Genomic DNA, 115,343 nt, shown 5'->3' on the forward strand with positions numbered 1-115,343 from the left:
AGCGGCCATGTATATTCCCGTTGTCATTTTTAAAGATGCAGGTAGCGTGTACGGCGTGAACGTCCCCGATATCAAAGGCGTCCACTCGTGGGGCGATAGCGTGGAAGACGCGCTCAACAACGTCCGGACAGCCATCACCAGCCACATCGAGACACTGCTGGAGCTGGGCGAGCCAGTGGAAATAACGCAAAGCAAGATCGAAGCTCTACAGGCCAATCCTGAGCATGCGGGTGGCATCTGGGCACTGGTCCATCTCGACCTAGAAAAACTCGATAGCAAGCCCGAACGCATCAACATCAGCCTGCCGCGCTTTGTGCTGAGCAAGATCGACCGCTATGCGGCAGCGCGGCACGAGACGCGCAGCGGCCTGCTGTCGCGTGCCGCGCTCAGCTTGATCGAGGCCGAAGCCAAGGGCGGTGGTGCGCGGTGATGCCAAAATGACTTAATGGCAGTCGATATCGATCTCGTTCTGCCCGGCCTTGCTGCCTTTCCTGTAGGTAAATTCGCAAAGGCTGACACTGTCGTCCATTCGCCTCGACAGCGTTACTTCACCATGCACGCCGTAGCCGCATTGCAGCCACTTGCCGTCCGGATAGCGGCCTTCCAGACGGTAGCTGAGCGTCGTTTGCCCTTTCTTTTTGCGCTCCCCGCTGGGCACCAGCTGCCCCCTGCGCTCCGGCGCGCCATCGATCGGCGCTGCGGCGCTCAGGTAGAGCGGGCTGCCGATATACGGCGTCCAGCCGGCCGGTACGCCGGTCAGGCTGATCGATGCCGCAGGCACGCTCTCCGGGCAAGCATATGAGGCAGTCATGGCTGCCTGCGCGAGCGCCGGGAAAATGCAGCAGGCGGCGCCGGTCAACAAACGTTTAGGTTGCATGGATACTCCCCTATTCGATGACGAAAAAAGCATCGGCATTGTTGCTGGGGTCGATATGCAAGCCATTCTTGTACTGGCCTTTGGAACGCAAGGTGCGCGAAGTCACGATGCCCGGGCGCTTGCCCGTCCACTGCTCCATGACGAGGATACCGTCCAGCGCCTGCCCCATATACAGGGCCGCGTGATTGCCTTGTTGATGATTCGCATACTTACCGTTGATAAACGTGGCAATGGCTGTGCCTTTGCGCAGCAAACGATTTCCCAGCACTGCTTCCCCCCTGCTTCCAGGCTGATGTCGCAGGCGCACCCGCGTAGTGGCGAACCAGCGCAACGCATTGGTGGTTGCCGACCATGGTGGTTTTTTCCAGGTCGGTGAGTGGCTCTCCTGACTTTGTGGGAGAGCCTTACGATACATTGGAGAAACTACGAGGGAATTGCGAAGCGACAAGGATTGCGTAAAGAAAAATCGCAGACATAGTTTAGAAATTCTTCTTTGCAGAATCTGCCTCCAACTTTTCACGCAGCACTCATCGCAAAATATATAGAGAAATTTCCTACTATATGTCTTACGCCGCTGCCTCACTCAATACGATCGGAATTTCGACAACCGCCGGAATCGTCGATTTATTTTTTATCCCAAATGGGATATGAACGGATGGTACCACTGAGCTCGCTGAGTCCAAGTGACCGGACTGATCATCGAAAAATATATGCGGACGCAAAACACCTAATACCAGCCCCTTTTCAACCCCACCTAAAAAGAATGCATCATTAGCATTTACCCCCCAGCTCTTTAAGGTTTTTAATGCACGTTCGTGAGATGGAGCGTTTCTCGCTGTAACAATAGACACGCGCAAGCGATTTTTATAGTCCGGGTTCGATAATTTCTTCTCATCTTCCAATTTTTGAATTTTTGAAACCTTAACTAAAAAATCTTTTAGAGGGCCAGGGTTATGTGGCAGCATTACGTTCAACTTCTCATGAGAATGAAACTGCACCAAATCATTTGTCGTATGCATAATAGTTTCCGACTCGTCATCCGCCAATACACCATCGAAATCGAAAGCAATTCGCAAACTATCGTCTGCCGCGTCGTCTACAATCGTCGACGCCAAAACATGTCCAGCAGGAAATTTTAAAGCTATAGCTTCCGTAACATCTTTTTTATTTCCTGATAAAAATAAAGAAATATTTAACGCTGGAATGTACTCATAAGACGACTTCCCCTCCATAAAAATGGCACGGGTGATATCCAACCCATGATGGGAAATTGACTTCATCACACGCAAACCTGTGTCAGGAGAATTTCTAGAAAGTAAAACAACCTCTACAAGAGGATCTTTAACGGGATCAACACTTAAATCATTTAAAGATAAGAGTCTCTTAACGAATGAAAAAATCATTCCCTTATCCAAAGGAGTATCGACTTTATTTTCTTGATAAATTCTATATTCCGCTTCGCCCTTACTTCTAAACACCTCATCTGACTCTGTGAGATCAAATAGTGCACTAGATGCAACACCGATGACCAATCGATCTTCTAAATTATATGGCATAGAAATCTCCCATAAAAAAATATTAAAAATTAACATCTTCCAATAACGAAAATATCACTAAAAAGTGAAAATATATTAAAATTTTTCATTTTTCAAGAAAATCTTGCGGGTTTGTTATTTTTTCGCAACACATCTGCAACATGGCTAGTCAAGCCCACACGCCCCGTCAATAATAAGCCATCATGCTCACCTAATAATTCAAGCTCAGCACGCAAAGCGACAATTCCTTTGGAAACATCAAACTGACGCCATTCGAGCGCTTCCCCTGGAACTATAATTTTTGCGAGACTTGATGTCGCACCCTTGTGAAGTTGTACTATCCATGCACGTTCGCCATCATGAACCCACTCAAACCGTACTACCCCCATCTGGCCGAATGCCTTTCCGTACTCAAAAAGAACATCCTGAACAACGTTTATTGGTAACTCTTCTGGCTGAACCGATCCAAGCATCAATGCTTCCCCTTCGCCTCTAGTACCCTCAATCAGAGGATTTCCACCAGCATCAACGATCAAAGCGCCTGAAAATTCGGCCCGCACGGCATGCTGAGCAAGTACAGAGGAAATACTTGAGCCACTTGGATCCTCGTTCGCTAACAAGGTAAATGGATCGAGCCATCCGTGATGTGTAGTGTACAAACCAGGAACTTGTTCGCGCGGACAAGTTCGAATCCAACGTTCTGCACTAGAGGTGTCTGCTCCAAATGAAAATGGAGCGACTCGCCGGCTGATTACGGTCGTAAACGGAATAGATAGGCCCAACTCACCTGCAATTAGTAGTCCATACGCTTTGTCGCCAATTAAGCGGCTAAAATTATTTGGCCAAGATATTTGCGGAATGATCTCACTGCTGGCAGTTTTTTCAAGCTCCCATCCGATGACATGAGTATGTTTCCAGCCACATGGTCTTGGATGCACACTAAATTCAAGTCGATATGAATCATCGATATCTACATCTATGGAAAATCCGTAAACGGTCTGCAAAATATTAACCCCCCAAGCCCGTGGCAACGAAGCCAATCCCGGCTTTTCTACACAGCGCGGAGTATCGTCAGGTGAAAATTCTATGACCCCTCCCTCTATAACTCCAGACACACCGCCATCACTTACATTTATTGTCTCATTAGCAATAACATTAAAGCCATCATGAGCTATTCTTAATACGGCTGCCAACGCGTCATCAACGTTTTTTATGCCATAAATAAACTCGTGACTTCGCGGATCGTCTGGTCGAAAACTACGTATATTGATGGCACAATCAATACTTCGATCTAACAATGTAGTTAATGCACTCGCTATGCTCTCAAATTTATGATTTGCTTCAAAACCTAGAATTCGACAATATTCTTGCTTAATTTCCTCACCTGGCGAAAAGCTAACAAACTGAGCAACATTTAGTGTCTCAGCAAGCCGATCCAGCGTTTCATCTTTTCTAAAATTTATCGGTGCGTTAGCTCTTCTCATTGTTTTAATGTCTTCCCATTCTTAAGTTATTTGCAAGATCATTCAATAGCTCATCGCCAGCTGAAATTTTATCTATTTTATCAGCAGCTGCCAGAATCATCATTTCTCCAGCGGTAGGAGTAATGGGATTTCCTCGCTCAGAAAAAATAAGTAAACCCCTTGAAGTGGCATAGCGAAATTCTGTTGCACAGCCAACACTGAACTGCCACCCATCGACCATATACACACTCGTCGCAAACTCTTCAAGCACGCGAAGCCAAAAATGCAGGTAATCTTTTTGACTCCAAGATTCCATTAATAAACTGCCAGGCTCTATTACGCTGCATCTCTTATTTTTTCGAAGATTTTTAGCTATTGCAATAATTTTATTCTCGTTTTTCTTAATTACATCAGAACGTATTGCAACTTTATACTGCTCCGAAATATTTCTAATTTCTCGACCAATTTTTACATACCACTCTAAGAAGTTTTCCCCAGTAGTTATTGGCCCACTTAAGTACAAACAATTTTTACGTGCTACTCCACACGCCATAGCTTGCAGCATATTGGACTGCTCAATTAATACTTCATCACTAGGTTTTAATAAAAATAAATCTAACATAAAAATTCTTTAAATTATAATAAAAGCATTAAACCGACTTTAAATTTCAAATACCGTCAAGTACGAGCTTTCTTAATTTTGTTGAATAAATAGCAATTCTGTAATATCAAAGACGACCCGCTTATCGTCGCTTCCAAGCATAACTTTCTAGGTTAGCGAAGCTAACATCGATTGTATCGCGGCAGCAGCACAACTTGGCATTAAAAACCAACAGAAAGCGGGGCCGAGGTCAAGGGGGCCAGAGATGGCAACGGCAAGTCTGCCATTTGCACATTGACTGATGCTTTGGGCCCAGTAGAAGCCAGCTCAAGTCGAAACCTAATTAGAACCACGAACGCGCGCCGCAGGCGCGCGGGGCTGCCGCGCAGCGGCAGCAGTTGGTCGATTCGGAGAGGGCCGGGCCGGTAGGCCCGACCCTTCGAATCCCCCGCGCAGGGCGCGCAGGCGCCCTGCTTCTCTCCGCGTACAGACGAAAAAAAAGCTACCCGAGGGTAGCTTTTTCTTTTTCGTCTGTGGCGGAGAGAGGGGGATTCGAACCCCCGATAGAGTATTACCCTATACACGCTTTCCAGGCGTGCGCCTTCAGCCGCTCAGCCATCTCTCCTGAAGGCAATGCGCGCGTCTTGCTTGCTCACATTGTGTACTGCATATCGCTTGTCGCGAAGCCGCAGATTATAGCAAAGATTCTACGGACTGCCAAAGTTATTTACCCAGGGGTAAAAGTTTGGCCAGGCCCGCCGGAAGGATGTGCCCCGGTGATGCGCACAGCCATTCCCGAGGCACTGGCCTGTCTGTTAAGACGTTTCCTTCAGCTGCTCCAGGATGGCCGGGTTTTCCAGGGTCGACACGTCTTGCGTGATCGTCTCGCCCTTGGCCAGCACGCGCAGCAGGCGACGCATGATTTTGCCGGAGCGGGTTTTCGGCAGGTTGTCGCCGAAACGGATTTCCTTCGGTTTCGCGATCGGGCCGATTTCCTTGCCGACCCAGTTGCGCAGCTCCAAGGCCAGCTTCTTGGCTTCCTCGCCCGTCGGACGCGCTTGCTTGAGCACCACGAAGGCGCAGATCGATTCGCCTGTCGTGTCGTCCGGACGACCCACCACGGCTGCCTCGGCCACCAGCGGGTTGGCGACCAGGGCCGATTCGATTTCCATCGTGCCCATGCGGTGGCCCGACACGTTCAGCACGTCATCGATGCGGCCCGTGATGGTGAAGTAGCCCGTGTCCTTGTTGCGGATGGCGCCGTCGCCGGCCAGGTACATCTTGCCACCCAGTTCTTCCGGGAAGTAGCTGGACTTGAAACGCTCGGGGTTGTTCCAGATCGTGCGGATCATCGATGGCCATGGGCGTTTTACGACCAAAATACCGCCCTGGCCGTTCGGCACGTCCTGGCCCGCTTCGTCGACGATGGCGGCCATGATGCCCGGCAATGGCAGGGTGCAGGAGCCGGGCACCATCGGTGTCGCGCCAGGCAGCGGGGTGATCATGTGGCCACCCGTTTCCGTTTGCCAGAAGGTATCGACGATCGGGCATTTCTCACCGCCGATATGCTTGTAGTACCACATCCACGCTTCCGGATTGATCGGCTCGCCGACCGTGCCCAGCAGGCGCAGGCTGCTCAGGTCGTAGTTGCCTGGATGGACTTTCGGGTCCACGTCGGCTGCCTTGATCAGCGAACGGATGGCCGTTGGCGCCGTGTAGAAGATGCTAACGTTGTGCTTCTTGATGGTTTCCCAGAACCGGCCCGCGTTCGGGTAGGTCGGGATGCCTTCGAACACCACTTGCGTGGCGCCCACGGCCATCGGGCCATACGCGATGTAGCTGTGGCCCGTCACCCAGCCGATGTCGGCCGTGCACCAGAACACGTCGTCCGGCTTGATGTCGAAACTCCACTTCATCGTCAGCGCGGCCCACAGCAGGTAGCCACCACTCGAATGCTGCACGCCCTTCGGCGTGCCCGTCGAACCGGAGGTGTACAAGATAAACAGTGGATGCTCGGCATCGACCCATTCCGGCTCGCATTGCGCCGACTGGCCTGCGACCAGATCGTGCAGCCACGTGTCGCGGCCGGCCACCATCGGCAAGTCGCTGCCCGTACGTTTATACACGATGACGTTTTTCACGGAGTCGCAGCCGCCCAGCGCCAGCGCTTCGTCAACGATGGATTTCAATGGCAGTTTCTTGCCACCGCGCAATTGCTCGTCGCCCGTGATGACGGCCACGGCGCCCGCATCGATGATGCGCTCCTGCAGGGATTTTGCCGAGAAGCCGCCGAAGACCACCGAGTGGGTGGCGCCGATGCGCGCGCAGGCTTGCATTGTGGCAACGCCTTCGACGGACATCGACATATAGATGATCACGCGGTCGCCCTTGGCGATGCCCTTGGCTTTCAGGCCGTTGGCGAACTTGCAGACTTTTTCGTGCAGCTCTTTATATGTTGCCCTGGTGACGGTGCCGTCGTCCGCTTCGAAGATGATGGCCGTCTTGTCGCCCAGGCCGTTTTCAATGTTGCGGTCCAGGCAGTTGTACGATACGTTCAGCTGGCCGTCTTCGAACCATTTGTAGAAGGGGGCATTGTCTTCGTTCAGGGTGCGGGTGAACGGCTTTTTCCAGCTCAGGTTTTCGCGCGCCAGCCTGGCCCAGAAGCCTTCATAGTCGGTTTCCGCCTCTTTCACCATGGCGCGGTAGGCGTCCATGCCGGAAATGGTGGCCTGTGCGGCAAACGCCGCCGACGGGTCAAATACGCGCGACTCTTCCGGTCCCTGCTGTTCCGTGCCCTGCCCTTGGTTTTCTGTAGCGCTCATGCTTGTCTCCAGTGTAGTAATTGTTTGCTAACACGATAGACCCCGTGTCTTACGGACGCCTTACATGTCGCGTTTATGCAGCGTTTTACCCCTATCAATGCTAACCATAAGCGCCTTCGGCAATGGGAGTCAAGGGGACGCCGTACAGTATTTTCACTGGGAAAATGCATGCTGCGCCGAAGGTTCAATACCACTTCATGTTTCATCAAACCTAATAATCAGGAGCAAGGCCATGCGCAGTAATCAGCAGCAAGTGTAAAATGTCGGGCATACCAAAAATTGGTATTTACTCCCCCAGGAAACCCCACATGATCGACCACCTACCACCGTCATCCAAACATACCAAGCTGCACCCGCTGTCCTCCTTCATCTTCATGTCGCGCTGGCTGCAGTTGCCGCTGTACCTGGGCCTGATCCTCGCACAATGCGTGTATGTCTTCCATTTCTGGGTAGAATTGTCCGACCTGATCGGCGCCGTGTTCGGCAATGATGCAGCCCTGCAGCACGTGCTGACGGCCGTTGCCGTGCCGGGCAGCGCCCTGCCGACCAAGCTCAATGAAGCGACCATCATGCTGGTGGTATTAGGCCTGATCGACGTGGTCATGATTTCGAATCTGCTGATCATGGTCATTATTGGCGGCTACGAAACCTTCGTTTCGCGCATGCACCTCGATGACCACCCAGACCAGCCGGAATGGTTGTCGCACGTCAATGCTTCCGTGCTGAAGACGAAATTGGCGATGGCCATCATCGGCATCTCGTCCATCCACCTGCTGAAGACATTTATCAATGCCAATTCCTACAAGATGGAAGTGATCATTGCGCAAACGGTGATCCACATGGTCTTCATCATTTCGGCCATGGCCATTGCGTACACCGACCGCATCATGACGGTAACCCAGAACCAGGCACGACCGCATTAAACCCGAAGCCCATGGCTGCCAGTGGCGGCCATGGGCTTTGTCATTTCCGATGCCGCAACCAGTAACCATTAATTAGTAAAAGTCTTACCCTTCTTATCCACCGCGAGAACACCATGACTGTCATAAAGCAAGAAGACCTGATCGAATCCGTCGCCGCAGCGTTGCAGTACATTAGCTACTACCACCCTGCTGATTACATCGAGCACCTGGCGCGCGCCTACGCGGCCGAGCAAAGCCCGGCGGCAAAAGATGCGATCGCGCAAATCCTGACCAACTCGCGCATGTGCGCGGAAGGCAAGCGTCCTATCTGCCAGGACACGGGTATCGTCAACGTCTTCCTGAAAATCGGCATGGGCGTGCGCTTCGAAGGTTTCAGCGGCACCGTTACCGACGCCGTCAACGAAGGCGTGCGCCGCGCGTACAACTTCGACGACAACAAGCTGCGCGCCTCCATCGTGGCCGACCCGCACTTCGACCGCAAGAACACCAAGGACAACACGCCAGCCGTCGTGCACATGGAACTGGTCGAAGGCAATACCGTCGACGTGAAAGTGGCTGCCAAGGGCGGCGGTTCGGAAAACAAATCCAAGATGATCATGATGAACCCGTCCGATTCGCTGGTGGACTGGGTCATGAAGACCGTGCCGACCATGGGCGCCGGCTGGTGCCCGCCTGGCATGCTGGGCATCGGCATCGGCGGCACGGCCGAAAAAGCCATGCTGATGGCAAAAGAAGTGTTGATGGAAGACATCGACATGTTTGAGCTGAAACAACGCGGCCCGCAAAACAAGCTGGAAGAACTGCGTATCGAGCTGTGCGACAAGATCAACTCGCTGGGCATCGGCGCGCAAGGCCTGGGCGGCCTGACGACCGTGCTCGACGTGAAAATCATGATGCACCCGACGCACGCCGCGTCGAAGCCGGTCGCCATGATCCCGAACTGCGCCGCCACGCGCCACGGCCACTTCGTGCTGGACGGCTCGGGCCCGGCCTACATGGAGCCGCCATCGCTGTCGTCGTGGCCGGAAGTGCACTGGACGCCGGACACGGAAAAATCCAAGCGCGTCGACCTGAACACCCTGACGAAAGAAGAAGTCGCTTCGTGGACGCCTGGCCAGACCTTGCTGTTGAACGGCAAGATGCTGACGGGCCGCGACGCCGCGCACAAGCGCATCCAGGACATGCTGGCCAAGGGTGAAGAGTTGCCGGTCGATTTCAAGAACCGCGTGATCTACTACGTCGGCCCAGTCGACCCGGTGCGCGACGAAGCCGTCGGCCCGGCCGGTCCGACGACCGCCACGCGCATGGACAAGTTCACCGACATGATGCTGGAAAAGACGGGCTTGATCGCCATGATCGGCAAGGCCGAACGGGGACCAGTGGCCATCGAATCGATCCAGAAACACCAGTCGGCCTACCTGATGGCCGTGGGCGGCGCCGCCTATCTGGTGTCGAAAGCCATCAAGCACGCCAAGGTGCTGGGCTTTGCCGACATGGGCATGGAAGCGATCTACGAATTCGACGTGGTCGACATGCCAGTGACCGTGGCCGTGGATGCGAAAGGCACCTCGGTGCACAACACGGGCCCGAAAGAGTGGCAGGCAAAGATCGAGCAACTCAATAGCGTCAGCAAGATTCCCGTGACGGTTGCTTAAACAAGCACTACCATTAACGCCGCGCGGCAACACAGCGCGGCGTTTTTTTATCTTCTTCGGCTTTATATGACTTCTATTGCAAGCAATGCCCGCCCAGACGCGCCCATCGGCATTTTTGACTCCGGCGTGGGCGGCCTGTCGGTGCTGCGCCATATCCGCGCGCAGCTGCCGCAGGAAGATTTGATTTACTTTGCCGATTCCGGCTATGCGCCGTATGGCGACAAGACGGAACAGCAAGTGGTCGACCGTTCGCTGGCGATCACCGCCTTTTTATTGCAGCAAGGCGCGAAGGCGCTGGTGGTGGCGTGCAACACGGCCACCATCGCCGCCATCAAGGCGCTGCGCGCGCGCTATCCCGACCTGCCCATCGTCGGTGTCGAACCGGGATTGAAACCGGCGGCCGCCATCAGCCGCAATGGCAAGATCGCAGTGCTGGCCACGGAACGCGCCTTGCGCGGCGACAAGCTGCTGGCCCTGCGCGAACAGGTGAGCGCCACCACGGGCGCCACGTTCATCTTGCAGCCCTGCATCGGCTTGGCCGACCGCATCGAGCAATGCGAGCTGGGTACCGATCCGCAGGACGCCACCAGCGCCATGCTGGAACGCTACATCGCCCCCATGCTGGAACAAGGCGCCGACACGCTGGTGCTGGGCTGCACGCACTACCTGTTCGTGCAGGACGCCATCGAACGCACGGTGCGCGCCCACACGCAGGAACAGATCACCCTGGTGGACACGGGCGACGCCGTGGCGCGCCAGCTGGCCCGTCTGCTCGATGCGGCAAGCTTGCGCCGCATCAACAACGACGCACCACGACTGCAGGGCTACACGACGGCCAAGGTCGAATCCCTGGCGAAAGCCTTCGCCGGTTTGCTGGACTTGCAGCCGCCCGTCGCGCACCTGTCCGTGTGAGCGGCGGGAGCAAAAGCGACCGTTTTCATGCAATCTTTCGATTCTTTAAAAAAGACTGCATTTAGATTTGCCACTTTGCCGAGTTCTTTGTATAATTCGGCACCTGTTCAGCAAAACAGCTAAACAGGTAAGTAAGACAGTGGTGGCTGTAGCTCAGTTGGTAGAGTCCAGGATTGTGATTCCTGTTGTCGTGGGTTCGAGCCCCATCAGCCACCCCACAGAATTAGTGGTAAATAAAAAGGGTTACATGCTTCGGCTTGTAACCCTTTTTTGTTGTCAGGATGATTCTTTGCGAGCAAGCATCGCACATATTAATCACAGGCAGGACAGGCAGCCAACACTGCCCGCCAGTCCACACAGAGCCGCCTGATTTTACGATTTCGTCGTCAGCGCAGGGTGCTGCGCATCGACACAATAACCATTCCAGTACACTTCCTCGAACGAGGTCAAGGAAATCCCTTTTCTTGACGCCTCTTTGTCCTGCATGCTGGCTTCATCCATCTCGACAATATAAGTGTCAAAGGTGTTCAGCTTTTCATGATCGGCACTGACGGAAACAAAACGCGTGCCGCCGGTATATGCCCCAAAGCCATTCTTGCCGTCAACGATACCGCACACGACGATTTCCATCGTTTCGCTATCCTTGCGCTTGTGAACGAGATACGAGGAGCGGATCACCGTCGAATCGGGATCTTTCATTTTCGCCTTCAACGCCTTGAGGGCATCGTCCTTTGCCCAGCCATCGGGTCCGGCCATCTTGTTACGCACATAATAGCCTGCAGCCATTAACGATGGCACGCCAATAACGAGCACCACCACAGCAATCAGCAACCACTTCAGAAATTTCATACCCACCCTTCAAAAACCAATATCAGAGAATGCGCCGGCCGTGCAAATACACTGCCAGCGAGCAATAAAACTCTCGCATGATCATTTGAATATGCCTGAATGTCAACTTTCAAAATACCGGGCATTCGCACGCCAGGTTTGGCCAGTTTGCTCACGGCACCAGCATCACCTGGAGCCAATGGCAACACGTTCGGAACAGGAATTGTGCGAACGCAACGAGGGACACCCGATGCGGAAGCCGTTGCTTATGCTTGCGCACGGCATAGGGAGACAATCCCGGCACCTGCGGGACGAAGTTCTTTCGTGCAAGCGGGGCAGCTTAACCCCAGGCAGGCAAAGGCTCGCCAGGCAGTGCTTGATGACGCGAAAACCTAGCCCGCCAGCACCGACTGCACGGTCGTCGCCAGGTCGTCCAGGCGCACGGGTTTGACGAGGAAGTGGCGGAAGCCCACGGCCAGCGCATCGTCCATGTACATGGGCAGGCTGTGGCCCGTGACGGCGATCAGCACGGCGTTGGCCGTCTCGGGATTGTGGTGCAGGCGGCGGCCGATTTCGATGCCGCTGATGCCGGGCATTTCGATGTCGAGGTAGACGGCATCGGGCACGCACAGCTTGACTTGCTCGATGGCCATCTGCCAGTTGCGCACCACCACCGCGTGGTGGCCCAGCGCTTCGAGCAGCATGGCCAGCGATTCGCCCACTTCCTGGTTGTCATCGACCACCAGCAGATTCAATTTGCGCGCAGCACTTGCCGGCTGGTCGCCCTGACGGCGTTCCACGGGGGGATTGCCTGGTGTCGTTTCAGTTGTCTGGCTCATTGTACGTTTACGTCTGACGGCTGCAAAAGCGGGAGTATACAAGAAGCGCGCGCAATGCCGCCGCACTCGAGCAATGGTGCCAGGCGGCAATCCAAGCCGCCCGCTGTACCGGGCCAGCAACACTTCTCCGCCCGCAGGCAGCCATATGGCCGCTACGCAATATTCGCAATTGACGGATAAAATGAGAATCATTATCATTATCATCCCCTTGCGCCGGATATCCACGCCACGATGTTGTCGCGCCGCCCGATTGCCCGCGCAAACATTGTCATTACGGAGATCCATGCATGGCTGCCACACCTTTCACACTGCCCTTTTCGCTGCGCCCGTGCGCGCTGGCCATCGCCCTCGCCTGCCTGGGCGTTTCTTTTTCCGCGCAGGCACAGGAGGCCAATACCGCAGATGACGCCGGTCCCATCCTGGAATCCATCCAGGTCAGCAGCAATCTGCTGGGCACGAGCATGGCCGCCAGCACGAAGAATTTCGCGGGCGCCCGCACGGTGGTGCAAAAGGATGACATCGAGAACTCGGGCGCTACCAGCCTCAGCGATGTGATGCGCCGCATTCCCGGCGTGCAGATCAGCGACAACTCGGGCAGCGCCGGCAGCGCCATTTCACTGAACATCGGCGTGCGCGGCCTGGCCGGACGCTATTCGCCGCGCAGCACGGTCTTGTTGGACGGCATCCCGATGTCGGTGGCGCCGTATGGCCAGCCGCAACTGTCATTCGCGCCCGTCAGCCTGGCCAATGTCGAGACGGTCGACGTGGTGCGCGGCGGCGGCGCCGTGCGCTTCGGCCCGCAAAACGTGGGCGGCATCATCAACTTCAAGACACGCCGCGTGCCCACCACTCCAGGCATCACGGGCGACGCCACCGTACGCTACAACTCGTACAGCGAAGTGGGCCACAATACGCAGGCCAGCGTCTTTGCCGGCACCCAGCTCGACAGCGGCCTGGGCCTGGCCGTGCTGTATTCCGGCATCCGCGGCAGCGACTGGCGCGTGGGCAGCGATGAGAAGGTCAACGACTTCGCCCTCAAATTCCGCTACGACCTGAGCCCGACGGCCGAGGTGTATGCCAAGCTGTCCTACTACGACGTGACGTCGCGTACACCGGGCGGCCTGACCGCCGCCCAGTACAAGGCAGACCCGTTCCAGAACACGCGCCCGACCGATTACTGGAGCGGCGAGCGCAAGGCCTTCGACATCGGCTACCTGAACGCCATTTCCAGCACGCAGGAATTCGAAGTGCGCGCCTATTACAACAAGAGCTCGCGCGAAAGCACCCTGATCAACGCTGGCCGCACTGGCCTGGGCCGCCAGCCGCGCAACTATGAAACGACGGCCATCGAGCCGCGCTACACGCAGCGCTTCACGACCGGCAAGGTATCACAGGACATCACCGTCGGCTATCGCTACCTGGCCGAACGGGCCGACGAGACCATCTACAATATCGTCATCGCCAGCGGTGTAAGGCAAAAGCCGACGCGCTTCGCCGACAACGCCACCGATGCGCAAGCCGTGTATATCGACGACAAGATCGCCATCGATGCCTGGCGCATCACGCCCGGCGTGCGCTACGAACACATCAAGACGGAACGCTTCAACCACTTGCCGACCGACCAGAAGATCGAGTTGCTCAACAATAAGGCCCTGCCTTCGTTGAACGTGGCCTACTTGCTCAACAACAACGTGACCCTGTTCAGCAACTACAACAGCTCGTTTGGCGCCGTGCAAAACACGCAGCTGAACTCGCAATCGGACAAGAATCCACTGCAGCCGGAACTGGCCAAGACGGCCGAACTGGGCGCGCGCTGGAAGAGTAGCCAGCTGTCGGCCGAAGCGACCTTGTTCAACATCAAGTTCGACAACCAGATCCAGTCCGTCGGCAGCGGCGAAAGCGCCGTCTTCTACAACGTGGGCGCCACGCATCACCGGGGCCTGGAAACGGCCATCGACTACCATTTCGACAAGTCCGGCCCACTGGCCGGCTTGAATGCCTACGCCACCTACACCTACACGAAGGCGACCTTGCAGGATGGCGTAAACGCGGGCAATGACGTGCCCTTCTATTCACGCAACACGGATACCGTCGGCGCCCACTACCAGCTGGGCGCCTGGGGCTTCGACCTGTCGAGCAACCACCAGAGCCGCCAGTTCGCGGACGAAGCCAACACCGTGGCGGAAAACCCGGCCGGCAACCTGGGCGTCATTCCCGGCTTCCGCACCTGGAACACGCAAGTGAAATGGAAAGTGCCGGGCCAGGCGGGCCTGGAGCTGGTCGCCGGCGTCAACAACCTGAGCGACAAACGCTACTTTACGCGCACATCGGACGGCAACTTGGGCAAGATGGTGGGTGCGCCGCGCATGGTCTACCTGCAGGGCCGCCTGGCGTTCTGAGCTGATCCGCTGCCCCCGCCTATCGAGTCGATAGGCGGGGGCGCACGCTTGCGACACGCAAAAACCTGCACCATTGTTGGAATGGTGCAGGTTTTTTTACGCCCCCCGAAGTCACAAAAATTCTTTGCTGCAAGCACGCTGCAGGCCGCGTTCGCTGTGGGGAAAAATTGCAGCTGGGCCTGGGCTTGCTGGGTTTCATGGTGCGCCGCAAGGCAGCCGCCTGAATCTGAAAAGCCGTCGCGCAACAGCCGCTCCGCCGCCTGGCCGGGCGGCTTTTTTCATGGGAAAACGGGAGCATCACATCAGTAAATGTTGCCAAGAAGAATTAAATTGACGCTACAATAGCGGGGTATCAAGCAATGCCAAGCATCGCTCCGCCAGGGCCCCTACCCCGCCCTGATCATCAGCACGCATTTTTTGAACAGGATGACTGGCGCTGCCGGGCCCGATTGCGCTCCCGGCACGGCCACCACACACGCACCATGTCCGCAGAAAAAACCATTACCGAAACGAGTTCCTACGGCAAGGAAACGCCCGTAGGGCGTCCCGACATCGATGGCCGCGCCGGCATTTTCGTGCCCACGGCGGAATTTGACATCAACAACACCACCACCATCCGCAAGGGCGCGGGCATTGTCGGCTTCGGCAACCTCGATGGCACCCTGACCGTATATTTCGAAGCGAACCGCTTCGACGAAAGCAATCTGCACAAATGGGAACACAAGGCGCGCAAGGCGTATGACCGCATGGTCATGGGCGCGCCCACGGTGTCGAAGGCGAAAATCGATGCGCGCATGCTGGAACAGGTCGGCATCATCGATGGCATGGGCATCAATCTCAAGCACCCGGAACGCCTGACGCACTGGCTGGCGATCTCGAATGTGCCGGACACGGCGCCGGAAGAGCCTGTCGTGCGCTGGAAAAACCGCTGAGTAATCCTCAGGAAATTATTGTGAAGTTATGACGAACAGAACCGGATGCTATGCAAGGCGCCCGCTGCGACGCAGTGCGAGCACTGCTAGCAGTGGGCAACGCCGCAGAGCGCCGGTTATGGAAGTCAGAAATCGCAATAATTTATTGGGGGTTACTCTGGCAGCCGGAGAGCGAGGCGGGGCGCCAGGCACGAGGTGTTGTCCTACATGGCGGCGGACATTCATCCGATGCCCAAAGGCATCAACTCATCCTATGATGAAAGCCTGACCACACCTCACACCACTCAGGAGTACGACATGTCCCGCCTCATCCCGATCAGCTTTGGCGCCTTGCAAATAGGTCTGGCAGCGGCGGCGATGTACATCCTGTGTTCGGCGGACGTGCTGCACCAGGGTTCGGTTTATTTCCACTAATAAAATGACAAAGCCGGGCAAGCAACGCTTGTCCGGCTTTGTCCTGCATGCAAGTGCAATAGTCTAGCGGCGGCCGTGGTAGCGTCCATGCCCGCCCCAGCCGCCGCGGTGTCCACCGTAGCGCCCAAAGCCGAACATGAAGTCCAGCCCGATCGTCACGGGCGGATTGTAATAATACGGTTGCGGCGCGTACACGGGCGCCGGCACATATACGGGTTGCTGCACGTACACCGGCTGCTGCTGCACGTACACAGGCTCATTCGTGTATTCCACGCGCGGTGCGCTCATCACGCGGCCCGACTGCACCGGCTCGGACGAGACCGTATGCCATTCATAGGGATTGTAGGCCCCCTGCGGCGCGCGCGAACCGTAATATGCGGGACCGGGGGGTGCCACGGCGCAGCCACCCAAGGCGGCCAGCGAAATTACTGCCAACAGGGTTTTCATTGCAATTCTCCTCGAGTACCAATTCCATGTACTACCTTAATTAAGTACTATAAGAAATTACGTCGAGCTTTGCTGCGCTTTTACCGATTGTTACACGCCGACGCACGCCGCAACATGAAATGTGGCAAAGCCGCCACAAGCCACTCGTGCGGCATGTTTCCTCAAATAAACGGAATCGCGCACGTATCGATGGCCTTGCCGGCGGCATCGTAGCGCTGCACGCACACCTGGTAGCGCACGCCGTAATCGAGCTCGACCTGCTCGACCTTGCCATACTTCAATTTCCAGCTGGGCTGCACCTGTTGCCGGCCAGCCAGCGCGGCCACATCCTGCGGAATCGCCATCGCCGTTTGCGTCTCGCCCTGGCGCGCATCCTGGCGCCGCGCCACGTCGGTCGATACGCTCACGGCCAGGTCCACGCCGCCGTCCACATAGCTCAGCGTGGGCGCGCTGCGCTGCGCCCGCATCACGCCCCAGGCGCAAGGCTTGCCGCCGGCCTCGCATTGCTTCAATTGCGCCAGTGGGAAATATTCAGGGGCAATCTTGCCATCCTTGATGGGCCAGCTGGTGCGCACGCCGTCGCGCTTGCCCGTCAGGGGATTATCCCAGCTCAGGCTATTGACGACGGCCACGGTCTGCCCCGCCTGCAAGCCCACGGGCGTGCCCAGCGATGCGCAGGCGGAAAGCAGCAAGCCGCTGGCGGTCAGGGAAAAAAGTGTCAGGATGCGCTGCATGGTAGGCCTCTTGTAATGGGAGATCCCGAAGGTATGTTTCGAGGGTAACAGAATCGGCGGCGACAGTGCCGTTGGCTGGCGCACATAACAGTACGGGCGGCACCCTTGCAGGCGCCGCCCGTAGCGGATATGGCCATGCCGGGAGCCTCGCTCCCGGCAATACGTGGATCAGTCCAGCTTCCAGGCGTAGTCAACCTTGGTCCAGGTTTGCGCTGCGGCGCCATCCTTGGTGCCCGGCTTGAACTTGCACGCGGACAGGGCCTTGATGGCGGCCTTGTCCAGGTTCTTGAAGCCGCTGCTCTTGTCGACTTTCGAATCGGCAACAGTACCATCGGCATTGACCAGGAAAGACATCGACACGGTGCCCTGCTCTTCGTTCATCAGCGAGGCTTTCGGATAGTCGGCCTTGCAGTTCTTGGCATCGAACGACGCCGGCACCTCGGCAGCAAAGGCCGCGGAAGAAACGGACACCAGCAAGGCTGCTGCAACACTCATAAAACGCTTATTCTCAAACATGTGCTTCCCCATGATTATCAGATACGGTAATTACAATTTCCGGTGCGCTGTTGACCGCGCTTAAAACTCTTCCCACTCGTCATTGCTGCCGGCGCCTGCCGTCTTGCGTGGCGCCGCGGCGGCCACGGGAGCGGCCGCTTCCGCCTTGCGGGTCAGCGACTTCACCGGGCGCAATGCCGCTGCCGGCTTGCGCACGGCCACTGGTGCGGCGGCCACGGGAGCCGGCACATACGCTGCCGGCTTCTCTTCGCCTTCGACCAGTTTGAAGATGCTGACCACGTGGGCCAGTTCGGCCGCCTGGTCTTGCAAACTTTGCGCCGCGGCGGCTGCCTGCTCCACCAGGGCGGCATTTTGCTGCGTCATGCCATCCATCTCGATGATCGACAGGTTGACCTGTTCGATGCCGGCGCTTTGTTCCTGGCTGGCACTGGCGATCTCGCTCATGATGTCGGTCACGCGGCGCACGCTGTCGACCACTTCGCCCATCGTCACGCCAGCCTGGCCGACCAGGCGCGTGCCCCGTTCCGTTTTCTCGGCCGAATCGTCGATGAGGATCTTGATTTCTTTCGCCGCGCCAGCGGAGCGCTGGGCCAGGTTGCGCACTTCCGACGCCACCACGGCAAAGCCGCGGCCTTGCTCGCCGGCACGTGCCGCTTCCACGGCCGCGTTCAGCGCCAGGATGTTGGTCTGGAAGGCGATGCCATCGATCACGCCGATGATGTCGACAATCTTCTTCGCCGACTCATTGATCGAGCTCATGGTGTCAACCACTTGCGACACCACGGAGCCGCCCTTGATGGCGACATCCGAAGCGGTGGCGGCCAGCTTGTTGGCTTCCCGCGCATTGTCCGCATTCTGTTTCACGGTCGAGGTCAGCTCTTCCATCGCCGACGCGGTTTTTTCCAGCGCGCTGGCCTGCATTTCCGTACGCGACGACAGGTCGATATTGCCGTCGGCAATTTCACGCGAGGCCGTGCCGATGGTTTCCGTACCGACGCGCACCTGGCCGACGATGCCCACCAGGCTGTTGCGCATTTCCTTCATTTCCGCCAGCAGGCTGGAGGTATCGGAAGGCTGCGTGTGGATGCCGATCGACAGGTCGCCATTGGCGATGCTGCCGGCGATCGATGCCGTGTAGTCCGGTTCGCCGCCCAGCTGTTTCAGCAGGCCGCGGGTAATCACCAGTGCCGCTGCCACGCCCATCGCCACGGCCAGTACGCCGAGGATGATCATGAACAGGCGCGCGCTGTCGAAGGCCTTGCGGGCGTCCGATTGCATCTGCTCATTGAGCTTGTCTTCCAGCACGGCCAGCTGCTCCAGCGCTTCCATCCATTTTTTCTGTACCGGGCGGATTTCCTTGATCATCACGCGCGTGGCGCCTTCCGCATCGTTGGCCATCCACAGCGCGGATGCCTTGGCGATGGCCGGCATGGCGGCGGCTTCATATTCCTTGATCGAGGCCAACAGGGCTTTTTCTTCAGGAGTCGACTCGACGGCGAATTTCTCTTCGAGCTTCTTCTGCGTTTCCTGATAGGTGCTGGTCTGCGTCTTGATACGCGCCATTTCAGGTTCCATATCGCCCGCGTCGGTCATCAGGGTCAGGATGCGCAGCGAAGTGATGCGGTCGCTGACGTTGCCACGCATGTCGATCACGAGGCGGGTGACGACGTTGTTGACATTGATCACGTGATCGAGACGTTCCTGGATTTGCGCCATGCGCGCGATGCCGAGGACGGTCACGGCCACCAGCAGAACCAGTACCAGGGCGAAACCCAGGCCCAGGCGGGTACCAACCTTCATTTTTGCTAAATTCATTTCGGCTCTTCGTAAATGAAACTATTGATAAGAATTTTGCCCGGCACGACAAGACGAAGGCTGCGTAACACCGGTATCCGCCCTTACCCATTGGTATGCTGGCGGTCTCCGGCCGCACGCAGCCTGGGGTACTTCCTGGTCTACAACAGCCCTGAAAACGCCAGTGACTGCGAATGCAAATTTGTTCCACACACTGAATTTTTGACACCGTTGATGTGAGATCAACATCAAACATTCATATGAGAAATATTTGTCTATAATCAATTATAGGTGTAAATTTTGCCTCAAAGCAAGCAATAAGTACCTGAATAAATAGCTGATTAACTTTCTTCGGGGAAATGGCAACAATGCCGTTTCTTGCCCCTTAGAAATGCCCCACGACAGTGCGGGCGTGCGCCGAAACAGCGCATTTACAACACATGGCATAGCCATATGACATCGTTTTGGGAAAGGCACTCAGAGGAAGGGGTAGTGCGGACAATACCACTGCGCCGGGGCAGCGGTATAGACAACTTGGATCAGCGGTCCCAGCTGCAATACATCATATAGGCGTGGCCGTCCGTGCCGAAGACAAAGATGCTCCAGATGGCACCCAATCGACCAGCCACGATGCCCTGGCCCGATGATACCAATTGATACCAGTGCGGCTCGCTGCCCAGCAGCTCGGACAGTTCGCCCTCGAAACCGTCATATAAACGGGCGTCGAGCGGCTCGCGGTCGGCCTCGCTCATCGGGAGCAAGCGCTCGAGCAGCCACTGGCGCGGCGTGCACAAGGCACCGCTGCATACCATGCTTTCGATCGGCCGCAGGCGCATGCCGTCCGGCGGCAGCTTCAGCGTGCGGCACAGCGCGTCAAGCGACGCCTGCGGCGCGATGGGCCCCAGATACTCGCAAAGAAACAGACTGCCATCATCCTTCAGCGCGGTGACGGCTTGCAGGTAGCCATGCAACTGCTGTGCATGGGCGTGGCAGTCGCCGCGCATCAGGCAGGCAAGGACAAGCGCGCCGCCGCTTCCAGCAGCAAACGCGGGTCGCCCGAGGCCAGCTTCTTCGAATCCGACAAGGTCTGGCGGAAGCCGCGCGCGCCGGGCAGGTTCTGCATCAGGCCAAGCATGTGGCGCGTGACGCTGTTCAGTTTCAAGCGCCCCGCTTCTTTTTCCAGCTGCGCGCTGATGTAGGGAATCATCGCTTCGAGCACCTGCTCGCGCGTTTTGACGGGAGCGTCGTCGCCGTAGTAGCGCTGGTCGAACTGCGCCATCACATACGGGTTGTGGTACGCCTCGCGGCCCAGCATGACGCCGTCCAGGTGCTGCAGGTGCAGGTCGATCTCGTCGAGGGTCTTGATGCCGCCATTGATGATGAACTCGAACTGGGGAAAATCACGCTTCAAGCGGTAGGCATAGTCATATTTGAGTGGCGGCACTTCGCGGTTCTCCTTCGGGCTCAGGCCTTTCAGGATGGCGTTGCGCGCATGCACGATAAACGTCTTGCAGCCGGCGTCGGCCACGGTGCCGACGAAGTCGCGCACGAAGTCGTACGACTCGCTGTCATCGATGCCGATGCGGTGTTTCACCGTGACGTCGATATCGACCACATCGCGCATGGCTTTCACGCAGTCGGCAACCAGTTGCGGCTCGGCCATCAGGCAGGCGCCAAACGCGCCCTTTTGCACGCGCTCGGACGGGCAGCCGCAGTTCAGGTTGACCTCGTCGTAGCCCCACTGCTGGCCCAGCTTGGCGCTGGTGGCCAGGTCCTTCGGATCGCTGCCGCCCAGCTGCAGCGCCACCGGATGCTCTTCCTCGTTGAAGCGCAGATGGCGCTCCACGTCGCCGTATACCAGCGCGCCCGTCGTCACCATCTCGGTGTAGAGCCAGGTGTGGCGCGTGATTTCGCGGTGGAACTTGCGGCAATGGCGGTCGGTCCAGTCCATCATCGGGGCAACGGACAGGCGGCGGGAAGGCAAAGAAGAGGAAGTCATGGTGTCTACAAAAAAACAGGAGCTGCAAATGACAAACCCGCTGCGCGCCTCACCAGTGATGGTGACGCGGCGCAGCGGGCCGGGAGCGGCATGGCCCGCAGGCCATGCTCTACAACAGATTACGAATCACGCGACGCTTTTTTACGCTCGTGCTCTTTCAGGAAGCGCTTGCGCAGACGGATCGATTTAGGCGTGATTTCCACCAGTTCGTCGTCCTCGATGAATTCGACTGCGTATTCCAACGACATCTGAATTGGCGGTACCAGGCGCACCGCTTCGTCGGTACCCGACGAACGCACGTTGGTCAGCTGCTTGCCCTTGATCGGGTTGACGACCAGGTCGTTGTCGCGCGAGTGGATACCGATGACCATGCCTTCGTAGACTGGGTCATTGTGCGAAACGAACATGCGGCCGCGGTCTTGCAGTTTCCAGATAGCGTAGGCAACAGCAGCGCCGTCATCTTGCGAGATCAGCACGCCGTTACGACGGCCGGCCATTTCGCCACGGGTGTTGTCGACTGGCGCGTATTCATGGAATACGTGGCTCATCAGGCCGGTGCCGCGGGTCAGGGTCATGAATTCGCCCTGGAAGCCGATCAGGCCACGCGCCGGGATCAGGTACTCGAGACGCACGCGGCCCTTGCCATCCGATTCCATGTTTTGCAGGTCGCCACGACGACGGCCCAGTTCTTCCATGACGCCGCCCTGGTTGACTTCTTCCACGTCAACCGACAGGTTTTCAAACGGCTCGTGGCGCACGCCATCGACCATTTTGAAGACCACGCGTGGACGCGAAACGGCCAGCTCGAAGCCTTCGCGACGCATGTTTTCGATCAGAATCGTCAGGTGCAGCTCGCCGCGGCCCGATACTTCAAAGATCGTGTCGTCGTCGGTTGGTGCCACGCGCAGAGCAACGTTGGCTTTCAATTCTTTTTCCAGACGGTCACGCAGTTGACGCGAGGTAACAAACTTGCCTTCGCGGCCAGCCAGTGGCGAGTTGTTGACCATGAAGTTCATGGTCAGGGTCGGCTCGTCGACGGTCAGCATAGGCAGCGCTTCAGGAGTGTCCACTGCGCACAGGGTCGAACCGATGCCGATTTCGTCGATACCGTTGATCAGGCAGATGTCGCCGGCGACGGCTTCGTCCACCAGCACGCGCTCCAGGCCCTTGAAGTTCAGCACCTGGTTGATGCGGCCTTTGATTGGCGTGGCGCCTGGGCCATTGATGACCAGCACGTCCTGGCCGACCTTGACGGTACCGCGGTTGACGCGGCCAATGCCGATCTTGCCGACGTACGACGAGTAGTCCAGCGAGGTGATCTGCATTTGCAGCGGGCCTTCAGGATTGTCGTCGCGTACTGGAACGTGTTCCAGGATGGCGTCAAACATCGGCTTCATGTCGCCGCCGCGCACGTCTTCGGTCAGGCCGGCATAGCCGTTCAGGCCCGAAGCGTAAATGATAGGGAAGTCCAGTTGTTCGTCGGTAGCGCCCAGCTTGTCGAACAGTTCGAACGTCTGGTTGATGGCCCAGTCCGGACGTGCGCCTGGACGGTCGATCTTGTTGACGATAACGATAGGCTTCAGACCCAGTGCCAGCGCCTTGCGCGTGACGAAACGGGTTTGCGGCATCGGGCCTTCTTGTGCATCGATCAGCAGCAGAACCGAGTCCACCATCGACAGAACACGTTCCACTTCGCCGCCGAAGTCGGCGTGGCCTGGGGTGTCGACGATGTTGATGTGGGTGCCTTCGTACTCAACGGCGCAGTTCTTCGACAGAATCGTAATGCCGCGCTCCTTTTCCAGGTCGTTCGAGTCCATGACTCGGGTGTCGACCGCTTGGTTTTCACGGAAGGTGCCGGACTGGCGCAGCAGCTGATCCACCAGCGTGGTTTTGCCGTGGTCAACGTGGGCGATAATGGCGATATTACGAATTGCGCGTTTTGTATTTGACATGGTCGTAGTAGTTACTGAAAAACTGCGGAGTGCGTACAAGGTGTACGAGATACCCGAATGCTAATCTATTTCCGGAACCGCGTAGTATAGCATGTTGCGTTGCAACGCTATCTAAAAATGCTGGCGGCTCCCGCAGTCGGGGACGATTTGTTTAAAAATGCGACACCGGGTTAGCAGTGTCGCTGATCAATATGACTTGACCATGACTTACCTATGACTTAACGACACCTGACAAAACCGTAGCGAGCGGAAGTGAGTTGTGGCTAAGAAGCGCAGCTGTGCGCATGCACAGTGAGCATCGCAGGCCGCAAATCACGACGCGCAGTAGGTTTGGTCAGGTGTTCACTGATGCGCGGTGGCGATCAAACGCTCCGGGGCCAGGATGCTGTACTCCTGCAACTGGCCCGTGCCCAGCAACTTGCTGTCGTGATACACGCGCACACGGCCCGGTTCGGCCGGCACGGCGACGTCTTCCTTGCCCAGCGCGATGCGCTGGCCATGCAGGAAACGCTTGGCCAATTCTTCCGTCAGCTGGACGGCGGGGAAACTCGACAATAATGCATCGACGGGCGCCAGCAGGCTCAACGGTTCGGCATGCGCCGTCAACTCGTCGAGCGTGACGACGCCGTCCAGCGTCAGGCTGCCCACCTGCGTGCGGCGCAAGGCGTTCAAATGGCCGCCGCAACCGAGGGCATGGCCGATGTCTTCGCCCAGCACGCGGATATACGTGCCTTTGCTGCACATCACGGACAATTTCAGGAACGGGGCGTCATAGCCGAGGAACTCGAGCTTGTGGATGGTCACCGGGCGCGCTTCGCGCTCCAGGGTGATGCCTGCCCTTGCATACTCATATAGGGGCTTGCCGTCCCTTTTCAAGGCCGAGTACATGGGCGGCGTCTGCAGGATAGGCCCGCGGAACTGCGCCAGCACGGCTTCAATCTGCTCGTCGGTGACGTTGACGTCGCGCGTTTCCAGCACTTCGCCTTCCGTGTCGCCCGTATCCGTCGTCTGCCCCAGGTGCACCAGGGTTTCGTAGGTTTTATCAGCTTCCAGCAAGTCCTGCGAGAACTTGGTTGCTTCGCCAAAGCACAGCGGCAGCAAACCCGTGGCGAACGGATCCAGCGTGCCCGTATGGCCCGCTTTTTTCGCGTTCAAGACGCGCTTGGCCTTGATCAAGGCATCATTGCTGGACCAGCCGACAGGCTTATCCAACAGCAAGACACCATCGACCAGGTCGCGCACCCGCTTGATACCGGGCGGTTTCTTCGGACCCGCCACGCTTATTGCTCGTCCGCTTTGTCTGCAGGCTTTTCGTCCGGCTCGGCGTCGGCCGCGCGCGTGGCGTTGGCCTTGTCGATCAGCAAGGACATTTCCATGCCGCGCGAAGTCGAGCTGTCATGCACGAAATGCAGCATCGGCAGGGTGTGGATGTGCAGGCGCTTGCCCAGCAAGCCACGGATGAAGCCGGACGCGGCCATCAAGCCTTCGGTGGTGTTCTTGATGGCTTCCTTGCTGTCTTTCAACATCGTGAAAAACACCTTGGCGTGCGCGTAATCGGGGGTGATCTGCACTTCGGTAATGGTGATCATCGTGCCGACGCGTGGGTCCTTCAATTCGTAGGCGACGATTTCAGCCAGATCGCGCTGGATCTGGTCGGCCACGCGCAAGCCGCGCGCTGGCATGGTTTTGCTATGTTTAGCCATGATTATTATGCTGTCCTAAGTGCCGCAGGGCGCATGGGTCAAACGGTTGCCCGTTGACCAATGCGCCCCACGTGTTTGCGCGGACAACGATATGTCCGCGCCATTACTTCTGTGATTACAGGGTACGAGCGATTTCCTGGACTTCGAACACTTCCAGCGTGTCGCCAACCTGAATGTCGTTGTAGTTCTTCAGCGACAGGCCGCACTCCAGACCGGCGCGAACTTCTTTCGCATCGTCCTTGAAGCGTTTCAGGGAGTCGATCTCGCCGCTCCACACCACGATGTTGTTGCGCAACAGACGGACGGAAGAAGCACGCTTGACCACGCCATCGGTGACCAGGCAACCGGCAATCGCGCCCACTTTCGAGACCAGGATAACCTGGCGGATCTCGACCTGGCCGATGACGGTTTCGCGTTTCTCTGGTGCCAACATGCCCGACAACGCCGATTTGATCTCGTCGATCGCATCGTAAATGATGTTGTAGTAGCGAATGTCCACGCCATTCGACTCGGCCAGCTTGCGTGCCTGGGCATCAGCACGGGCGTTAAAGCCGATGATGACCGCTTTCGAGGCGACTGCCAGGTTGACGTCCGATTCCGTGATGCCGCCGACGGCTGCGTGAACGACTTGTACGCGCACTTCGGAGGTCGACAGTTTCTGCAGCGAACCAACCAGCGCTTCTTGCGAACCTTGTACGTCGGTTTTGATGATCAGCGGCAAGTTTTTCACTTCGCCTTCGGCCATCTGGTCGAACATGTTTTCCAGTTTCGCAGCTTGCTGCTTGGCCAGTTTCACGTCGCGGAACTTACCTTGACGGAACAGACCGATTTCACGCGCCTTGCGCTCGTCAGCCATGACGACGACTTCTTCACCGGCAACCGGCACTTCCGTCAACCCCTGGATTTCGACCGGAATCGAAGGACCCGCTTCAGCGATGGACTTGCCGTTCTCGTCCAGCATGGCGCGAACACGGCCATACGAAGAGCCCGCCAGAATCACGTCGCCGCGCTTCAGGGTACCGGACTGCACCAGGATCGTCGCGACAGGACCACGGCCCTTGTCCAGACGTGCCTCGACTACCAGGCCGCGTGCAGGCGCATCGACCGGTGCCGTCAGTTCCAGCACTTCGGCTTGCAACAGCACTTGTTCCAGCAGGTCGTCGATACCTTGACCCGTTTTGGCCGAGACCGGCACGAATGGCGACTCGCCACCGTATTCTTCCGGCACGACTTGTTCTGCGACCAGTTCCTGCGTCACGCGGTCCACGTTGCCACCTGGTTTGTCGACCTTGTTGATCGCCACGACCAGCGGTACGCCGGCTGCTTTCGCATGGGCAATCGCTTCTTTCGTTTGCGGCATCACGCCATCGTCGGCTGCGACTACCAGTATCACGATGTCGGTTGCCTTGGCGCCACGGGCACGCATGGCGGTAAACGCTTCGTGGCCCGGGGTGTCGAGGAAGGTGATCATGCCACGTGGCGTATCGACGTGGTAAGCGCCGATATGCTGCGTAATCCCGCCCGCTTCGCCGGAAGCAACCTTGGCGCGGCGAATATAGTCCAGCAGCGAGGTCTTGCCATGGTCGACGTGACCCATGACGGTGACCACCGGTGCGCGTGGCTTGGTTTCGAAGTGCGCGTGTTCGCCCACGTCGGCCAGCAGCGCTTCCGGATCGTCCAGTTCGGCGGCGAACGCCTTGTGGCCCATTTCTTCCACCAGAATCATGGCGGTTTCCTGGTCCAGCACCTGGTTGATCGTGCACATCTGGCCCAATTTCATCAAATGCTTGATGACTTCGGATGCCTTGACGGACATTTTGTGCGCCAATTCGGCCACGGTGATCGTTTCCGGTACGTGCACGTCTTTGACGACGGCTTCCGTAGGAGCCTGGAAGTTCGATTCACGGTCGTCATGGTGCGTCGGGCGACGGCCCTTCGCGCCACCGCGCCAGCTGTCACGGCCGCCTGGGCCGCTATTGCCGCGTGGCTTGGGACCACCGGTGGTGCCGCGTTTTTTCGCGTCATCGGACCAGGTGGACGACACATTGGCCGACTTGATGGATTTCTTGTCTGCAACAGCAGGCTTCTTGTCGCCCGGCTTGTCGCCCGGTTTCTTGTCAGCAGGCTTGTGCAGGGTGCCTTCCGGCGCCTTCGGCTTGACCGGAACCGGTACGGGTTCAGGTGCCTTGATGGCGCGGCGTGGCGCGTTCATCATGGCCTTGATCTGGGCAACTTCGTCGGCAACGGCCTTGCGTGCACGCTCGGTGGCTTCCGCTTTGTCAGCGGCTTCCTTGGCGGCAACAGCAGCGGCAGCCGCTTTCTTCTTCGCTTCTTCAGCGGCAGCAGCTTTTTTCGCTTCGGCGGCGGCGTCGTCAACGACAGGCGCAGCAGCGCTGGCGGCAGGCGCGGCGGCAGCCTTGGCAGCGGCTTTCTTCGCTTCCGCTTCCGCTTCTTTCTTCGCAGCCAGTTCAGCCTGTTGCGTGGCTTTCGCCTGGGCTTCTTTTTCCGCGTCGAGCTTGGCCAGACGTTCTTGCTTTTCGCGCAGATCGGCTTCCTGGCGGGCGATCAGTTCAGCCTGTTTACGGGCTTCTTCTTCACGGCGCGCCACGTCGGCTGGATCGATCACCGGTGCGGCAGGCGCGACCGGTTCTGCTGCGACCGGCGCAGCTTCGTCACGCTGGACGAAAGTACGTTTCTTGCGCACTTCCACCTGGATGGTGCGCGATTTGCCGGTTGCGTCAGCTTGTTTGATTTCAGTCGTTTCCTTGCGGGTCACGGTGATTTTTTTCTTTTCTGTGTCAGCCGCTGCGCCGTGTGTGCGGCGCAGATGATCCAAAAGCTTGTCCTTATCATCTTTCGACAATGGATCTGACGTCGAACTTTTCTCGACGCCGGCAGAACGCAGCTGCGTCAGCAGCAAATCTGCAGGCATCTTCAGTTCGGTGGCAAATTGGGCTACGTTGTTACTCGCCATTCAGTCCTCTTTTCTATGTGTCGCGGAGATGATAAAGATACTCAAATTAAGCCTTTGCGGATTCGGCCAGACTCCATGCCTTGGCTTGCAACGCCTTGGCACGATCGTCGTATTTCGAGTCAACCAACTTCATCTCATCGTCGGTCACATCTTTAAATTCACTTGTAATCAGTTCACGCGCACGGTCCGCAGACAAGGCCAGGATTGCGCCAAATTCGTCGTATGCCAGTGCTGCAAATGCTTCAACGGTCTTGATACCAGCCAGACCCAGCTTGCCGGCGGTAATGCGGTCCATGCCTTCCAGACCCACCAACGCCTCGTCCATGCCTTCCAGACCCTCTTCCGAAGCAATCGCTTCGGTCACGAGCGCATCACGCGCACGGGTACGGAGTTCATTGACGGTATCTTCGTCAAACGATTCGATTTCCAGCATTTCGGAAATTGGCACGTAAGCGATTTCTTCCAGACTGGCGAAACCTTCTTCCACCAGAATATCGGCCACTTCCTGGTCGACATCGAGCTTTTCCATGAACAGGATGCGCACGGCAGCCGTTTCCTGGGCAGCTTTGTCAGCCGATTCTTCGGCCGTCATGATGTTGATCTTCCAGCCGGTCAGGTCCGAGGCCAGGCGCACGTTCTGGCCGGAGCGGCCGATCGCGATTGCCAGGTTTTCTTCGTCCACGACGACATCCATCGCGTGTTTTTCTTCATCGACCATGATCGACGACACGTTCGCCGGTGCCAGGGCGCCGATGACGAACTGCGCCGGATCTTCCGACCACAGCACGATGTCGACGCGTTCGCCACCGAGTTCGCCAGTCACGGCCTGCACGCGCGAACCGCGCATGCCGACGCAAGTACCGATCGGATCGATGCGCTTGTCGGCCGTGTAGACGGCGATCTTGGCGCGCACGCCGGCATCGCGGGCTGCGGATTTAATTTCCAGCATGCCTTGCTCGATTTCCGGCACTTCCAGTTCGAACAGCTTCATGATGAATTCCGGCGCGGTGCGCGACAGAATCACTTGCGGGCCGCGCATGTTGCGGTCGATGCGCAAGATGAAAGCACGCACACGGTCGCCGATACGCAGATTCTCTTTCGGGATCATCTGGTCGCGTGGCAGACGCGCTTCGATCTTGCCCGATTCGACGATGGCGTCGCCGCGTTCCATGCGCTTGATGGTGCCGGTGACGAGCGAATCGCCGCGTTCCAGGAAGTCGACCAGGATCTGTTCGCGTTCGGCGTCACGTACGCGCTGCAGGACGACCTGTTTGGTATCCTGGGCGAAACGGCGGCCGAATTCAACGGATTCGATCGGTTCTTCGATATGGTCATCGACTTCGATATCGGAAATCTGTTCTTTTGCCTCGAAATGCAGGATCTCCTGATCCGGCAATTGCAGGCCCGCTTCATCGGGCACCACGTGCCAGCGGCGGAACGATTCGAATTCGCCCGTTTCGCGGTCGATCGAAACGCGGATGTCTACCTCACCCTCATACCGTTTCTTCGTGGCTTGCGCCAACGCGAATTCGAGGGCGCCGAAGACGACATCTTTATCGACGTTTTTTTCGCGCGCCAGCGCGTCAACCAATAATAAAACTTCGCGGCTCATGCTTTGCGTCCCTTAAAAACCACCTGCGGCACCAAGCGTGCCTTATCCACATCCGCGAGCGTAAACTCCAACATCGCCGGACCATCCTTACCTTCAAATTCCAACGACAATTTATCGCCCACGGGTTCTTGCAAGATCCCCTGGAACGATTTCCGGTTGTTCGTACCCGGCATCGCCACCATCAGCTTGACGATGATTTCCTGGCCTGCGAAACGGACAAAGTCTTCCAGCTTGCGCACCGGACGATCCAGACCCGGGGAAGAAATTTCGAGACGCTCGTAAGGAACGTTCTCTACCGTCAACACATGCGATAACTGGTGACTCACCGTGGCACAGTCTTCGACCGTGATCGGACCTTTTTCAGCGGCATCGGCGGCGCTGAAATCAATAAAGACGCGCAGCAGTCCGCGCTCGGCACGTTCGACATCAACGAGCTCATAGCCCAGACCAATCACTGTCTTTTCAATTAATCCCAACTGCTGCAAGAAATTCTCCAGAAATAAGGCCCGTTTTCAGCATGAGAGCGCCGCATTGAGCGCCGACAACATGCAAAAACACGCATTCAAGTCATATATGGCCCCTTGCGGAGCCATTACAAACGGTTCAACAAAAAAAAAATGGGCATCTGCCCATCTTCTTGTATTTTCCCAACCAGATGAAAGCACTCCCCACCAAACAACCCTGCGGAGAACTTTTATTAGGCTGCAGATTATAACCTCTTATTAACTTCGCCGCAATGCCGCACGCAAGGAGCGGCCCGGCTTACAACAGTTACAAGAGCGCGCACCCGCGGCAGATCAGCGGGCGCGCAAGAAGAAACTCTTCCCGATTAACCTTTGCTGCGGCGGCGCGGCATGCCATCCATGCCGCCACGCGGCTGGCCACCGGAACGCGCTTGCCCACCGGCACCACCGCCCGTATTGCGGCGCGGACCCGTGTTGGCGAAGCCGAATGCCGTCTGCAGCGGATCGGGCTGGCGCGGACCGCGCTGCGGCGCGCGGCCTTCGCCACCACCGGCCGGACGACCCTGGCCTGCCGCACGCGGCGGACGACCCTGGCCTTGCGGCGAACCTTCGAACGATGCCGACGAGCGGGGTTGGCCGCCCTGGAACGGACCTTGCGGCTGGCCGCGGCCAGGACCACGCGCTTCGCCTGGACGGCCTGCGCCGCCCGGACGACCCTGGCCTTGCGGACGGGCAAACTGGCCTTGCGGCTGGCCACGGCGCGGCGCGACCGGGAAAGGATCGGCGTTGCGGTTGCTCACATCGATGCGGTTGCCATTCGGCTCGTCATCACGGCTGGCCTTGCGCGCTTCGCGGCCCTTGGCGGCGCCAGCGGCACGAGGGTCGCCCGATGCCGGCATTTTCTTTTCGATGCCGTAGGCGGTCAGCAGGTCGCGCACGGTGTTTTCATCCATCTCTTCCCAACGGCCGCGTTTCAGGCCGCTCGGCAGGGTCATGGCGCCGTAGCGGGTACGGATCAGGCGCGAAACGGTCAGACCGATGGCTTCGAACATGCGGCGCACTTCGCGGTTACGGCCTTCGCCGATCACCACGCGGTACCACTTGTTGATGCCTTCGCCGCCGCCATCGGCGATCTTCGAGAACTGCGCCAGGCCGTCTTCCAGCTCGACGCCGGCCAGCAGTTTCTGGCGCATGCCCTCTTCCAGCTCACCCAGGGTACGCACGGCGTACTCGCGGTCGATGCCGTAGCGCGGGTGCATCAGGCGGTTGGCCAGATCACCGGAGGTGGTAAACAGCAGCAAGCCTTCCGTGTTGAAGTCGAGGCGGCCAACGGCCAGCCACTTGCCCGCTTTCATGGTCGGCAGGCGGTCGAACACGGATGGACGGCCGTCCGGGTCGTTGTGGCTGACGATTTCGCCGGCCGGCTTGTGGTAGACCAATACGCGTGGCGGCTTCTTGCTGACGCGGCGCTGGATCAACTTGCCGTTGATGCGCACGTGGTCGCTCGGCAGGATGCGCTGGCCGATGTGGGCCGGCTCGCCATTCACGGACACGCGGCCCGAAATGATCAGGTCTTCCATGTCGCGGCGCGAACCGAGACCGGCTTCGGCCAGCACCTTGTGCAGCTTCGGCGCGTCGTCGTCGGACGTCAGGTCGCGGCGCACGGCCGCTTTCTGCACGCGGCCCGTGCCGCCCTCTTCGCTGTCGAAAGCGTCGGAGGTGACAAACGAGAACACGGCGTCAGCGTCGCTGAGCTTGCCTGGCGCAGCCTGGCGGCCCTTGCCCTTCTTGCGGCTCTTGCCGGCATTCTTGCCAGCGCCCGGCACATCGTTGCGCGGACCGCGCGGCAGGCGCGGGCCGGACACGAGATTGCCTTCGGCATCGAACACGTCGGCGACAGGCGCGGCAGCTTGCTCCGCGGCAGGCGCTGCGGCAACGGCATCGGCTGCCTGCGGCGCTTCCGCGCGCGGCGGCTGGCGCAGCGCGCGTTCCGCCTGCACGCCACGCATCTGGCGCGGACCGCGGGTCGGGCGTGCTTCGGCCGGCTTGTCGGCGACGGCTTCCGGCGCCGTTTCAGCGACGGCGGCAGCAGCCTTGGCGGCGGCGCGGGCGCGCGGTGGACGCGGCGCAGGTGCGGCGACGGCTTCGGCAGCCGCTTCGGCGGCGTCGGCCACGGCCTTCAGGGCCGGCTTGGCGCGGGTTTTCTTGACGACAGGCGCAGCTTCTTCTACCGCAGCAGCGGCAACGGGCGCGTCGGCAGCCACGTCGGCTTTCGTGCGGCGCTTCGGCTTGGCAGCGGCGGTATCGCCGGCAACTGCGGCAGCAGCCGTATCGGCTTCGATCTGGGCCTTGGTGCGGCGCTTGGGCTTGGCAACGATGGCTTCGTCGCTGGCGGTTACTGTCTCGGGTGTGTTCGGATTATTCATTCTTCGTTTCTTGGCTGTGCTGACCTGGCGCAGCGTCAACCGTTAGTTCTGGCGCAGGGTCGTGAGTGTAGGCTTCGTCCGTGGGCGAAGCATCGGGGCCGGCATCAAGGCTTGCTGTCACATCTACATCTGTCACAGCCGTATTGCTACCTGCACCAAGCTGGGGGACAAGCTCATTGCTTGCCTTGTCAAAATTTTCTTGCAGGGCCGCTTCCAGGGCTTCGAGCCCATTGCCCTGCATTTCACTGATTTGCTGCAAAGGCGGCAGCTGGGACAGCGAATGCAAACCCAGGTCATCCAAAAACTGCTTGGTGGTGGCCAGCAAGGCCGGCCGTCCCACCACGTCGCGGTAGCCGATGGCATCGACCCAGCCACGGTCTTCCAGCATCTTGATCGTCTGCGAATTGACGGCAACGCCGCGAATCTCTTCGATATCGCCGCGCGTCACCGGCTGGCGGTAGGCGATGATGGCCAGGGTTTCCAGGGTCGCCCGCGAATACTTGGGCGGCCGCTCGGGCGTCATGCGATCGAGATACATCTTCATTTCCGGGCGACTTTGGAAGCGCCAGCCCGAAGCGAGACTGACGATCTCGATGCCGCGCCCTTCCCACTCCTGCCGCAACTCTTCCAGCAATTGCTTGATCGTGTCGGCGCCGACGCCGACACCACGCACGCGACCATTCTCGTCCGCATCGACGAACAGCTTCTTCAAGCTGTGGATCGTCAGCGATTCACGAGCGCACAGCAACGCGGTTTCGAGGACTTTTTTAGCCTCAATTGTATTCATAGCAATTCTGTGCGGATGTGTGTTGCAATTCGTATGCAGAGAAAGAAATCAAAAACGTTCATTTCAACGTAACAGATGGCAGACATCATGATGACGCCGTGCTGGGTTACTAGTTGAGGCTGTTTTTCCGACGCCTTGGCCGATGCGCGCAAAGCGGGACTAAAGCGGATGCAGTGAAAGTCCTGCCATCCATGGTGCTGGCCTTAAATAACCAGCAATGAAACGAACTCCGGAGCAGCTGCTTTTCCCGTGGCGGCGAACCAGCCAGACGGGAGAGGGACAGTCGTCGTTTCATCCAACGATGCCAATTGTACCTGATAAAAAGCGGAAAAGCGCAAAACCGGGTAAAACACGCGTTTTACCCGGCCCTGGCGCGACACATCGCCCGCACCCTGCATATCACAGGGAGGCGAGTTTCTCCGAGAGAATGGCCGATGCACCCAGGAAAGCTGGGTATTGCGCCGTGATGACGAAGGTCGGCACTTGCGACACATAATTGGCGAAACGGCCCTTGCGCTCGAAGCGGGCGCGGAAACCGGAGCGATCGAAACGCGCGCCCAGGCGTGGCACGATGCCGCCGCCGATATAGATGCCGCCCAGCGCGCCCAGGGTGACGGCGACGTTGCCCGCCACCGTGCCCAGCATGCAGCAGAATGCTTCGATGACGTCGTCGCACAGCTGGGACTCGCCAGCCAGCGCGCGGCGCGTGATTTCCGCCGCCGGCAAGTCTTCCGCCGGCACGCCGGCGCGGTCGGCCAGGGCGCGGTAGATCAGTTCCAGGCCATCGCCGGAAATCAGGCGCTCGGCCGAAACGTGCTCGTATTCGCGCCAGGCAAATTGCAGAATGCTCACTTCCACTTCATTGAACGGCGCGAAGCTGACGTGGCCGCCCTCGCTTTGCAGGGCGATCCAGCCGCCGTGCGACGGGATCAGGCCAGACACGCCCAGGCCCGTGCCGGCGCCGATCAGGCCGATGGCCGTGTTCGGACGGGCCGTGCCGGCGCCCACCTGGTGCTTTTGCTCGTTCGACAGCTGGGGCAAGGCGCGCGCCAGGGCCGTGAAATCGTTGACCACGTCCAGGGTCGTGAAACCGCACTCGTCGCGCATGGCGCGGATCGAGAACGACCAGTGATGGTTCGTCATGCTGAGGAAATCGCCGTCGACCGGATTGGCGATGGCAATCACGGCATGGCGCACGGCTTGCCCGCCGGCGGCGGCGATGTGCGGCAGGGCCAGGTAGGCTTGCAGGGCGGCGGACAGGCTCGGGTAATCGGCACAGGGCAACACTTCCACCAGGGTGATGTGGCCGGCGGCCACTTCCAGGGCGAAACGGGCATTGGTGCCGCCCACGTCGGCCAGCAGGCGCGGTCCATCGGCGAAGGCGGAAGTCGGCAGTACGGGAGAAGACGAAGCGCTCATGATTTTAAATGATGAAGTGGGACGCATGGGACGCCAAGCTTAAAGGATGAATGCGCCCGGAGGCAAGCAAAGTTTGTAGTTTAAGTACATCAAAACAAGCCTTTATTGGTAGTTCCACTCCAAATGCAACAGGCAGCACAAAAATTGCTTAGAAACAATGATTTATAGTAAGTGCTTGCACTCGCCAGGCACGCGAAAAGCATGCTGCACAGCAGCAGGAGTCGCCTTGAAAACAGAGTATGCCGGAGTTTGCGCAAAGGCGCTTTGTACGCGGCGGCGGCGGTGCGGCGCTCCCGTCCTGGCGGCGCCGCAAAGGTGTTTTCGTATTATTACTACCGGTTTTATTGCGGGTCTTACCGCCAGCCTGGCGTGCCGGCGGCAGCCCGGATCAGGACGGCAAGCCTTCGCCCAGCAGGCTGGCGGGCGCCGGCTGGTCCGAGCGGTAGGCGGCATTCCACGCATCGAGGCCGCCATGCAGGGGCTTGGCCCGGTGAAAGCCGTGCTGGTGCAGCAGCTTGGCCACCTGCGCGGCCGTCACGTCGTTGGGACAGCTGCAATACACGATGATGTGGCGGTCCTTGTCCATGGCGATCATGGCTGGCACGGGTTCCTTGCCATTGAAGAACAAGGCGCCCGGCACGGCCGGTTCCAGCGCCTGCGCCGTGGCGCTGCGCGCGTCGACCATCAGCGGCTCCGCGCCCTGCTCTATGAGTTCGAGCAATTCATCGATGCCGATGCGTTCGATCTGCAAGGCCTGGCGGAAACGCCGGCGTTCGAGGAATTTGTACAGCAGGAACAAGCCCAGCAAGGTGGCCAGCATCAGCAAGGCCGTGCTGCCCATGGTGCTGAGCAAGTCGAGCACCTGCTGCACGCTGGCATGGAAAATCACGCCGACGACGATGCCCGTGCCGGTCCACAGCAGGGCGCCCAGGCCCGCGTACAGGAAGAACAGGCCCGGCGGCGTGCCCAGCGCGCCCGACATGGGCGCGGCCACGGTATTGAAACCCGGCACGAATTTGGAGACGATCAGGGCTTTCGGGCCCCAGCGCTTGAATTTGTCTTCTGTCTGGCTGACGCAGTAATCGGGCGACAGCGAGATGCGGCACAGCAGCCGCAGGATGCGCTTGCCGAAATGGCGGCCCGCGCGGAACCACGTGAAGTCGCTGATCAGGCAGGCACCCAGCGCGGCGGCCAGCACCAGCCCCCCATTCATGTCGCCATCGACTGCCAGCGCGCCCGCCACCACGAGGATGGGAAAGGCGGGAATCGGCAGGCCGAGCTGCTCCACCAGCACGATGCCAAAGACAATCAGGACACCGTAATGTTCGAGCAGATAAATGAGGTTGGGCATGGCCGCTATCTTACCGTAAAAAGCCCCTTACAACTGCACGCCCTTCGGTATGGCGCTGAGCAAAGTGCGCGTGTACGGATGCACGGGATTGCGGTACAGCTCGTCCGAATCGGCCAGTTCCACCACTTGCCCCTTGTGCATCACCATCACCTGGTCGGCGATGTATTTGACCACCGACAAATCGTGCGAGATGAAGATGTACGACAGGCCGAATTCATCCTGCAAGTCCTGCAGCAGATTGAGCACCTGCGCCTGCACCGACACGTCCAGCGCCGACACGGATTCGTCGCAGACGAGGATTTCCGGCTGCATGGTCAGGCAGCGGGCGATGGCGATGCGCTGGCGTTGGCCGCCGGAAAACTCGTGCGGATAGCGGTGGAAGGCCTGCTCCGGCAAGCCGACCTTATCGAGCAGCCAGTAGGCCTTGGCGATGCGCTCCTGGTCGGTCGCGCCGATCTTGTGGATGCGCATCGGTTCCAGCAGGATCTGCCCCACCGTGAAGCGCGGGTTCAGCGACGCGTACGGATTCTGGAAGATGATCTGGATGCGGCGCTTGTACGGCAGGTATTCCCTGTTCGGCATGGCGATCAGGTCCTTGCCGTGGAACATGGCCGTGCCGCCCGTTGCCTGGTGCAGGCGAAGCAGGGTCAAGCCCACCGTCGTCTTGCCGGAGCCGGACTCGCCCACCACGCCCAGCGTCTTGCCGCGCGGCAAAGTGAACGACACATCCTTGACGGCCTGGAATTCGCGCTTGCCGAACAGTCCCTCGCGCGTGTAAAAACTTTTACTCAAGTTATTCACCACCAGCACGGGTTCGTCACCGGGCGTGTAGCCGCGCGTGCGCTGTTTCACCTCGATGCCGGGGCCCGCCTTGCCGTCCATATAGTCGGCGATGACGGGCAGGCGCCATGGGCGCTCGTCCAGCGATGGGCGGCAATGCAGCAGGGCCTTGGTATAACTGTCTTGCGGCGCTTCAAACACTTGCCGCACCTCCCCCGTCTCGCGCACTTCGCCGTGGCGCATGACGATCACCTGGTCGGCGATCTCGCCCACCAGGCCCAGGTCGTGGGTAATGAACAGCACGGACATCTGATGCTTCTTTTGCAGCGCCGCGATCAAGTCCATGATCTGCTTCTGGATCGTCACGTCGAGCGCCGTTGTTGGCTCGTCCGCGATCAAGAGCTTCGGTTCGCAGGCGATCGCCATGGCGATCATCACGCGCTGCTGCTGCCCGCCCGACATCTGGCTCGGGTAGGCGTCGATCTTGGTGGCCGGGTCGGGTATGCCCACTTCCTCGAGCAGCGCCAGCGTGCGCGCACGCGCCTGCTTGCGGTTCATGCCCATATGCTGGCGCAACACTTCGGCGATCTGGAACCCGACCGTAAACACGGGGTTCAGGGACGACATCGGCTCCTGAAAGATCATCGAGATATCCTTGCCGCACATGGTGCGCCGCTCGGCGATCGACAGTTTGAGCAGATCGCGCCCGCCAAAATGGATGCTCGAGGCGGGATCGATGATGGTGTTATCCGGCGGCAACAAGCCCATCACAGCCAGCGAACTGACGGACTTGCCGCTACCCGATTCTCCCACCAGCGCGACGGTGCTGTTGCGCGGCACGTTGAACGAGATGCCCTTGACGGCTTCGAACGTGGTCTTCTTGTCCAGGCGGAAGGTGACGCGCAGGTCGCGCACTTCCAACAGGTTATTCTGGTCCATGAGCAACTCCTATTTCACTTTGGGGTCGAGCGCATCGCGCAAGGCATCGGTAAACAGCGAGAACGCCGTCACCAGCACGGCCATCGCCGTGGCGGCGGCTGTCAGCTGCCACCATTTGCCCAGGATCAGTTCATTTTGTGCCTCGTTGAGCATGCTGCCCCACGAGACGGTACCCACCGGCACGCCAAAGCCGAGGAAGCTCAAGATCACTTCCGCCTTGATGAAGCCCACGACCAGAATCGACATTTGCACCAAGGCAACGTGACTGACGTTCGGGAAGATGTGGGAAAACATCTTGCGCCAGTGCGAAGCGCCAATCGCGTCGGCCGCCATCACGTATTCGCGCGCCTTGTGCTTGATGTATTCGGCGCGGATCAAGCGGTACGGCCCCGTCCAGCCCGTCAAGCCCAGGATCAGCACGATGGTCAGCACGCCCTTCTGCTGCAGCACGGCCGCCACCGTCAAGATCATCAGGATGGACGGGATCGACGTGAAGATGCTGTAGAACCAGTTGAAGAAGTCATCGACGACGCCGCCAAAGTAGCCGGACACGGCGCCAAAAATCGTGCCCAGCACGACGGCCAGCAAGGCCGCCACCAGGCCCACGACGATCGATGTCTCGCCGCCCTTGACGGTTTTCTGCAGGATGTCATGGCCCCACTTGTCGGCGCCGAACGGCAGTGTTGCCGCCTTGTGCGTGACGAGTTTCTTGGCCTTGCCCATGCCGGCGCGCAAGGCCGTCAAGTCGTCGGCCAGCGGGTCCGTGACGCCGTACATCTCGACGCCAGCCGATGGATTACTGCCCATCTGGGCGCGCAGTTCGGCGATATCGTCGGCCAGCGGGTCGAGCACGTTGACGGGGGTGGGTGCGCTGCGCTCGTCCGTCACGGGCATCGCGCCATCGGCGGCGACATCCCTGTCGGCACCCACAAACGTGGGCGGCGCATAGCTGACGGCCACTTCGTCTTCCCAGTTCGAGGCGACCAGGCCGCTGGCGGACGCCAGCACCAGCAGGAAAAAGGCGCCGACCACGGCCAGCGATACCATTGCAATCTTGTCGCCGCGCAAACGGCGCCACGCCAGGGCCCACAGGCCGGGCGATGTATGAGGTTTCGACATCGTCTCTTTCTACTTCAGTTGTACGCGAGGATCGACCGCCTGGTACAGCAGGTCGGTGAGCAGGTTGAAGAGCATGGTGGCGGCGGCAACGTACACGGTGATCGCCTTGATCACCGGAAAGTCGCTGCGCTCGACGGCCAGGATCACTTCACGCCCGATGCCGGGGATGCCGAAAAAGCGTTCCAACAGGAAAGCGCCGATCAGCAGGGCCGGCAAGTTCGACATCACATAGGTAATGATGGGGATGCCGGCGTTGCGCAGCACGTGCACCCACATGATGCGGCCTTCCTTGAGGCCCTTGGCCCGCGCCGTGCGCACGTAATCCTGGTTGGCCTCGTCCAGCACGAAGGTGCGGAACAGGCGCAGGGTCGGCGCAATCGACACGGCCAGGCCGATGAGGATAGGCAGGGTGGAATAGCGCAGCAGGTTTTCCCAGAAGCTGTCACCCCAGCCCTGCACGGGGAACAGGCCCAGTTTATAGGCGAAGCCGTACTGGAAGACGATGATGTAGACGAGGATGGAAATCGACATGCCCACCGTGCAGGCGATCATGACGGCGCGGTCCGTCAGCGAGCCGCGCACGAAAGCGATGGCCAGCGCCAGCGCCACGCCAAAAAACGTTTCCAGCACGGTCAGCGGGATTAAGACCATCATCGACGGCCCCAGGCGCGACGTGATGATGTGCGACACGGATTCCCCCGTGGCCCAGCTCTGGCCGAAGTCAAACGTGACGATCTGCTTGATGAAGATCCACAGCTGCACATAATAGGGCTGGTCGACACCGAGCTGGCGGCGGATGTTGGCGATGCTTTCCGCACTAGACATCTTGCCGGCCAGGATGTAGGCGGGATCGCCGCCCACCCAGTTGAACAGGATAAACACCAGCAGGACCACGCCCAGCATGGTGGGCAGCATCTGCCACAAGCGGCGCAGGATATAAGCAAACATAATGATTCCTTGTTGTTATAAGCCGCGCTTATTTGCTGGCGGGAGCTGGAGTAACAACCGGCGTACCCGTGCTGTCGATATCCATGTACGCCCATTCCTGGAACAGGATCGGGTGCTTCTTGTAGCCCTGCACCGACTTTTGCGCCAGCATGTTGCGGTAGCGCGCATAGCCGATCAGCGCGCCCGCATTGACTTCCAGGCGGCGCGCCATCTTGTGGAAAAGCTCGTCGCGCTCGGGGCTGGCAGGCATGGCCTGGCTGGCCGCGTACCACTTGTCGTATTCCGGATCCTGGTAGCAGCCATTGTTGTTCTGGTGCGTGTTCGGACCATAGAACAGCTGCATGAAGTTGTCGCCGTCCGGATAGTCGGCCAGCCATGGCGCCGTGCGCGTCTGCATCTTGCACTGCTTTTCCGTTTTTAAAATGTCGGAAAAGATCATGCGGTCGTTTTCCATGCGGATGCCCAGCGAGTTGTAGGTCTTGCGCCACATTTCCGCCTGCAGCACGCCATTGGCTTCGTTGCGCGAAGCGTAGCGGATCAGCAGCGGCTTGCCGTCCGGCAAAGTACGCCAGCCATCGGCGCCCTTCTTGTAGCCGAATTTATCCAGCAGTTTGTTCGCCAGCACGGGATCGTATTGCAGCAGGGATTTGTAGTGCGGATCGTAGCCGACGACGCCGGGCGGGATCGGATAGTCGAGGCGCTTGGCCTGGCCATTCCAGATGATGCGGATTTCTTCATCGATATTGTGCGCCATGGCAATGGCGCGGCGCAGGGCGATCTTTTCCTTGCTGAAGCCGCCGAGGGTCGGGTCTTCCATATTCCAGTAGTAATAGCTGATCTCGGGGTCGAGCAGGCGCGACAGTTGCACGCCCTTTTCCACCAGTTCGGGACGCAGCTTGCCGTTCAGCAATGCTTTCGGCGCCAGCGGGCCGTCGAGCCAGAACACGTCCGTGCCGCCGCTCTGGAAGGACAGCCAGCGCGACTGGTCTTCGATCATCACGGAAATTTCGATGCGGTCGATGGCTGGAATGCGCTTGCCCTGCATCTGGCGCACGATGCGCTGGTCGTCCGGGTCGTCGCCGGCCATGAAATTCCACGTTTCCGGCAAGTGTTGCGGATTGCGGCTCAGGACGATGCGGTTGCCGCGCGTCCATTCACCCAGGGTGTAGTAGCCGGTGCCGACGGGATTCGAGCCTACTTCGCCCTTCACGTCGCCGTATTTGTCCACCACTTCGCGCGCCACGGCGGCTGTCGGCACGTAGGCGAGGATCATGGGGAAATTGAAATCCGTCTTGGTCAGCGTGATGCGCAAGGTGTACGGGTCGAGGATTTCCAGGCCGGCCACCTTCTTGTTGAAGTCCAGCTTGTTCGCCTTGGCCGCTTCCTTGGCCAGGTCATCCAGCCCCACCACCTTGCCTTCAAACAGCCAGCTGTGCGGCGAAGCGAGGCGCGGATCGAACAGTCGCTTCCACGAATACACGTAATCGGCCATCGTCAGTTCGCGGCGCTTGCCGCCAAACGCGGCGTCGGGCGTGAACAGGATGCCTTTTTTCAGACGGATGGTGTAGGTCTTGCCGTCGGCCGACACTTCCGGCATGGCGGCGGCCGCGCCGGGCACCACCTTGACGGGGCGCGCCAGGTAATCGTAGGTGTACAGGGTGTCGAAGACGGCCTGCGTGATGTGGTTCGAATACAGGTCGCGCGCGGTGGCCGGATCGAAGCCCGTCTCGGCGGCCGGCAGGATATAGCGCAAGGTTTTGACCGGCGCGGCCGCGGCGCTTGGGGCATCGGCGGCAACGGCCGCCAGCGGCAGGGTGGCCAGGCAGGCGAGCAGCGCCACGCGCCGCATCCATGGTGACTTCATGTAATACCCTTCATCTCGATTATCTGTCGCACCGTATTGGTGCGCTTGTACTGGCTTCCCCCTGGGATACAGGATTCCACCACCAAAACCAGTCCATCCTCGCAAGATCTATGCCTTGTTCATCGTCCGTCCCGTCCGCATGCAGGCGAGCTGGAAAAAGGCGTAACGATAACGCATATTTTGTTCGCCGGGCGAAAAGCCGCAGCAAGGGCGTGGCACGCAGCCACGCCCGCCTGCCTCGTGGAGGAAATCTTCCGCAGTGCAACAAAGGCGGCTCACCACCATGAAAAACCGACTTGGTAGAAACCCTTACGGCCCAGAATGACAACGGTTTTTATGGCAGTACGGAAAATATGCGGCGCAGTGCAACATTAAAATAATTGCACATATTGAAACACATCAACATTATAAAAAACACTGTTGTTTCCATGCTGAAAGAGCATGTGTGCGCGTTGACAAGGTTTCTCGGCAAGTGGTCTTATCGATGACGGCACTTATAAAAATGCCGCCTTATCCACAGCGATTGCCGACGCAGCAATCTTTATCACCCTGGCAAAGCTGTGCCGCACGAAGGCCAGCCGAGCTTACTTTCGGAGTTCAGAGAATGATGATGGAAACAGTGATATCCCGCTCCGTACGCCTGATTTTTTCGGGTAGCGTAGCAGCGCTCGGCCTTGGCATGATGGCTGCGCCGGCAATGGCGCAAGACGCCAATGTGCAACGTGTGGAAATTACCGGCTCGAGCATCAAACGGGCCACGGCCGAGACCGCATCGCCGGTACAGCTGATCACCCGCGACGACTTGATGAAATCGGGCAAGGCCACCGTCGCCGAATACCTGCAAACCCTCACCGCCGATGGCGCCGGCTCCCTGCCGACGGGCTTCGGCAACGGTTTTGCCGCCGGTTCCACGGCCATCTCGCTGCGCGGCCTGGGTGCCACCTCGACCCTGGTCTTGCTCAATGGCCGCCGCATGGCCCCGTTCGCGCGCGCCGACGACGGCCAGAAGAGCTTTACCGACCTGTCCACCGTGCCGATGCAGATCGTCGAACGCATCGAAATCCTCAAGGATGGCGCTTCGTCCACCTACGGCGCGGACGCCATCGCCGGCGTCGTCAACATCATCCTGCGCAAGGACTTCGAAGGCCTGACCCTGAAGGGCGACACGGGCATCTCCGGCGACAGCGACGCCAAACAGCACCGCGCCTCGCTGACCTTCGGCAAAGGCAACCTGGATACGGATAAATTCAACTTCGTCGTCAATGCCGAATACAGCAAATCGGACATGCTGATGAACAGCGACCGCGCCGGTCGCAAATGGATAGGCAAGGGCGACCTGCGCCCGTATGGCTATGCGATCAACACCCAGTTCGCCGGCGGCTACATCAATAGCAACAACGATGCGAATGCCGCGCCGACTGGCTTGATCCGCGACCCCGTCACCAACAACTATGTCTCCCTGCCCGGTTGCTCCACCTTGTCCGTGTCTTCGCCGCAAGATCCGAAAGGCGGCTGCGTGTGGCACCACGACCAGTTCCGTTCGATGCAGCCTAAGATCGAATCGGTCAACCTGTACACGCGCGGTACCTGGCAAGTCAATGCCGACACCCAGGTATATGCGGAAGCGGGCTACTCGAAACGCGATACGGCGTTCACCATGATCCCGCCATCGGTCACGCCCACCGTCGCCTTCCCGCCGAATGCCGGCAACAAGGCGGGCGTCATCAACTACGCTAGCGGCAGCGGCACCAGCATCGTGCTGGCGGCCAACCACCCGCAAAATCCGTATGGTGTGCCGGTGCGCGTGCGCTACCAGGCTTTCGACGTCGGCCCCAGCACGCGCAAGGCCAACAACGAGTTCAACCGCATCGTGCTCGGCGTCAAGGGCAACGCCATGGGCTGGGACTACGATGCCGGCTATACGCATTCGGAATCGAAGCTGCACCTCGATTACAGCAACATGCTGAACATGGCCGTTGTCAGGGATGCCCTGGGCGATTCCAGTCCAAAAAACCCGTATTTCCCATACTACATCGGGGCGCAGGCAAACAAGAATCCCGCCTCGCTGTACGCGGCCATGGTAACGAACGCCACCTCCGATTCCACGACCAAGCTCGACATCATCGACGTCAAGGCCACGCGCGAACTGATGCAGTTGCCGGGCGGTGCCCTGGGCTTGGCCGTGGGCGCGGAACACCGTCGCGACAAGCTCGACAATCCCTCCCTGACGGGCACGGAAGACGGCTCCATCAACGCCAGTTACGTGGCGGCCAAGGGCGCCAGCAAGGTCTCGGCCGTGTTCCTCGAAGTGCTGGCACCCATGATCAAGACGGTGGAACTATCGGGGGCCTTGCGTTACGACAAATACGACCGTTTCTCGTCGACCACGCCGAAACTGGGCGCCAAGTGGACGCCGCTGAAAACCTTCGCCGTGCGCGGCACGTATTCGGAAGGCTTCCGCGCCCCAGGCCCCGCCGAAAGCAATGCCGATTCGCAATCCACGGGTACCTCGACCGTGACCGATCCCGTGCGCTGCCCTGGTGGCAACCGCCTGCCGGGTGCCAATGCCAGCGACTGCGAACTGCAAGTGGCGGCCGTCAAGGTCGGCGACCCCAGCCTCAAGCCGGAAAAATCCAAGGGCTACACCCTGGGCCTGGTGTGGGATCCGTTCAACGATACCAGCCTGTCGCTCGATGCCTGGAAAATCAAGCGTGAAAACGAGATCAATCCGCTGCCGTACAACGAAGCGGCCGCCCTGCCGACCGCCATCCGTTCCGACAACAACCTGACCATCAATGGCGTCGTCACGCCGAACACGGGTACTTTGCTGATCACCAAGGCACCGTACCGCAACTCCAGCTTTACGGAGATCAAGGGTATCGACCTGGACGTCAAGCAGCGCGTGCGCCTGGGCGACTACGGCCGCGCCACGTTCGGCCTGACCTGGACCCACATCGCCTCATGGGTGCGGGCCGAGTCGTCCACTGTGCGCTACCAGTTCGCCGGCACGCACGGCAATTGCGATACCTCCAACTGCGCCGGCACGCCGAAGGACAAGATCAATCTCACCGGCTCGTGGGACCTGGGCAACTGGAACGTCAGCGGCGTGCTGAACTACCGTTCGGACATGAAAAATATCAAGTTTGAAGGCGACCCTTGCGCTTCCAAACTGGCGAACGGCACACCGGCGCCAAACGGTTGCAAGCTCGCCTCGTTCACCACGCTCGACTTGTCCTCCCGTTGGAACGTCAACAAACAGTTGCAACTGTTTGCCTCGATCAACAACGTGACCGACAAGATCGCGCCGCTCGACCCGCTGACCTACGGCGGCATGAGCTACAACCCGATGGATGCCAGCGGCGCCATCGGCCGCTACTTCAAACTGGGCGCCAGCTACAAGTTCTTTTAAGCTGGCACAGGCATCCTGACGCGAGGCGGTGAGCAATCACCGCCTTTTTTTTCGTCGGCGACTGTGGCGCCAGTTCACTCATCCACACGCCTATTGCGCCAGCGCAAACCTTATCTCCTGCGCGCCTGTAAAACTCCCTTGCAAGCCACTTGGCCCATGACCATGCCACAGGAGTGTCAGATGACGCAAACCCGCAGTCCCTCCCCTACCTTGCGCCTGCTGTGCGCAGCCTTGCTCGGCGCGTTTGGCCATGCGGCCATGGCGCAGGAAACCGACGCAGCCGGCACGCCCACCATGCAAAGAGTCGAAGTCACCGGTTCCTCCATCAAGCGCCTCGTCTCGGAAACGGCGACGCCCCTGTCCATCTTCAAGGCCGAGGATTTCGCCAAGCAGGGCTTGACGACGGCCCAGGAAGTGCTGGGCAGAATCCCCTCGAATGCGTCGAGCATGGGCAGCGGCAATGCCGTCGGCGGCAATACCAGCGGCTTGCCCACGGGCGGCCAGGCCAGCGCCGACTTGCGCGGCCTGGGCGGCGACAAGACGCTGGTGCTGCTCAATGGCCGGCGCATCGCCAACCATCCGTATGACGGTGCCAGTGTCGACCTGAACATCATTCCCATCGCCGCCCTGGAACGGGTCGAAGTGCTGCGCGACGGCGCCTCGGCCATCTACGGCACGGACGCCATCGGCGGCGTCATCAATTTCATCACGAAGCGCTCCGTCAACGTCACGAATATCACCGCCGAGGTCGTTGCCCCACAGCACAAGGGCGGCGGCGAGCACCGCATCAACCTGTCGACGGGCTATGGCGAGCTCGACACCGATGGCTACAATATTTTTGGCGTGCTCGACTATCACAAGCAAAAAGTGCTGACGTCGCAAGACCGCGCCTTCTCGGCCACCGGCATCGTTCCCTCGCGCGGCCTGTCCATCACCAGCGGCACGACTTTCCCCGGCAATTACTTCGATGCGGCGGCCAACGGCGGCGACGGCCTGGCTGGCAACCCCTACGCGGCCAGCGGCTGTCTGCCGCCGCTGTCGGTGCCGGCCGTGCCGGCGAATGGCACTTGCCGCCAGGATTACACGCGCCAGATTGACGACTTGCCGGCCCAGCAACAACTGGCGTTCTTCGGCAAGGGCGCCTTCAAGCTCGGTGGCAACCACCTGGCCACGCTGGAATATCTGCATTCGGAAAACAAGGTCAAGGCGCGCACGGCGCCGCCGCCGCAAACGGGCTTGATCCTGCCCAGCACCAGCCCCTACTATCCGGGCAATGCGGGTGGCGTGCCAGCCCAGCCAGGCTTGTCGGGCCAGCCCCTGAGCGTCAACTGGCGGCCCGTCGAGGCAGGCCAGCGGCAAATCGATTCCACCGGCAAGGCCGACCGCCTGGTGCTGGCGCTGGAAGGCGAACTGGCGGGCTGGGATTACAAGACGGCGCTCAGCCATGCGATCAGCAAGTCGTCGGAAAAGTTTACGAACGGCTATGTGCAGGATGCGGGCTTTGCCGCTGGCGTGCTGAACGGCATCCTGAACCCGTTTGGCGTGCAGGATGCGGCCGGCAAGGCTTACCTGGCCAGCACGGCCCTGCGCGGCGAAGTGCAGAACGCCAAGGTCACCACCACGGGTGTCGACCTGAAGGGCAGCCGCGATCTGATGCAGCTGGCCGGCGGCCCGCTGGCCATCGCGCTCGGCGGCGAAGTGCGGCGCGAAAAGGCCGACTTCAACGTGAACCGCGATATCGCCGGCCAGGCCGCCAGTTCCGGCTTGTCCGGCTCGCTGTCGAAGAGCGGCGCGCGGACGATCCAGGCCGTCTTCGGCGAAATCAACTTGCCACTGATCAAGGACCTGGAAGTGCAGCTGGCCGCCCGTTTCGACCATTACAGCGACGTGGGCAGCACCACCAATCCCAAGCTGGCCCTGCGCTACCAGGCCAGCAGCGCGCTGGTGCTGCGCGGCTCGGCCAGCACGGGTTTCCGCGCCCCCACCCTGTTTGAAAAGAATGCGCCGCCGTCGAAGAACGATACCAACGATAGCTATGACGACCCGATCTTGTGCCCCGGTGGCGTGCCGCAGCCCGGTGCCAATCCCTTGCGCGATTGCGACTTGCAGCAGTTCAAGCTACAAGGCGGCAATGAAAACCTGAAACCGGAAAAATCCACCACCTTCGCCTTCGGCCTGGTGCTCGAACCGGTGAAGGAAGTGACGGTGGCCATCGATTACTGGAACATCCATCTGAAGGACAAGATTGCATCCTTGCCCGAGCAATCGATCTTCGGCAACTATGAGAAATACAAGGCCTTGTTCCTGCGCAATCCCGACGGTTCGCCCTACGCCATTCTCGACCTGAACGACAACCTCGGCGAAGTGAAAACGGACGGCATCGACGTCAGCCTGAATGCGCGGCTGGGACGCGGCGAGTATGGCGATGTCAGCGTATCGGTCGACGGCACGTGGACCCGCAAGTACGACTACCAGAACGAGCGCGGCGGCGCCTTCATCGCCAACGTGGGCCGCTATGCGGACAACAATCCCGTGTTTCGCTGGAAGCATACGGCGGCGCTGAACTGGCGCAAGGGTAACTGGGGCGCCACATTGTCGCAATCGTTCAAGTCCGGCTACACGGACCAGAATCTGGTCGCGCCGCCATACCGGCACGATGTGCCCTCGTACAGCCTGCTTGGGCTGTCGGGCAGCTATGCCTGGAAAGGCTTGCTGCTGACGGCCGGCGTGAAGAACCTGCTGGACAAGGAGCCGCCGTTTTCGAACCAGGGCACCTTGTTCCAGAAAGGCTATGACCCGCGCTATACGGACCCGATCGGGCGCGCCTGGTACCTGCGCGGCAGCTATACGTTTTAAGGGGAGAAATTCAGATCGGCAAATAAAACAGGCAGCGCTGGCAACAGCGTACCAGCAACAGAAAAGCGGCGCCATCAGCGATGATGTGCGCCGTTTTATTTTACGCATCTGAGCAAGTCTGACAAGGGTTCGCGATACTTTATTACTGAAGGATTATAAAAAAAACAGGGAAATGTTGCATTTCGTCCAAAAAGTCCGCGCGAAATTGACAATCTGAATCGTGAATGTTTTGATGAGGACCCTGAAAATTTACAGAATTTTCATTGGTGGATTTTCAAAAAGGCAAATAAATTGTTGGTTAGCAACAAGTTATTTCAAAATAATTGCCGCCTTTATCACAATAACAAGGAATTTCAGATGATGATAGAAAATGTAATATCGCGGTCGCTGCGCCTGATGTTTGCAGGCGGCATGGCCCTGAGCATGCACGCCGCGTATGCACAAGAAACAACAGATGGCACCATGCAGCGCGTGGAAGTCACCGGTTCGAGCATCAAGCGCATCGCTTCCGAAGCGTCGCTGCCGGTGCAATCGTTCAACCAGAAAGACATCAAGAAAACTGGCGTCAGCACGGTCACCGATTTCATCCAGCAAATCCCCGCGATGCAGGGCTTCTCCGTGGCCGCCGATTCGGTGGGCGGCGGCGGTGGCGGCGTCACCACGGCATCGATCCACGATATCGGTGCAGCCTACACGCTGGTGCTGCTGAACGGCCGCCGCATTGCGCCGTCCAATTCGGGCACCACCATCGACCTGAACTCGATTCCGCTGTCGGCCATCGAACGCGTGGAAGTGCTGACCGACGGCGCCTCGGCCCTGTATGGCGCCGACGCCATCGCCGGCGTGGTCAACTTCATCCTGAAAAAAGGCGCATCGCCGCTGGAAATCAACGCCAAGTACTCGCGTCCTGAAGAATCGGGCGGCGCCAGCAACTCGTTCTCGATCAGCAAGGGCTTCGGCGACATCGACGACGACGGTTACAGCATCTTCGTGTCGGCCAGCCATGACGAGCAAAAATCGCTGAAAGCATCGCAGCGCAGCTTCGCCAAGAGCGGCATCATCAATTTCACGGACCCGAAAAACGGCCAGAAATTGCAGTTCATCAATGGGTCCTCGCGCTCCGCGCCAGCCAACGCCACCGTCGATTACAACGCCATCGACCCTGCCACAGGCAAGACCGTCAGCAAGTCCGTCAACCTGAATCCCTATGCGCTGGCCAACGGCGGCAAATGCGCCGCCAGCAATATGGACTTCTATGGCGACGGTAACTGCTATTTCGATTCGCCATCGACCATCGAAATCAATCCGGAATCGAAGCGCGACTCGCTGTTCAGCTCCGGTAGCGTCAAGCTGGGCAATACAGGCTTCCAGGGCTTCTATGACCTGGCCTATACGGAAGCGCGCATCATCGCCAGCATCGCGCCGTATCCGGCCGACTTCTCGGTCCCCGTCGGCTCGCCGCTGTTCAATAAATACCTGGCACCGGGGCTGACGCCGGAACAACTGGCCAACGCCACGGGCGCCATCGCCAAATACCGCCTGTCGGAAATGGGCAACCGCGTATATGACTATGGCACCAAGGCCACCCACATCGTCGCCGGCATCGATGGCAACGCGTTCGGCTGGGATATCAACTCGGCGGTGACGTACTCGAAAAACAAGCAGACGCAAGACTACGTCAGCGGCTTCCCGCTGTCGGACAAGTTTGACGCGCAAGTGGCTGCCGGCAATATCGACCCATTCGCCTACCCCGTCGGCAGCATGCCCGATTCCATGCGCCAGGCCCTGCTGGGCACCGGCTTCAGCGGCACCTACAACACGCAGACCGTGGAAATGAAGGGCATCGACGGCCGCGCTTCGCGTCCTGTATTCTCGCTGCCAGGCGGCACCGCGATGCTGGGTATCGGCGCCGACTACCGCAACACCTCGTACAAGGTGCAACAGGCGGACGTCGCCAAGCAGGCGCAGATCCTGTTTGACAATCAGCAAGTCGACAGCGAATACGCACGCGACAACGCCGGCGCGTATGCCGAACTGATGCTGCCGATCTCGAAGAAACTGGAAATGACGGGCTCGCTGCGTTATGACCAGATCGGCGCCATCGATGACAAGCTGACGGGCAAGACGGTTGGCAAGAAAGAAAACGCCACCACCTGGAAAGTCAGCGGCAAATACTCGGCCGCCAAGAATCTGATGTTCCGCGCTGCTGCCGGCACCGGCTTCCGCGCTGCCAGCATGCAGGAAATCGCTGGTCCATTGGAAGACTGGGGTGTTACCGGTGGTAACTATCAATGCCCGCTGACTGCAGCCAACGGCATGGGCGGACATCCGCTGGCCAGCTACTGCAGTGGCGTGGGACGCCAGCAGTTTGAAGCCTTCCAGGGCGGCAATCCTGACCTGAAGCCGGAAACGTCGAAACAGTGGAGCATCGGCACCGTCTTCGAACCGATCGATAGCCTGTCGATGTCGTTCGACCTGTGGAACGTGGAAATCCGCGATCAGGTGACGGCCGTGTCGGAAGGCCTGATCTTCAACGATCCAGCCAAGTACGCCAACCTGTTCACCACCAAGCACATCAGCTCGACGGGCAAGGATGTGCTGGCCATCAAACTGCTGCCTATCAACATCGGCAAAGTAGAAAACCGCGGTATCGACTACGACTTCACCCACAAGATGAAGCTGCTGGACGGTCGCCTGACGAGCCGCCTGATGGGTACCTACCTGCTGCGTTCGCGCTACACGACGCCAGGCACCGATGATCAATGGGAAACCAGCCTGAACCGCTACGGTTCGAACGACAAGGTCAGCTTCCGCAACATCATCCGCGCCAGCACCACGTATGAGACGGCCAAGTTCACGCATACGCTGAGCGCCAGCTACCGCAACGGCTACACGGACAAGGAACAGACGGCGGATGACTGCGCCGTCATCGTGGCCGGCAGCCCTGGCGAATGCTATGGCATCCAGCTGGAAGTGCCAAGCTACACCACGTTCGACTTCCAGACGGCTTACCGTCCTTTGAAGAACGTGGAAATCACGGGCGGCATCCTGAACCTGTTCGACCGCAACCCGCCGTTCACACTGCGCAACACGGGTTCGCATCAAGTGGGCTACAACCCATCGTACTCGAGCGCCCTGGGCCGCCAGTTCTATCTGAGCGGTTCCTACAAGTTCTAAGCTGATTGCATCTGCTCTCGGCTGAAAACTGAAAAATCCCGGAAAGCTTAGCTTTCCGGGCTTTTTTTCATGCTGCGCGCCACGTTATTCCGCGTCGCCCTGCAAGCGGCGCTGCTTCACGGCCGCCGCCAGGTTTTCCAGCACGGCCACGCTGGCGCTCCAGTCGATGCAGCCATCCGTGACAGACTGGCCATAGATCAATTCCTTGCCCGGGATCAAATCCTGGCGTCCCGCCACCAGGTGCGATTCCACCATCACGCCAACGATGCGGCCATCGCCCGCCGCCACCTGGCTGGCGATGTCGGCGCACACGGGGATCTGGTTTTCCGGTTTTTTCGAGCTATTCGCATGCGAGGCGTCGATCATCAGGCGCGCCGCCAGGCCTTGTGCCGCGATGGCCTTGCACGCCTCGTCCACGCTGGCCGCGTCATAGTTCGGGGTTTTCCCGCCGCGCAAGATGATGTGGCAATCCTCGTTGCCGTTGGTCGAGACGATGGCCGAGTGGCCGCCCTTCGTGACGGAAAGAAAATGGTGCGGCTGCGAGGCGGCCTTGATGGCTTCCACGGCGATCTTCACATTGCCGTCCGTGCCATTCTTGAAGCCGACCGGACAGGACAGCCCCGACGCCAGCTCGCGGTGCACCTGCGATTCCGTCGTGCGCGCGCCGATGGCGCCCCAGCTGATCAGGTCGGCGATGTATTGCGGGCTGATCACGTCGAGGAACTCGGTGCCAGCCGGCAAACCCAGCTCATTGATATCGCGCAACAATTCGCGCGCCATGCGCAAGCCGTCGTTGATGCGGAAGCTGTTGTCCATGTACGGATCGTTGATCAGGCCCTTCCATCCCACCGTGGTGCGCGGCTTCTCGAAGTAGACGCGCATGACGATTTCCAGTTCGCCCGCGAAACGCGCGCGCTCCTTGACCAGCAGACGCGCATATTCCATCGCCGCCTTGGTATCGTGGATGGAGCAAGGCCCAATCACCACCATCAGGCGGTCGTCCTGGCCATGCAGGATACGGTGCAGGGCAATGCGGGCGCTGGCAGCGGTCTGTTCGGCTTGCTCCGAGCAGGCAAATTCGCGGATCAGGTGGGACGGCGGGGTCAATTCCTTCATTTCGCGAATACGCAAATCATCGGTGCGGGGCATCATTTTCTCCAAAATTTAAGGATGGGTAAAACATCTGGGTAAAAAAAAACCGCCATGAGTGGCGGTTTTTTAGAATTTGCTGGGATCTCGTTTTGCTGCTACGTGAACCGACCGCTACTCCACCGCCTTTGGGTTGGAATTGCTAAAGTAAAAATAAGCGGTAAAAAAGTGGCGAGCGAACATGCGAGTCATCCGTAAGTGATGAACGACTATAAACCTAAATTGCAAGGGTTGGCAAGCATATTTGTCGGCAAAGCCGCATGCCACCGCCGTTTTACACTGCACAACACGCAAAAAAGCATAAAAAGTTGCGCGCCATGACTCTCGCTGTGCATCTGCGCTGTGACTCTGCATACCGGACGCCACCGCTGTGTCCGTCGTGGCAACCACGCCACGCCAGCCATTCTATCGACGACAAGCGGGGCACTACTTGATCTAGATCAATTCCAGCGTCGCGGGACGGAGAAAACTCAAGGACGTATCGATGACCTTTGACTGCCTGACCTTTCCGGAGAACCGCATGATCCCGACACCATCCTTACAGTCCACCACCTTTTCACCACCCAGACTGGGCCTGGCACTGGCCAGTGCGCTGCTGAGTCTACCCGTCCTGGCGCAGGAGAATGCCGCACCCGCGCCCCTGCAGCGCGTGGAAATCACCGGCTCGAACATCCGCCGCGCGCAGGCTGAAACGGCTTCGGCCGTACAAACCCTGAACGCGGCCGACATTGAAAAGTCGGGCAAGTCCAGCGTGGCCGAACTGCTGCAGACCCTGGCCGTCGACAACCAGGGTTCCGTGCCCACGTCCTTCGGCAACGGCTTTGCCGCCGGCGCTTCCGGCGTGTCGCTGCGGGGCCTGGGCACGGCCTCGACCCTGGTCTTGCTGAATGGCCGCAGGGTGGCGCCGTATGGCCTGGCCGACGATGGCCAGAAAGTGTTTGCCGACCTGAACATCATTCCCCTGGAAGCGGTGGAACGGGTGGAAATCCTCAAGGATGGCGCCTCGGCCATCTACGGTTCGGACGCCATCGCCGGCGTGGTCAACGTGATCCTGCGGCGCGACTACCAGGGCACGGCCATCAAGGGCAATTACGGCAAGACCAAGGAATGGGACGGGCGCGACGCGCGCGCCGCCATCACGCACGGCTTCGGCGACATCGACAGCGACCGCTACAACGTGCTGCTGAATCTCGAATACAGCGAAAAGGCCGCCATCTGGAACCGCGACCGGGCCGGGCGGGGGGCCGTCGGCCGCAGCGACTTGCGCGACCTGGGCTTCAGCGCGCAGGAGTCGCTCAGCGGCGCGGGCGCCATCACCACCAACAATGCGGCCGGCAGCGCCGTCAACGGCAATGTGCGCAATCCCGACACGCTCGATTACTACAACCGCGGCAATCTCGCCGGCGCGGGTTTTACGCGCGCCTTCCCCGGCGCCGCCTGCGGCAACTTCACCACGCATCCACAAGGCGACCCGGGCGGCGGCTGCCTGACCGATGCTGCGCAACAATACGGCCAGATCCAGCCGAAACAGAAGAACATCAATTTCTTTGGCCGCGCCGCCTGGCAACTGACGCCAGCGTTGCAGACGTATGCCGAATTGAACGTATATCACAGCGAATCGCACTCGGCCACCACGCCGTCGACGGTCAGCGGCTCGGTCGGCTACCCGGGCGGCCCTGTCAGCAATGCGGGCGTGTCGCTCGGTGCCGCCCACCCGGACAATCCGTATTTCGGCACGGCGGCGCGGCTGCGCTACCTGGCCGCCGACGTGGGGCCGCGCCTGTCGGAAGTCAATTCCACCTTCACGCGCTTTATCGCCGGCATCAAGGGCGCGGTGGCGGGCTGGGATATCGACAGCGCCTTGCTGTACTCGCAGAACAAGGTGACGAACGACTTGAACGGCTACCTGCAGCGCGACGTCGCCTTCGCCCTGCTCAACCCGACTACCGCGAATGTGGCGGCGGCCAGCCTGAACCCCGCGTATGCGGCCCTGCCGGCCGGCAGCCTGTGGCGCATCGCGGAAAACGCGGGCCTCAACTCAGCCGAGCTGTACGCGGCCCTGTCGCCGCGCATTTCCAACGATGCCAAGACGCATATCGCGCAGATCGACTTCAAGGCCAGCCGCGAGGTGGCCAAGCTGGACGGCGGCGGCCTGGGCGTGGCCGTGGGTGCCGAATTCCGCCACGAATCGACGGAACTGAAGCCCACCACGGGCACGGAGCGGGGCAATATCATTGGCCTCGGCTATTCCGCCTACAAGGGCAGCCGCAATGCCTCGGCCATCTATGCCGAGGTGCTGGCGCCCGTGCTGAAAACCGTGGAACTGTCGGGCGCGCTGCGCGCCGACCATTTCACCGACGTGGGCAATTCCTATACCCCGAAAGCGGGCGTGAAATGGACGCCTGTGCGCGAACTGGCCCTGCGCGGCACCTTCGCCAAGGGCTTCCGCGCCCCCAGTGCGGCGGAAAACGGCGTCGGCGGCCTGGCCGCGTTTTCCACCGCCAGCGATCCGCTGCGCTGCGGGATCGGCGTGGAGGTGGCTTGCGATCCCGCCTCCATCGCCGTCATCACGTCGCCCAATCCCAAGTTGTCGCCCGAGCGTTCGCGCAGCTATTCCGTGGGCGCCGTGTGGGACCCGCTGCCGCGCACCAGTATTTCCGTGGATCTGTGGCAAATCCGCCGCAAGAATGAAATCAACCAGGAGCAAACGGACACCGCCATCGCCGAAGGCCATGTGGCACGCGACCCTTCGACGGCCACGGGCATCGCCGGCGATCCGGGTGCCATCACGGCCGTGCTGGCCAATTATGTGAATTCGGCGCAAACGACGGTGCGCGGCATCGATATCGACGCACGCCAGCGCTTCAGCCTGGGCAGCGACTATGGCAGCCTAGTGTTCGACCTGAAATGGACGCACTTGTACAAATGGCTGCGCACGGAGCAGGATGGCACGCAACGCGATTTTGCCGGCACGCATGGCAATTGCGATGTGTCCAACTGCATGGGCACGCCGGACGACCGCATCAACCTGGGTGCCACCTGGGAGCGCCAAGACTGGCGGGTCACGGCCAACGTCAACTACCGCGCGCCGCTCGACAACGTGCTGTTCAAGAATGATCCGGACGGCTGCGCCACGCATTTCGCCGACGGCACGGATGCCCCTCGCGGCTGCCGCATCGCCTCGTTCACCACGGTGGACCTGACGGCCCGCTGGCTGGCCACGCCCAAGCTGGAAGTGTTTGCAACGGTGCAAAACCTGTTCGACAAGATCGCCCCGCTCGATCCGCTCACGTATGGCGCCACGGGCTACAACCCGCTCGACTACGCGGGCGCGGCGGGACGCTTCATCAGCGCGGGGGTGAAGTACAAGTTCTGAATTTCGTCATATTTTCAACGTATCAGGCGTTTCAGGAACCGTAGCGAGCAAGCCCAATATTGGGTTGAGTAGCACAGCTGTACTTCAGGTACAGCGAGCAACGCAAACTCAAGAGTGGGCTGCGCAGTAGGTTCCTGAAATGGCGATCTAAGCCGTCCCGCCGACCGTGATGCCATCCAGGCGCAAGGTCGGCTGTCCCACGCCCACGGGCACGCTTTGCCCCTCCTTGCCGCACACGCCCACGCCCGAATCGAGGCGCATGTCGTTGCCGATCATGGAAACGCGGTTGAGCACGTCCGGGCCGTTGCCGATCAGGGTGGCGCCCTTCACCGGGTAGCTGAGCTTGCCGTTTTCAATCATGTACGCTTCGCTGGCCGAGAAGACGAACTTGCCGTTCGTGATGTCGACCTGGCCGCCGCCGAAGTTGACGGCGTACAAACCGTTCTTGACGGACGCGAGGATCTCGCCCGGGTCATTGTCGCCGCCCAGCATATATGTATTCGTCATGCGCGGCATGGGCAGGTGGGCGAACGATTCGCGGCGCGCATTGCCCGTCACGGGCATCTTCATCAGGCGCGCATTCATGGTGTCCTGGATGTAACCCTTCAGGATGCCGTCCTCGATCAGGGTCGTGCACTGCGTCGGATTGCCCTCGTCATCGATATTCAGCGAGCCGCGCCTGCCCGCCAGGGTGCCGTCATCGACCACGGTGACGCCCTTGGCGGCCACGCGTTCGCCGATGCGGCCCGAAAACGCGGACGAACCCTTGCGGTTGAAATCGCCTTCCAGGCCGTGGCCGATCGCTTCGTGCAGCAGGATGCCGGGCCAGCCCGGTCCCAGCACGATGGTCATGGGGCCGGCGGGCGCCGGGCGCGCTTCCAGGTTCACCAGGGCCGAATTGACGGCGTCCGTTGCGTATTGTTCCAGCACGGCATCGCTGAAATAGTCATAGCTGAAACGCCCGCCGCCGCCGGCCGAGCCCGTTTCGCGGCGGCCATTCTGCTCCGCGATCACCGTCAGCGAGACGCGCACCAGCGGGCGGATGTCGGCCGCCAGCACGCCATCGCTGCGCAGCACCAGCACCACGTCGTATTCGCCGGCCAGGCCCGCCATCACTTGCACCACTCTGGGATCTTTCGCCCGCGCCATCTTTTCCACGCGTTCCAGCAATTGCACCTTGGCCGTGGCATCCAGCGAGGCGAGCGGATCGTTGGGCAGGTACAAGGAACGGCCGCCCTGCGCAAGCATCTGGCCCGCGATCCTGATTTTGCCGGCGCCGGCACGCGCGATGGTACGCGTGGCCGCCGCAGCTTCCAGCAGGGCCCGCTCGGAAATATCGTCGGAGTACGCAAAGGCCGTCTTGTCGCCAGACACGGCACGCACGCCCACACCCTGGTCGATGGAAAAACTGCCCGTCTTGACGATGCCCTCTTCCAGGCTCCAGCCTTCGCTCTTGGTCGACTGGAAGTACAGGTCGGCATAGTCGACCTTGTGTGTAAACATCGTGCCCAGGGCTTTCAACAGCTTGTCTTCATCCAGGCCGAACGGCGTGAGCAGGATATCGCGCGCCACGGCCAGGCTGGACAGATTGGGTTCAAATGGGATCATGGTTCTTTCTCACAATTCAATTCACATGGTGCGGTGCGCCAGGGCGGGCAGCGACTCGCGCACGCCGGCCAGGAACACCAGGTCGATCTCGCCGCTCACCACACCCTCGCCTTCGGGCAGCACGGCTTTCACTTCGCCCCACGGGTCGATCAGCATGCTGTGGCCCCAGGTGCGGCGGCCGTTCGGATGCAAGCCGCCCTGCGCCGAGGCCAGCACATAGCACTGGTTTTCGATGGCGCGCGCGCGCAGCAGCACTTCCCAGTGGGCGCTGCCCGTCGTATGGGTAAACGCGGCCGGCACGACGATCAGCGCGCAATCGCCCATGGCACGGTACAGCTCGGGAAAGCGCAGGTCATAGCAGATGGATAGGCCGACCCGGCCGAACGGCGTCTCGATCGAGCGCACCTGCGCACCGGGCACGATGGTGCGCGATTCATTGTACGACTCGGTGCCGCGCGTAAAACCGAACAGGTGGATCTTGTCGTAGCGCCCGGCCGGCGCGCCTTGCGGGTCGTACACCAGCGTCGTATTGAGTACCTTGCCCTCCTCACCGGAAATCAGGGGCAAGGTGCCGCCGATCAGCCAGATGCCGTGCTGGCGCGCCATCTGCGCCATGCCATCCTGGATCGGCCCGCTGCCGGGCTGTTCCGCATGGGCCAGCTTGTCCGTTTCCTGCTTGCCCATGATGGCCCAGTATTCGGGCAGCACCACCAGCTGCGCGCCACCGGCGGCGGCCTGCGCCACCAGCCGGCGCGCCGTGGCCAGGTTGTCTTCCACGGAGGGCGAGGAAATCATTTGTACTGCTGCGACTGTATGCATCATTGCCACCTCTTATCCATTCGAACGCCTCGCCTATTTCGCCACGGCCTCCACGGCTGCAGCGGCAGGCACGGCGACAGGTTCCAATTTACCACCATCGAGCTTGGTCACGACGGGCGATTTCCACGGGCCGGCGATCTGCATGTGGTAAGTGAGCGCCTTCATCACGGGAGCGCGCAGGAACAATTGCGCCAGGAAACTGCCCAGGCCGATGACGGGATTGACGGCCAGCGCGTACACGAGCGGCCCCGTGCCCAGGTTAAATTCGGGGATCACCACCACATGCAAATTCGTCGTTTCATTGGCGATATCGGCCGTGCCATCCATCAGCACGGTGGCCGCCACGCCATGCATCTTGAGGTTGTCCGTGGTCACGACGCCGCGCTTGATGCTGGCGTTGGCCGTGATACCGTCGAAGGCCAGGCCTTCGGAAAACACATCGTGGAAATCGAGTTTCAGCAAGCGGGGCAAGGCTTGCAGGCTGAGCACGCCCAACAGCTTGGCCGCGCCCGGATCCTGCTTGAGGAACTGACCCGATTCCACGTTCATCTCGATCTGCCCCGACAAGGTGGGAATGTCGAGCGAATACGGCAAGCCATTCCAGGCGATGTCACCGCTCAGGCGGCCCTTGCCGCGACGCACCGTATCGGCAAAGCCGAAGCGGTCGAGCAACTTGCCTGCATCGACGATATCGAGGCCAAAACGCAGGCTGGTCGTGCTTTGCCCATCCTTGATGACCCATTTGCCATTGCCGCTCAGCGCGCCATCGGGGTTCGACAGCTGCAGCTTGCCCACGCGCCACTCCCTCCCGCCTGCCGCCATGGTGTTATAGGCCTGCAATTCCAGCCGGCCGATCTTCTTGTTGAACAGTTCAAATTGCTCGGCGACGATATCGAGCGAAGGGATCGACTGGGCGCCGCTTTTTCCTTCCAACAGATTCTTCACGTCGTTGGCGGCCGACTCGGGAATGATCAGCGACGACAGGCGCGCCGTCATCTTGCCCAGGCCGGACGGCGTTTCCAGCCACGTTACATAGCCGGACACCTGCTTCGCGTCAATATTGGCTTGCCACACATCCTTTTGATGTGTGGCGCCCACGACCACGTTTTCCAGCTTGCGCTCCCCCAGCATCAGTTCGCTGGCACGGGCCGCCATCATGTCCGGCACCACGTATTGCGCAATATCGGGCGCATCGTCGGCGGCACCGCTGTCGGCGGGGGCCGTGCCGCTGCCGGCGATTTCACTGCCGGCGGCAATCCAGCTGTCCACGTCCAGGGTTTTCATGTTGACGTTGAACATCATGCCGCTGTCCGGTTCCGGCGCCGGCACATTCACGCCGATGCCGCCGCGCACCAGGCGCCAGGCATCCTTGCCCTGCTTCTGGCGCTGGTAGCGGGCAGCGATGCCGGAACCCAGCGCGATGCGGATATCGTCCGTGCGCAAGCCCGCGCCGTTGGCCGCATTGCCCGTCAGGGTGAATTTCACGGGCAGGCTGTCGCCGGCCGGCTTTTTCAGGGGGGCGGGGAAATCCAGACCCAGGCCCGTCAGAGGCGACTCGACATTGACGACCACCTGGTGGTCGCGCGCCGTGATCAGGCCGCTGTAACGGGCGCCGCCATTCAAATGTTTCGCCAGGCGCTGCAGCACGGGCGCCGGATAGGTCTTGCGCAAGCCGTCGATCGTCATGTTGCCGGCCAGTTTCACCTGGATGGAACTGTCCGGCTGCGTACCGCCCGAAATGGCCAGCGGCCCGCCCAGCAGGCTGCCATTCAAGCCATTCAGGTTGACGCCTTTTTCGTTGAATTCGATCTTGCCCTGCGTGCCGAGCACGGGCGGCATGTCGTGGAACAGCACCACGTCGTTGCCCGCCAGCTGCAAGCTGCCCTGCACGGTCGACTCGAGCATGCGCTCTGTCGGCAAGTGCAATTTGAGGGCCAGCTTGGCGTTGCCCGTTGCCGTCGTTTCATCCGTGAAATGCTCGATCCAGCCGAGCACGGGGCTGGCCGTCACGTACTTGAGGAATTCCTGCATCGGGCCGGCCGCATTGCCCTCGATATCGAGCAAGGTGTCGAAGACAGTCAGGTCGGGGATCACGGCTTTGACATTCGTCAAGGCCACACCGCCCGTGGTGGCCGTGTCGCCGCGGATTTCCATGCGCGCCCGCTCGAACACGAAACTGCCCTTGATCTTTTCCGCCTGCGGCCACAGCGGTGCCTTGCCGGCCTGGGGGCCGCTTTCCGCAAATTCGCCGGGCGCGTAGTTCAGCGTGCCATTCTCGATCTTGCCGGCCACGCGGAAGTCACCGCGGTTGCGCTGGGCTGGGGTGTCGGCCTTGAAGGGGAAATGTTCGAGTTCGCCGCGCAGGCGCAGGCTGACATCGCGCGCCACGCCGCCCTCCAATGCGCCCGTCAGCCAGTGGCGCAGGTGCTCGGGCGTTTGCAGCGGCAGATAGCGGCCGATGGTGTTGATCTGGAAGTTGTCGATCGTGCCCGTCACATCCACCTGCCCCAATTTGCTGCCGTCGAGCGGCAAACGCTGCGAACCATGCAAGGCGACCCGCATGCCTTGTTGATTAAAATCAAGCCTGTCCAGGTCAACTTGCAGCATATTGTCTGCTTGGAAAGCCCAGCGCGCCTCCATTTCGAATTGTTCGAACGGCAAGGCCGGCTCACTCAAGTAGGAGGCCAGTTGCAATACCAATCCCTGTGCATCGATATCGATCTTGCCGCCCTTGTCACTGGCGTCGATACTGCCCGTCAAATGATCGAAACCGGGGATAGCCGGTGCGGCCGCCTGCGCAGGGCTGGTCGCCGTCTTCGCCACGGCCAGGCGCGCCGGCTGCGCATTCAGGCCCAGATCGATGAGCTTGCCGCGCAAACGGTAGCTGACCGGCGTCGCCATCTCGCCTTCCCATTGCGCAGAAAAGTCCTGCAAACGCCCGCGCGGCGCCAGGGCGTCGAGGCGCTGGCGCTGCTGTTCACCCAGCGGCAGCTTGTCGGCCAATGCGGCCAGGGTCTGCAAATCGAGCGACTTGGCCGTGATTTCCGTACGCGCCGGCTTGCGCTTCGTGGCGGCAACAAAGCGTTCGGACAGGGTCGTGGGCGGCAGGCTGAGGCCATCGCGGGTTTCCACCGCAAAATTCGTCAACTCGACCTGGTGCCCATTCGCGCCAAAGGTGGGCTTGCCGTCCGGCACCTGCGCCGACAGCTCTTCCTTTGCCGAAATGCGCCCGCTGACCGACAGCAAGTCGAGCGGCGCGATATGTTCGCCCAGCTGCGCCTGCACATCCGTCAAGCCCACGTCGGCCGTGAAGCCGGCCAGGCGCGCGTGATCCAGGCTCAACCAGGCGCGCAAGGCGCCCTTGCCCTGGCTCAGTTCAAACGGATAGTCGAGATAGCGGCGCCAGGCGGCCAGGTCGGCATTTTTCAGGTCGGCGTACAGTTCCCCCTTCCACATCGACACATCCGAGATGCGCGTGCTGAAAGGCGGATGCGTGAAGTGGGCGCGCACATCGATGGGCGCGGCCAGGCTAGGGGGCGGCGTGGCCTGCAAGCCCAGCCGGTGGCTGCGCCAGCGGTTGCGCAACAGCACATTGACCTGCGATAAAGCCAGCTCGGGTGTGCCGCGCGCTTCGTCCGTCCAGCGCACCTTGCCGTCGCGAATGATGATGTCATGCTGCGACAGCAGCCAGTCGGCGCCCTTGCCATCGCTGCCTTGCGTGCTGTCGATCAATACCCCGGCTACGTACAGCTTGCCATCCTTGCTGCGCCGCACGTCCAGGTCGGGCCGCGTGATTTCCAGGGTAGTAAAGCGCACGGAGCCAAGCACGCTCCACCACGACACGGTAGCCGATATGCTCGGCAGGCTCAACGCCTGGCGGCCCGCCTGGTCGCGCAGGGTCACGTCGCCAAGGAAGAGATTCGGGCGTACGCCATGCCAGGAGGCATAAATGCGCGCAATGCTGACAGGGTTGCCCAGCGCGCGGCTGGCCGCCCGCTCGATATCGCCTTTGTAGTAATCGATATTCGGCAAGATCGCGTAGCGCAGGAATAAAAACAGCACGGCGAAGGCGAAGTACGCCAGCAATACCAGTTTGATGGTAAAACCCAACACATGGTGGGTGGCCAGGTTGGCCATGCGATAGGCGGCACGCAGCCGCTGCCAGCGCAGGGCCAATGGCACATGTTCTGTCACGCTTGCTTCTGGCGGTTTTTGCATCAATAAGCTAATAAACTGGCCCGGCGTCAAATAATGGCAAAAATCGTCTGCATTCGTGGTGCGCGCCTGCATCCTTGCGCTTGCGTCTGAGCAAAGCCTCCCTTACCATCGTCCGGAAGAGCACGCACTGCCGGCGGTATTGGGCCGGCGGCACAATTTTACCGCATCCCCCGCCGTTCGCAGCCAAGTTAAGCAAGAACATGCACGCAGCATCCACGAGACACTTACCGATACCATGAGCACACAGCCTTTGATCTCCGCCTCCCGTTTCTACCAGCGCTGGCTGGACGCCGCCCCCGAGCGCGCCGCGCAGGTGGCGCAACTGGTGCGCGCGCCGCTGGACGGGCTCGACTTTGCCGCCGAGTTGGCCGCCCAGGCGAATGCCGCCACGCCGCCGCTGCCGCCCGAGCGGGCCATGCGCCGCCTGCGCAACCTGCTCGTCTGCGGCCTGATCGCGCGCGATCTTGGCGGCCAGGCCGACTTGAACGAAGTCGTCACGGCCATGACGGGCTTTGCCGATTTCGCCATCCGCACGCATGTGGACGCCATCATGGCCGAAATGGTGGCCCTGCACGGCATGCCTGTCGGCGAGGAGTCGGGCGAGGAACAGGCCTTGATGGTATTGGCGATGGGCAAGCAAGGCGGCGGCGAACTGAATGTTTCGTCGGATATCGACCTGATCTTTGTCTACCCGGAAGATGGCGACACGCAAGTCACCGTGGCGGGCCAGCGCAGCCTGTCCAACCACGAGTTTTTCATTCGCATGGGCAAGAAACTGATCGCCGCCCTGGCCGAGATCACGCAGGATGGTTTTACTTTCCGCGTGGACATGGCCTTGCGCCCGAACGGCAATTCGGGGCCGCTTGCCGCCAGCCTCAGCATGGTGGAACAGTACCTGATCGTGCAAGGGCGCGAATGGGAACGCTACGCCTGGGTCAAGGCGCGCGCCGTAACGGGCAAGGCCGAGGATATCGCCTCGCTCGACGCCATCGTGCGCCCGTTTGTCTTCCGCCGCTACCTCGATTTCGGCGTCATCGATGCCATCCGCACCATGCACGGCCAGATCCGCGCCGAGGTCAACCGCCAGGAACGTCTGCACCCGGACCGCAGCAACAACGTCAAGCTGGGCCGTGGCGGCATCCGCGAAATCGAATTCCTCGCGCAAGTGTTTCAATTGATACGGGGCGGGCGCGACGCCGAGCTGCGCGAACGTTCCACGCGCGCCACCCTGCGCACGGTGGCAGACAAGGGCTTGCTGGAGCCGGCCATCGTGGAACAGTTGCTGGGCTCCTACACCTTCCTGCGCAACCTCGAACACCGGCTGCAATACCTGGACGATGCGCAAACCCACACCCTGCCCGCGAATGACGCCGATCGCCTGACCGTGGCGCAGATGATGGGCTTGCCCGACACGCCCACCCTGCTGGCCCAGCTGGAAGCACACCGCGTATTTGTCGCCGGCCAGTTCGACGAGATGTTCAGCGACAAGAGCAGCGGCACGCCGCCGGCCGACACGGGCATCGACCCGCAAACGTCGAATGACTGCGCCGCATCCGACCAGCAGGAAGCCATCGAAGCGCGCTTTGCCGCCCTGGGTTTCCATGAGCCCGCCGCCTGCGCGCGCCGCCTGCTGGCCACGTGGCAGGCGCCCCGTTTACAGTCCTTGCCCGAGGCGAGCCGCACGCGCCTCGTCGCCCTCGTCAATTCCGCCCTGCCCCTGATCACGGATTGCTCCGTGTCCAACGGCAATGCCAGCCAGCTGGCCACCCTGGGCCGGCTGCTCGATTTCCTGGAAGCGATTGCGCGCCGCTCGGCCTATCTGTCGCTGCTGACGGAATACCCGCATACGCTCGAGCGCGTCGTGCGCATGGTGTGCGCCAGCGGCTGGGCCGCCACCTTCCTCACGCAGCACCCGATCCTGCTCGACGAACTGCTGGATGAGCGCATCCGCAACACGGTGCCGGACCCGGCCGCCCTGGCGCTCGACCTGCAGCGCCAGCTCGACGACGCGCCCGGCGACACGGAGCGGCAGATGGATATCCTGCGCGAAATGCACCACGCGCAGCTGTTCCAGTGCCTGGCGCAAGACCTGGCGGGCGACCTCAGCGTGGAAAAACTGGCCGACTACCTGTCGCAGCTGGCCGACATCATCGTCGCCGCCACCGTGCAAGCCGTCTGGCAAACCTTGCCGACGCGCCACCGCGACGTGCCGAAATTCGCCGTCATCGCGTACGGCAAGCTGGGCGGCAAGGAACTGGGCTATGTGTCCGACCTGGACGTCATTTTCCTCTTCGACGACGACGACCAGGAAGCGCCCGGCCTGTACGCCAAGCTGGCGCAACGTTTCATTACCTGGATGACCTCGCACACGTCGGCCGGCATCCTGTTCGATATCGACATCGCCCTGCGTCCCGACGGCGCCTCGGGCATGCTGGTTTCCAGCGTGCAGGCATTCGAGCGCTACCAGGGCAGCGCAGCCTGGGTGTGGGAACACCAGGCGCTCACGCGCGCGCGCTTTTGCGCCGGAGATACCACCATCGGCAAGCATTTTGAGCGCATCCGCGACACGATCTTGCGCAAGGAGCGCCCGGAAAACGGTCCGCTCAAGGGCGAAGTGGTGGCCATGCGCAAGAAGATGCTGGATGCGCATCCACCCCGCCCGGGCAGCTTTGACTTGAAGCAGGATCCGGGCGGCATGATCGATATCGAGTTCATGGTGCAATACCTGGTGCTCCAGCATGCGGCACAGTATCCGCAACTGACGGCCAACTCGGGCAATATCGCCCTGCTGCGCCTGTGCGGCGAACTGGGACTGATCGACGCCCAGCTGGCCGCCCTGGTCGCCGACGCCTACCGCACGCTGCGCAAGCTGCAGCACCAGTTGCGCCTGCAGGGGCAGGACCTGGCCCGCGTGGAACCGGAGCGCGTGCGCGTGCATGCGGATAACGTCGTGCGCCTGTGGCAAGCCATCTTCGGCGCCGCAGCCTGAGGCCGGCCCGGGCATGCCGCTCCATTACCTGTCGCGCCTGAGCGGATCGGCGCGCGATACGCAAGCCAACCTGCAGCTGGGCTGCGTGCTGGCGCTGGTGGCGGGCGCCGTGAATGCGGGCGGTTTTCTCGCCATCGGCGGCTATACCTCGCACATGACGGGCATCGTCTCGGGCATGGCGGACGACCTGGCGCTGGGCAATATCACCGTGGCCCTGGCAGCGCTGGGCGCATGGCTGGCCTTTGTCAGCGGTGCGGCCGTCACGGCCATCATGGTGAACTGGGGCAAGCGGCGCCGGCTGCACAGCCAGTTTGCCGCCAGCCTTCTGCTGGAAGCAGCCTTGCTATTGCTGTTCGGCTTGACGGGCAATTACCTGGCCGCCATGCCCGACGTGCTGGGCCCCGTCACCATCTTGCTGCTGTGCTTTGTGATGGGATTGCAAAACGCCATCATCACCAAGATTTCGGGCGCCGTCATCCGCACCACGCACGTGACGGGCCTGTCCACCGATATCGGCATCGAACTGGGCAAGATGGCGTATTACAACCGGCGCCACCTGCCGGACCGGATGGTGAAGGTCAACCGCGGCAAGCTGAGAACGCACAGCCTGCTGATCGCCTGCTTCTTCATCGGCGGCGTCAGCGGCGCCCTGGCCTTCAAGCACATCGGCTTTCCCGCCGCCACCATCCTGCTCGCCGGCGTGCTGACTCTGCTCTCCGGCGTGCCCGTGCTGCGCGACTTGCGCCTGCTGTGGCGCTTTTACCGGCGCCGCCTGCACGCCTGGCGTTAGCAGGAATATTTTTCTTTATAGCAATAAATTGCTAATTTTAATGCTAATATTTTTCTGCGTCTGGCCGGTTCACCATGCCTGCCGTGGCGGCCTTTTGATTTGACACCCTACCGTTGTCCAATTGTGAAAGCGAGAAAAATGATTTCCATTAAAAAAGCCCTGTTTATCTTTGCCATCGCCGTCGGCGCCGCAGCTTCGTTCTCCAGCACGGCCGCCGTGCGCGCGTGGATTCCGTCGGAAAACTGCGACTACATCCTCAACATGTGCTACCAGGGCGTCGAGGCGTCGTGCGAGCAGTGGCGCAACCAGTGCGAACCCAAGGAATAAGCTGGCAACAGACGAAAAAAACGCCCCGAAGGGCGTTTTTTGTATGCTAGCCAGGAATTACTTGGCCGACATCAGTGCGACAGTGGTGTCGAGCATGCGGTTCGAGAAACCCCACTCGTTGTCGTACCACGACGATACTTTCACCAGGCGGCCCGACACTTTGGTCAGGGTCGAATCGAAGTTCGACGAAGCCGGGTTGTGGTTGAAGTCGATCGAGACCAGCGGTTCGGTCTGGTACGTCAGGATGCCTTCCAGGGCGCCTTCCGAAGCGGCCTTCATCAGGGCGTTGACTTCTTCCACGGTGGTGTCGCGCTTGGCGATGAAGGACAGGTCGACCAGCGACACGTTGATGGTCGGCACGCGGATGGCGAAGCCGTCCAGCTTGCCATTCAGCTCAGGCAATACCAGGCCCACGGCGGCAGCGGCGCCCGTCTTGGTCGGGATCATGCTCATGGTGGCCGAACGGGCGCGGCGCAGGTCTTCATGCATCACGTCGGACAGCACCTGGTCGTTGGTGTAGGCGTGCACGGTGGTCATCAGGCCCGTTTCGATGCCGATGGCGTCGTTGAGCGGCTTGACCAGCGGTGCCAGGCAGTTGGTGGTGCACGAAGCGTTCGAGATGACGGTGTCGGTCGATTTCAGTACCGAGTGGTTGACGCCGAACACGACGGTTGCGTCGACATCCTTGCCGCCTGGTGCCGAAATGATGACTTTTTTCGCGCCGCCCTTCAAGTGAGCCGAAGCTTTCTCTTTGGTGGTGAAGAAGCCCGTGCATTCCAGCACGACGTCCACGCCCAGCTCGCCCCATGGGATTTCAGCCGGATTACGCTGTGCGAATACGCGGATCGGATCGCCATTGACGATCATGTTGTCGCCTTCGACGGTGACCGTGCCCGGGAACTTGCCGTGCGCGGTGTCATAGCGGGTCAGGTGGGCGTTCGATTTGGCATCGCCCAGGTCGTTGATGGCAACGATCTGGATATCCTGTTTCTTGCCGCCTTCGTAGAAAGCGCGCAACACATTACGGCCGATGCGGCCGTAGCCATTGATTGCAACTTTGATCGTCATACTCTGCTCCTGATTAAAAAAGAAGGTACATGCACGGCCCTGGCAAGTGCATCGCCAGGGCCGTTAGAAATCAATATTAGCCAGCGATAACGGCTTTGACCTTGGCCACGACGTTCTCGACCGTGAAGCCGAAGTGCTTGAACAGCACGCCAGCCGGAGCCGATTCGCCAAACGTGTCGATACCGACCACGGCGCCTTCCAGGCCCACGTATTTGTACCAGAAGCTGGTCACACCCGCTTCGATGGCCACGCGCGGCACGCCTTTCGTCAGCACGCTGGCCTTGTAGGCGGCGTCCTGGCGGTCATACACGTCGGTCGACGGCATCGACACCACGCGCACGTTGATGCCTTCGGCCGCCAGCGCGCTGGCGGCGGCGACAGCCAGTTCCACTTCGGAACCGGTGGCGATCAGGATCGCCTTGGCATCGGCCACGTCGTTCAGCACATAGCCGCCGCGGTAGATGTTGTCGATCTGTTCGGCGCTACGCTCCTGGTACGGCAGGTTCTGGCGCGAGAAGATCAGGGTCGACGGGCCATCCTTGCGGCGCACGGCGGCGCCCCAGGCAGCGGCCGACTCGACGGTGTCGCATGGACGCCAGTTGTCCAGGTTCGGGATCAGACGCATCGACGAGACGTGCTCGACCGATTGGTGCGTCGGGCCGTCTTCGCCCAGGCCGATCGAATCGTGGGTGAACACGAAGATCGAACGCAGCTTCATCAGGGCAGCCATGCGCAGGGCATTGCGGCTGTAGTCGGAGAACGTCAGGAACGTGGCGCCGAACGGGATGTAGCCGCCGTGCAAGGTGATGCCGTTCATGATGGCGCTCATGCCGAATTCGCGCACGCCGTAGTTGATATGGTTGCCCGGCTGGCCCGAACGCACGGCCACGCACTCTTTCCAGTTGGTCAGGTTCGAACCGGTCAGGTCGGCCGAACCGCCGAGGAATTCCGGCAGGGACGAAGCCAGGGCCTGGATGGCGTTCTGGCTGGCCTTGCGGGTGGCGATGTTTTCTTTTTTCTCGACGCAGGAAGCGATGGCGGCCGACAGCGCCGTTTCAAACGCGGCTGGCAACTCGCCCTGCATGCGACGCGACAATTCTGCGGCTTGCTGCGGGAATTCACGGCTGTAGGCGGCAAAGCGCTCGTTCCAGTCCGCTTCCAGCAAGGCACCTTGTTTCTTGGCATCCCAGGCCGCGTACACGTCGGCCGGCATCTCAAATGGCGCGGCATCCCAGCCGATGTATTCGCGCACGGCAGCGATTTCCTTGTCGCCCAGCGCGGCGCCGTGGACCTTGTCGCCGCCTTGCAGGTTCGGCGAACCCTTGCCGATGATGGTCTTGCAGCAGATCAGGGTTGGCTTCGATGCGGTCTTGGCGGCGGCGATGGCGGCAGCCACGGCGGCAACATCGTGGCCATCGACGGCGCGGATGACGTTCCAGCCGTACGCTTCGAAGCGGGCCGGGGTGTCGTCCGTGAACCAGCCTTCGACTTTGCCGTCGATGGAAATGCCGTTGTCATCGTACAGGGCGATCAGCTTGTTCAAGCCCAGGGTGCCGGCCAGCGCGCACACTTCGTGCGAAATACCTTCCATCAGGCAACCGTCGCCAACGAAAGCATAAGTGTAGTGGTTGACGATGTCGTAGCCAGGCTTGTTGAATTCAGCAGCCAGCAATTGCTCCGACAGGGCCATGCCGACGGCGTTGGCGATGCCCTGGCCCAGCGGGCCGGTAGTCGTCTCGATGCCTGGCGTGATATCGACTTCCGGGTGGCCCGGGGTTTTCGAATGCATCTGGCGGAAAGCCTTGATGTCATCCATCGACAGGTCGTAACCGGTCAGGTGCAGCAGCGCGTAATGCAGCATCGAGCCGTGGCCGTTCGACAACAGGAAACGGTCGCGGTTCTGCCATTTTGGATTCGCGGGATTGTGGCGATAGTGACCACTCCACAGAGCAACTGCGATCTCGGCCATGCCCATCGGCATGCCTGGATGGCCGGAGTTGGCCTTTTGTACAGCGTCCATTGCCAGTGCGCGGATCGCATTGGCCATTTTGGTAGTCGGGAGCGTAGTTGTCATGATGGTGTGGGTCAGTCGCGAGTTTGGGATTCGTTTGCAACAGCACGGACAGGGAAGCCGGCTGCTTTCTGTGGTCAAGTATTTTACCAGACTGGGGGGCCGCAAATTAGAATTGCGGCGTACTGGCCAGCCAAATGGCTATACTTTGACGTCTTTCCACCCCACATATACCCCCGTTGAGGATTTGCATGCCGCGTTTTTTCTGCCCCCAGCCGCTCGTTGCCGGCACCACCATCGCCCTGCCGGAGGCTGTCGCCCACCATATTCAGGTCGTGCGCCTGGCGCCGGGCGATGTCATCACCCTGTTCAATGGCGAAGGTGGCGAAGTGCAAGCGAGCCTGGTGACGGTTGCCAAGCGCAGCGTGACGGCTGAAATCCAGACGCACATAGCCCGCGAAGCGGAGCTGCCGTATGCCGTGACCCTGGCGCAGGCGCTGCCGGAAGCATCCAAAATGGACTGGATCATCGAAAAAGCCATCGAACTGGGCGCGGCGGGCATCGTGCCGCTGTCGGCCCAGCGCTGCGTCGTGCGCTTGTCAAGCGAACGGGCCGAAAAAAAACTCGCGCATTGGCAAGGCATTATCGTTTCCGCTTCGGAACAATGCGGGCGCAACCGCCTGGCGCAGCTGGCACCGCTGCAGGATTTCAATAGCTGGAGCAGCCAGCAAGATTTACATAAACGCATCATTTTGACGCCGCGCGCGGAGCAGTCCCTGGCCGACTGGGCCCGCCACCATCCGCCGCAAGCCATCACCGTGATGGTAGGACCGGAAGGCGGGTTTTCGGAGGCGGAAGAAAAGGCGGCCCTCGCCGCCGGCGCCATCGGCCTGGCCATGGGCCCGCGCATCCTGCGCACGGAAACGGCGGGCCTGACGGCGCTGGCCACGCTGAGTGCCTTGTGGGGCGGGATGTAAGCAGTCAAGACTGGACGAGCAGGCAAAAAAAACCCCGCTAGCTTGCGCTAGCGGGGTTTTTCTTTTCCCCTCTTGCCGTGAGACACGGCAAGGGGTGAAAAACAAGTCAATTAAAACTTGTAGTTGTACTCGGCGGTCAGACGCACGGAACGCGGTGCGGTGTAGCTGATAACGCGGCCGTAGGTTGGGCTGACGTTCAACGAGCTGTCCACGTTGTACGTTTCGTCCAGGGTCTGCACGGTTTGCTTGTTGAGTACGTTAAATACGTCAACTTTCAATGCCAGACCTTTCACCAGTTGCGGACGGTAGGACAGATTCATGTCCAGACGCGTATCCCAAGGCAGGGTGCCTTTCGAGCCGCGTGGCGAAGCAGCACCATCGCAGTAGAAGTAGACCGAACCATAGTCCACTTCGCCAGGAACGTTAGGGTTCCAGCCGAAGCAGTTCTTCGGACGCCCCGAAGCCAGCAAGGCGTTCGCGCCGACAGTCCACTCAGGGTTCAGTTCATAGAAACCGAAGGCCTTGATTTGGTGCTCGCGGTTGTTTGGCAGCAAGCCGTTGGCATTCACCATCAACTCCGGATTATCCCAGGTCGACGTTGCGGCAACGTCGGTTTGGGCATTGTCCGAACGGGTTTGACCTTCGGTATTACCTTTGCTACGCGACCACGTGTAGTTCACACGGCCATACCAGCCATCACGCATCGGATGCTCAGCAAACAGATCGATTGCCGTGTACGTACGTTTCGCTTCATCAAAGCCCAGCTGTGCTTTGGTCAGGTGAACTTTCGTGTAGTTGCTGCGGGTACCAGCATAGTCGACCAGGAAGGTGTTGTCTTTACCTGGGTTAAACGATGCACACGAAAAACCGGAGTAGTTCGACGTATCGATATTGTTATCAACAGCGTAAGCATCGATCAAACGGGTATCGCAGTAATCATCGATGGTGGCTTTCAATTGGCGATAAGTCACTTTCGCGCCAAAGTTCAGGCTAGGCGAAAACGCTTTTTCGAAACCGATGGTCAACTCATCCTGATACGTTGCCTTGATATCCTGGGCAACAACGGTTTTTGGATCCTTGTACTGACCCAGTTCGTTGTTGACCGAGTAAACCGGTGCCAGCGATTGCAGGCCCGTCGGCTGACCGTAAGCGTCGGTACCCGTGTAGGTGTAGCCTTCACGTGTCAGTGTCGAACGGCTGCCACCGCGAACGGCAAGGTGGGTCGGGATTTGCAGAGCATAACGACCAGCGCTACCGTACACTTTCAACGAGGCATCACCGTTGACGTCCCATGCCGCGGCAAAGCGTGGCGAGATCATGTTCTTCACTTCCAGGAAGGTATCACCGTCGCCGTTGACGTTTTTAAAGCCTTCGTTACGAATGCCCAAGGTCAGCAACAGGTCCTTCGTGGTTTGCCAGCGGTCTTCCAGGTATTGTGCGCTTTGCTCGGAACGAGCATCCGTCACGCTGGAGAACAGGCGCTTGCTGACCCAGTAACCCTGGGAAGCCAGCAGACCAGGATTGTTCGAGGTCTTCACGGTGCTACCACCCAACTGCAGCGGCACAGTACCGTCACCAACACCGTTTTTACGGGTTTGGCCATACACCCAGATACCGCCGCCGCCATAGATGTCACCGACGTTGGTCGAGGTCAGCTTGTTGTCATCCAAACCGCCACGGATGGTGTGGTTGCCAATCTTGTATTCCAGATCCAGACGGGTAGACTTGATTTTGCTGGCCGAGTCGTTAGCGGAAACAGCACCGTTCAAGGTTTGCGGGCTGCTGTAGTTCAAGCCAGGCGCGCGGACATTGCTGGCGGCGCTGATCTGGAACAGATCCGCAGGTGCGGTACCGATCGGATCATAAACAGCCGAGTTCGGCGTTTTGCTTTGACCGTACAGGGCATTGACCGTCAAGTTTTCAGTCAGGTTACCCGTGTAGCGAATAATTTGCGTTTCTGCACCAACCGATGGCGAGAAGTCTTCGCTGTTCTTGTAGTGCTGCGATGCGGTCTTGGCAAGACGACGGCTGTTCGTGTAGTCGTAGCCATACAATTGACGGTCGGTCTTGGCTTCGTCGCCCAGCAACGTCATTTCCAGACGGTGATCATCCGTGATATTCCAGTCAAACTTCGCCATGTAGCGGTCGATCTTGTGCTGGTTCGACTGCCAGCCAGTGGTGGCGTTCGATGCCGAGGTACGGGTACCCAGCGCGGCGTCGGTATCGAGACTGCGCGATTCAAACGCGGCAAACATGAACAGTTTGTCTTTGATGATCGGGCCACCCACATAGGCGCCATACGTCTTTTCCGAGCGCGAGCTGTCGTTGCGGCGCAGGTACAGCGTATTGTCGGTCGCGGCGTTCGACGTCGCGCCAGTATTCGGGTAGTAATAGTCTTTTGGCGTCGAGCGCAGACCATTAGGCTCGATGGCAACCTGGGCACCGAATTCCCAGTTGTTGGTACCGCTCTTCGTCGTGACGTTGACCACGCCGCCAACCGAACGGCCAAACTCGGCGCCGAAGCCGCCGGTCAGGATCTGTGCCTGGGCAATCGCGCCGAATGGCAGTTCCGATGCGCCCAATTGGGTCAGCGGATTGGTAACTGGGAAACCATTGATGTAATACGCATTTTCCGAAGCGCCGCCGCCGCCGAACGATGCGCCGGCAGAGTAACGGGAGTCAGCACGGGTCGTGTTAGGCGCCAGCTGAATGATCGCGGCAACGTTTTGCGCGATAGGCAATTTTGCCAGTTCTTTGGCGGTAAACGTCGCGCCATTGTTCGAGCTCGAAACGTCGATGCGACTACGACGACCGGTAACCTGCACTGCCTGTACCGCGCTGCTGGCGAACGATGCATCAACGCCTTGACCCACGATAACATCGGTTTCAACGGTGTTGACGGTCTTGCCGTCGCGCACCAAGTCAATCTTGTAATGGCCTGGAGCCATGCCCGACGCAAAATAGCGACCCTCGGCATCGACCGTCACGGTACGTTTGGTACCAGTACCGATATTTTGCAAGACAACGGAAGCGCCAGCGGCTGCGCCATCGACCGTACCGTAAATATTACCGGCAGCGTTAGATTGCGCCATTGCGACAGGAACGACAGCTGCAGTCACCGCAGTCGCACTAAATGCAATCGCCAATGCACGCACTAAGACAGTTTTTCTAAACATGTGATTTCCTAATTATAGTTAAGCTTTTCTCGTGGATCAGCTTGGATAGAATGCATACAACAAATCACGGTCAATATTATTTTAAGTCCCGATTTTCCCCACTCCGTCATTTTATGACAGGTCATATAGTCCTATAGCCGGTCCCCTAGCTAGCTGACTAGACAACATATGGAAACATATGCAAACCTTAACTGTCAACAAACAGAACAGAATGGTGCGCAGAAACAACACACCTGCACAAAAAAGGTCAGAAAAAATAAACACACCCAAAAATGGTGCGGCAATGCACAATTTTGATGCGTGGAAAAGGCATAAAAATGCATATGCAAATACGTTTTTAGCGCGTTGCCAGCTCTTGCATGTATGAAAAAAGGGAGGAGTGCGGCCGCAGGAAGCGGTTATGTGCGAGTGCGCAAATAGAGACCCGCTGCCCGCCACGCACCGCCCAAAACCTCACGAATAGGGGGTGCGCTGACGGGGATCGAACGAAATATGCAGCCGCTATCAGATGGCTAAACGTTTCTGCTCTGGAATAGGATTCAAAATAAATAAATTATCATTTAAATAATTATTTCTTTTTGTATGCAATACGCTTCATCTCTTGCAGGTTGCGCAAGTTTCTCTCTTCCTGATCATTATCATTTTCCAATTTCACCAACTGGGCTTTATGTTGTGCATTGCTGTTATAAACAAATTCTTCAGTATCTTTTTTCCAGCGAACATTATCGGCAATGATTCCATCCGCGACCTTCTGGCTGTCATTTGCTATTTTTTTATACGTCTCAGAAATCAGTACATCTGCCTTGACAAATTCCTCATTGCTCATCAGCTTAAGGATATCTGGCGGAATAGTATTTGTTATTGGCATCGCCGCATTCAGATTCTTTACGAAACGCCCATAACAATCCACCCATGCATTAACGGCAGAATTCACCGAAGTAATTTCAGTATTTTTAGTAGACACCTTGGGAATTACTGGATGGGTACAATTAAATTTGCCATAGACGACATTGGCACCGTCAAAGTTGGTAGTGTAGTAAGCGATGTCGGTTTTGCGTGCGCTCCGTTGTTGCACCAGATCCAGTGATGCGGCCGCTTCCGGGTTGCCGCTGGCAGCAGCCTGCTTGAGCCAGTACGTCGCCTGCGCTACGTCCTCTGTCGTGCCTTCACCAAAACCGTACATTTCACCCAGCTGCAATTGCGCGGCACTGTTACCCTGCTTGGCCAATTTCGTGAACTTCTGGAACGCAGTTGAAAAATCCTTGGCTTCCCACGACTTCTGAGCATCGGCAAGGTCATCTGCATGTACAGCCCCGAATGCCATCATTAAGCAAAAGCTGAGTGTAATTTTTTTCATCTTGACGTCCACTAGAAAGTTGATCGGAATAAAAGAATTTTCTGCTGGCAGGTTCGTTGCTCGTACGGAAGCAGTAGCAGTTCCCAGAAGGCAAATACAGCCCGACGAGTGCTTTAATCGTAGCTCAGAAATACGGGTTCCGCAATTAATAAGTTTGGCAAAAGGATCACATTTTTACGGCACTGTTAAATAAAAAAGACAAGCAAACCGTCACACCTCGTTAACTATTTATATTGTTTACACGCAACCGAGCCATCCATGGCAAATCGAGGAAGACGCGGCCGTCATGCAACGTCCGCCTCACATACCCGCCAGCCATCATTGACATGCTCTGCAAATAGCAGCGCTAGGGGTAAAATAGCGCCTGGACTGCGCTCTTCCCTCCCTGGCAAAACCTTCTCATCGCAAGTTATGGTTGGCAAGGTGCAACAGCTTGCCGGGCAGTCTTTGCGTGCTTTATTCATGGGGCCTAGATAGCCCCCAACCTTGGACCCATCATTATGTTGCGACTCAACGAAGTAAAACTCCCCCTCGAACACGACGAAGCGGCCCTGCCCGCCGCCATCCTGGCGCGCCTGGGCATAGCCGCCGCCGATTTGCTCGGCTTTACCGTCTTCAAACGCAGCTATGACGCGCGCAAGCGCAGCGCCGTGGTGCTGATTTACTCGCTGCACGTTGAAGTCAGGAACGAGGCCGCCGTGCTGGCGCGCCTGCAGCACGATGTGCACCTGATGCCCGCGCCCGACACCGACTACAAATTCGTCGCCGGCGGCGAACAGCTGGCCGGCCACACCAATGAACCGCGCCCCATCGTCATCGGCACGGGCCCCTGCGGCTTGTTCGTGGCGCTGATCCTGGCGCAGATGGGCTTGCGCCCCCTCATCCTGGAGCGGGGCAAGCAGGTGCGCGAACGCACGGTCGACACTTTCGGCTTCTGGCGCAAGCGCGAACTGAACCCGGAATCGAACGTGCAGTTCGGCGAAGGCGGCGCCGGCACCTTCTCGGACGGCAAGCTGTACAGCCAGATCAAGGACCCCAAGCACTACGGCCGCAAGGTCTTGACGGAATTCGTGAAGGCGGGCGCGCCTGAAGAAATCATGTACGTGAGCAAACCGCACATCGGCACCTTCCGCCTGGTCAAGATGGTGGAAGAAATGCGCGCCAATATCGAACGGCTGGGTGGCGAATACCGCTTCAGCAGCAAAGTGGTCGATCTCGACATCGTGCCAGGCAGCGATGGCGGCCAGGTGCGTGGCGTGGTGCTGGACAATGGCGAAATCATCGCCAGCAACCACGTCGTGCTGGCCATCGGCCACAGCGCGCGCGACACCTTCGAGATGCTGCACCGCCGCGGCGTGTACATCGAAGCGAAACCGTTTTCGATCGGCTTCCGCGTGGAACACCCGCAATCCCTGATCGACAGCTGCCGCTTCGGCCCCAGCGCGGGCCACCCGATCCTGGGCGCGGCCGACTACAAGCTGGTGCACCACGCCAGCAATGGCCGTTCCGTCTACAGCTTCTGCATGTGCCCGGGCGGCACGGTGGTGGCGGCCGCGTCGGAACCGGGGCGCCTGGTGACGAACGGCATGAGCCAGTATTCGCGCAACGAGCGCAACGCCAACAGCGCCATCGTGGTCGGCATCACGCCGGCCGACTACCCGGGCGACCCGCTGGCCGGCATCGCCCTGCAACGCGAACTGGAAGAGCGCGCGTTTGCCCTGGGAGGCGGCAACTACGATGCGCCAGGGCAATTGGTCGGCGACTTCGTCGCCGGCCGCGCCTCGACCGAATTTGGCAGCGTGGTGCCGTCGTACAAGCCGGCCGTACACTTGACGGACCTGGCGCCATCACTGCCCGAATACGCGATCACGGCCCTGCGCGAAGCGTTTCCGGCGTTCAACAAGCAGATCAAGGGCTATTACAAGGCCGACGCCGTGCTGACGGGCGTGGAAACGCGCACCTCTTCGCCGATCCGCATCAAGCGCCGCGACGACGACCTGCAAAGCCTGAATACACGGGGACTGTTCCCCGCGGGCGAAGGCGCCGGCTATGCGGGCGGCATCCTGTCGGCGGCCGTCGACGGCATCAAGGTGGCTGAAGCGGTGGCGCTGTCGATGGCGGCACGCGGCTAAGCACGCTGTCCCCGCTCTGCAGCGTGACGAAAAAAAACCGGCATCATGTGCCGGTTTTTTTACGCCTGCGCGCTGCTTAAAACTTGTACGAGGCATTCAGGTAGCCGGTGCGGCCGCGCGGATCGTAGTAGCGGTCGTCATAGCCGAATTGCTGGCCGCGGTTCGCGCCGGACGTCGATGGCACGAATGGCGGGCTCTTGTCGGTCAGGTTCAGCACGCCTGCGGTGAGGACCCAGCTCTTGCTGGGCGTCCATACCGTTTGCCAGTCGAGCGTCGAATAGAAGCCCACTTTCATGCGGATCTTTTCCTGGCCCGTCACTGCGCCCGAAGCGTCAAGCACATCGACCGACGTTTCCTGGTCCTTGTAGCCGGACAGGAAGTTGACCGTCAGCGAATTGGCCCAGTTGCCCGTTTTCAGGGTATTCGTCCACTGGCCGCGTGTGCGGAAAGTCACCGTGCCCAGATCGGCGAAGTTGCCCAGCGCCGAATAATATTGGCCATCGCGTTCCAGCTGTACATCCTCGCGCAGCATCTGCGTCGCGTTCAGCTGCGACGTGAACAGGCCGATGCCGGAGCGGTAACGGGCGCTGACGTCGATATCGACGCCGGTGGCAAACGATTTACCGAGGTTCTGGTTATCCGCCAGGAAGGCCAGGTAGGTCGTCCCCGTGCCCACGTCCTTGTTGACGCCCCAGGATTTCGGGAAGTTGGCCGGATTGGCGAATACCAGCTGTTCCGTCAGCTGGCCGAAGGAATCGCGGATCTGCACATGCCACAGGTCGGCGCCCAGGGTGATGGCGCTGATTGGCTCGTAACGGAAACCGATGGTCGCCTGTTTCGATTTCTCGGGCTGCAAGTCGCGGTTGCCGCCGGCCAGCTGATCGTACTGGCGATTGCCTGGCTGGCATTGTGCATTCAGACGCGTGGCGATGGCTTGCAAGGCTGGCGAGCACGTGTACTTGTCGCTGGTGACACCATAGCCGCGCTGCAAGGCATTCACTTGCGGCACGGTCGGCGCATGGAAGCCATTACCGACCGAACCGCGGATCAGCAAGGTGGGCGCCGGTGTCCACTTGAAGCTGGCCTTGGCCGTGGTGGCGCCGCCGAAGTCCGAGAAGTCATCGAAACGCAAGGCCGCGCCCAGTTCCAGTTCTTTCAGCACAGGTGCGATAACTTCGCCAAAGATGCCCTTCGAGGTGCGGCTGGCGCTGTATGGCTGGCTGCTGGCCGCGTCGCCGAAACGCTGGTCGCATTCCAGGCCCGTCGTGCCGCCGCACAAGGTGCCTTTTACGGGATCGGCCAGGATGCCTTGCGCAAACGGGCTCGGCTTGGCCGAGAATTCCTCGCGGTTGATATTGGCGCCCACGCCCAACATCATGGCGCCCCCAGCCAGACGCCGCACTTCCGTCGATCCATTCAAATTGATGGTTTGCAGGCGCGAGGTGCCGCCATCCCAGTAACCGGAGAAAGTGGCGCTTTTGATGGCTTCCTGCGCCGCAGTGGACTGCTTGCCCGGGCCGACGAAGGGATCGAGCAAGCCGCTCGACGTGAGATTATTGACGGCGATGGCGCCAGGGTAGCCGGAAATACTTCCTTTTACGCGGCTTTCCGAGAAGTTGTACGAGGCGTTGTAATCCCAGCCGGCAGCGACGCCGCGCGTACCGACCACCACGCTGGCGAAGTCAGCCGTATCCTTCGAGGTACGCTGGCCCATGTCGAACAGCCGGTAAAAAGCCGTGCTGTCACCAGTAATACCGATTGGCAATAAATACTTGTCATGCAGGGGCGTGCCGGCATCCACGGCGATGGCGCCAGGGACGGGCGCGATACGCGAGGTTTGCTTGGTGCGCGACAGCAGCACGTCCGCAAACACTTCGTGGCCGGCAATCTTGAACGTGCCCGAGGCCATGAAGTTGTCACGCTTGCGTTCCGGATAGATTTCCAGATCCTTGGTGAAATCGTAGCCGCAGTAGTCATCGACCAGGCCGCTGCCATCGTTATACGGTTCGATCACGCGGAACGTCTTCTCGGGACAGGATCCGTTGCTCTTCTGGAAAGGACTGATCAACTGGCCATTGTCATCGGTGGCATTGGCCGGAATCGGGCTGGCGGAGAATTGCTGCTTCTGATAGCGCTTGCCGTTGGCCGAGAATTGCACCTTGCCCGTGCTGGCGAACTTGCGGTCGACGGAAGCGAGCTTGTCGCGCTCGTCGTGGCCAAAGGTCAGCACCACATTGTAGCCATCGTCTTCCAGGTTGCCAAAGCCCTTGGTGGCGCTGATGCGTTTCTCGCGCGCACCGTTTTTTGGTGCGGAGTAGCCGATGGACACATCGCCTTCTGTCGTGTCGTGCTTGGTAATGAAGTTGACCACGCCGGCAATGGCGTCGGCGCCGTACAGCGCGGAGGCGCCGTCGGTCAGCAGTTCGACGCGCTGAATGGCTGAAATGGGAATCGAATTCAAATCGAAACCGGCGGCAAAACCGGTCAGCGTCTGGCCGCCGAACTGGGCCAGGCGTTTACCGTTCAGCAAGACGAGCGTACGCGTCTCACCCACGTTATGCACGGAAATGCCGGAGAAACCAAAGGTGCTGCCGCCAACCGAGGAACTTTCGCTGGTGGCGCCCTGGGCGGAAGAGAGTTTCTTGACCAGATCGGTGACCGAAGTGGCGCCCGAGGTGCGGATGGCTTCAGCGGTCAGGACGGTGACTGGCAAGGCGCCTTCGGCGGCGATGCGCTTGATCGACGAGCCCGTGACTTCCACGCGCTGGATCTGCGTATCGGCCCCTTGCGCATCCTGCGCGATCGCCGACTGTGACGCAACGGACAGCGCCGCTGCCACGCCGCCAGCGCAAACGATGCGCACGGCATGGGAGATGACGGTTTCTTTAAGCATGGTGACCCCTTTTCATTGTACGTTATACAAGCAACGGATCTGGTATCCGCACTGCAGTCGTTCACTTCAAGGCACTCTTGCACCGCACATTTTTCAGGTCCCGGACCCAGCAGGGAGCTCCACGTATTTGCGCGGAAAAAGACACTAGACAACTGAAAGTTAACTTGGAAACTACATAGAATCACAATGCCAATCTTGGTGTCAACAGAACTCAGCACGTGTATGGCGTGCATACAACATTGTGAAAACAAAGGAGGATGGATCACGCAGGCCACCTGGAGGTGGCGCAAACGCAGGCCTGGTCAGCTGCCTAGCCGGCCAGCGGCAGCCTGATCTGTATATGACAGCCGGGAGTGCTGTCGATGGCGCACACCTGGCCGCCCAGCTGCTGCACGATCGTGTAGACGATGTGCATGCCCAGGCCGGAGCCGCCCTGGCCCCGCTTGGTGGTGAAAAACGGTTCAAACATATGCTCGCGCACGGCCGGCGCCAGGCCGATGCCGTCGTCGGAAAAATCCAGCAGCAGCCAGCGCGCAGCCGCGTCAGTGTCATCCGCCTCGATGCGCGCGCGTATCGTGATGCGCCCCGGCCCGCCTTGCGGATAGCCATGGCGGGCGCTGTTCATCAGCAGGTTCGAGAGGATTTGCGACAGTTTGCCGGCCGCCAGGCGCACCTGGCAATCGGGGGCGATATCGAGTTCCACGCCCAGCGCAGCCTTGCGCAGTTCCGGACTGTGCGCCGATACCAGGCCGTGCACATAGTCGTGCAGCGCCAGGTCGGCCACGTATTCGCTGACCTGGTCCACTGCCAGCTGCTTGAAATTGCCGATCAGGTCGGCAGCGCGCGCCAGGTTGCGCTCGACCAGGGCGGCCGCGCCTTTCAAGGATTCGGCAATGTCGATCAGTTCGGCGCGGCTGACCTTGGCGCCGCCCAGCAGCTGCACCAGCTGGTCGGCATAGCTGCCCATGCTCGACGCCGCCGTCAGCGCCACGCCGATGGGCGTGTTGACTTCATGCGAGACACCGGCCACCAGCGAACCGAGCGCCGCCATCTGTTCCTGCTCGATCAGGTTCGCTTGCGCCGCCAGCAGCGACTCGGTGCGCACGCGCACGATTTCTTCCAGCTGCTGGGTGCGCTCCTGGTGCTGCAGCTCGGCTGCGCCGCGCGCCGAGAAGATCGACAGCAGCAGCAGCGCCAGCAAGCGCTTGTTTTCATCGATGGGCCGCGTGTCGATGGCCGACAGGATGCCCAGGGTCTTGCCATCGGTATCGATCAGCGGCATGCCGACATAGCTTTCCGCCCGCATGTCGACGAGGAGACTATCGAATGGAAAGCGACGCTGGATGTCGCTGCCATGAAAACACATGCTCTGGCAAGTCACGTCCTGGCAAGGCGTGTGCTGCAGGCTGTATTCGATATTCGGCTGGTAGCCGTCGCCGCCCCACAGGGCGAGGGTGCGGATGCCTTCGCTGCCGTCGTCCAGGCGGACCAGCCGCCCGGCGATCACATAGTGCACGTCGAGCGCTTCGGCCAGGTCCTTGACGAGGATGCGCAGGAAGTCGTCGCCACGGGCATGCGCAGTCGAGGCGGTAATCGAGCGCAGCGCCGCTTCCGCCAGGGTGCGCCGCTGCTCGGCATCGAACAGGGGTTCTTGCGAATTCACATCAAACAACGGAATACTCATGAATGCTCCTGCGCAGCACCGGAAGCGCAGGCACACTTGCCGGCGCGGCGACTCTCAGCCATGGCCCGCCCCAGCGGACCTGCCGCGATTGTACCCCTGGCTATTGTTTAATAATACAGATACACAGGAATTTTTTATAGCCAGCCGGAACGCTTGAACAAGTAATACATATAACCGCAGACACAGCTCATCACTGCCACGGCGGCCGGGTAGCCATAATGCCAGTCCAGCTCCGGCATGAACTTGAAGTTCATGCCCCAGATGCCGGCAAACGCCGTGAACACGGCGAAAATAGCGGCCCAGGCCGCCAATTGCTTGTTCACTTCGCTCTCGTCGATGGCCACCATCGACAGATTTACCTGAATCGCCGTGCTGATCGTGTCGCGGATCGTGTCGAGCGTGCCGTTGATACGCGCCAGATGGTCATGCACGTCACGGAAATACTCCTGGGTATCGTGGCACAGGGGCGGCACGCGGCCGCCATGCAGCTTGCCCACCGCTTCCATCAGGGGCGCCACCACGTGGCGCAAGACCATGACCTTGCGCTTCAATTGATACAGGCGTTCGATATTGTCGCGCTCGGTGCCACGGTCGAAGATGCGGTCCTCGATCAGTTCCAGTTCCGATTCCAGCGCGTCGAGGACGGGAAAGTAACGGTCGACGACGGCGTCCATCAGCGCATACAGCACGAAGGCGGAGCCCTGACGCAGCAAGTGCGGTTCACGCTCGGCGCGCGCACGGACGCCAAGGAAACCTTGCGAGCTGTTGCTGCGCGACGAAAGCACGTAATTGGCGCCCACGAAAATGTCGACTTCGCCCAACACCAGTTCGTTCTCGACCATTTCCACGGTTTTCACGACGGCAAACAGGGAATCGCCATATTCCTCGATCTTCGGGCGCTGGTGCCCCCGTTGCGCGTCTTCCACCGCCAGTTCGTGCAGGCAAAACTCGTGCTGCATCTGTTTCAGCTCGTCCGGCGTAGCGTCGAGCAGGGCTACCCAGACGAAGCAATCGGGGCGCTCGACGTAGTCGCTGATATCGTCGATCGGCAAGTCGGCCAGTTTTTTGCCATCCTGGTAGGCCACGCAGTTTATGAGCATGCTATTCCACAGTTCAAGTTAACACCGGACGAAACAGTCCGGCAGGCGCCAGCTTACCTTATCGCCTGCTGTGGGTGTTGTGGCGTGCAAGGAACACCGCAAGAAAAAGCGGACGGGGGAGCCCCCGTCCGGCAAGACGTCAATCGTCCTTGGCGCCGTCGATGCCCAATTCGGATATCTTGCGGGTGATGGTGTTGCGGCCGATGCCCAGGCGCACGGCGGCATCGTTCTTGCGCCCGTGCGTATGCTTGAGCGCCGTCTTGATCAGGGCCGACTCGAACTGGCGTCCCAGCACGGCCATGACTTCCTGCTGCCCTGCCCCCAGCATGCCGGCCGCCTGCAATTCCAGCAAGCCGATCCAGCCCGGCGGCGCGCCGTTGGCGGGTGCGGCCGCCTCGAAGACCTGGCCGCCATGCGGATGAGCCACGGCCGCCGGCGCAGCTTCGCCTGCCGCCGCGGTGGCCGCGCCATCGCCCTGCCCCTGCGTCAATTCCAGCGGCAAGTCCTTGATTTCCACCGTCTGGCCCGGCGCCATGACGGTGATCCAGTTGCACAGGTTTTCCAGCTGGCGCACATTGCCGGGCAAATCGAGGCTGCTGAGGAACTGCATCGTCGGCTCGCTCATGCGTTTGGCTTCCACGCCCAGCTGGCGCGCGCTTTGCACCAGGAAGTGGCGCACCAGGATGGGGATATCCTCGCGCCGCTCCCTCAAACTGGGCAGGCGCAGGCGGATCACGTTCAGGCGGTGATACAAGTCTTCGCGGAACAGGCCGTCGCGCACGCGCTGCTCGAGGTTCTGGTGCGTGGCCGTAATGACGCGCACGTTCGCCTTCATCGGCTGATGGCCGCCGACGCGGTAGAAATGGCCGTCGGACAGCACGCGCAGCAAGCGCGTCTGCAGGTCGAACGGCATGTCGCCGATTTCGTCGAGGAACAAAGTGCCGTTCTCGGCTTGCTCGAAGCGGCCCCGGCGCGTCGTTTGCGCGCCCGTAAACGCACCGCGTTCATGGCCAAACAGTTCGGACTCCAGCAAATCCTTCGGGATCGCCGCCGTGTTCAGGGCAATGAACGGCTGCGCCGCGCGCGGGCTGTGCTTGTGCAGCGCGCGCGCCACGAGTTCCTTGCCGGAACCGGATTCGCCCGTGATCAGCACGGTCACATTCGATTGCGACAGGCGGCCGATGGCGCGGAAGACTTCCTGCATGGCCGGCGCCTGGCCGAGGATTTCCGGCGTTTCCGACGGGCCCGACTCGACGCTGGTCTCGCGCAGGCTTTCTTCCAGCGCGCGGCGGATCAGCTCGACGGCCTTGTCGATATCGAAGGGTTTCGCCAGGTATTCGAAGGCGCCGCCCTGGAAGGCTGCGACGGCCGAATCGAGGTCGGAAAAGGCCGTGATGATGATGACCGGCAAGCCGGGAAAGCGCGACTTGACCGTCTGCAGCAATTCCAGGCCGGATGCGCCCGGCATGCGGATATCGGACACGAGCACTTGCGGCGTGTCAAATTCCAGTGCGGCGATGGCGTCGCGCGCATTGGCAAAACTCTTGGTGGCGAGATTTTCCCGCGCCAGGGCTTTTTCCAGCACCCAGCGGATTGATTCGTCGTCGTCAACTATCCAGATTGGCTTCATTAGTGTGTGCGTCCCGCAATGGATTTCATGGGTGGGATACCTCCTCGCTTATGGCAAGGGTAGAACGATCCTGAAATCGGTGTATCCAGGCCGGCTTTCGCACTCGATCACGCCCAGGTGCTGTTGCACGAAGGTTTGCGCCAAGGTCAGTCCCAACCCGCTGCCGCCTTCCCTGCCCGACACCAGCGGGTAGAAAATCCGGTCGCGGATCTGGGGTGCGATGCCCGGTCCATTGTCAATGATATGCAAGTCTAATGCCAGGCCGTAACGGACCTTGGCCAGGGTCACCTGGCGCGCCACGCGCGTCTTGAAAATCAGCTCCGCATCGCCCGCCTCGATGCGCTCGGCCAGGGCTTGCGCCGCGTTGTGCGCGATGTTGAGCACGGTTTGTATCAATTGTTCCTTGTCGCCGCGAAACTCGGGGATCGAGGCATCGTAATCGCGCGAAATAGTCAAGCCACTGGGAAATTCGGCCAGGATCAGGCTGCGCACGCGCTCGCACACCTCGTGGATATTCACGTCGCCCACTATATGCGGGCGGCGGTGCGGCGCCAGCAGGCGGTCGACCAGGGTTTGCAGGCGGTCCGCTTCCTTGATGATGACTTGCGTGTATTCGCGCAGCTCGCTCAAGTGCAGGGCCGGCAATTCCAGCTCCAGCAGCTGGGCCGCGCCGCGGATGCCTCCCAGCGGGTTCTTGATTTCATGCGCCAGGTTACGGATCAGCTCCTTGTTGACCTGGCTCTGGTCGAGGATGCGTTCCTCGCGGTCGAGCTTTAGCTGCTGCACGTTTTCGCGCAGCTCGATCAGCACGCCATCGCGCGGCGCGTCGAGCGCGCTGATGATGCTGTGCACGCGCAGCGGTTCGCGCCCCAGGCGTTCCAGGCTCAGGTCCTGCCGCAAGTCGGAAAATTTATGTTCGAGCGCCTGCGCGCAAATACCGGACAGCTCGTCGGGATTGAGGAACAGCGCCGTCAGCTTTTGCCGCGACAGGGCTTTCAATGAGCTTTCCAGCAGGTTTTCCGCCGCCGCGTTGGCATAGCTGATGCGGCCGTCGCCATCGAGCAGGATCACGGCTGAAGCGAGCAAATCAAGGCCGGCCAGGTGGGCGGGACGGCTGGAATGGTTGTCTGGTGTCATGTGCTTTACCGAATATTCGCGATCTCGCGTTTCAGGGCCTCAACGTTCTGCTGTGTTCGGCTAATGTTGTCCTTCAATTGCGCCACCCGTTCCTGGTATTTCGCATAGTTGCGCTCATTGCCCTGGCGCTCGGGCTGGCCGCCGTTGAATTCCAGGCGCTGCGCCGCCAGTTTCAGTTCTTCGCTGCGCAATTCGTCCTGCAGGATCTGGCGCCGGTCCAGGTCGCGCGCGCGCTGCTCGGCGCCATCGACCTTGGGAAACGCGCCGGCGGCAGGCGCCGCGGTGGCCGCCGCCTGCATGGCGGGCCGGGCAGGCGCGCCGGCCAGCGGCGCCGTCTTGCGTGGCGGCTCCGTCATGGCGCCCGGTAAATCGAGCAGCTGGCAATGCGCGCCAGCCCGCTTGTCCGTGTACGTCTTGTGTCCTTGCGCATCGGCGCACACATACAGCTGCCCGTGCGCCTGTGCCGCCGCGCCCAGCAATCCTGCCATCAGCGCCATTCTGTAATGCTTGGTCAATCTTCACTCCTGTCGGCACATGCCGCATCGTTCCTGGGCCGACTATACAACACCGCACGATCACCGCCTTGGCGTACTGCATAAAAAAACGCGGGCAAGACCATCGCCTCACCCGCGTTTTTATTCACTACCGGCACATTGCCGGCATGGCGCCATTACAGCGAGTAGTACATGTCGAACTCGGCAGGATGCGTGGTCATGCGCATGCGCTGTACGTCCTGCATTTTCAGTTCCAGGTAAGCGTCGATCATCGAATCGCTGAACACGCCGCCACGGGTCAGGAACTCGCGGTCCTTGTCCAGTGCGTCCAGTGCTTCTTCCAGCGAAGCGCACACGGTCGGGATCAGTGCGTCTTCTTCCGGCGGCAGATGGTACAGATCTTTCGAGGCGGCTTCGCCCGGATGGATCTTGTTGGCAACGCCGTCCAGGCCTGCCATCAGCAGTGCGGCGAAGCACAGGTACGGGTTCGCCAGTGGGTCCGGGAAGCGCGCTTCGACGCGGCGGCCTTTTGGATTGGCCACGTGCGGGATGCGGATCGAGGCGGAACGGTTTTTCGCCGAGTACGCCAGTTTCACTGGGGCTTCGTAGCCTGGTACCAGACGCTTGTACGAGTTGGTGCCCGGGTTGGTGATCGCGTTCAGTGCCTTGGCGTGCTTGATGATGCCGCCGATGTAGTACAGGGCGAAATCGGACAGGCCGGCATAGCCGTCGCCAGCGAACAGGTTTTTGCCATCTTTCCATACGGATTGATGCACGTGCATGCCCGAACCGTTGTCGCCAACGATAGGTTTCGGCATGAAGGTGGCGGTCTTGCCATAGCTGTGCGCCACGTTCCACACCACGTATTTCAGGTTTTGCGTCCAGTCGGCGCGCTCGACCAGGGTCGAGAACTTGGTGCCGATTTCATTCTGGCCGGCGCCGGCCACTTCGTGATGATGTACCTCAACCGGGATGCCCAGCGATTCCAGGATCAGGCACATTTCCGAACGCATGTCCTGGAAGCTGTCCACTGGTGGCACCGGGAAGTAGCCGCCCTTGACGGTAGGACGGTGGCCGCTGTTGCCGCCTTCGATGTCCTTGCCGGTCGACCACGAACCTTCGTCCGAACCGATCTTGACGAAGCAGCCCGACATGTCGATCTTCCAGCGCACGCTGTCGAAGATGAAGAATTCCGGCTCAGGGCCGAAGTAGGCGGTGTCGCCCATGCCCGACGATTTCAGGTAGGCTTCGGCGCGTTTCGCGATCGAGCGCGGGTCGCGGTCATAGCCCTTGCCGTCCGACGGTTCGATCACGTCGCACTGCATGAACAGGGTCGTTTCTTCCATGAACGGATCGATATTGGCCGTGTTTGGATCCGGCAGCAAGATCATGTCGGACGCTTCAATGCCTTTCCAGCCAGCGATCGAAGAACCGTCAAAGGCGTGGCCCGACTCGAATTTGTCCATGTCGAAGTGCGACACGGGAACCGTCACGTGCTGCTCTTTACCACGGGTATCAGCAAAGCGGAAATCAACGAATTTGACTTCGTTTTCTTCTACCATCTTCAAGACTTCTGCGGCTGTCATTGCCATGCGTATCTCCTAAATGAATGTGGGGTGAGCCGACCTTAGTGCGTCTGGGCTGATGAAGCGAAGCAAACATTGCGTGCCACCAAAACTCATAAGGATCATAGCAGATTCCATGCCAGCTCCAGGAGCCCCCTGGTGCCGGCAACAAAATTACTGCCATCCCAGTGAAAGTTTCATGCCCGCGATTTTCCTGCTGCGTTTGCGTCAAATCAAGAATGCACTATGCAAGTGCAAAAAACGAATAACGCACCATTATCGTGCATTTTGTATGAATTTCTGGAAAATGCCTCGTTGTGGTGCAAAGACTGTGCACCATGGTTTCCCGTTTGCGGGGCGCGAACGGCGCACTATAATCGTACACACCTGCCCACTTTCATCGAGGACGCCATGACTACCGCCGCCGACATCCTGACCACCGCCCGCAGCCGGGCCAATGAAGGTACGCCGTATGCCGGCGCCGTCACGCCGCAGGAAGCGTACGACCTGCTGCAAGGCGACGCTGCCGCCAAGCTCATCGATGTGCGCACGAATGCCGAGCGCGACTGGGTCGGCCGGGTCGACATCGCCGATACCCAGCATGGTGCGGTGCAGTGGGCCACCTACCCGGGTGGCGTGCCGAATCCCGATTTCCTCGCGCAACTGGCCGCCCAGGCCGGCAAGGATGAGGTGCTGCTGTTCCTGTGCCGCTCCGGCGTGCGTTCGCGCCATGCCGCCAAGCTGGCGACCGAACACGGCTACATGAACTGCTTCGACATCCTCGAAGGCTTCGAGGGCGACAAGGACGCCGATGGCCACCGCAAGCAGATCGGCGGCTGGTGCAAGGCGGGGTTGCCGTGGCTGGGCGCCTGACACCAAGAACAACGGAACCGCTTCCGATGACGGCCACGCGTCGTCCGGAGGCAAGTCCCGCGCTGGCTTGATGCTTCAGGCCGGCTCACCCACCTCGGGCGCCGGGTGCTCGCCCATCAGGGTCAAGATGCGCTTGCGCACGAAATTGATGTGGCTGCGCAAGCCATACAAACCATCGGCAAACGACAGCGGTATCGATATCTGGTTGACCATTTCCTCGATCTGGTCCAGCCGTTGCAATTGCGTCGCATAGACTTGCGCGCGCTGCTCTTCCGGCACGTCTTCCAGCGCCTGCTCCACCGTGCGCAACTGGCCGTACCAGCGGTACACGCGCGAGCGGATGCGCCACACGTACAGGGGCGGCACCACGCGCGACAGGGGCAGGATCAAGGCGCCCAGCGCCACCACCAGCACCCACATGCGGTCGAAGAAATTGGCCAGCCAGAAACTCATGTAGCGCTGCAGCACAGGCGCGCCATCCTTGTAGAATTTCAGCGCTTCCGGTGCCACGGGAATCTCCGTGTAGCGCGCGGATGGGAACTGCCCCTGCTGCTGAAACCAGCCCGTGCCGCCATGGATTCCGGCTGCCGCCTGCACGAACAGGTCGACCAGGGCAGGATGCAAGTCTTCGCGCGCGACCAAAGTGGCGGTCGGCGCGATCAGCTGATAATCCTGCGCGGGAATGTTCTGCCCCAGGTCGACGATGCCGCGCGGCAAGACGACATGCGTGAGGAAAGGCAGGCGCCGCGTGTACGCTTCCGCCTGCGAAAAGTCAAACAGCTTGATGCCCGGCGTTTGCAGCAGCATCTGGATCAGCGGCGCTTCCGGCGCCGAGCTGAACACGAGACCGTCGATGCGCCCTTCCAGCAGCTCCACCGTGGCAGGCGTGTTCTGCAAGTCGCTCACCGTCAAGTCCTTGGCTTCGACGCCATTTACGGACAGCAATTGCCGGAACAGGCCGGGCACGCCCGTGCCTTCCGGCCCCAGGTTGATCTTCATGCCCTTCAGTTGCGTCAGCTCCGTCACGGCCTTGTCTTCACGCAAGAATAGCCAGACGGGTTCCGTAAACAGGCTGCCCAGGGAAATCAAGCCATGGCGCTCGGCATCGTCGTGTTCCGTCGAGCCGCTTTGCACGAAGGCAATATCGGTCTTGCCCGCGTTCAGGCGCTGCAGGTTTTCCTGCGAACCCAGCGACGGCTGCAAGGTCACCTTGATGCCGTGCTTGGCCAAGGTGGCCGCATATTTCTTGCCGAATTCTTCGTAGGCGCTATTGTCCTGCCCCGTCGACAGGCTCACCTGGCGCGGCGGCGCGGGGTCGACCAGCCAGTACGCGAGCGCGCAAAACGCGCCGACCAGCAGCAAGGTGGGACCGGCGGTGGCGAGGAAGTCGCGCACGGAAAAGCGGCTGAACGCGAGGATTTTGGACATGTGGTGGCGCATAGGTTTCATGGGTGGCTACGATGCCAAGAAAACCCCAACTATGCAAGGCACTTTCACATGCGCGGCGCGGCCAATTCGGCTACAGTTCTGGATCGCCCACCTGCCTATGGAGTCACGCATGCTGAAAATTCTTGGAAAAGCCGCTTCGATCAATGTCCGTAAAGTCCTGTGGACGTGCGAGGAACTCGACCTGCCGTATGAACGCGAAGACTGGGGCAGCGGCTTTCGCAGCACGGACGACCCGGCCTTTCTGGCCTTGAACCCGAACGCCATGGTGCCCGTGCTGCTCGATGGCGACCTGGTGCTGTGGGAATCAAACACGATTTGCCGCTACCTGTGCGCCCAGGCGGGCCGCGACGACTTGCTGCCGAGTAATCCCCGCGCCCGCGCGGAAGTGGAAAAATGGATGGATTGGCAAATGGGCGATTTGAACAACAGCTGGCGCTACGCCTTCATGTCGCTGGTGCGCCACAGCCCGGCCCACCAGGATGCGGCGCAGCTGGCGGCCGGTATTGCCGGATGGAACAAGATGATGGGCGTGCTGGAACAGCAGCTGCAGCGCACGGGCGCCTTCGTCTGCGGCGAAGCGTTCACCCTGGCAGATATCGTACTGGGCCTGTCCGTCAAGCGCTGGTTGATGGCGCCCATGCAGCACCCCGACTATCCCGCCATCGCCGCGTATCACGCGCGCCTGGAAGGTAAAACCGCCGTATTTGCTGGTTAGTCCAGTTCGATTGCCTCGACCGTGCCGCCGATGACATAGCAATCGCCATCGCGGCGCACTTCCTCAAGGGTCGCCGGGTCGGCGTGCGCATACGTGCCGTCGATATCGACGCACCAGACATCGCCGAAACGCAGCAACTTCACGCCGCAGCAGATGCGGTTGATGAAGTTGCCCGGCGTCCTGACCAGTACTTCCCGCACTTCTCCCACCGTGATGGCGACTTTGCGCCAGACATTGCCTTCCAGCCCATGATTTCTTGCGTACAAGACGATGCGCACGGCGTGCACGCCTTGGGGCTGGTACATCTGTTCCATCGACACCAGTGAGCCATCGTCAAAGCGGTGGTATTGCTGAAAAATCTGCTGCGTCTTGTCCAATTCCACTCCCCCCCCCCCAAAAAAACGCCGGCCTTGCGGGCCGGCGTTCACACAAGCCAGATACTTTTAATTCGTGCACTGCTTGGCCACACCTTCGGCCGGCGCGGGCGCCTCGATCAGCGGCATCAAACTCGGCGCCAGGGACACCAGCAGTTGCACCGGCAAGGCACTGGTGAAATCGTAGTTCTTCGATTCCGGTCCGCGCACATACGCCGTCATGCTGCCATAGAAGCGCTCGCCGATATTGAACACAAATGTCGCCGAGCGGTTCACATAGCGCGACTCGATCAAGCGGCCACCGGCGCCGTACACGTCGAAGCGCTGGTCGCCCGTACCCGTCTTGCCGCCCATCGGGATCGGCACGCCATCGGCGCCGACAAACGCCGTCTTCGCCCGTTTCGCCGTACCGTCCGACACCACTTCGCGGATGGCCTTGGCCACTGCCTTGGCCACGTCCGGCGACAGCACTTGCTCCGCTTCCACCTTGCTGCCACGCTTGACCATGGTGTCGTATGGCGTATTGGCGGCGAAATGCATGGAATCGATGCGCACGCTCGGTTTACGCACGCCATCGTTGATGATGATGCCCATCAACTCGGCCAGTGCGGCGGGACGGTCGGCCGATGCGCCCAGGGTTGTCGCGTACGACGGCACGAGCGAGTCGAACGGATAGCCCATCTTCTTCCACTGGCGGTGGATTTCCAGGAACCCTTCCACTTCCAGCAAGTTGGCGATGCGGCGGTCCTGCGCATGCTTGCGGTGCGTATTGAACAGCCATTTATAGACTTCCTGGCGTTCCTTCTCGCTGGCTGCCACCATCTGCGACAGGGTGGAACCTTCGTGCTGGCGCAGATACGCCACCATCCACAGTTCCAGCGGATGCACATTGGCCAGGTAGCCACGGTCGGCCAGCGACCAGTTTTCCATCGCGTACTGCTGGTACATCTTGGCGACACGCTCGGGCGGTACTTCGTTTTGCGACGTCAAGTTGGCATTGAGGAAATCGCCGAATTCCGCCACCGTGCCCTTCGGATTCACGGTGCGGAAGATATTGGCCAGGCGCACGGGGGTCGGGCGGATGCTGGCCAACAAAATCTTTTCCTGCTCGTCAACGCTCTTGCCGCGGTATTTCTGATAGAAGCGGTGCAGGAATTCACGCCCTTCCTTGTCGGCAAAACGGCTCAGGTACTGGGCCCGGCGCGGATCATCCGCATCCGCCAGCAGCGAAGCCGAGGAATCGGGACGCGAAAACATGTAATAGCGGGCCACGTCGCGCATCAGGCGCACGAACACCAGGTTGGTCGACTGGCGCAGCGCCTGCTGCAAGGTCATGATGCGGCTGTCGTCGAGCTTGGAGAAGTTGCCGAAATGGTGCAAGCCGCCACCCGTGAAGAAGCCTTCGCCCGGGTTGCCAGAATATTTGCGTTCCATGGCGGCCGCCAGCATGGCCGGCAGGTTGCGCGCCTCGCCGAGTGCCAACGGTTTCAGATAGGCAATCGCCCACTGCGACAGCATGTCCTTGGGATCGACGGCGATTTTATTCAGCTCGGCGGCGCCCATGCCGCTGTAGCGCTGGTGCAACTGGTCGATGATGTCCAGGTAGGTGACCAGGGTGCGCAGCTTGGCCGTGGAACCGAGGTCCAGCTTGGCGCCTTCGTTGATGTCGAGCGGCTGGTCGTAGTTATCCGTCTGCACGCGCAGCAAGTTGGCTTGATCGCCCTTTTGCAGCAGGGTAAAGCTGTAGACCACGTTGGCCGGGTCGCCATTGCCCAGCATGCCCTTGCCCGTCAGGCCGGCCGCTTTCGCCACTTCCGGATCGCGCAATTCGCGCAAGACCTTGGTGACGGCGTTTTGCGCCTGCGCGTCGAGCGTGCTGACCACTTTCAGGTCGAGGCGGTCGAGGTTGTACAAGCGCGGGTCGCCTAGCATGCTGGCCAGATGATTGCGCACGGCATTCGAGGCTTTGCGCGTGACGAACGAGGTCGATGCTTCCGATTGCACGCCGGAAGCCGTCGACGGACGCAGCTTCTCGGCGATGGCCGCATTGCGCAGCTGCGGCGAAATCACGCCCGCTTGCGCCAGCAGGCGCAGATGGCTGTTGGTCAATTCTTCCAGGTCGGCGCCACCGGCCACCAGATAATGCGATGGACGGCGCTGCGCGATCAAGAGGCTCAGCGCCTGCTTGTAGGCCAGCGCGCTGCCCGGCTGGTCCATATTACCCTTGAGCAAAGTCTTCACTTCGGCAAATGGCCTGCCATACCAGACCCACATGCCGTCGCCAATACCGTTGACTTCGCCAAAACCGCTCTTTGCCGACAGCGGCACGGTATTGAGGTAATTGACGACGATCTTGCGCCGCGCTTCCATGGTGTTTTCGCCATCCTGGTACGAGCGCAGGCTGGCCGAAATCATCTGCAGCAACTTGTCCTGCATGGAACTGGTGCGGCCGTCTTCCGAATGCCGGTATTTTTCAATTTGGGTAGCCAGAGTGCTGCCGCCGCCACTGCGGTGGCCGCCGAACAGGTTCAGCGCCTTGTCGAGGACAGCCTTGCTCAGGCGGTCCCATTCCACGGCGGGATTGCGCTCGGGCGTGCCCGGGTCGAGCAATTCGCGGTTTTCGATGAACAGCAGGCTTTGCACGAGCGCGGGCGGCGCTTCAGCAAAGCCGTCGAACATGCGCTCGGGATAGCTGGCCGCGAACAGGGGCGCGGCGCGGCAATCGAGGATGGTCAGTCCGGCGCGGTTTTTCTCGTGATACGTGGCAAAGATGCCCCGGTCGACCAGTTGCACCATTTTCGGCGACATGCGCGCCTGCGCCGTCACTTCATAGTCGCGCGCATTGAGCTTGCCAATAAAATCCGGCAGGCTGGCATAGCCGAGCCGCTCGTCATACGGTCCGTGCTGCGGATAGCGGATGGCGCCCGCCGGTGCCGGGCCAGGCTCGACCTTGAACGCCAGCTGGCGGTCCAGGCGCGTGAAAAACTCCGCCTGCAGGGCCGAGGTGCGCACTTCACGCATGACGAACCACGCCGCGCCGGCGATCAGCGCCAGCACGATGATGGCAAAGATGGGCCAGATGCGCGAACGGCGCTTCTTCGGCGGGCGCGCCGGCGGCGGTGCCTCGGCGCCCGTGTCGGAGAGTGGATCAGAGGGGGGCCGCTCTTGCGCGGCCAGATTGACGCCTGTGTCTTTCATGGGATGCTGGGGTAAGGTTGGGTTTGGACGGCGCGGGAAATGCGGTAGCGATACCGCTCCGCGCGGGATAAGACCAGGGCCGGCCAGGGCCGGTCACGACAAAGCTTGCTTAACATGATGTCCATACCGGTGAATCAAAAAAACACGCTACTGCACAGGCAGGCAACCCCGCGTTTGACACGCCAGGCTCCTGTTCACCATTCCACCACATCGGCATGGGAACGACTGACGAGCGCACACAAAAATCTTGCTTCATTGAAGATTTTCGCAAAAAAACAACGTCTTGGAATGTACGCTTGCGTACATAGATGCAAGGCGGGCTGAACGCCGGCGAAAAAGCCGCCGGCGCCGGGCTGGCTGCATGTCAGATGGTGGTGTATTCCGCTTGCAAGGTATCGAGCGCGGCGCACATCTGCGCGAAGGCGGCCTCTGCCTGCGCGGGCTCGCCCTTGACGCCCAGTTCGATATGCCGGTGCGTCTGCGCATCGCCCACGCTGGGCAGGCTGAACACCTTAATCAGCGGAAAATCTGTTTCCAGGCGCACCATCAGCGGCGTCAGCAGGGATTCGGCCGTTTCATACACGAGCAAGGCGTGTTCCGCGTGCGGCACCTGGTTGAACAGGTGCGCATAATGCGTGTCGAGCACCCATTCGATCATGGGCCAGGACATGACGGGAAAGCCGGGCACGAAATAATGTTCGCGTACGGCAAAGCCGGCAATCTTGTTGTACGGATTCGGAATCAGCTCGGCGCCTTCGACAAATTCCGCCATTTTCAGGCGGTGCAGGTTTTCCGGCGAGTTCAAATCGGCCGGCACGCCCGCCTCTACGCCCATTTCCGTGATGCGCTGCTGGATATTGACCTTGCCCTGCGGATGCAGCACCAGCGGCAAGCCCAGCGCATCGGCCGCTGCCTGGCGCGTATGGTCATCCGGCGTGGCGCCGATGCCGCCAAAGCTGAAGACGATGTCGCCGCTGGCAAAGCTGCGCTTGAGCAGGGCGACCAGGCGGGCCGGCTCGTCACCCACGTATTCCGCCCAGCTCAGCTGCAAGCCCCGTGCCTTGAGCATGCTCACTACTTTCGGGAAATGCTGGTCCGTGCGCTTGCCCGACAGGATTTCGTCGCCGATGATGATCAATCCGATAGCCATGAAACTCCCTCGTAGAATTCGATAAAAATACTCAGGCGTCCGCCGGCGCCACGTCGGTCATGCCGCGTACGCCCCGCAAACGCGACAGTGCTTCCAGGCAGTAATACTGGAACCACAGGCCCGTGAAGATAAAGATCAGCACATACAGCCAGATGGCGAACGCCGCCAGGAAGGGGAAGAACACCACCGACATCACGCCGCCCATCCACAGCATGCCCGGCACGGCGCCGGCCGCGCCGGACACCATGCCGATGGCCAGCAGGGGCCAGCGCTGCGTGCGCATGATGGCGTGGCGCTCTTCCGCGCTGGCGTAGTCGGCCATGGCGTCATACGCCATCACGCGGTAGGTCAGCCAGCCCCACAGCACGGCTTGTCCCGCCAGCGCGGCCGGCGGAAACGCGTACAGGGGCAGCATGATGACCCAGGCGATGATGAACAGCAAAAAGGTGGCCAGGGACGTCCCCACGCTGCCCAGCAGGCTGCCGCCATGTTTCTTTTCCAGCTCAGGAAAGTGCCGCCCGCCGATATGGCGGCCAATGGCCGGCATGGCGAACAGGCCCATGAAGATCAGCGCCGTCAGGATCATCAGCGGCAGCAGCATGAACATGGCGATCAGCGGCACGATCACCGCCTTCAGCACGCCCAGGCCAAAGGTGGACAGCACCTGGCCGCTGGTGCGGAAGAAATCGTACTGCGTAAACAGCGCATGCAGGCTGTCGATCAGCGGCTGCAAGCCCACATACAGCAGTCCGCCCCACAAGATCAGCGACAGGATGAACGGCGCCACGCTCAGCAGCAATATCCTGCCGTGCAATTGCGACAGGAAAGCACGGCCATACGAATTCAACACATTACGCATCAACGGCGTCCTTTTCGTTTAATTCTTGCAAATTCCACCATGCGGCGCAGGCCCAGCCATTGCTGCTGCCAGAAGCCGTGGCCATAGCTGCGCCCCGGCCGGCCCATGCCCTTGCTATCGATACGGGCCAGCTGGTCGCGCACGCCCGTGCGCGCATAGCCGGCAGAGAAATTCGCGGTGCCCAGCAGCATATCCCAAATCGGCAAGACCACGCCGAAGTTGCAACCGCCCATGCTGCCCTTGCCTTTCGACTCGTGCCCCACGCCGATCGCGTGATGCGTGCGGTGGAAACGGGGCGAGATCAGCAGCCGCTCGCCGATGCGGCCGAAGTGTATCCTCACATTCGCGTGCTGCAAGCTTTGCAGAATGCGCGAAATCGACACCAGCAGCACATACTGGCCTGGCGGCACACCGATACCGAGCGCCACCAGGGCCATCACCACGTCGCGCAGGAAGTCATCGAGCAGGTGGTTGCGGTCATCGCTCCACAAGTTCATGTTTTGCTGGCTGTGATGCAGGCTGTGCAAGCCCCACCACCAGCCGAAATGGTGCGAGGCCCGGTGGTAGCAATAGTCGACGAAGTCCAGTATCACAAAATAAATGATAAAACTGAGTAAGGGACTGATGCCGGGCAACAGCGATTCCAGGTTCAGGGGATGAATATTGTCGAAACGCAAGGCGCCCGCCAATGCATCCATCAGCGGATCGAGCGTGAAAAAGACCACGACAGAAAACAGGCCGATGCGGTGCAGCACGGTGTAGATGAAATCGTTCCAGCGGGCGCGCGGGTCGGTGATCTTTTGCGCGGGAATCAAGGCTTCAAGCGGGCGCAGCACGAGAAACAGCAGCACCAGTTCGCACAGGCCGATCAGCAGCCACTCCGTGCCCTCGAACGCTTCTTCCGTGAATTCGCCAAAGCCCAGGTGATACACGAGGGGATTCACGATGGTCTGGAACAGCCAGCCCTGCGCCACGCCAAAGGCGTCGACGACGGCGTCGATGACGGGAGTGACGTGGCCGAGGATGTCGGCGGCGATCATGGCTGGCCCTTCTTCTGCGCGTAGGCAGGATGCTCGCGCAGGGTGGCAAAGCAGAACCCTTTGTCTTGCAAGCCGGAAATCAAGGCGTCCAGGTTGGCGGGCGCCCACGCATCCTTGCGCGACCAGATACCCATATGCGAAATGAAAATATCGCCGCTGCGCAAGTTCGCCAGCGCTTTTTTCAGCAACATGGCGTTCGGATACTTGTCGCTGGGCAGCTCATCGCCGGAATACCCCGCCGGCGCCCAGCCCGCATGCTGATAGCCGCAGGCGCTGCCGGCCGCCAGGGTGCGCGGCGACGTGTAACCGCCCGGCGCACGCCAGAATGGGTCGAGCTTGTGCCCGGTCAGTTCCTGGAAGCGCGTATCGACGCGGCGCAATTCCTCGCAGAACTGTTTATCCGTGAACGACGCCAGCTTGCCGCCATCCTTGCCGAACTGGGGCTTGACCTGGATCAAACCGTTGGCCAGATCCTTCTTCCAGTACACATGGTCAAACGTATGCGTGCCGAACGCATGGCCTTCGGCGACCCGGGCTTTCCAGTACGGCGCCCACGAGGCATCGAGCGAATAGTCGCCGCGCGTGGTCTTTTCATTGGCGAGGAAGAAGGTTGCCTTCACATGGCGTTGATTCAGCACGTCGGCGATCAGTTGCGCTTGCGACTGGCTGCCCGTGTCGAAGGTCATGTAGATGGTGCCCTTGCAGGCGGCTGGCGCAACAGGTGCGGCGGCCTGCGCGGGCGATAGCATGGCGCTGACGCACAACAGCATGGCGGGCACGTGGCACGCGGGAATCAGACGTTTCATCAGCACACCCGCCATCACATGCGCGGCGAGTGGGTGGCGAAATACACGCCATGGGGCGAGCGGCCCACCGGTATGGTCTTGATGACCTTGCGCGTCGTCAGGTCGATCACGGCCACTTTCTTGATCCAGCGCAGGGTCACCCACATGGTCTTGCCATCGGGCGTGATTTCCATGCAGTCCGGGCCGCCCGGCACATTGATGGTGCCCACGTTTTCCAGGGTTTTCTGGTCGATGATGTTGATCGTGTTCGACACGCGGTTCGAGACGAACGTCATGCGGTTGTCCCCCAGCGCGCGGAAATTATGCGTGCCGGCGCCCGCCTTGATGCGCTTGACGGTCTTTTGCGTGCGCCAGTCGATCACTTCCACGTAATCGCTGCCCATGATGCCAACCAGCAAATGCTTGCCATCGGGCGTCATGGTGATGCCGGCTGGCGCCGGGCCGACGGGCATGGTCCATTTCACGGTTTGCGTGGCCAGGTCGATGGCGCTGACCTGGTTGCTGCCCTGCTGCGTGATGAAAGCCATGGTGCTGTCAGCCGTGAACGCCATGTGGCTGGGCAACTTCGGCAGCGGGATGCGCTTGGCCAGGGTCAGGTTCTTGCCGTCGTAGCGGTACAGGTCGATGCGGTCCAGGCGCAGCGAATTCGAAATGAACCACTTCTGGTCAGGCGAAAAGCCGATCTGGTAAGGATCGAGGATATTGCTGATGCGGCGCTGGATCTGGCCCGAGACAGGGTCGAGGAAAATCAGCTCGTTGCCGACGGAACTGGCGACGATCAGCGACTTGCCATCCGGCGTTTCCATCAGATGGTGCGGTTCCTTGCCGACGGCAAAGGTAGACAGGGGAGCATAGGTTTTCTGGTCCAGCAGTTGCACCGTAGCATCACGGGAATTGAGCACCACCACCACTTCGGCTTGCGCCGTCGATATTGCGGAAACCAGGCACAGCGAGGAAAAAACAAGGCGGCATAGACTGCGGAACATGGAAGAAATCACTGTTAAATACAAAACATGCATTTTACGTGGAACACTGTATTTATTGTGTTAAATCCCCCCTTAAATGCGACCGGCAGCCACACATCGTCGTAATTTCTGGTTTTTCCCTGCGCCGGGCCTGGAATGGCGCTTTGCAACTCATTGCTCTACAATCTGAAGCTTTCATCGCCTACACAAGGATTATCATGACCACCACCACTACCGCTTCCGGCCTGCAATACATCGATACCACCGTTGGCGAAGGCGCTGAAGCGCAAGCTGGCAACAATGTTGTCGTGCATTACACGGGCTGGCTGCAAAACGACGACGGCAGCGCCGGCGCGAAATTTGACTCGAGCAAGGACCGCAACGACCCATTCGAATTCCCGCTGGGCGCCGGCCGCGTCATTCAAGGTTGGGACGAAGGCGTGCAAGGCATGAAAGTGGGCGGCAAGCGCCAGCTGATCATCCCTGCGGCACTGGGCTATGGCGCACGCGGCGCCGGCGGCGTGATTCCACCGAACGCCACCCTGATTTTCGACGTCGAACTGCTGGGCGTATAAGAACAGACTCCGCAGCGCGCAAGCGACTGTACCAGGCGCCGCCCCTGTTCACGCAGCGGCGGCGTTTTTGTTTTGAGTGTGTCCTCTAATGCACGGCGCGCTTTTTTCACTATGATGTCAGGCACTGCAGCACGCACGGTGGCCACTCCGCCGGGCCTGCCGCACTTTTCCAGCGATTCCATCAGCACACAGGAGCCATCATGAGTTTACAAGAGCAATTCGAACAAGCGCAGCTCGATTCCAAGACCCTGTCCGAGCGTCCGGACAATATGACCTTGTTGAAAATCTATGCCTTGTTCAAGCAAGCCTCGAGCGGCGACGCCACGGGCGAGCGTCCTGGCATGACCGACTTCGTCAACCGCGCCAAGTTCGACGCCTGGGCGGCCCTGGCCGGCACCTCGAAGGAAGAGGCGCAACAGCAATACATCGACCTGATCGAAGACTTGAAGGACTGATCTTCCCCTGCCCCGGCACTTGCCGGGGCAGTATAATTTCTGCATGACACCATCACCGCTTTCCCCAGTTTCGCTGGCCCATGCCGCCGACCTGCCCCGTTTGTTCGACGTCTGGCACCTGTCCGTACGCGCCACCCACGATTTTCTCGCCGATAGCGATATCGCCTTCCTGATGCCCTTCGTCCGCGATGAGCTGGCCAGGGTGACGGCAGCAAGCCTGCTGCACGTGCTGCGCGCCGATGACGGCGTCGCTCATGCCTTCCTGTGCGTCGAGCACGCCAAGATCGAGATGCTGTTCGTGCATCCCGACCGGCGCGGTAGCGGCGCCGGCCGCGCGCTGGTCCGGCATGCCATCGCGGCCCTGGGAGCCACGGCCGTCGACGTCAACGAGCACAACGCGCAAGCATATGGCTTTTACCGGCACCTGGGCTTTATCGAGGAAAACCGCTCGGAATGCGACCCGTTCGGCAAGCCTTTCCCCATTTTGCACCTGAAACTGGCCAAAATGGCCTAAAAACTCACCAAAAACCACCAAAACAGGCCGTTAACGCAAAAGTGGCTACCGAATCGGTAGCCACTTCTTTCAATGCCGGGTAGCGCTGAAACTTACTTCTTTACCGCCGCCAGCGCTTGCGCGATCCAGCCGTCAAACGTCTGCTGGTGGTACTTGATCCAGCCAGCCGTATGGCGGGCGATATCGGCCTGCGTGTTTTCGCCGCGGCGCATGCGCTCGTTCTGCGCATTGATGTCCGCCACGGGCAATTGCATCACTTCGAACAGCTTGGCCGCGGCCGGATTTTTCTCCGCCCAGGCCTTGTTCGACACGATGCGCGCCGTGTTGACGGCAAAACCGTAGTCGCTGCCATCGTCGAGGCGGGTATTCACCTTGTCCGGATTGGCCGAGAACGGCACTTTCAGCCAGACCACGTCCTTGCCCGGCACCAGCACGCCACTGACCCAGTACGGCGTCCACGTGTAATACAGGATGGACTCGCCACGCTTGTAGCGGCCCAGGGTATCGGCGATCAGGGCCGCATAGCTGCCCTGCACATGCGTCACCGTCTCGCGCAATTTATACGCATCCATGTGATTCTCGATCAGCGCTTCGCAGCCCCAGCCGGGGTTGCAGCCCGTCAAGTCGGCCTTGCCATCGCCATCGTGGTCGAACAGCTTGGCCAGGGTGGGGTCACGCAACTGGTCGATATTCGTGATGTTGTACTTCTCGGCCGTCGCCTTGTCGATCAGATAACCTTGCGCGGCAGGACCGGCGTATTGGCCCGTGCGCAACAGCTTGGCGTCGCCGCCCGCATTGTTATAGAAATCCTTGTGCATCGGATCCCAGTGCACGGCCATGAAGGTGGCGTCACCGTTGGCGATGGCGATATGCGCGGTCGGATACTCCACTTCCTTGATCGGCTGCACTTCGTAGCCCAGCTTTTCCAGGGCCTTGTCGACCAGCATGGTCTGGAAGGTTTCTTCCGCGATCGAGCTTTGCAGCGGCTGCACCTTGACGCCCTTGCCGGGCAGCGCATCGGCGGCCACGGCCGGCGTCTGCGCCATGGCCAGGCTGGTGGTCAGGGCCAGGGCGGCGATCGCCAGGGCGGAAAACAGCTGGAACTTGCGTTGCGATTTTTGCGTCTCTTTAAAATGTGCGATTTGATGCATGTAAATCCTTTCTTATTGTGCGTTGGCCAGCGTTGCTTGCTGTTCAACATTATTTTTGTCCGTGTTGCCGCGCACCAGGCGCAGCACGAAACCGGCAGGACCCGTCTGGTACCAATGGCGCACGCCACGGCGTGGCTGGCCCATCGCTTGCGTCAATCGGTCCAGGGTGATGGCCAGCAGCACGATGCCCAGGCCACCCACGGTTGCCAAACCCATGTCCAGGCGGCCAATGCCGCGCAATACCATCTGGCCCAGGCCACCCACGGCGATCATCGAGGCGATCACGACCATCGACAGCGACAGCATCAGCGACTGGTTGATACCGGCCATGATGGACGGCATGGCCAGCGGAAATTGCACGCGGGTCAGCAGCTGCCACGGCGAGGCGCCATAGGCGCGGGCCGCTTCGATCAGGTCGGGACGCACCTGGCGGATACCGAGGTTGGTCAAACGCACCAGCGGCGGCAGGGCAAAGATGATCGTCACAATCACGCCTGGCGCATTACCGATACCAAACAGCATCACCACGGGTACCAGGTAGACGAAGGCAGGCGTCGTCTGCATGGCGTCCAGCAGGGGGCGCAGGATATTCTGCGCGCGGTCGCTGCTGGCAAGGAAAATACCCAGCGGCAAGCCGATGGCCAGACAGAAAGCCAGCGACGTCAATACCAGCGACAGGGTGGTCATGGCTTCCGGCCAGATGCCCAGCATCGACACCACCAGCAGCGCCAGCACGGTACCGATGGCCAGGGTACGGCTGGTAAATTGCCACGCCAGCAAGCCGATGATGGCGATCACCGTCAGCGACGGGGCCGCCAGCAATACGCCTTCCACGCCGGACAGCACGCTGTCGATCGGTGCGCGCACGGCCTGGAAGAAAGGACGGAAATGGGTGACAACCCAACCCAGGCCCTGGTTGATCCAGCTTTCCAGCGGCAGCGAGCCGTCGAAGATCTGTGTCAGGTGAAAGCCGCTCGCATGTTCCGGCTGCACGGCAGGCGCGGCGGCGTCCAGCCAGGCGGTGCTGGCGTCGGTGGGCGGCGTCAGCGCCCAGGGATTGATTTGGGCGGCCTGTTCAACAACAGGTTCTACTGTGGAAACGGTGCTTGGGTTCATGCTTGTCCTTTCTGTTGTTGTGGCTCGGCAATGGCTGGCGTGTCGCGGTCGAGGAACTTCAGCAAGGTCGTCTTGCTGATGGCGCCGCGGAAGCTGCCGTCATTGGCCACCACAGGGACGGCGTAAGGCAGTTGCGCCACCTGGCCGAACAGGCCGGCGACTGGCTCATCTGCATTGATGGTCTGCACGTCGGGCAGATAGGCATGCGCCAGGCCCAGCGGTCCCACATGGCCGTCGAGCGCACTGCGCAGCGAATCGGCCGAGACGACGCCGAGGAACTTGCGCTGTGGATTGACGACATACGCAAAGGCGCGATCCTGCTCTTCCAGCATCGACAGCGCGGCGCGCGAACCGCGGCTCGGCGACTCGGAGACGACGATCTGGCTCTTGCGGGCAATATCGCTGGCCTTGAAAACGGCCGCCGCATCCACGCCGCGCACGAAATTGCGCACGTAATCGTTGGCAGGCTTGCGCAAAATCTCTTCCGGCGTGCCCACTTGCACCACGTGGCCGTCTTTCATGATGGCGACGCGGTCGCCGATGCGCATGGCTTCGTCGAGGTCATGCGAAATGAAGACGATGGTGCGGCGCTTGATTTGCTGCAAGCGCAGCAGTTCCGATTGCATTTCCGTACGAATAATCGGATCGAGCGCGGAAAATGCTTCATCCATCAGCAAAATCGATGGATCGCAAGCCAATGCACGGGCCAGGCCCACGCGCTGCTGCATGCCGCCCGACAATTCGTCGGGATAGCTGGCGCCGTAGCCGTCCAGGCCCACTTGCTCCAGCGCTTGCTGGGCCAGCGCATGGCGCTCAGCTTTCGGCATGCCGGCCAGTTCCATGCCGAAGGCAGTGTTGTCGAGCACAGTAATTTGCGGCAGCAGCGCGAACGACTGGAACACCATGCTGATGTCCTTGCGGCGCAGGGCGCGCAGCTGGGCGTCCGGCAAGGTATTGATGTCGTTGCCGTCGATCAGGATGCGGCCGGCGGTCGGCTCGATCAGGCGGTTCAGCATGCGCACCAGGGTCGACTTGCCCGAACCGGACAGGCCCATGATGACGAAGATCTCGCCCGCTTCAATGGTAAAGGTGGCGTCGAAAACGCCGATGGTGCAGTCCGTCTTGGCCAGGATATCCTGCTTGCTGGCGCCTTGATGGACGAGTTCAAGTGCTTCTTCTGGCTTGTCGCCGAACACTTTGAACACATGGTCGATAATGATTTGTTTTGCCACGATGTGGTTCTCCCTCGATTTGACGAATGGAATGAAACCCAGCAAGCTGCTAGCTTGCGGCGGGAATCAGCAAACCCTGTTGCGTCGGCTACGCCACGGCGCAAAAGCGCACGGGAGCGACAGGAAACAGGGGGTGACACGCGTGTGACCAGCGGATGGCCAAAGCCGGTGCCGGGGTGCCGTGTGCGTGCTAAAAGAGGCTGTGGTTCAGGACTTTTAACAACGCTAGCGCCATGCAAATACATGGCACCAAATGTATTTGACCGAAAAAAATCGACCAAGCTACTTTTAACTGGATGCGGGTGTAAAACCCGAAGAATTATTCACCACTCAGCGAGTGGGGAGTACTGCGAAGCAGAAGGTGAAACGCGGTGTAGCTGTTGTAAATATGACTCAAGTATAACGCAAAAAGCCACCAAAGTCCAATGGCTTTCCAAATAGAAATGTGCTAGCAATGTTCGCCAGCGTACAGTCAGACGTAAAAAAGGCGAAAAGAGACTTGTTTTCATCGTCTTTTCGCCCATCGCTGCGACACGCTCCCTAGCACCAAACCTGGCGCCGGACAAGCGGTGCAAAGCCGTCAAGCCGGCTCGGTAAATACCTTGCGCATCTTCTCGGCAATCTTGCCTTCAATCGTGGAGGCGAAGGCGCTCAGCATGAAACCCAGCTTGATTTGCAGTTGCGCCTGCTCTTTTTCCAGGGTCAGCGACCCATCGACGCCGCTGCGCTCGAAACGCAGCACGTCGCCATCCCAGGCGCACGCCAGGTCATATTCCTGGGCCAGCTTGTCGGCCACTTGCTGCGCCGCTTGGCGCGCCTTTTCTGCTGTCAGCTTATGTTGCTGAACTATATTTATATCCGCCATCAAACGATCCTTTTATTATAAAAACGGGGGCAATACGGCCAGCATCATACCAGTCGCCATGCGGCAGCCGCGGCCATCGGTGGCGCCGGCACGCAGAAAAAACCGCGCTTTCCTGCGCCGCACTTGCGCCGCATCAAACCGAAACCACCGAAGCGGGCCGACTATCTCAGTTCCAGTTGCGAGTGTCTTGGAGAGCTACCATGGACCAGAAAGTCATCGTGCCGGTCGAAGCCGTGCTGACCAAATGCGTGTCCCTGCCCGTCGGCTATGTCCCCACCCCATCGGCGCCCTACCGCCAGCACCGCAAGAATGCACAGCTGACCTTGCAGCCGGGTCCGCCCCGCGTGCTCGACCCCACCACCCGCAAGCTCGAAGCCGTGCCGGTCGGTTCGCGCGTGCTGATCTGGAAGCAAGACCCGTCCGTGAGCGAACTGGGCACGCGCAAGACCTTCCTCGCCGGCCTGACCCTGCAAGGCCCGCGCGATGCACGCATCACCTTTGGCGAGCCGGGCATCGCCCAGGTCAGCCCGAACGCCTTTGGCGACTTCATCGTCTCGCCCAATACCGACCAGTTCGACGCCGTGCACACGTTTGCCATCGTGCGCATGACGCTCACCATGTACCAGCGCGCGCTGGCCAGCAACGGCACGGCCTCGCCCCTGCCCTGGCAATGGAATAGCGCCAGCAATACGGCCCCGCTGCGCGTGTTTCCGCACGGCTTGCCCAATGTCATGAATGCGTACTACAGCCGCAGCGACAAGGCCCTCAAGTTCGGCGATTTCATTCCCAGCGGCGCCACCGAGCGCGTCTATACCTGCCGTTCGCTCGACATCGTCTCGCATGAAACTGGGCATGCCATCCTCGATGGCCTCAAACCGAATTGGCTGCTCAACAATAACCCGCCGCAGACGGGCGGCTTGCACGAATCGTTCGGCGACCTGACGGCCATCTTCCTGGCCCTGTCGCAGCTGGACCAGGTCGAAGCCGTGATCGCGCAAACCAAGTCCGATCTGCACGACAAAACCTTCCTGGCCGACCTGGCGGAACAGTTCGGTCTGGCGCTGGGCCGGCCGAACGGTTTGCGCAATGCCGACAATGACATCAAATTGTCGGAGGCAGGCACGGAAGTGCACGCCATCTCGCAAGTGTTTACAGGCGCCATCTACGACATCCTGGCCGACATCTTTGCCCATGAACGCCAGCCCCAGCTGGAAGATGACGCTGCCGTGCTGCACCGCTGCGGCGACTACCTGCGCAGCCTGGTCTTGCGCGCCCTGGTGGCGTCTCCCGACCATGCGGCCACGTATGCCGACGTGGCCGGCCAGATGCTGACCCTGGCGCAGGCCGACGGCTATACCGCCTACCTGGACTTCATCCGCAACAGCTTTACCGTGCGCGAAGTGCTCAAGAACAATGCCATGACGGAAGATGGGCAAATGACCTTTGCCGCAGGCATCGTCGATGACGAGGGTGCCGTGCAAGACAGGCGCGCCTGCTGCGGTACCATGAACCATGCGGAATACAGCGAATCGGACCACTTGCTGGAAGCGGAGCGCGAAGCGCTGGCGGCCTGGTGCCGCAGCTACGCGCCCCGATAAATGCCATACGCCGCAAGCCAGTCAATAGTCGACAGCAGGCGATGACATGCCGCACCACGTCCCCACCACCGTCCACCAGAAGGAGCAGCATGAAAATTTCAGCCCGCAGCAGCGGCGGCTTTGCCGGCCTGAGCGAACAGTACGACATCGATACGCAAGCCCATCCGGCCGGCCCCGGACTGGAAGCGGCACTGGCCAGCAGCGGCTTTTTCACGCACTCGCAGACGACGGGCCAGCAGGTGGGTGCCGATATCCCGCAATGGCAGATCACCGTCGACGCGCCCACCGCGCGCCGCACCATCACATTTGCCGAGGATGGCAGTGCTGAAAATGCGCGTTGGCAACAGTTACTGACGCAGATACGCGCCAGCGCCTGATTGTTCCGGTACTTGGCCTGATTGTTCCGGCGCTTATTTTGTGCCGGTCTTGATTTGAGTAAAACAAAAACACCACACGGCAAGCCAGCACACCGCCCACCCTGCACCCTGCCGCATCGGGTGACTGTCGCTTTCTTGCTGCGTTCTTTATGGCAACGTCCCGGATAGTCGCTGAATTACCCGCTCTGCGCGGCAACGGCACTGTCAAAAAATGAATTTGCTTATATGTATTGTATATAAGCGGGATTTGTGAGAAATAGCGAATTGCCTTAAAATACAATGCTTTGCTTTAGTATGCGCCGCCGAGTTTCCTGCAGGCGCTACAGCACCTCCCCCAAATTGATAGGACTGTTATGACCCACGTTGTCACCGAATCCTGCATCGCCTGTCGCTATACCGACTGCGTCGATGTCTGCCCGGTAGATTGTTTCCGGGAAGGCCCAAACTTCCTGGCAATCGATCCGGACGAATGTATTGACTGCGCAGTCTGCGTGGCAGAGTGCCCGGTGAACGCGATTTTCGCGGAAGAAGACGTGCCGGGCGACCAGCAAGCCTTCATCAAGATCAACGTCGATCTGGCCCGTAACTGGCCTTCGATCACCAAGACGAAGGCTGCCTTGCCGGAAGCCGAGCAATTCAAGGACGTCAAGGACAAGCTCGACATGCTGGTGCGCTAAGCGCACGGCACTTGCCGCGGCCGTTCTGGCGGAGAGACTCTTCTCCGCAGGGGCGGGGCGGCGAAAAAACAGACGAAAAGCAGCGGAAACGCTGCTTTTTTTGCTTTTAAAGCATCGTTGCAGCTCTATCCACGCAAGTGTGGCGCGCTGTCACACCAAAGCGCAAACTGTGGACCTGTGCGCGGTAAAGCACATTTTGTCCTCAACAAATATCGTAGAATTGGATTATGATATTTGAGCCGATATTGGCGCTTGGAATTAAACAAGGACTCTATATGCTTTACCAACTGCACGAACTGCAACGCTCTTTCCTCACTCCGGTGATGCAATGGGCAGACATGTCCTCCAAGTTATTTACCAACCCGGTTTCTCCACTGGCCCACACCCCGTTTTCGCAACGCATCGCAGCCGGCTACGAGCTGATGTACCGCCTTGGCAAAGACTACGAAAAACCACAATTCGACATCCAATCCGTTCTCGTCCAAGGCGAGAACGTCGACATCCGCGAACACGTTGTCGTGACAAAACCGTTTTGCCGCCTGATTCACTTCAAAAAAGAAGCCACTGGCTTGCAACAGCCCAAAGTTTTGCTGGTTGCCCCCCTGTCCGGTCACCACTCGACCCTGCTGCGCGATACCGTGCGCGGCTTGCTGGCCGAGCACGATGTCTACATCACCGACTGGACGGACGCGCGCATGGTACCGCTGACGGAAGGCCCGTTCCACCTGGACGACTACATTTATTATGTGCAGGAATTCATCCGCCTGCTGGCGCCTGACTTGCACGTTATTTCCGTCTGTCAACCGACCGTGCCCGTGCTGGCCGCCATCTCGCTGATGGCGACAGCCAAAGATCCGCACATGCCGAAAACCATGACGATGATGGGCGGCCCGATCGACCCGCGCCGCTCGCCCACGCAAGTGAACAACCTGGCGACGGAAAAGAAATTCTCGTGGTTTGAAAACACCGTGATCTACGCGGTGCCGCCGAACTACCCGGGCTTTGGCCGCAAGGTGTATCCGGGCTTCCTGCAGCATGCCGGCTTCATCGCCATGAACCCGGGCCGCCACGCGCAAAGCCACCGCGAGTTCTACATGCACCTGGTGACGGGCGACGACGAGCCGGCGGAAGGCCACCGCCAGTTCTACAACGAGTACAACGCCGTACTGGACATGCCGGCCGAGTACTACCTGGAAACCATTAAAACGGTTTTCCAGGAATTCAGCCTGCCGATGGGCACGTGGAAAGTGGGCGGCCAGCTGGTGCGTCCGCAAGACATCACGAATGTGGCGCTGTTCACCGTGGAAGGCGAACTGGACGACATTTCCGGCGCCGGCCAGACGCAGGCGGCGCATGACTTGTGTTCCGGCATCCCTGCCGAGATGCAACAAGACTTCGTGGCGCCGAAATGCGGCCATTACGGCATCTTCTCGGGCCGCCGCTGGCGCGAGATCATTTGCCCGAAAATCGGCGAATTCATCCAGAAACACGGCTAATACACGGCATATCCATCAAAAAGCCACCCCAGTTCACACTGGTGTGGCTTTTTTTCATGCGCGCTCGATTTTCACCGTCGGACGCGTATTCACAAAGATCTGCTCGACTCTCGGCTCGCCCGGTCCCGGCTTCTTCATCGCATAGCCATTCACAGGCTGCGAGCGGTTTACCCACAGCGCGTAATACAGGTGATCGGCGCGCGGATCTTCCGTATTCGGGTGGATCAGTATCGTCAGGCCCAGGCTGTTCAGTTGCAGCCACGGCACGATCACGGGCAGCAGATCATTGGTAAAGCCAAAATAAAACGACGGCGTCACGTGCGGGCCGCGCGGCTCCAGGTTCCAGTCGCCCAGCTCGATCTGGAAACGCTCGGCCGCCCACTTGCGTATCAGCGCCGCTTTCTGGTAACTGTCTTCGTCAAAATAGATATGCGCGTGATAGCTCTCGATATCCGTATAGGCGCGCGGCTTGGCAGGCAACGTTTCCTCGCCGGGCCGCACGCTGACGGGGCGCGGCGTGGGCGCCTTGTCCGTATGCTCGCCCCACGGACTCTTGCCGGGCGCTGGTTTCACACGCGACGGTTTGGCTTCCTGCGCCAGGGCTGTGCCGGTCAGGCCGGAAGCGGCCAATGCCGCCACCAGACCGCCGCCGCGCAAGACCGTGCGGCGCTGCGGTGAGAGGAGATTGGCCCATTCCAGGTCGATGGCCGCGTGTTGAGTGTTGTCAGACATGTCAATTCCTGTTCTTGATGATAAGTATGGAGATAGCGAAGGCAGATCAAAAGTGCACCGTGGCGCGGGCGTAGTAGTAACCGCCCAGTACGCCCAATGGTCCCGAATTGTCGTAGGCGCCCGTGTACTGCGCCAGATTCGCGGCGCTGCGCGCTGCGCGCGGCACCTGGCTGGGCTTCTGGTCGAAGACATTGTTGGCGCCCACCGTCACGTTGATGCGCTTGCTGATGTCGTAGCCGACGCTGACATCCGTCACGAAGGCGGCCTTCAGCTGGTAGTCGCCGCCCGTGATGGCGTTCAGGCGCTTGAGCTTGCCGTAGCGCGTCTCGCGCAGGTTGAATGTCCAGCCGGCTTTTTCATACGCCAGGGTGACGATCTCCTTGTCGCGCGGCGCCCGGTACAGCAAGTCGTACTCGGCCGACTTGCTCAAGGTGCCGATGTTCGGCAAACCTTGCAGCACGGCCGGCAGTGCCGCCTTGCCAACCAGACTCGTGTGATTGATATTCACGGCCGCCGTCCAGCGCAGCTTGCCATCGGCCACGCGCAGGACATCCTCGGCCGTCAAGTCGATGCCGCGCGTGCGCGTGTCGCCCACGTTGGCAAAGTAATGCGCCACCAGGCCATTGCCTACCGTCAGCCCCGCCGAGCGCAGCAGGTTTTCAATGACGGTCGCTTGCGCCCCCGTCAGCGGCCGGCCGCTGCCGTCGAGCGCCACGCCCGAGCTGCGGTCAATGCCGATGTTCGACGACACGCCCAGGCGGTCGCTGACCTTGATTTGATACGCGTCAACGGCCAGGCGCAGGGTGGGCGTAGGATTGAAGGTCAGCCCTGCTGACAGATTCGTCGATTTTTCCGGTTTTAATGCTTGCGCCCCCAAGGCCCGTGCGGCAGCGGAATTGGGCTGCGCCAGGGTGTAGGGCACGCCCGCATGGTCGGACGTGTTCGAATACGATTGCGTCACCAGGCTCGGCGCATGGAAACCGTTGCTGACAGTAGCGCGCACGGCGACCGTGGACGTCACGTCATAACGGGTGGACACGCGGCCTGTCGTCTTGCTGCCGAAATCGGAATATTTCTCGGCGCGCAGAGCCGTGTCGAGCAGCAATTGCGGCGTCAGTTTCGCACCCAGGCCGATATACGCCGCATGGCTGTGGCGCGCCGTGTCGGATGCATCGACGGGCAGATAGCCGGCCAGCGCCGACGAGCCGCTGCCCTGGTAAGAGGCAGGTTCGCCGGGGCTGCGCTGCTGCGTTTCATACGAATACTCGAGGCCCAGGCTCAGGTCGGCCGGCTCGCTCAAGCCCAGCTGCACGGGGCGGCGCACATCGGCATTCGTGGTCGAGCGGCTGTAGCGCTGATTGCCGATAGTAAAATCGGTCTTGCCACCGGGATAGGTCAGCGAGTAATTGGCCGAGTGTTCGACGCCCACGTCGATATCGTCGCGGCCATACGTCGTGCTCAGGTCCCAGGACCAGCCCGCCGTCTCGCCCTTGACACCGCCCGTCAGCGAAAAGTCGTTTTCGCTCGTCGTTTCATATGGCGTGAAACCGTCGGGATACACGGCCAGCAAGCCTTTGTTGTTATTAAAAATGGTATTGGGCAGGCGGAAATTCTGGGCCGAGCGGGCATTGCGGTGCGCATAGGTACCGAAACCATACAGTTGCACCTCGTTCGACACGTCATAGCCGAGGTTGGCGCTGAGCGAGGCGGTCGTGCTTTGCGGCACGCCCGTATTGCGCCATGGATTGCTGTTGCGGTTTGCTTCGGCCGGGTTCGGCGAAGCGCCGGCCGGCAAGCTGTTGTTCGGTCCCAATTTCACCAGCTGGCCATCGCTATTGCGCACGGCCGGATACGACAGATAAGCGGGATTCAGTCCAAAATTGCGCACGGCGATGCCCTGGCGCTGGACTTCGGCGCCGAAGTGGGCAAAGCCGTGTTCGCCCAGGCGCGTGCCGCCATCGATGCGCACTGAACCATTCGTGCCGTCGCCCTCGTAGGTGGAACCGAGTTGCGTGCTGAAACTGCCCTTGTCATCCGACTTCAGGATGATGTTGATGACGCCGGCGATGGCGTCCGAGCCGTAGATGGCGGAAGCACCGTCGCGCAGGATTTCCACGCGGGCAATCGCCCCCGTGGGGATCAGGGCCAGGTCGGTGGCGACGGAACCCGGAAAGCCATCCTCATTGACGATGGCCGTCGTATGGCGGCGCTTGCCATTGACCAGCACCAGGGTATGCGAGGGATCGAGGTTGCGCAGCTGCCCGGCGCGCACGATGCTGCCCAGGTCCGGCTGCACGCGGGCCGGCAAGTTGAATGACGGCAAGGCCGTATCCAGCGCATCGAGCAAGTTCAATTTGCCCGTGGCCTGCAATTGCTGCGCGCTGATCACGTCAATCGGTGCGGCGCTGTTGGCCACCGTGCGGCCCGTGCCGCGCGCCCCCGTGACGATGACGGTGTCAAACGGCGCGGCGGCCAGCGCGCCAGCGCCGTCCGGCGCGGCCTGTGCGTGGACCACGCCGGGCGTACCCAGCACGAGCACGGCCGCCGAGACGGCGTGCGCCAGTTGCCGCAGGCGCGGGATGGGGTCTTGCTTGTGAATCAATTCCAGCATACGGAAACATCCTTTTCAAGTCATCAACACAGTGGCTGCAGACTAAAGGATGGACAAACAAACAAGAACGAATGGTTTCGTATTTAGATATTTCGTTTTGGCAACTAACAACAGCGGCGCGCCGTATCAGGGACTGGCCGGGGCGGTCGCCAGGCTCTGGTCGAGCCGCTTCCAGTAATCGCGTTCCAGCCGGGCCGTATCGATGTCGCGCGCCGCCTCGTTGAAGCGCTTTTGCCGCGCCGCTCCTTCCGCGTCGCGCTGGAAGCAGACGTGCACGGGACGTTCCTTGAAGACGGTATCGATGATGGCGATGCGCTCCCGCTCGGCCTTGCTGAAGTTACGTCCCATCAGCAAGTGCTGCAGGACATGGCGTTCGATGACGATCACGCGGTAACGCTTGATGAGCAGTTTCTTCAGATTCGTCGCATCGTTCAAGCCCTCTTCCGTCTTCAACTCGCCGCGCGCCACCATGCCGTCGAACTGCTCGCCATTCGAATAACCGGCCACGGTGCCGATACGCAGCTTGCCCAGGTCGGCCAGGGCGGTACCGGGCACGCCATCCTCCTTCAGGTAGGCCAGCACGCCTTGCGTATTGCCAACCGGAACCGAGAAGTGGCAGAGTTTTTCCCGTTCGGGCGTACGCCAGACAGCCAGAAACCCGGCATAGCGGGAACTGGCCAGGCCAAACTGCATGGCGCGCTTCCACGGGAAATACTCATATTTGACGACATAGCCCATGCGTTCGAAGATGGCGCTGACCATCGCCCCGGACATGCCGTCGGCAGGCAGGCTGCGGGAAATAAAGGGCGGCCAGTCTTCGGCGGCGAAGCGGACGATGCGCGAGCTGGCAGCGCCCGGCGCCGCCATGGGGGAGCCAGCCTGCCCGTGTGCAAGGGCAAGTGTAGAGTGCATGAATAAACAGAAGGGCAAACCAACTGTCCGGAGGAAACGCATGTTTGGCTCCTATGGCCTGGCGCACCTTGCAATGCAGGCGCGGCAACAGGACTGGCGGTCGGCTTTTTTTGATTACAGGCTTGATAAAAATCATGCTCCCATAAAAAAAAGAAATTGCAAAGTTGTTTATTTGCACTTTGACATTCCCAGGGGAAATAAAATACGATTGCGGCGTCCCTGCAACAGGCCTGCCATGCGCCAGCTATTCCCTCTCACGAGCCAGGTTTTTACTTGTGCGCGCGCCAGATGGCCGATAATGACGTTTTACCGTATTGAAGATGACCGTGCCGCATCCCGCCTCTCCCTCACTTGCCGACCAGATCGAAGACTTGCTGCCGCAAACGCAATGCACCAAATGCGGCTACAACGGCTGCCGCCCGTATGCGGAAGCGATTGCCGCAGGCAACGCCGACATCAATCAGTGCCCGCCGGGCGGCGCGCAGGGCATCGTGCGCCTGTCCGGCTTGCTGGGCAAAAAAGTCATTCCGCTCAATCCCGTCAACGGTCTCGAACGTCCACGATCTGTCGCCTATATCGACGAATCGCTGTGTATCGGCTGTACCCTGTGCATCCAGGCCTGTCCCGTCGACGCCATCGTCGGCGCCGCAAAGCAGATGCATACGGTGGTCACCGATCTGTGCACCGGCTGCGACCTGTGCGTGGCGCCCTGCCCCGTCGACTGCATCGTCATGTACCCGGTCAGCGGCGACGCCACGGGCTGGGATGCCTGGAGCCAGGCCGAGGCGGACGACGCGCGCGCGCGCCACGATTTCCGCACGCAGCGTTTGCGCCGGGAAACAGAGGAAAATGAAGCACGCCTGGCCGCCAAGGCCGTCTCCAAGATGCACGAAGTGACGCAGGAAGTACCCGTCACGCCAGACGAACAGGCCGAAAAGGAACGCAAGCGCGCCATCATCGCCGCCGCCATGGAGCGCGCGCGCGCCAAGGCCGCTGCCGCCAGCACGGACACCGCCCAGCCAGCCCCCATCACCCCGAAAAAAGACGCATGAACGCCGCCAAACGCCTGGAAATCTTTACGCGCTTTCGCGCCGCCAACCCTTCCCCGAAAACGGAACTCGACTACACGACGCCGTTCGAGCTGCTGATCGCCGTGCTGCTGTCGGCGCAGGCAACGGACGTGTCCGTCAACAAGGCGACCCGCTTGCTGTATCCGGTCGCCAATACGCCGGCCACGATACTGGCCCTGGGCGTGGACGAGCTGGCCAGCTACATCCGCACCATCGGCCTGTTCCGCACCAAGGCGAAGAACGTCATCGCCACCTGCCAGATCCTGCTGGAGCAGCACGGCGGCGAAGTACCGCGCGACCGCGCCTCGCTGGAAGCCTTGCCCGGCGTGGGCCGCAAGACGGCGAATGTGGTCATGAACACGGCGTTTGGCGAACCGACCATGGCCGTGGACACGCATATCTTCCGCGTCTCGAACCGCACCGGCATCGCGCCAGGCAAGAATGTCGATATCGTCGAGCAAAAACTGCTGAAATTCATCCCCAAGGAATTCCTGCACGACGCCCACCACTGGCTCATCTTGCACGGCCGCTACACGTGCACGGCGCGCAAACCCCAATGCTGG

Annotated in this window: 86 protein-coding genes and 2 tRNA genes (1 of these 88 only partly in view); 28 read left to right on the plus strand and 60 right to left on the minus strand. The window is 60.2% G+C overall.

Annotation, left to right across the window (positions count from 1 at the left end; translation table 11 throughout):
* Window positions 1-7 precede the first annotated feature (7 nt).
* Window positions 8-430: a type II toxin-antitoxin system HicB family antitoxin gene (locus BLT98_RS22830; protein ID WP_092611749.1), complete on the plus strand. Its 423-nt coding sequence runs from the start codon at window positions 8-10 to the stop codon at window positions 428-430.
* A gap of 12 nt (window positions 431-442) precedes the next feature.
* Here BLT98_RS22830 and BLT98_RS22835 read toward each other — a convergent pair whose 3' ends face one another.
* The 8 genes from BLT98_RS22835 to acs all read right to left on the minus strand — a co-directional run bounded on the left by BLT98_RS22835 (window position 443) and on the right by acs (window position 7,298).
* Window positions 443-877, minus strand: coding sequence for an STY0301 family protein (locus BLT98_RS22835; RefSeq protein ID WP_139179356.1), 435 nt, complete (start codon window positions 875-877; stop codon window positions 443-445).
* Window positions 878-887: 10 nt separating this feature from the next.
* Entirely contained in the window at window positions 888-1,130 is a 243-nt protein-coding gene (locus BLT98_RS22840; protein ID WP_244517644.1) for a BPSL0067 family protein, read from the minus strand.
* Window positions 1,087-1,230, minus strand: a complete 144-nt coding sequence (locus BLT98_RS29730) for a BPSL0067 family protein (protein WP_348272742.1) — start codon at window positions 1,228-1,230, stop codon at window positions 1,087-1,089. The genes BLT98_RS22840 and BLT98_RS29730 overlap by 44 nt, the downstream gene beginning before the upstream one ends.
* A 213-nt stretch (window positions 1,231-1,443) precedes the next feature.
* On the minus strand, window positions 1,444-2,433 hold the full coding sequence (locus BLT98_RS22845; protein ID WP_092612061.1) for a 5'-nucleotidase: 990 nt from the start codon (window positions 2,431-2,433) through the stop codon (window positions 1,444-1,446).
* Between the two features lie 92 nt (window positions 2,434-2,525).
* A complete protein-coding gene (locus tag BLT98_RS22850; RefSeq protein WP_244517645.1) occupies window positions 2,526-3,896 on the minus strand; it encodes a hypothetical protein in 1,371 nt (456 codons plus the stop codon).
* Window positions 3,897-3,900: 4 nt separating this feature from the next.
* Complete coding sequence (locus BLT98_RS22855; protein ID WP_092611755.1) at window positions 3,901-4,497, minus strand: DUF4406 domain-containing protein; 597 nt, start codon at window positions 4,495-4,497, stop codon at window positions 3,901-3,903.
* Window positions 4,498-5,010: 513 nt separating this feature from the next.
* Window positions 5,011-5,101, minus strand: a tRNA-Ser gene (locus tag BLT98_RS22860).
* 190 nt (window positions 5,102-5,291) lie between these two features.
* Window positions 5,292-7,298 (minus strand): acetate--CoA ligase, encoded by a 2,007-nt coding sequence (acs, locus tag BLT98_RS22865; RefSeq protein WP_092611758.1) that lies wholly within the window; start codon window positions 7,296-7,298, stop codon window positions 5,292-5,294.
* Window positions 7,299-7,606: 308 nt separating this feature from the next.
* Here acs and BLT98_RS22870 point away from each other — a divergent pair, with 308 nt between their 5' ends.
* From BLT98_RS22870 to BLT98_RS22885, 4 genes are all read left to right on the plus strand, one after another.
* A complete protein-coding gene (locus tag BLT98_RS22870) occupies window positions 7,607-8,221 on the plus strand; it encodes a YqhA family protein (RefSeq protein WP_034784515.1) in 615 nt (204 codons plus the stop codon).
* 113 nt (window positions 8,222-8,334) lie between these two features.
* Window positions 8,335-9,876, plus strand: coding sequence for a fumarate hydratase (locus BLT98_RS22875; RefSeq protein ID WP_034784516.1), 1,542 nt, complete (start codon window positions 8,335-8,337; stop codon window positions 9,874-9,876).
* Between the two features lie 66 nt (window positions 9,877-9,942).
* Window positions 9,943-10,788 (plus strand): glutamate racemase, encoded by an 846-nt coding sequence (gene murI / locus BLT98_RS22880; RefSeq protein WP_092611761.1) that lies wholly within the window; start codon window positions 9,943-9,945, stop codon window positions 10,786-10,788.
* Between the two features lie 142 nt (window positions 10,789-10,930).
* A tRNA-His gene (locus BLT98_RS22885) sits at window positions 10,931-11,006 on the plus strand.
* 154 nt (window positions 11,007-11,160) lie between these two features.
* Here BLT98_RS22885 and BLT98_RS22890 read toward each other — a convergent pair.
* Together BLT98_RS22890 and BLT98_RS29275 are read right to left on the minus strand one after the other, a co-directional pair.
* Window positions 11,161-11,637, minus strand: a complete 477-nt coding sequence (locus tag BLT98_RS22890) for a hypothetical protein (protein ID WP_092611764.1) — start codon at window positions 11,635-11,637, stop codon at window positions 11,161-11,163.
* A 371-nt stretch (window positions 11,638-12,008) separates the two neighbouring features.
* Window positions 12,009-12,455 (minus strand): response regulator, encoded by a 447-nt coding sequence (locus BLT98_RS29275; protein ID WP_170846471.1) that lies wholly within the window; start codon window positions 12,453-12,455, stop codon window positions 12,009-12,011.
* A gap of 287 nt (window positions 12,456-12,742) precedes the next feature.
* Here BLT98_RS29275 and BLT98_RS22900 point away from each other — a divergent pair, with 287 nt between their 5' ends.
* A complete protein-coding gene (locus tag BLT98_RS22900) occupies window positions 12,743-14,854 on the plus strand; it encodes a TonB-dependent receptor family protein (protein WP_092611770.1) in 2,112 nt (703 codons plus the stop codon).
* Window positions 14,855-15,336: 482 nt separating this feature from the next.
* On the plus strand, window positions 15,337-15,786 hold the full coding sequence (locus BLT98_RS22905; RefSeq protein ID WP_034782544.1) for a hypothetical protein: 450 nt from the start codon (window positions 15,337-15,339) through the stop codon (window positions 15,784-15,786).
* A 477-nt stretch (window positions 15,787-16,263) separates the two neighbouring features.
* Here the strand turns inward: BLT98_RS22905 and BLT98_RS22915 are convergent, their stop codons facing one another.
* From BLT98_RS22915 to BLT98_RS23010, 20 genes are all read right to left on the minus strand, one after another.
* Window positions 16,264-16,647 carry a hypothetical protein gene (locus tag BLT98_RS22915; RefSeq protein WP_034782540.1) on the minus strand — a complete coding sequence of 128 codons (384 nt, stop codon included), beginning with the start codon at window positions 16,645-16,647 and terminating at the stop codon, window positions 16,264-16,266.
* Window positions 16,648-16,808: 161 nt separating this feature from the next.
* Window positions 16,809-17,381: a hypothetical protein gene (locus BLT98_RS22920; protein ID WP_092611773.1), complete on the minus strand. Its 573-nt coding sequence runs from the start codon at window positions 17,379-17,381 to the stop codon at window positions 16,809-16,811.
* A 168-nt stretch (window positions 17,382-17,549) separates the two neighbouring features.
* Window positions 17,550-17,876, minus strand: a complete 327-nt coding sequence (locus BLT98_RS22925; protein ID WP_092611776.1) for an energy transducer TonB — start codon at window positions 17,874-17,876, stop codon at window positions 17,550-17,552.
* 81 nt (window positions 17,877-17,957) lie between these two features.
* Window positions 17,958-19,712 carry a methyl-accepting chemotaxis protein gene (locus tag BLT98_RS22930; RefSeq protein WP_244517646.1) on the minus strand — a complete coding sequence of 585 codons (1,755 nt, stop codon included), beginning with the start codon at window positions 19,710-19,712 and terminating at the stop codon, window positions 17,958-17,960.
* 518 nt (window positions 19,713-20,230) lie between these two features.
* Window positions 20,231-20,695, minus strand: coding sequence for a hypothetical protein (locus tag BLT98_RS22935; protein WP_092611782.1), 465 nt, complete (start codon window positions 20,693-20,695; stop codon window positions 20,231-20,233).
* Window positions 20,695-21,690 (minus strand): tRNA dihydrouridine(20/20a) synthase DusA, encoded by a 996-nt coding sequence (gene dusA / locus BLT98_RS22940; RefSeq protein WP_034782593.1) that lies wholly within the window; start codon window positions 21,688-21,690, stop codon window positions 20,695-20,697. Before dusA ends, BLT98_RS22935 begins: the two co-directional genes overlap by 1 nt.
* Window positions 21,691-21,809: 119 nt before the next feature.
* On the minus strand, window positions 21,810-23,642 hold the full coding sequence (gene typA, locus BLT98_RS22945) for a translational GTPase TypA (RefSeq protein ID WP_034782534.1): 1,833 nt from the start codon (window positions 23,640-23,642) through the stop codon (window positions 21,810-21,812).
* 342 nt (window positions 23,643-23,984) lie between these two features.
* Entirely contained in the window at window positions 23,985-24,920 is a 936-nt protein-coding gene (gene truB / locus BLT98_RS22950; protein WP_052140133.1) for a tRNA pseudouridine(55) synthase TruB, read from the minus strand.
* Between the two features lie 2 nt (window positions 24,921-24,922).
* Window positions 24,923-25,345 (minus strand): 30S ribosome-binding factor RbfA, encoded by a 423-nt coding sequence (gene rbfA, locus BLT98_RS22955; RefSeq protein ID WP_034782531.1) that lies wholly within the window; start codon window positions 25,343-25,345, stop codon window positions 24,923-24,925.
* A gap of 115 nt (window positions 25,346-25,460) precedes the next feature.
* Window positions 25,461-28,319 carry a translation initiation factor IF-2 gene (gene infB, locus BLT98_RS22960; protein WP_034760145.1) on the minus strand — a complete coding sequence of 953 codons (2,859 nt, stop codon included), beginning with the start codon at window positions 28,317-28,319 and terminating at the stop codon, window positions 25,461-25,463.
* A gap of 46 nt (window positions 28,320-28,365) precedes the next feature.
* Window positions 28,366-29,931, minus strand: coding sequence for a transcription termination factor NusA (gene nusA / locus BLT98_RS22965; RefSeq protein ID WP_034782529.1), 1,566 nt, complete (start codon window positions 29,929-29,931; stop codon window positions 28,366-28,368).
* Window positions 29,928-30,416 carry a ribosome maturation factor RimP gene (rimP, locus tag BLT98_RS22970; RefSeq protein ID WP_034782527.1) on the minus strand — a complete coding sequence of 163 codons (489 nt, stop codon included), beginning with the start codon at window positions 30,414-30,416 and terminating at the stop codon, window positions 29,928-29,930. The genes nusA and rimP overlap by 4 nt, the downstream gene beginning before the upstream one ends.
* Before the next feature lie 344 nt (window positions 30,417-30,760).
* Window positions 30,761-32,821, minus strand: coding sequence for a 23S rRNA pseudouridine(2605) synthase RluB (rluB, locus tag BLT98_RS22975; RefSeq protein ID WP_092611785.1), 2,061 nt, complete (start codon window positions 32,819-32,821; stop codon window positions 30,761-30,763).
* On the minus strand, window positions 32,814-33,608 hold the full coding sequence (gene scpB, locus BLT98_RS22980; RefSeq protein ID WP_034782524.1) for an SMC-Scp complex subunit ScpB: 795 nt from the start codon (window positions 33,606-33,608) through the stop codon (window positions 32,814-32,816). The genes rluB and scpB overlap by 8 nt, the downstream gene beginning before the upstream one ends.
* A gap of 399 nt (window positions 33,609-34,007) precedes the next feature.
* The gene (locus BLT98_RS22985; RefSeq protein ID WP_034782520.1) at window positions 34,008-35,027 is read right to left on the minus strand and encodes a glucokinase; all 1,020 of its coding nucleotides are present in this window, start codon (window positions 35,025-35,027) and stop codon (window positions 34,008-34,010) included.
* Window positions 35,028-35,415: 388 nt separating this feature from the next.
* Window positions 35,416-36,378, minus strand: coding sequence for a VTT domain-containing protein (locus tag BLT98_RS22990; RefSeq protein WP_092611788.1), 963 nt, complete (start codon window positions 36,376-36,378; stop codon window positions 35,416-35,418).
* Between the two features lie 27 nt (window positions 36,379-36,405).
* On the minus strand, window positions 36,406-38,097 hold the full coding sequence (locus BLT98_RS22995; RefSeq protein WP_092611791.1) for an ABC transporter ATP-binding protein: 1,692 nt from the start codon (window positions 38,095-38,097) through the stop codon (window positions 36,406-36,408).
* Window positions 38,098-38,106: 9 nt separating this feature from the next.
* The gene (locus BLT98_RS23000) at window positions 38,107-39,216 is read right to left on the minus strand and encodes an ABC transporter permease (protein WP_034782514.1); all 1,110 of its coding nucleotides are present in this window, start codon (window positions 39,214-39,216) and stop codon (window positions 38,107-38,109) included.
* 9 nt (window positions 39,217-39,225) lie between these two features.
* Window positions 39,226-40,164, minus strand: a complete 939-nt coding sequence (locus BLT98_RS23005; protein WP_034782513.1) for an ABC transporter permease — start codon at window positions 40,162-40,164, stop codon at window positions 39,226-39,228.
* Window positions 40,165-40,192: 28 nt separating this feature from the next.
* On the minus strand, window positions 40,193-42,028 hold the full coding sequence (locus BLT98_RS23010) for an ABC transporter substrate-binding protein (RefSeq protein WP_244517647.1): 1,836 nt from the start codon (window positions 42,026-42,028) through the stop codon (window positions 40,193-40,195).
* Between the two features lie 679 nt (window positions 42,029-42,707).
* Between BLT98_RS23010 and BLT98_RS23015 the strand changes: the two genes are divergently transcribed.
* The 3 genes from BLT98_RS23015 to BLT98_RS23025 all read left to right on the plus strand — a co-directional run bounded on the left by BLT98_RS23015 (window position 42,708) and on the right by BLT98_RS23025 (window position 51,470).
* On the plus strand, window positions 42,708-45,437 hold the full coding sequence (locus BLT98_RS23015) for a TonB-dependent receptor (RefSeq protein ID WP_244517649.1): 2,730 nt from the start codon (window positions 42,708-42,710) through the stop codon (window positions 45,435-45,437).
* A gap of 180 nt (window positions 45,438-45,617) precedes the next feature.
* On the plus strand, window positions 45,618-48,293 hold the full coding sequence (locus tag BLT98_RS23020) for a TonB-dependent receptor (RefSeq protein ID WP_092611797.1): 2,676 nt from the start codon (window positions 45,618-45,620) through the stop codon (window positions 48,291-48,293).
* Window positions 48,294-48,650: 357 nt separating this feature from the next.
* Window positions 48,651-51,470, plus strand: coding sequence for a TonB-dependent receptor (locus tag BLT98_RS23025; RefSeq protein WP_092611800.1), 2,820 nt, complete (start codon window positions 48,651-48,653; stop codon window positions 51,468-51,470).
* An 84-nt stretch (window positions 51,471-51,554) separates the two neighbouring features.
* Here the strand turns inward: BLT98_RS23025 and aroG are convergent, their stop codons facing one another.
* The gene (gene aroG, locus BLT98_RS23030; RefSeq protein ID WP_092612071.1) at window positions 51,555-52,619 is read right to left on the minus strand and encodes a 3-deoxy-7-phosphoheptulonate synthase AroG; all 1,065 of its coding nucleotides are present in this window, start codon (window positions 52,617-52,619) and stop codon (window positions 51,555-51,557) included.
* A 484-nt stretch (window positions 52,620-53,103) separates the two neighbouring features.
* Between aroG and BLT98_RS23035 the strand changes: the two genes are divergently transcribed.
* Window positions 53,104-55,995: a TonB-dependent receptor gene (locus BLT98_RS23035; protein WP_244517651.1), complete on the plus strand. Its 2,892-nt coding sequence runs from the start codon at window positions 53,104-53,106 to the stop codon at window positions 55,993-55,995.
* A 147-nt stretch (window positions 55,996-56,142) separates the two neighbouring features.
* Here BLT98_RS23035 and tldD read toward each other — a convergent pair whose 3' ends face one another.
* The 3 genes from tldD to BLT98_RS23050 are packed head-to-tail and all read right to left on the minus strand — an operon-like array spanning window position 56,143 to window position 62,616.
* Complete coding sequence (tldD, locus tag BLT98_RS23040; RefSeq protein WP_092611803.1) at window positions 56,143-57,603, minus strand: metalloprotease TldD; 1,461 nt, start codon at window positions 57,601-57,603, stop codon at window positions 56,143-56,145.
* A gap of 21 nt (window positions 57,604-57,624) precedes the next feature.
* Entirely contained in the window at window positions 57,625-58,425 is an 801-nt protein-coding gene (locus BLT98_RS23045) for a carbon-nitrogen hydrolase family protein (protein WP_034782501.1), read from the minus strand.
* Between the two features lie 30 nt (window positions 58,426-58,455).
* Window positions 58,456-62,616: a YhdP family protein gene (locus BLT98_RS23050; protein WP_348272743.1), complete on the minus strand. Its 4,161-nt coding sequence runs from the start codon at window positions 62,614-62,616 to the stop codon at window positions 58,456-58,458.
* An 82-nt stretch (window positions 62,617-62,698) separates the two neighbouring features.
* On the opposite strand from BLT98_RS23050, the gene glnE reads away from it, so the two are divergent.
* The 3 genes from glnE to BLT98_RS23065 all read left to right on the plus strand — a co-directional run bounded on the left by glnE (window position 62,699) and on the right by BLT98_RS23065 (window position 66,746).
* Window positions 62,699-65,629 carry a bifunctional [glutamate--ammonia ligase]-adenylyl-L-tyrosine phosphorylase/[glutamate--ammonia-ligase] adenylyltransferase gene (gene glnE / locus BLT98_RS23055; protein ID WP_280141256.1) on the plus strand — a complete coding sequence of 977 codons (2,931 nt, stop codon included), beginning with the start codon at window positions 62,699-62,701 and terminating at the stop codon, window positions 65,627-65,629.
* Window positions 65,630-65,642: 13 nt separating this feature from the next.
* The gene (locus tag BLT98_RS23060; RefSeq protein WP_070280971.1) at window positions 65,643-66,419 is read left to right on the plus strand and encodes a YoaK family protein; all 777 of its coding nucleotides are present in this window, start codon (window positions 65,643-65,645) and stop codon (window positions 66,417-66,419) included.
* A gap of 138 nt (window positions 66,420-66,557) precedes the next feature.
* Window positions 66,558-66,746, plus strand: a complete 189-nt coding sequence (locus BLT98_RS23065; RefSeq protein WP_070260030.1) for a hypothetical protein — start codon at window positions 66,558-66,560, stop codon at window positions 66,744-66,746.
* Window positions 66,747-66,803: 57 nt separating this feature from the next.
* Here the strand turns inward: BLT98_RS23065 and gap are convergent, their stop codons facing one another.
* Window positions 66,804-67,814, minus strand: a complete 1,011-nt coding sequence (gap, locus tag BLT98_RS23070) for a type I glyceraldehyde-3-phosphate dehydrogenase (protein WP_010395244.1) — start codon at window positions 67,812-67,814, stop codon at window positions 66,804-66,806.
* Window positions 67,815-67,890: 76 nt separating this feature from the next.
* A complete protein-coding gene (tkt, locus tag BLT98_RS23075; protein WP_070280969.1) occupies window positions 67,891-69,888 on the minus strand; it encodes a transketolase in 1,998 nt (665 codons plus the stop codon).
* A gap of 188 nt (window positions 69,889-70,076) precedes the next feature.
* On the opposite strand from tkt, the gene BLT98_RS23080 reads away from it, so the two are divergent.
* Window positions 70,077-70,802, plus strand: a complete 726-nt coding sequence (locus BLT98_RS23080; protein ID WP_092611809.1) for a 16S rRNA (uracil(1498)-N(3))-methyltransferase — start codon at window positions 70,077-70,079, stop codon at window positions 70,800-70,802.
* A gap of 110 nt (window positions 70,803-70,912) precedes the next feature.
* Here BLT98_RS23080 and BLT98_RS23085 read toward each other — a convergent pair whose 3' ends face one another.
* Window positions 70,913-73,978 (minus strand): TonB-dependent receptor, encoded by a 3,066-nt coding sequence (locus tag BLT98_RS23085; RefSeq protein WP_070260036.1) that lies wholly within the window; start codon window positions 73,976-73,978, stop codon window positions 70,913-70,915.
* 178 nt (window positions 73,979-74,156) lie between these two features.
* Here BLT98_RS23085 and BLT98_RS28935 point away from each other — a divergent pair, with 178 nt between their 5' ends.
* Window positions 74,157-74,345 carry a hypothetical protein gene (locus tag BLT98_RS28935; protein WP_139144283.1) on the plus strand — a complete coding sequence of 63 codons (189 nt, stop codon included), beginning with the start codon at window positions 74,157-74,159 and terminating at the stop codon, window positions 74,343-74,345.
* A 201-nt stretch (window positions 74,346-74,546) separates the two neighbouring features.
* On the opposite strand, the gene BLT98_RS23090 is transcribed toward BLT98_RS28935, so the two are convergent.
* On the minus strand, window positions 74,547-75,335 hold the full coding sequence (locus BLT98_RS23090) for a tetratricopeptide repeat protein (protein ID WP_139179358.1): 789 nt from the start codon (window positions 75,333-75,335) through the stop codon (window positions 74,547-74,549).
* A gap of 500 nt (window positions 75,336-75,835) precedes the next feature.
* Here BLT98_RS23090 and BLT98_RS23095 point away from each other — a divergent pair, with 500 nt between their 5' ends.
* Entirely contained in the window at window positions 75,836-77,467 is a 1,632-nt protein-coding gene (locus tag BLT98_RS23095) for an NAD(P)/FAD-dependent oxidoreductase (RefSeq protein ID WP_092611815.1), read from the plus strand.
* Window positions 77,468-77,543: 76 nt separating this feature from the next.
* On the opposite strand, the gene BLT98_RS23100 is transcribed toward BLT98_RS23095, so the two are convergent.
* From BLT98_RS23100 to glnA, 7 genes are all read right to left on the minus strand, one after another.
* Window positions 77,544-80,360: a TonB-dependent receptor plug domain-containing protein gene (locus BLT98_RS23100; RefSeq protein WP_070260042.1), complete on the minus strand. Its 2,817-nt coding sequence runs from the start codon at window positions 80,358-80,360 to the stop codon at window positions 77,544-77,546.
* 310 nt (window positions 80,361-80,670) lie between these two features.
* On the minus strand, window positions 80,671-82,044 hold the full coding sequence (locus BLT98_RS23105) for a GAF domain-containing sensor histidine kinase (protein ID WP_092611818.1): 1,374 nt from the start codon (window positions 82,042-82,044) through the stop codon (window positions 80,671-80,673).
* Window positions 82,045-82,178: 134 nt separating this feature from the next.
* Window positions 82,179-83,144: a magnesium/cobalt transporter CorA gene (gene corA / locus BLT98_RS23110; protein ID WP_034760218.1), complete on the minus strand. Its 966-nt coding sequence runs from the start codon at window positions 83,142-83,144 to the stop codon at window positions 82,179-82,181.
* A 139-nt stretch (window positions 83,145-83,283) separates the two neighbouring features.
* On the minus strand, window positions 83,284-84,774 hold the full coding sequence (gene ntrC / locus BLT98_RS23115; RefSeq protein WP_034782485.1) for a nitrogen regulation protein NR(I): 1,491 nt from the start codon (window positions 84,772-84,774) through the stop codon (window positions 83,284-83,286).
* Window positions 84,775-84,822: 48 nt separating this feature from the next.
* Window positions 84,823-85,911 (minus strand): nitrogen regulation protein NR(II), encoded by a 1,089-nt coding sequence (glnL, locus tag BLT98_RS23120; protein ID WP_034782484.1) that lies wholly within the window; start codon window positions 85,909-85,911, stop codon window positions 84,823-84,825.
* Window positions 85,912-85,916: 5 nt separating this feature from the next.
* Window positions 85,917-86,426 (minus strand): DUF4124 domain-containing protein, encoded by a 510-nt coding sequence (locus BLT98_RS23125; RefSeq protein WP_348272744.1) that lies wholly within the window; start codon window positions 86,424-86,426, stop codon window positions 85,917-85,919.
* Between the two features lie 155 nt (window positions 86,427-86,581).
* Window positions 86,582-87,997 carry a type I glutamate--ammonia ligase gene (gene glnA, locus BLT98_RS23130; protein ID WP_029496182.1) on the minus strand — a complete coding sequence of 472 codons (1,416 nt, stop codon included), beginning with the start codon at window positions 87,995-87,997 and terminating at the stop codon, window positions 86,582-86,584.
* Window positions 87,998-88,381: 384 nt separating this feature from the next.
* Here glnA and BLT98_RS23135 point away from each other — a divergent pair, with 384 nt between their 5' ends.
* On the plus strand, window positions 88,382-88,843 hold the full coding sequence (locus BLT98_RS23135) for a rhodanese-like domain-containing protein (protein WP_092611821.1): 462 nt from the start codon (window positions 88,382-88,384) through the stop codon (window positions 88,841-88,843).
* A gap of 75 nt (window positions 88,844-88,918) precedes the next feature.
* On the opposite strand, the gene BLT98_RS23140 is transcribed toward BLT98_RS23135, so the two are convergent.
* Entirely contained in the window at window positions 88,919-90,271 is a 1,353-nt protein-coding gene (locus BLT98_RS23140) for a TAXI family TRAP transporter solute-binding subunit (RefSeq protein ID WP_092612083.1), read from the minus strand.
* A 130-nt stretch (window positions 90,272-90,401) separates the two neighbouring features.
* Between BLT98_RS23140 and BLT98_RS23145 the strand changes: the two genes are divergently transcribed.
* Window positions 90,402-91,007 (plus strand): glutathione S-transferase family protein, encoded by a 606-nt coding sequence (locus tag BLT98_RS23145; protein WP_092611824.1) that lies wholly within the window; start codon window positions 90,402-90,404, stop codon window positions 91,005-91,007.
* On the opposite strand, the gene BLT98_RS23150 is transcribed toward BLT98_RS23145, so the two are convergent.
* The 7 genes from BLT98_RS23150 to BLT98_RS23180 form a co-directional block, all read right to left on the minus strand.
* Window positions 91,004-91,384, minus strand: a complete 381-nt coding sequence (locus BLT98_RS23150; protein ID WP_139179359.1) for a hypothetical protein — start codon at window positions 91,382-91,384, stop codon at window positions 91,004-91,006. The genes BLT98_RS23145 and BLT98_RS23150 overlap by 4 nt on opposite strands.
* Before the next feature lie 66 nt (window positions 91,385-91,450).
* Window positions 91,451-94,579 (minus strand): transglycosylase domain-containing protein, encoded by a 3,129-nt coding sequence (locus tag BLT98_RS23155; RefSeq protein ID WP_092611830.1) that lies wholly within the window; start codon window positions 94,577-94,579, stop codon window positions 91,451-91,453.
* 364 nt (window positions 94,580-94,943) lie between these two features.
* Window positions 94,944-95,729, minus strand: a complete 786-nt coding sequence (locus BLT98_RS23160) for a competence/damage-inducible protein A (protein ID WP_092611833.1) — start codon at window positions 95,727-95,729, stop codon at window positions 94,944-94,946.
* Between the two features lie 31 nt (window positions 95,730-95,760).
* Window positions 95,761-96,588: an EI24 domain-containing protein gene (locus BLT98_RS23165; protein ID WP_092611836.1), complete on the minus strand. Its 828-nt coding sequence runs from the start codon at window positions 96,586-96,588 to the stop codon at window positions 95,761-95,763.
* A complete protein-coding gene (locus tag BLT98_RS23170; RefSeq protein WP_092611839.1) occupies window positions 96,588-97,628 on the minus strand; it encodes a sterol desaturase family protein in 1,041 nt (346 codons plus the stop codon). Before BLT98_RS23170 ends, BLT98_RS23165 begins: the two co-directional genes overlap by 1 nt.
* Window positions 97,625-98,434, minus strand: a complete 810-nt coding sequence (locus BLT98_RS23175; RefSeq protein WP_092612087.1) for a polysaccharide deacetylase family protein — start codon at window positions 98,432-98,434, stop codon at window positions 97,625-97,627. The genes BLT98_RS23170 and BLT98_RS23175 overlap by 4 nt, the downstream gene beginning before the upstream one ends.
* 14 nt (window positions 98,435-98,448) lie before the next feature.
* Complete coding sequence (locus BLT98_RS23180; protein ID WP_327076252.1) at window positions 98,449-99,453, minus strand: YVTN family beta-propeller repeat protein; 1,005 nt, start codon at window positions 99,451-99,453, stop codon at window positions 98,449-98,451.
* A 164-nt stretch (window positions 99,454-99,617) separates the two neighbouring features.
* On the opposite strand from BLT98_RS23180, the gene BLT98_RS23185 reads away from it, so the two are divergent.
* The 3 genes from BLT98_RS23185 (at window position 99,618) to BLT98_RS23195 (ending at window position 100,943) form a co-directional block, all read left to right on the plus strand.
* Entirely contained in the window at window positions 99,618-99,974 is a 357-nt protein-coding gene (locus BLT98_RS23185) for an FKBP-type peptidyl-prolyl cis-trans isomerase (RefSeq protein WP_034782471.1), read from the plus strand.
* A gap of 200 nt (window positions 99,975-100,174) precedes the next feature.
* Window positions 100,175-100,429 carry an acyl-CoA-binding protein gene (locus tag BLT98_RS23190; protein WP_034782468.1) on the plus strand — a complete coding sequence of 85 codons (255 nt, stop codon included), beginning with the start codon at window positions 100,175-100,177 and terminating at the stop codon, window positions 100,427-100,429.
* A 43-nt stretch (window positions 100,430-100,472) separates the two neighbouring features.
* Window positions 100,473-100,943 carry a GNAT family N-acetyltransferase gene (locus BLT98_RS23195; RefSeq protein WP_092612090.1) on the plus strand — a complete coding sequence of 157 codons (471 nt, stop codon included), beginning with the start codon at window positions 100,473-100,475 and terminating at the stop codon, window positions 100,941-100,943.
* Window positions 100,944-101,035: 92 nt separating this feature from the next.
* Here the strand turns inward: BLT98_RS23195 and proX are convergent, their stop codons facing one another.
* The 4 genes from proX to BLT98_RS23215 form a co-directional block, all read right to left on the minus strand.
* Window positions 101,036-102,094 (minus strand): glycine betaine/L-proline ABC transporter substrate-binding protein ProX, encoded by a 1,059-nt coding sequence (gene proX / locus BLT98_RS23200; protein ID WP_092611842.1) that lies wholly within the window; start codon window positions 102,092-102,094, stop codon window positions 101,036-101,038.
* A gap of 12 nt (window positions 102,095-102,106) precedes the next feature.
* Complete coding sequence (gene proW / locus BLT98_RS23205) at window positions 102,107-103,210, minus strand: glycine betaine/L-proline ABC transporter permease ProW (protein WP_092611845.1); 1,104 nt, start codon at window positions 103,208-103,210, stop codon at window positions 102,107-102,109.
* Window positions 103,207-104,442 carry a glycine betaine/L-proline ABC transporter ATP-binding protein ProV gene (gene proV, locus BLT98_RS23210; protein ID WP_034782568.1) on the minus strand — a complete coding sequence of 412 codons (1,236 nt, stop codon included), beginning with the start codon at window positions 104,440-104,442 and terminating at the stop codon, window positions 103,207-103,209. The genes proW and proV overlap by 4 nt, the downstream gene beginning before the upstream one ends.
* A gap of 580 nt (window positions 104,443-105,022) precedes the next feature.
* Window positions 105,023-105,307, minus strand: coding sequence for a polyhydroxyalkanoic acid system family protein (locus BLT98_RS23215; protein ID WP_070260060.1), 285 nt, complete (start codon window positions 105,305-105,307; stop codon window positions 105,023-105,025).
* 200 nt (window positions 105,308-105,507) lie between these two features.
* Between BLT98_RS23215 and BLT98_RS23220 the strand changes: the two genes are divergently transcribed.
* From BLT98_RS23220 to phaZ, 4 genes are all read left to right on the plus strand, one after another.
* Complete coding sequence (locus tag BLT98_RS23220; protein ID WP_034782461.1) at window positions 105,508-106,905, plus strand: gluzincin family metallopeptidase; 1,398 nt, start codon at window positions 105,508-105,510, stop codon at window positions 106,903-106,905.
* 89 nt (window positions 106,906-106,994) lie between these two features.
* Window positions 106,995-107,282, plus strand: a complete 288-nt coding sequence (locus BLT98_RS23225) for a protealysin inhibitor emfourin (RefSeq protein ID WP_092611848.1) — start codon at window positions 106,995-106,997, stop codon at window positions 107,280-107,282.
* A gap of 353 nt (window positions 107,283-107,635) precedes the next feature.
* Complete coding sequence (fdxA, locus tag BLT98_RS23230) at window positions 107,636-107,959, plus strand: ferredoxin FdxA (protein WP_034782458.1); 324 nt, start codon at window positions 107,636-107,638, stop codon at window positions 107,957-107,959.
* 275 nt (window positions 107,960-108,234) lie between these two features.
* On the plus strand, window positions 108,235-109,455 hold the full coding sequence (phaZ, locus tag BLT98_RS23235) for a polyhydroxyalkanoate depolymerase (protein WP_034782456.1): 1,221 nt from the start codon (window positions 108,235-108,237) through the stop codon (window positions 109,453-109,455).
* Between the two features lie 54 nt (window positions 109,456-109,509).
* On the opposite strand, the gene BLT98_RS23240 is transcribed toward phaZ, so the two are convergent.
* From BLT98_RS23240 to BLT98_RS23250, 3 genes are all read right to left on the minus strand, one after another.
* Window positions 109,510-110,187, minus strand: a complete 678-nt coding sequence (locus BLT98_RS23240; protein ID WP_092611851.1) for a DOPA 4,5-dioxygenase family protein — start codon at window positions 110,185-110,187, stop codon at window positions 109,510-109,512.
* A gap of 46 nt (window positions 110,188-110,233) precedes the next feature.
* The gene (locus BLT98_RS23245) at window positions 110,234-112,798 is read right to left on the minus strand and encodes a TonB-dependent receptor plug domain-containing protein (RefSeq protein ID WP_092611853.1); all 2,565 of its coding nucleotides are present in this window, start codon (window positions 112,796-112,798) and stop codon (window positions 110,234-110,236) included.
* 126 nt (window positions 112,799-112,924) lie between these two features.
* Window positions 112,925-113,665 carry a substrate-binding periplasmic protein gene (locus BLT98_RS23250; protein WP_070260070.1) on the minus strand — a complete coding sequence of 247 codons (741 nt, stop codon included), beginning with the start codon at window positions 113,663-113,665 and terminating at the stop codon, window positions 112,925-112,927.
* 365 nt (window positions 113,666-114,030) lie between these two features.
* Here BLT98_RS23250 and rsxB point away from each other — a divergent pair, with 365 nt between their 5' ends.
* Both rsxB and nth read left to right on the plus strand, forming a co-directional pair.
* Window positions 114,031-114,762 carry an electron transport complex subunit RsxB gene (gene rsxB, locus BLT98_RS23255; protein WP_092611856.1) on the plus strand — a complete coding sequence of 244 codons (732 nt, stop codon included), beginning with the start codon at window positions 114,031-114,033 and terminating at the stop codon, window positions 114,760-114,762.
* A protein-coding gene (gene nth, locus BLT98_RS23260) for an endonuclease III (protein ID WP_092611859.1) crosses the window boundary here: on the plus strand, window positions 114,759-115,343 show its 5' portion. The gene runs 63 nt beyond the window's last position; the window shows 585 of its 648 coding nt (coding positions 1-585); it begins with the start codon at window positions 114,759-114,761; its stop codon lies beyond the right edge, outside the window. Before rsxB ends, nth begins: the two co-directional genes overlap by 4 nt.

This window comes from Janthinobacterium sp. YR213 (genome assembly GCF_900099875.1).
GTDB lineage: Bacteria > Pseudomonadota > Gammaproteobacteria > Burkholderiales > Burkholderiaceae_D > Janthinobacterium > Janthinobacterium lividum.

What these genes read in the sequence shown, in the direction of transcription:
- murI (WP_092611761.1), top strand. Translation starts at nt 9,943, where the DNA reads ATGACTTCTATTGCAAGCAATGCCCGCCCAGACGCGCCCATCGGCATT.
- BLT98_RS28935 (WP_139144283.1), top strand. Translation starts at nt 74,157, where the DNA reads ATGCAAACCTTAACTGTCAACAAACAGAACAGAATGGTGCGCAGAAAC.
- proX (WP_092611842.1), bottom strand. Translation starts at nt 102,094, where the DNA reads ATGCATCAAATCGCACATTTTAAAGAGACGCAAAAATCGCAACGCAAG.
- BLT98_RS23160 (WP_092611833.1), bottom strand. Translation starts at nt 95,729, where the DNA reads ATGGCTATCGGATTGATCATCATCGGCGACGAAATCCTGTCGGGCAAG.
- BLT98_RS23000 (WP_034782514.1), bottom strand. Translation starts at nt 39,216, where the DNA reads ATGTCGAAACCTCATACATCGCCCGGCCTGTGGGCCCTGGCGTGGCGC.
- BLT98_RS23155 (WP_092611830.1), bottom strand. Translation starts at nt 94,579, where the DNA reads ATGAAAGACACAGGCGTCAATCTGGCCGCGCAAGAGCGGCCCCCCTCT.
- BLT98_RS22935 (WP_092611782.1), bottom strand. Translation starts at nt 20,695, where the DNA reads ATGCGCGGCGACTGCCACGCCCATGCACAGCAGTTGCATGGCTACCTG.
- BLT98_RS22835 (WP_139179356.1), bottom strand. Translation starts at nt 877, where the DNA reads ATGCAACCTAAACGTTTGTTGACCGGCGCCGCCTGCTGCATTTTCCCG.
- tldD (WP_092611803.1), bottom strand. Translation starts at nt 57,603, where the DNA reads ATGATCCCATTTGAACCCAATCTGTCCAGCCTGGCCGTGGCGCGCGAT.
- BLT98_RS23105 (WP_092611818.1), bottom strand. Translation starts at nt 82,044, where the DNA reads ATGAGTATTCCGTTGTTTGATGTGAATTCGCAAGAACCCCTGTTCGAT.
- BLT98_RS23140 (WP_092612083.1), bottom strand. Translation starts at nt 90,271, where the DNA reads ATGTCCAAAATCCTCGCGTTCAGCCGCTTTTCCGTGCGCGACTTCCTC.
- BLT98_RS23095 (WP_092611815.1), top strand. Translation starts at nt 75,836, where the DNA reads ATGTTGCGACTCAACGAAGTAAAACTCCCCCTCGAACACGACGAAGCG.
- BLT98_RS23170 (WP_092611839.1), bottom strand. Translation starts at nt 97,628, where the DNA reads ATGATCGCCGCCGACATCCTCGGCCACGTCACTCCCGTCATCGACGCC.
- BLT98_RS22845 (WP_092612061.1), bottom strand. Translation starts at nt 2,433, where the DNA reads ATGCCATATAATTTAGAAGATCGATTGGTCATCGGTGTTGCATCTAGT.
- gap (WP_010395244.1), bottom strand. Translation starts at nt 67,814, where the DNA reads ATGACGATCAAAGTTGCAATCAATGGCTACGGCCGCATCGGCCGTAAT.
- acs (WP_092611758.1), bottom strand. Translation starts at nt 7,298, where the DNA reads ATGAGCGCTACAGAAAACCAAGGGCAGGGCACGGAACAGCAGGGACCG.
- BLT98_RS23135 (WP_092611821.1), top strand. Translation starts at nt 88,382, where the DNA reads ATGACTACCGCCGCCGACATCCTGACCACCGCCCGCAGCCGGGCCAAT.
- dusA (WP_034782593.1), bottom strand. Translation starts at nt 21,690, where the DNA reads ATGACTTCCTCTTCTTTGCCTTCCCGCCGCCTGTCCGTTGCCCCGATG.
- BLT98_RS23085 (WP_070260036.1), bottom strand. Translation starts at nt 73,978, where the DNA reads ATGTTTAGAAAAACTGTCTTAGTGCGTGCATTGGCGATTGCATTTAGT.
- BLT98_RS23240 (WP_092611851.1), bottom strand. Translation starts at nt 110,187, where the DNA reads ATGTCTGACAACACTCAACACGCGGCCATCGACCTGGAATGGGCCAAT.
- BLT98_RS23015 (WP_244517649.1), top strand. Translation starts at nt 42,708, where the DNA reads ATGATGGCTGCGCCGGCAATGGCGCAAGACGCCAATGTGCAACGTGTG.
- BLT98_RS23195 (WP_092612090.1), top strand. Translation starts at nt 100,473, where the DNA reads ATGACACCATCACCGCTTTCCCCAGTTTCGCTGGCCCATGCCGCCGAC.
- rsxB (WP_092611856.1), top strand. Translation starts at nt 114,031, where the DNA reads ATGACCGTGCCGCATCCCGCCTCTCCCTCACTTGCCGACCAGATCGAA.
- BLT98_RS23175 (WP_092612087.1), bottom strand. Translation starts at nt 98,434, where the DNA reads ATGAAACGTCTGATTCCCGCGTGCCACGTGCCCGCCATGCTGTTGTGC.
- BLT98_RS22915 (WP_034782540.1), bottom strand. Translation starts at nt 16,647, where the DNA reads ATGAAAACCCTGTTGGCAGTAATTTCGCTGGCCGCCTTGGGTGGCTGC.
- BLT98_RS23065 (WP_070260030.1), top strand. Translation starts at nt 66,558, where the DNA reads ATGATTTCCATTAAAAAAGCCCTGTTTATCTTTGCCATCGCCGTCGGC.
- aroG (WP_092612071.1), bottom strand. Translation starts at nt 52,619, where the DNA reads ATGCCCCGCACCGATGATTTGCGTATTCGCGAAATGAAGGAATTGACC.
- BLT98_RS22900 (WP_092611770.1), top strand. Translation starts at nt 12,743, where the DNA reads ATGGCTGCCACACCTTTCACACTGCCCTTTTCGCTGCGCCCGTGCGCG.
- BLT98_RS22985 (WP_034782520.1), bottom strand. Translation starts at nt 35,027, where the DNA reads ATGAGCGCTTCGTCTTCTCCCGTACTGCCGACTTCCGCCTTCGCCGAT.
- BLT98_RS23245 (WP_092611853.1), bottom strand. Translation starts at nt 112,798, where the DNA reads ATGCTGGAATTGATTCACAAGCAAGACCCCATCCCGCGCCTGCGGCAA.
- typA (WP_034782534.1), bottom strand. Translation starts at nt 23,642, where the DNA reads ATGTCAAATACAAAACGCGCAATTCGTAATATCGCCATTATCGCCCAC.
- BLT98_RS23185 (WP_034782471.1), top strand. Translation starts at nt 99,618, where the DNA reads ATGACCACCACCACTACCGCTTCCGGCCTGCAATACATCGATACCACC.
- BLT98_RS22890 (WP_092611764.1), bottom strand. Translation starts at nt 11,637, where the DNA reads ATGAAATTTCTGAAGTGGTTGCTGATTGCTGTGGTGGTGCTCGTTATT.
- BLT98_RS23045 (WP_034782501.1), bottom strand. Translation starts at nt 58,425, where the DNA reads ATGATGCATACAGTCGCAGCAGTACAAATGATTTCCTCGCCCTCCGTG.
- BLT98_RS23025 (WP_092611800.1), top strand. Translation starts at nt 48,651, where the DNA reads ATGATGATAGAAAATGTAATATCGCGGTCGCTGCGCCTGATGTTTGCA.
- BLT98_RS29275 (WP_170846471.1), bottom strand. Translation starts at nt 12,455, where the DNA reads ATGAGCCAGACAACTGAAACGACACCAGGCAATCCCCCCGTGGAACGC.
- BLT98_RS23020 (WP_092611797.1), top strand. Translation starts at nt 45,618, where the DNA reads ATGACGCAAACCCGCAGTCCCTCCCCTACCTTGCGCCTGCTGTGCGCA.
- BLT98_RS23215 (WP_070260060.1), bottom strand. Translation starts at nt 105,307, where the DNA reads ATGGCGGATATAAATATAGTTCAGCAACATAAGCTGACAGCAGAAAAG.
- scpB (WP_034782524.1), bottom strand. Translation starts at nt 33,608, where the DNA reads ATGAATACAATTGAGGCTAAAAAAGTCCTCGAAACCGCGTTGCTGTGC.
- ntrC (WP_034782485.1), bottom strand. Translation starts at nt 84,774, where the DNA reads ATGAAGCCAATCTGGATAGTTGACGACGACGAATCAATCCGCTGGGTG.
- fdxA (WP_034782458.1), top strand. Translation starts at nt 107,636, where the DNA reads ATGACCCACGTTGTCACCGAATCCTGCATCGCCTGTCGCTATACCGAC.
- BLT98_RS23190 (WP_034782468.1), top strand. Translation starts at nt 100,175, where the DNA reads ATGAGTTTACAAGAGCAATTCGAACAAGCGCAGCTCGATTCCAAGACC.
- BLT98_RS22990 (WP_092611788.1), bottom strand. Translation starts at nt 36,378, where the DNA reads ATGCCCAACCTCATTTATCTGCTCGAACATTACGGTGTCCTGATTGTC.
- BLT98_RS23165 (WP_092611836.1), bottom strand. Translation starts at nt 96,588, where the DNA reads ATGCGTAATGTGTTGAATTCGTATGGCCGTGCTTTCCTGTCGCAATTG.
- BLT98_RS22925 (WP_092611776.1), bottom strand. Translation starts at nt 17,876, where the DNA reads ATGAGTGTTGCAGCAGCCTTGCTGGTGTCCGTTTCTTCCGCGGCCTTT.
- BLT98_RS23060 (WP_070280971.1), top strand. Translation starts at nt 65,643, where the DNA reads ATGCCGCTCCATTACCTGTCGCGCCTGAGCGGATCGGCGCGCGATACG.
- phaZ (WP_034782456.1), top strand. Translation starts at nt 108,235, where the DNA reads ATGCTTTACCAACTGCACGAACTGCAACGCTCTTTCCTCACTCCGGTG.
- BLT98_RS23180 (WP_327076252.1), bottom strand. Translation starts at nt 99,453, where the DNA reads ATGCATGTTTTGTATTTAACAGTGATTTCTTCCATGTTCCGCAGTCTA.
- glnA (WP_029496182.1), bottom strand. Translation starts at nt 87,997, where the DNA reads ATGGCAATGACAGCCGCAGAAGTCTTGAAGATGGTAGAAGAAAACGAA.
- BLT98_RS22995 (WP_092611791.1), bottom strand. Translation starts at nt 38,097, where the DNA reads ATGGACCAGAATAACCTGTTGGAAGTGCGCGACCTGCGCGTCACCTTC.
- BLT98_RS23220 (WP_034782461.1), top strand. Translation starts at nt 105,508, where the DNA reads ATGGACCAGAAAGTCATCGTGCCGGTCGAAGCCGTGCTGACCAAATGC.
- rbfA (WP_034782531.1), bottom strand. Translation starts at nt 25,345, where the DNA reads ATGGCTAAACATAGCAAAACCATGCCAGCGCGCGGCTTGCGCGTGGCC.
- BLT98_RS22930 (WP_244517646.1), bottom strand. Translation starts at nt 19,712, where the DNA reads ATGAATTTAGCAAAAATGAAGGTTGGTACCCGCCTGGGCCTGGGTTTC.
- BLT98_RS22870 (WP_034784515.1), top strand. Translation starts at nt 7,607, where the DNA reads ATGATCGACCACCTACCACCGTCATCCAAACATACCAAGCTGCACCCG.
- BLT98_RS29730 (WP_348272742.1), bottom strand. Translation starts at nt 1,230, where the DNA reads ATGGTCGGCAACCACCAATGCGTTGCGCTGGTTCGCCACTACGCGGGT.
- BLT98_RS23250 (WP_070260070.1), bottom strand. Translation starts at nt 113,665, where the DNA reads ATGGCGGCGCCGGGCGCTGCCAGCTCGCGCATCGTCCGCTTCGCCGCC.
- BLT98_RS23225 (WP_092611848.1), top strand. Translation starts at nt 106,995, where the DNA reads ATGAAAATTTCAGCCCGCAGCAGCGGCGGCTTTGCCGGCCTGAGCGAA.
- BLT98_RS23005 (WP_034782513.1), bottom strand. Translation starts at nt 40,164, where the DNA reads ATGTTTGCTTATATCCTGCGCCGCTTGTGGCAGATGCTGCCCACCATG.
- BLT98_RS22920 (WP_092611773.1), bottom strand. Translation starts at nt 17,381, where the DNA reads ATGCAGCGCATCCTGACACTTTTTTCCCTGACCGCCAGCGGCTTGCTG.
- infB (WP_034760145.1), bottom strand. Translation starts at nt 28,319, where the DNA reads ATGGCGAGTAACAACGTAGCCCAATTTGCCACCGAACTGAAGATGCCT.
- glnL (WP_034782484.1), bottom strand. Translation starts at nt 85,911, where the DNA reads ATGACACCAGACAACCATTCCAGCCGTCCCGCCCACCTGGCCGGCCTT.
- BLT98_RS22850 (WP_244517645.1), bottom strand. Translation starts at nt 3,896, where the DNA reads ATGAGAAGAGCTAACGCACCGATAAATTTTAGAAAAGATGAAACGCTG.
- proW (WP_092611845.1), bottom strand. Translation starts at nt 103,210, where the DNA reads ATGAACCCAAGCACCGTTTCCACAGTAGAACCTGTTGTTGAACAGGCC.
- nusA (WP_034782529.1), bottom strand. Translation starts at nt 29,931, where the DNA reads ATGAGCCGCGAAGTTTTATTATTGGTTGACGCGCTGGCGCGCGAAAAA.
- corA (WP_034760218.1), bottom strand. Translation starts at nt 83,144, where the DNA reads ATGCTCATAAACTGCGTGGCCTACCAGGATGGCAAAAAACTGGCCGAC.
- BLT98_RS23080 (WP_092611809.1), top strand. Translation starts at nt 70,077, where the DNA reads ATGCCGCGTTTTTTCTGCCCCCAGCCGCTCGTTGCCGGCACCACCATC.
- BLT98_RS23035 (WP_244517651.1), top strand. Translation starts at nt 53,104, where the DNA reads ATGACCTTTGACTGCCTGACCTTTCCGGAGAACCGCATGATCCCGACA.
- tkt (WP_070280969.1), bottom strand. Translation starts at nt 69,888, where the DNA reads ATGACAACTACGCTCCCGACTACCAAAATGGCCAATGCGATCCGCGCA.
- BLT98_RS22905 (WP_034782544.1), top strand. Translation starts at nt 15,337, where the DNA reads ATGTCCGCAGAAAAAACCATTACCGAAACGAGTTCCTACGGCAAGGAA.
- BLT98_RS22830 (WP_092611749.1), top strand. Translation starts at nt 8, where the DNA reads ATGTATATTCCCGTTGTCATTTTTAAAGATGCAGGTAGCGTGTACGGC.
- BLT98_RS23145 (WP_092611824.1), top strand. Translation starts at nt 90,402, where the DNA reads ATGCTGAAAATTCTTGGAAAAGCCGCTTCGATCAATGTCCGTAAAGTC.
- rluB (WP_092611785.1), bottom strand. Translation starts at nt 32,821, where the DNA reads ATGAATAATCCGAACACACCCGAGACAGTAACCGCCAGCGACGAAGCC.
- BLT98_RS22875 (WP_034784516.1), top strand. Translation starts at nt 8,335, where the DNA reads ATGACTGTCATAAAGCAAGAAGACCTGATCGAATCCGTCGCCGCAGCG.
- BLT98_RS23100 (WP_070260042.1), bottom strand. Translation starts at nt 80,360, where the DNA reads ATGCTTAAAGAAACCGTCATCTCCCATGCCGTGCGCATCGTTTGCGCT.
- BLT98_RS23010 (WP_244517647.1), bottom strand. Translation starts at nt 42,028, where the DNA reads ATGAAGTCACCATGGATGCGGCGCGTGGCGCTGCTCGCCTGCCTGGCC.
- BLT98_RS22855 (WP_092611755.1), bottom strand. Translation starts at nt 4,497, where the DNA reads ATGTTAGATTTATTTTTATTAAAACCTAGTGATGAAGTATTAATTGAG.
- BLT98_RS23090 (WP_139179358.1), bottom strand. Translation starts at nt 75,335, where the DNA reads ATGAAAAAAATTACACTCAGCTTTTGCTTAATGATGGCATTCGGGGCT.